Consider the following 86,786-nt stretch of genomic DNA (forward strand, 5'->3'; position numbering starts at 1 on the left):
TGGGGTGCGTTGTGGACCGCGTGCGGCGGTCGCTGTGGTGGGGTGCGTTGTGGACCGCGTGCGGCGGTCGCTGTGGTGGGGTGCGTTGTGGACCGCGTGCGGCGGTCGCTGTGGTGGGGTGCGTTGTGGACCGTGTGCGGCGGTCGCCATAGTGTCGAGAGGTGGACGTCGCCACCTTGACCCCCGCGCAGGCGCGGGCCCGCTTCCGCGTCGGCGAACGGGTGCCCACCGCGGGCTGGTGCCGCGGCTGGACGCAGGCCAACCTGATCGCCGTGCCCGCCGCCCTGCGGTACGAGCTGCTGCTGTTCGCCCACCGCAACCCCCGGGCGTGCCCCGTGCTGGACGTGGGCGAGCCGGGCGCCTGGTCGACCACCCTGTTCCGCGGCGACCTGCGCACCGACCTGCCCGGCTACCGCCTCTACCGCGACGGCGAGCCCGTGGCCGACCTGGACGAGGTGACCGGGCAGTGGCGGGCCGACCTCGTGCCGTTCCTCATCGGCTGCAGCTTCACCTTCGAGGCGGCGCTGCTGGCCGCCGGCGTCCCGGTACGGCACCTGGAGCAGGGCAGGAACGTGCCGATGTACCGCACGAACGTGCCGTGCGAGTCCACCGCCTCGCTGTCGGGGCCGCTGGTCGTCTCGATGCGACCGGTCCCGGAGGAGCTGGTGCGGCGGGCCGTCGAGGTGAGCGGCAGGTATCCGCGGGTGCACGGCGCGCCGGTGCACGTGGGCGACCCGGCCGCGATCGGCGTGCCCGACCTGGGGCGCCCCGACTTCGGTGACCCGGTGGAGCTGCGGCCGGGGGACGTGCCGCTGTTCTGGGCCTGCGGGGTGACGCCGCAGGCGGCGGTCATGGCGAGCGGCGTGGAGTACGCGATCGGTCATCTGCCCGGTCACATGGCCGTGCTGGACGTCCGGGACGACGACTATCGAGCGACTTGACCAGATATTTCGCGGTATAGGTGGATGCTTCGGTCAGTTCGGCCGGGGTGCCTTCGAAGATCACCTCGCCGCCGTGCCGGCCGGCCTCGGGGCCGAGGTCGATGACCCAGTCGGCGTGCTTGACCACGTCGAGGTCGTGCTCGACGACGATGACCGTGTCGCCGCCGTCCACCAGCCGGTCGAGCAGGGCCAGCAGCGTGTCCACGTCGGCCATGTGCAGCCCGGTCGTCGGCTCGTCGAAGACGTACACCTGGCCGCGCTCGCGCATCCGGTGCGCCAGCTTGAGCCGCTGCCGCTCCCCGCCGGACAACGTGCTGAGCGGCTGCCCGAGGGTCAGGTAGCCGAGCCCCAGCTCGCCGAGCCCGCCGATGCCCGGCAGGTCGAACAGGCCCGCGGCCTCCTCGGCCGTCATCGCCAGCACGTCCGCGATCGTGCGGCCCTCCACCGTGTACGACAGCGCCTCCGGGCTGTACCGGCTGCCTCCGCACGCGTCGCACACCCGGGTCACCGGGTCCATGAACGCCAGGTCCGTTCTGATCTCGCCGCGCCCCTTGCACACCGGGCACGCCCCCGCCGAGTTGAAGCTGAACATGCCCGGCCGCACCCCGTTCGCCTGGGCGAACAGCCTGCGCAGCGGGTCCATGGCGTCGAGGTACGTCGCCGGGGTCGAGCGCGGCGAGCCGCCGATGGCCGACTGGTCGATGAGCACCACGTGCGGGTGCCGGGCGACCAGCTCCTGGCGCATCAGCGTGCTCTTGCCCGACCCGGCCACCCCGGTGACCGCGGTGAGCACGCCGAGCGGCACGCGTACGGTGACGTCCTTGAGGTTGTGGGCGTTCGCGCCCTCGACGGTCAGCCAGCCGGCGGGGGCGCGCACGGCGTCCTTGAGCCCGGTGACCCGCCGCAGCATGCGGCCGGTCAGCGTGCCGCCGGACGTCAGCGCCGCCACCGTGCCCTCGAACACGACCCGGCCGCCCCGCGCGCCCGCGCCCGGCCCCATGTCCACCACGTGGTCGGCCAGCTCGATCAGGTCGCGGTCGTGCTCGACGACCAGCACCGTGTTGCCCTTGTCGCGCAGCTCCACCAGCAGGTCGCCGAGCCGGTGGACGTCACGCGGGTGCAGCCCCACGCTGGGCTCGTCGAAGATGTACGTCATGCCGGTGAGGCTGCTGCCCAGGTTCCGCACGGTCTTGAGCCGCTGCGCCTCGCCGCCCGACAACGTCGGCGTCCCGCGGTCGAGGCTGAGGTAGCCGAGACCGATGGCGTCGATCCGGCGCAACGACTCCACCGCCGCCTCCGCCACCGGGTCGCCCAGGCCCTCCAGCACGCCGATGAGGTCGGTCACCTCCATCGCGCAGTGGTCGGCGATGGACCGCCCGTCGATGCGCGAGGCCAGCGCGGCCGCGTTGAGCCGCCGGCCGCCGCACTCCGGGCACGTGGCCTGCCGCACGTACGGCGCCGCCGCCTTGTCGAGCTGGTCGAGGTCGCGCTTGAGGTGGATCCGCTCGAACCGGGTGACCAGCCCCTCGTAGGTGTTGGTGTACTCGCCACGGCTGACCTTGAAGCCGCCGCCGTACAGCAGCAGGTCGCGCTCCTGCGGCGTGAAGCCGCGCAACGGCTTGTCCGGGTCGAACAGCCCGGACCTGGCGTAGAGCTGCCACACGTACGACCCGGGCGGTGCCATGCGGATCGCGCCCTCGTTCAGTGAGAGGTCCTCGTCGAGCAGCTTGCCGACGTCGGCCTCCACCTTCTTCCCCAGACCGTCGCAGACCGGGCACATGCCCTGCGGGTCGTTGAACGAGTACGCCGTCGCGGGCCCCGCCGACGGCTCGCCGCGCCGCGAGAACAGCACCCGCAGGATCGCGTGCACCTCGGTCATGGTGCCCACGGTCGAGCGGGCGCCGCCGCCGACCGGCTTCTGGTCCACGATCACGGCGGCGGTCAGGCCGGACATGCGCTCGGCGCGCGGGCGCTCGTGCTTGGGCAGCCGGTTCCTGACGAACGCGCTGAAGGTCTCGTTGAGCTGCCGCTGCGACTCCGTGGCGATGGTGCCGAACACGATCGAGGACTTGCCCGACCCCGACACGCCGGTGAACACCGTCAGCCGCTCCTTGGGCAGCCGCAGCGAGACGTCCTTGAGATTGTTCTGCCGCAGGCCGATCAGCTCGATGTCGCGCGACACGTGCCACACCCCCAATAGCTTTGGCTACTACCTATAGCCTAAGCTAATCCATGTGGCTGACATTCCCGACCGGCGAGCACGACGGCGAGCCGAGACGCAGGCCGAGATCCTCGGCATCGCCCTCGACGTGATGGCGGAGGAGGGCGTCGCCGGGCTGAGCCTGGCGACCGTGGCCAGGCGGCTCGGCATCCAGCCGCCGTCGCTGTACAAGTACTTCCCGTCCCGGCACGCGGTCTACGACGCCCTGTTCAGGCGCGGGCAGGAGGGCTACCTGGCGGCCGTGCGGCGGGGGGCCGAGCCGCATGAGCCGGGGCTGGCCGCCATGGGGCCGTCCCTGGAGGCCGGAGCGCGGTGGATCATGGAGAACCAGGTGCTGGCCCAGTTGATGTTCTGGCGGCCGGTGCCGGGGTTCGCGCCCTCGCCCGAGGCGTACGCGCCCGCGCTGGCCGTCCACGAGCACTTCGCCGAGCTGATCAGGGCCGCCGTCGGGCGCGGTGAGCTGCATCCCGACGCCGCGGGCGAGGAGGGGCTGGCCCTGGCCGCGAGCCTGATCGCCGGGCCGGTGTCCCAGCAGCTCAGCAACGAGCCGGGCGCCTCCTACGAGGAGGGGCGGTTCACCCGGCTCGTCCCCCGGCTGCCGGCCGTGTTCGCGGCGGTGTACCCGCCGCCGTGAGCTGGCCGCGGCGGTGTACCCGCCGCCGTGAGCTGGTCGCCGATCGGTGGCGCGCCCCGCCGGTTGTCGATCTCCAGGTGCGGCACGACGGGCGGCTCGTCCACCCGGATGTTCCGCAGGTAGTCGGCGAAGGCCGCCAGCTTGCCCGCGTCCCTGGCCAGGCCGCGCGCCTCCAGCCGGGCGCGCAGCGTCGGCCCGTCCGAACGCACCCACAACAGGCGCACGGGCGGGCCGCCCAGCTCCGCCACCCACCGCGCCCAGCGCGCCGCGTCGTGCACCTGCGCGGTGAACGGGCCGTCGAGCAGCACCGGGCAGCCGTGGCCGCGGATCTGCGCGGCGATCCTGGTCAGGCCGGTGTACTCGTGCTGCTTGACGTGCCGGTCGTACCAGGGGCCCTCGCGCTCGCCCTGGTCGCGGCCGTGGGCCCGCAGGACCTCCGCGACGAGGTCGCCGTAGACGGTGTCCTTGTCGAGCAGGGCGGGCACCGGCGACAGGCGGGCCAGCAGCTCGGCCGCCACGGTGGACTTGCCCGCCCCCGGCGGCCCGCTGATCACCCACACGGTCGTCATGCGCCCAACCTACGCGGATCTGCGTACACGGGTGCCTCGCCTGGGCGGACGACGTCCGGCGCGCCCGCGGACAGACTTCCTGCTCATGCTGACCGTCTTCGCCAGAGCGTTCCGGGTGCCGGAGCTGCGCAGGAAACTGCTGTTCACCTTGGGGCTGATCGTGCTGTTCCGCCTCGGCCAGATCATGCCCGCGCCCGGCGTGGACGTCGTGGCCGTGCGGCAGTGCGTGGGCTCGGCGAGCGGCGGCGTCTTCGACATGATGCAGATGCTCAGCGGCGGCGCGATGCTCCAGCTGTCGGTGTTCGCGCTGGGCGTCATGCCGTACATCACGGCCAGCATCATCCTGCAGCTGTCCGCCGTCGTGGTGCCGCGGCTCGACACGCTCAGGAAGGAGGGGTCCAACGGGCAGGCGCGGATCACCCAGTACACCCGTTACCTGACCGTCGGCCTCGCCGTCCTGAACGCCACGACCGTGGTCACCCTGGCCCGCTCGGGGAACTTGCTGCCCGGCTGCGCCCGTCCGCTGCTGCGCGACCAGGGGCTGCTCGCGGTGTCGGTGATCGTGGCGACGATGGTCGCTGGCACCTGCGTGGTCATGTGGATGGGCGAGCTGATCACCGACCGGGGGATCGGCAACGGCATGTCGATCCTGATGTTCACGCAGGTCGTGGCGGTGTTCCCGGGGTACATGGCGAAGATCTTCGTGCTCACCCCGTTCGGGTTCGCGGTGATGCTGGCGGCCGGGTTGTGCCTGGTGGCGGCGGTGGTGTTCGTCGAGCAGGCCCAGCGGCGGGTGCCCGTCCAGTACGCCAAGCGCATGGTGGGGCGGCGCATGTACGGGGGGAGCAGCACGTACATCCCGCTCAAGGTCAACCAGGCGGGGATCGTGCCGGTGATCTTCACCTCGTCGCTGCTCTACGTGCCGACGCTGGCCGCGCCGCTGCTCGGCGCGGAGGCGGGCGCCTGGGTCTCGCGCAACCTGACCGCCGGGACCCATCCGCTCTACATGAGCGTGTACGTGCTGCTGATCGTCTCCTTCGCCTACTTCTACGTCGCGATCACCTTCAATCCCGTCGAGGTGGCCGACAACATGCGGCGGTTCGGGGGGTTCGTGCCGGGGATCCGGCCGGGCGCGCCGACGGCCCGCTACCTGGCGTACGTGTTGTCGCGGCTGACCGCGCCCGGAGCCGTCTACCTCGGCGTGCTGGCGCTGCTGCCGCTGGTGGCGTTCGCGATCCTGCGCGACCCCGGCACGCAGCAGAACTTCCCGTTCGGCGGGACCAGCGTGCTCATCATGGTCGGCGTCGGGCTGGACACGGTCAAGCAGATCGAGGCCCAGCTCCAGCAGCGCAACTACGAGGGCTTCCTGCGGTAGGCCGCGTGCCCGGCAGGGGGGTTTCCTCCGGTGGGCCGCGTGCCCGGCTCAGACCGGCGGCGCGAGACCGGCCCGCATGGCGAACACCACGAGCTGGGCCCGGTCGCGGGCGCGCAGCTTGACCATGGCCCGGCTGACGTGCGTGCGCACGGTGTCGGGGCTGATCACCAGCTCCCTGGCGATCTCGTCGTTGGACCGGCCCGTCGCCACCCACGCCACCAGCTCGCGCTCGCGCGGGGTGAGCGTGCCCAGGCCCTCGACGGGCTCGGCGCCGCCGCGGCCGAACAGGCCGATGACCTTCCTGGTGATGGACGGCGACAGCAGCGCCTCGCCCGCCGCCACCACGCGCACGGCGTTGACCAGTTCGTCGGGCGCGCTGTCCTTGAGCACGAATCCGCTCGCCCCGGCCTGGAGGGCGGCGAAGACGTACTCGTCGACGGCGAACGTGGTCACCACGACGATCCGGGTGCCGGCCAGCGTGGGATCGGCGGCCACGGCGCGCAACGCGGACAGGCCGTCGGTGCCGGGCATGCGGATGTCGAGCAGCAGCACGTCGGGACGGGTGCGGCGGATCAGGTCGAGCGCCGCCGCGCCGTCGGCCGCCTCGCCCACGCACTCCATGCCGGGCTCCCGCTCCAGCAGCGCCCGCAGCCCCATCCGCACGACGGCCTGATCGTCGGCGACCGCCACCCTGATCACGCGGCCCCCGGCGTCCGTACCGGGCACGGCTGTGCCGGCGGCGGGCGCGTCCGGGCCTGTCTGGACGGGGGTGTGCGCGTCCGGGCCTGTCTGCAGTGGGGTTGGGCCGGGGGTGTGCGCGTCTGGGCCTAGGTGGTGGGGGCCTGGGCCGGGGGTGTGCGCGTCCGGGCCTGGGGGGTGGGGGCCTGGGCCGGGGGCGGTCATGCCTCGTACCGGGGGAAGCGGGCGGTCACCTGGAAGCCGCCGCCCTCGCGGGGCCCGGCGATGAGCCGGCCGCCCGCCTCGGTGACGTGGGCGCGCATCCCGGCCAGCCCGCGGCCCTCGGCGGCGCCGTTCCAGCCCGCGCCGCGGTCGGCCACCTCCAGGACGAACGCGCACGGGCCGTCGGCCAGGCGCACCGAGGCCCTGGTCGGGCCGGCGTGCCGGAGCACGTTCGTGAGGGATTCGCGGACCACCCGGTAGACGGCGTCCTTGAGGTGGGCGGGCACGGCGGGATCGGTGGGCTCGACGTCGACCGGCAGACCCGCGGCGCGTACGCCGGCGATGAGGCCGGGCAGGTCGGCGGCCGGCGGGTCGATGCCGTCGAGCGCGGCGCGCAGGTGGGCCAGGGCGGTGGTGCTGGTCTCCCTGATCGCCCGGAGCGAGGCCCGTGCCTGCTCGGGGTCGTCGTCGAGGACGACGAGCGCGAGCCCCGCCTGCATGGCGATGGCGGCGAGCCCGTGACCGGCGGCGTCGTGCACCTCCCCGGCGATCCGCGCCCGCTCGGCCGCCACCACCTCGGCCTTGCCGAGGAAGGCCCCCGACCGCCCGAGCACGACGTCCGCCTGCCCGAACACGATTTCCGCCGCGTGCGGGACGGTCTGCGGGATGGCGTCCGCCGTGTGCGTGACGGCCCCCGCTGTGTGCCGGACGGTCTCCGCTGTGTGCGGGACGGCGTCCGGCGTGTGCGGGGTGGCGGTCGCGGAGGCATCGTCGGCGGCGGCGGGCCGGGCGGGACGAACGGTGGCGGCGGGATGGGCGACCGCGGGCGCCGGGATCCCCCACGCCGCACCCACCGGCCAGGCCCCGCGCCCCCAAGCCGCCTCCCCGGCCCCCAGACCGCACAACGCCCCGCCCCCACCAACGGGCACACCCGGGACGAACGCGGACGGCGACGAGGAATGGGAAGCGAGCGCGGACGACGACGCGGTGTGCGAGGCGAGCGCGGACGCCTGCGTGCTCTGGGAGGCGAGCGCGGACGACGACGCGGTGTGCGAGGCGAGCGCGGACGGCGGTGGGGCGGTGTCGGAGGCGTGGGACGAGGGCGGGGGCTCGGCGTCGGCGGCGGCCGCCGCTGCCGCGGCCCTGGCCTGCGCGAGGCCGCTGAACGACCACGGGAGGGCCAGCCACCCGGCCCAGGCCAGCATGACGACGACCGGGACGTCACCCGCCCGGCTCAGGCGCGACAGCGCCGCGACCGACCTGCGCAGGCGCCCGCCGCGTTGCGTGTGCTCGCTCACCATCCCCCACCCGGCCAGGCTCGTGTCGCCCCGATCCTAGCGAGTTCTGGGCGGCACGGTCCGATCACCGCCCGCCCGGCCGCCCCGAGACGATCTTGACGACAGGGCCCGGATCAGCCCCTCGGGCCTGCACACGCCCCTCGACGAGGGACTGCCCGCCCGTCGGGCTCAGCGTTCGGTCGGCCAGCCGGCGCAGGGACCGAGGTTCGGTCGGCCAGCCGGCGCTGGGACGGCGGGGTTCGGTTGGTCAGCCGGTGTCGGGGCGGGGTCCCGGGTCAGCGCATGCCGTCGGTGAGCCAGCGTAGGGGGTTGTCGTGGGTGATCAGGCGGATGACGTCCTCGCCGGTGCCGGCCTCGCGCAGGCGGGGGAGCAGGCTGTGGAACAGGTGGGCGTAGCCGCAGCCGCCGTACCGCTGGACCTGGGCCACGCGGCTCAGGCCGGTGCTGAGGAGCAGGCGGTCGGCGTGGCCGTCCTCGATGAGGCCGAGCGCGATCCTGGCCGCCTGGTCGGGGCCGAGCGCCAGGACGCTGAGGCTGACGTACGCGCCCGCCTCGGCGATCTTGCGGGCGCCGCCCAGGTCGCCGGAGTAGCCGGCGGCCACGCGGGAGCCGGGCAGGTTCTCGCCGAGCAGGATCTCCAGCAGCGCCGGGGCGTTCTGACCGTGGGTGGCGACGGGCAGGCGCGACTGCCGGGAGGCGCGGGCGGCGGCGCGCAGGCAGCGCTCCTCGCGGGCGGTGGGCTCGGCGCCCCAGCTGCCGACCTCGCCGATCACGCCGGGGAAGACACCCGTGCCGTCCACGCCGCTGGAGATCTCGGTCATCAGGCGCCGGGTGAGCTGCTCGACGTCCTCGTCGCCGACGTCGGTGAACGGCTGGGCGAAGAAGCCGGTCGAGGCGATCACCGGCACCCGGCTGCCCGCCGCGATGCGGGCCAGGGCGGCGGCGTCGCGGCCCATGCCGAGACAGGTGAGCTCGACCACCAGGTTGAGCTCGTCGGACTGGCGCAGCTCGCGGAGCTCCGCGGTGACAGTGGTCTCCTCGTCGAGCCAGCGGTGGGGGTCGGAGTCGATGCCGACCGCCCAGCGCATGTCGTTGCGCAGGTGCTCGTGGGGGAGTACGGCGCCGTTCACCGCTGCCGCGCGGATCGGGCCGGTGACGGTGCGAAGGATGACCTCGGGCATAGCCGACATTAACCGATAGTTGCCGTAATACCCTTACTTCTGGCGGGAAATTTTACTCTTCGTCCTGTTTGGCGGCCTGCTAGTGGTCTGCAAGTGTTCCTGCCAATGTGGGCCGTATCCTGAGAGGCAGCCGACGACACGGGGGAGACGTGCCGATCCAGAACTCCGAGACGGGCGACGCCGACGTGATGAAGGACGAGGCCGCCGACCGCTCCGCCATGCCCGCCCGCCGCGGCGGTCTGAAGGGCCGGCTCGACGGCATACGGTCCACCCGCGCGGGCGCGCTCACGCTGAAGATCGTGGTCGGCGTCATCGGCGCGGTGATGGTGGTCGGCGGCCTGATCATGGTGCCGTTCCCCGGGCCTGGCTGGCTCGTGGTGTTCGCCGGGCTGGCGGTGCTGGCCACCGAGTTCCACTGGGCCCACCGGGTGCTGGAGTTCGGCAAGCAGACGCTGCACGCCTGGACGCAGTGGTACAAGCGGCAGGGCTGGACGGTGCGCATCCTCGTGCTGCTGGTGACCGTGGCCGCCGCCGCGGTGATCGTCTATTTCGGCATGCTGACGCTCGGCATCGACCTGCTGGAGATCGCCCAGCGTTTCGTCTAGTTCCGCGGGGGCTTTCAGACCGGGTCGGTATCGTTCCCGGAATCGCCGCCTTTCCCTGCCTATTCTGCGGGCGTGCTCGCTCACCTCGCCGTCGCGCTGTCGCTGACGTTCCTCGCCCCGGCCGCCGCTCGGGCCGACCTGACGTTGCCGGAAACCGGCGGCATGAAATATCACGAGAAATCGGGCGACCCGGTACGGCTCAGCGCGTACGGCCTCGGCACCGGCCGCACGTACCTGCGCGCCGTCACCGGCGATGCCTTCACCCGGCAGAAGGGCCTGTCGGAGGTGGCGGTCTCGCCCGACGGCCGCCTGACGGCCGGGGTGCCGTCGTCCTACCGGGCGGGCTACGACTCCGTGGTCGTCACCGACCGGGCCACCGGCAAGACCGCGCGGATCCGTACCGTCAAGAAGCCCATGACGGCCGCCTACGCCTCCTGGTCCAGGGACGGCAGGAAGCTCGCGCTCACCGTCGAGCAGAAGAGCGGCGGGACGTGGCGGGTGCTCGGCTTCACGGTGGTGGACGTGCGCGCGGGCACCGCGAGCACGGTCCGCGTCGCGGGCCTGGCCCGGAAGGCCGGGTTCTGGTGGAGCCCCGACGGCAACCTCGTCAGCATGTACGGCACCGGCCTGCGCGTCTACCGCCCCACGGACGGCGCGGTGCTGCGCACGTACGCGGACGTGGGCCTGCCGACCGGCCCCGAGGACTCCTACGCGCCCTCGGGCAAACGCCTGACGACGTGGTGCCCCTCGCGGTTCAAGGAGCAGGTGTGCCTGGTCGACCTGGCCACCGGCGCGATCGCCCAGCGCGTGGCCGTCAAGCCGGCGGCCCTGTTCGGCTGGTGGGACGACACCCACCTGATCGCCGTCACGACGGAAGGGAAGGGCCGCCGCCTGTCGGTGCTCGACCTGACCGGCCGGACGACGCGGGTGCTCGCGGACGTGCCCGCCGCCACCTGGGCCGCCGAGCTGTGGGTCAACTTCGCCAGGACCCGGGTGTCATAGGTACAGGCCGGTGCCGTGGTCGGTCTCCTGGGTGGCCACCGCGTGCAGGTCGCGCTCGCGCATGACGAGGTAGACCCGCGCGTGCACCTCGACCTCGAACTGGTCTTCCGGGTTGAACAGCACCTTGTCGCCCACCTTGACCGCGCGCACGTTCGTGCCGACGCCGCAGACCTCGCCCCACGACAGCCGGTTGGCCATCTTGACCGTCGCGGGGATGACGATCCCGGAGCCGCTGCGCCGCTCCTCGGCCTCCTGCTCCAGCCGGATCATCACCCGGTCGTGCAGCATCTGAATCTCGAACTTGGGCGCTTCCACGGGTCACAGTTTACGAGCCGCCGCAGCTCCGGAATCCCGCGGTCGTCCCAGGTCCCGCCTTTCCCGGGGATCGGGTCACGGCAGCAGGAGCTCGGCGTACACCGGACGGTGGTCGCTGCCGACCGGCGCGAGCACCCGGAAGTCCCGCACCGCCATGCGGTCGCCGGCCAGCACGTGGTCGATCGTCACGCCGGGCAGCGGCCCCCATCCGCCCCACGTCGTGGACAGGCCGCGGCCCATGGCGTCGGCCGCGTCGCGGTAGCCGGCGGCCAGCAGCTCGCGGAGCGGGAGGTGGTCGAGGGTGGCGTTGAAGTCGCCGGCCAGCACGCGCAGCCGTCCGCCGCCGCGCGGCAGGCGCTCCAGCCCCGCCAGCCAGCACGGCTGCCTCCCCGTCCGCTTGGGGGCGCACGGGTGCACCGAGACGATCTCCACCCGGGCCCCGCCGGGGTACGTCAGCACGGCCGTGGCCTGGCCGAACCCGCCCTCCTCGATCAGCTCGCCGGCGGTGAGGGGATGGCGGGCGTACACGGCCGAGCCGCCCACGCCCTTGGCGGGCCACGTCGCCGCGTACGGCAGCAGCTCGCGCAGCCCGGCCGCCGCCAGCCGCCGCTCGGCGACGGGCGTGAACTCCTGCAATGTCAGCACGTCCGGCCGCAGCGACCTGACCTGCGCGGTCAGCTCGGCCGCGTCGGCCGTGCCGACCAGCAGGTTGGCGGCCAGCACGCGCAGCGGCGCGCCGTGGGCGGCCGGCGCGGGGTCGGGCAGGGCGCGGGGCAGCACCGCGACGCCCAGCGCCAGCACCGTGACCAGCGCGACCGCCCCCGCCGCCCACCGTCGCAGCAGCCCGGCGAGTACCAGGCCCAGTGCCGCCCCCACCGCCGCGTGCGGCGTGAACGCGACCACCGGCACCCAGGGCCAGTCCGGCTCGAACCCGCTCAGGCGCACCGCCGCCCAGACGGTGAACGGCGTCACCGCGATCCAGCTCATCCAGCTACGCACGTTCTGTATCGCCATATGTCGTGAAAGGCGTTCACGGCGTGAGAAAGTGTGCTGCATGCGCGACGTGGAAGCCCGGGTCCTGAACGCCATCGACGAGGCGGAGACCGTCGGCCTGCTGGCCGAGACGGTGCGCGTCCCGAGCGTCACGGGCACCGACGCTGAGTCCGACCTCCAGCACCGCTTCGCCCGCCTGCTCACCGAGGCCGGCCTGGACGTGGACGTCTGGAAACTCGACCTCGCCGACCTCACCGCGCGCGCCGGTTTCCCCGGCACCGAGGCCCCCAGGCAGGAGGGCTACGGCGTCGTCGCCGTGACGGAGGGCGAGGGCGTGCCGGCGCTGGCCCTCCAGGGCCACGTGGACGTCGTCCCGACCGGCGACCTGGCCAAGTGGGAGGGCAGCGACCCGTTCGCCGCCCGGATCACCGGCGACGTGCTGCACGGCAGGGGCGCCTGCGACATGAAGGCCGGCCTGGTGGCCAACCTGGCCGTCGTGCGGGCGCTGAAGCGGGCGGGGGTGCGCCTGGCCAGACCCCTCGCGGTGCACTGCGTGATCAGCGAGGAGGACGGCGGCCTCGGCGCGTTCGCCACCCTGGCCAGGGGCCACACGGCGGAGGCCGCGGTGATCACCGAGCCCACCAGCGGCGCGGTCATCACCGCCAACGCCGGCGCGCAGACCTTCCGGCTGGAGATCGCCGGCCGCGCCGCGCACGGCGCCACGCGGTACGAGGGCGTCAACGCGATCGAGGTCTTCTGGCCGGTGTTCGAGGCGATCAGGCGCCTGGAGGCCGAACGCAACCGGGACGTGCCGGAGCTCTTCGGCGCCAACCCCATGCCGTACCCCATCGAGGTCGGCACCGTGCGGGCGGGCGACTGGGCGAGCACCGTGCCGGACCTGCTGGTCGCCGAGGGACGCCTCGGCGTGCGCCTGGACGAGGACCCGGCCGCGGCGCGGGCGGCCTTCGAGGAGGCCGTCGCCTCCACCGGCCATCCGTGGCTGCGGGACAACCCGCCTGCGGTGACCTGGCCGGGCGGCCAGTTCGCCAGCGGCCGGCTGCCCGCCGGGCACGAGCTGCTCGGCGCGGTCAACCAGGCCGTCGCCGACGTCGCGGGCCGCCGTCCGGCCGAGGCCGCCGCGCCGTACGGGAGCGACCTGCGCCTGTACGCGGCGGGCGGCGTCCCGACCCTGCACTACGGCCCGGGGGACGTCCGGTTCGCGCACGCGCCCAGGGAGCAGGTCGAGCTGGCCGAGCTGCGCGAGGTCACCCGCGCGCTGGCGCTGCTCGCGGTGCGCCGCTGCGGCGTCCTGTGAGCAGTTCCCGGTACGACGGTCACAGGGACGACTCGACCGGCAGGCCGGCCCCGACCCAGTCCTCGATGCCCTCGACGTACCGGCGCACGTCGGTGTAACCGAGCGCGGTCAGCCGGTTGGCCACGGCCTTGCTGTTGCCGCAGGCGGGGTTGGAGCAGTAGGTGACGATGGTGGCGTCCTTGTCGGGCAGCAGCTCGGCGGCGCGCTCGGCGACCTCGCTCTCCACTAGGGCGACGGCCCCGGGCAGGTGCTGCTGGGCGTAGTAGGAGCCGCCGAGCGTGTCGAGCACGGTCACGCTGCCCAGACGGGCGTGCAGCTCCTCGCGGGTGATGGTCATTGTGGCCTCCGAGCGAAATGGACTAGAGTCCGGATGTGTGAATGGCCAGGAACCTAACGGACCGCAGTCCGGTTCGTCAAGCGAGCCGCTGGAGCTGCTGACCGGCAAACCGGTCAGGGAACGCGCGGACGCGGCCCGCAACAGGGAGAAGGTGCTCGCGGCCGCCGCGCGGCTGTTCGCCGAGAAGGGCGTGGAGGCCGTGTCGATGGACGCGGTCGCCGCCGAGGCGGGCGTCGGCAAGGGCACGCTGTTCCGCCGGTTCGGCGACAAGTCGGGGCTGGCGGTGGCGCTGCTGGACGCCCGCGAACGCGCCCTGCAAGAGCGCGTGCTGTCGGGGCCGCCGCCCGTCGGCCCCGGCGCTCCGGCCGCCGAGCGCCTGACCGCCTTCACGGCCGCCTACCTCGACTACCTCTACGCCCACCTGGACCTGGTGCGGATGTCCGAGACGGCGAGCCCGGGGGCCCGCTACCGCATCGGCGCCTACCGCTTCTGGCACCGCCACGTCGCGATCCTGCTGGCCGAGGCCCGGCCCGGCGGCGACGCCGACGTGCTCGCCCACACCCTGCTGGCCGCGATGGGCGCGGAGGCGGCCGGGGTGCTGCGGGAGGAGTACGGCCGTGAGCGCGCGACCGCGGGCATCACGGCCCTGGCCGCCGCCCTCGCCCAGCCGGTCTAGCTCAAGCGGTCTGGCTCAGGCGGGGGCGGTCACCCGCCGCCGCGCCTCGGGCACGATCATCGGCGTGCCCGACTGCGGGTCCTGGATGATCTCGCACCGCAGCTCGAACACCCGGTGGACCAGCTCGGGCGTGACGATCTCGGCCGGCACGCCCTCGGCCACGACCTCGCCGGCCCGCATGACGATCAGGTGGGTGGCGTACCGGCACGCCTGGTTGAGGTCGTGCAGCACGGCGACCATGGTCCGGCCGGCCTCGTGCAGGTCGGCGCACAGGTCGAGCACCTCGATCTGATGGGAGATGTCCAGGAACGTGGTGGGCTCGTCCAGCAGCAGGATCGGCGTCTCCTGGGCCAGCGCCATGGCCAGCCACACCCGCTGCCGCTGCCCGCCGGACAGCTCGTCCACGATCCGGTCGGCCAGCCCGGCGACGTCGGTCGCGCGCATGGCCTCGGCCACGGCCGCCTCGTCGGCCCTCGACCACTGGCGCATGAGCCGCTGGTGCGGGTAGCGGCCGCGGGCCACCAGGTCGGCCACGCTGATCCCGTCGGGCACGATCGAGCTCTGCGGCAGCAGGCCCAGCCGCCGCGCCACCTCCTTCGACGGCAGCGCGGTGATCACGCTGCCGTCCAGGTGCACGGCGCCCTTCCTGGGCCTGAGCATCCTGGCCAGCGCGCGCAGCAGCGTGGACTTGCCGCACGCGTTCGGGCCGATGATCACGGTGAAGGACTCGTCCGGGATCGCCACGCTGAGCTCGGTGGCCACGACGCGCTGGTCGTAGGCGAGGGTGAGGCCGGTGCCCGACAGGCGGTGGTCAACCATCAGTGACGGTCCTTTCGCAGGAGCAGGGCGAGGTACGTGCCGCCGACGGCGGCGGTGACCACCCCGACGGGAAGCTGGGTCGGCGCGAGCAGCCGCTGGGCGACCAGGTCGGAGGCGGTCAGCAGCACCGCGCCCATGAGCGCCGAGGCGCCCATCGTGACGCCGGGGGAGCGGGTCAGCCGGCGGGCGATCTGCGGCGCGGCCAGCGCGACGAAGACGACGGGCCCGGCCGCCGCGGTGGCCACGCCGGTCAGCAGCACCCCGGCGGTGATGGCCGCGGCCCGTACGGCCTCGACCTTGACGCCCATGGCCCGGGCCGCGTCGTCGCCCATCTCGATCATCCGCATCGGCCGGGCCACCAGCGCGCACACCGGCAGCAGGACGGCCAGCGCCACCGCGACCGGGATCGCGTGGTCCCACCCGCGCCCGCTGAGGCTGCCGGTCAGCCACGCGCCCGCGGTGGCCGCGTCGTTGATGTTGGCCCTGGTCAGCAGGTAGTTGTTGACCGCCAGCAGCAGCGTGTTCGCGCCGATGCCGACCAGCACCAGCCGGTAGCCCTGCACGCCGCGCCGGAAGGCCAGCGCGTAGACCAGGACGGCGGTGACCACGCAGCCGGCCAGCGCGCCGCCCGCGATCGTCATGGCCGAGCCGCCCGCGACGACGGCGAGGATGCCGCCCGTCGAGGCGCCGGCGGTGAAGCCGATGAAGTCGGGGCTGCCCAGCGGGTTCTTGGTCAGGCTCTGGAAGATCGCGCCGCCCGCCCCGAACGCCGCCCCCACCAGCAGCCCGGTGACCACGCGCGGGGCCCGCAGCCTCCTCACGATCAGCTCGGCGACCGGCGTGCCCTGGCCGAACAGGGCGTCCAGGATGTCGGGCACGGAGACGGTGAACTCGCCGGTGGCGATCGCCGCCACGCCCACCCCGCAGCCGACCGCCACGAGGGCGGCGCAGACGAGCAGGGACCGGGGCGCGAGCCGTACGGACCAGGGGCCGAGACGTACGGTCACAGCGCCGCCACCCGCCTGCGCCGGGCCAGCAGGATGAAGATCGGCGCGCCGATCACCGCCCACACGATGCCCACCTGCACCTCTCCCGGACGCGCGATCAGCCGCCCGACGACGTCGGCGCCCAGCAGCAGCACCGGCGCGGCCAGCGCCGAGTACGGCAGCACCCACCGCTGGTCGCCGCCCACCAGCGCGCGCACGGCGTGCGGCACGACCAGCCCGACGAACCACAGTGGCCCGGCGGCGGCGGTCGCGGCCCCGCACAGCAGCGTGACGGCCACGCCGGTGAGGACGCGCGTCCTGCCGACCGCGACGCCCAGCGAGCGCCCGGCGTCGTCGCCGAGCGAGAGCATGTTGAGCGGCCTGGCCAGCGTCAGCCCGAGCGCCAGCCCCGCCACCATGAAGGGGGCCAGCCGCACCAGCGTGTCCGCGTTCTGCCCGGCCAGCGAGCCGGTCAGCCAGAACCGCATCCGGTCGAAGGTCTGCGCGTCCATGCGCAGGATCGCCGAGGCGACGGCCGTGAACACCATGCCGAGCGCGACCCCGGCCAGCGCCAGGCGTACCGGTCCGGCGCCGGAGCGCCCGGCCGCGGCCAGCGCGTAGACGACGACGGAGGCCACCGCGGCGCCGCCGAAGGCGAACCAGACGTACACGGCGGGGTCGGAGAGGCCGAACAGGCCGAGCGCGAGCGTGACGCCGAGCGCGGCGCCCTCGTTGATGCCGAGCAGCCCCGGGTCGGCCAGCGGGTTGCGGGTCAGGCTCTGGATGAGCGCCCCCGCCAGGCCCAGCGTCGCGCCGACGCCGATGCCGAGCAGCATGCGCGGGATGCGCAGCTCGCGGATGACGACGTGGTCGCTGGAGCCGTCGGGGGCGAGCAGCGCGTCGATCACCGTCGAGAACGGCACCGACCGCGCCCCGAGCGCCACGCTCGCCATCGCCACCAGCGCCAGCACCCCCGCGGTCACGACCAGCCCGCTCACCAGCACGGACGCGGACCGGCGCGGCCGCGGCCCCTCCCCGGTCACCGCCGCGGCACCGGATCGGTGTTCCACGGTCCCCGCCGGACGCCCGCCGGCGGGCTCAGCCGTGTCCTCAGCCGTGTCCTCAGCCGGGCGCACCCGACCCCCTCTCGTAGCGGTCAAACTTAGGCAAGGCTAATCTAATGTCTCCGTAAGAAGGCAAGCCTAACCTTAGGAGCTGGACATGTCGGGACCGGTATTCGCGCGCAGAGGCTTCCTGGCCGCCACGGCAGGGCTCGCGGCGGCCCTGACACTGTCGGCCTGCGGCGGCACCCGGGCGGCGGGCGACGGCGGCGCGACCGCCTCGGCCGCGCCCGCCGCGCAGGGCTGGACGTTCACCGACGACCGCGACAGGAAGCTGGACCTGCCCAAGCGCCCGTCCCGGGTGGTGGCCCAGGTGGGCGCCGCCGCCGCGCTGTGGGACTTCGGCGTGCGCCCGGTCGCCGTCTTCGGCCCGCACAAGCTCGCCGACGGATCCAGGGACCCGCAGGTCGGCAACGTCGACATCGCCAGGGTCGAGGGCCTGGGCAACGTCTGGGACGAGTTCAACGTCGAGAAGTACATCTCCCTCCAGCCCGACCTGCTGGTCAGCAGCATGTACGTCAAGGGCGATCTCTGGTACGTGCCGGCGAAGTCGAAGGAGACCATCGAGCAGGTCGCCCCCACCGCCGGCGTCATGCTCACCGGCCGCAGCGCCACCCAGGTGATCGGCAAGTACGAGGAGCTGGCCAGGTCACTCGGCGCCGACCTCCAGGGCGTGCCCGAGGCCAAGGCCCGCATGGAGGCCGCGACCAAGGAACTGGCCGCCTTCAAGGACCTCAAGATCCTCATGATGTCCGGCGGCGCCGACGCCATGTGGGTCGTCAACCCGCCCGAGTACCCCGACATCGTGCATCTCACCGAGAACGGCCTGGACGTCGTCAAGCCCGCGAAGGTGGACGACGGCGGCTTCTTCCAGACCCTGAGCTGGGAGAACGCCGACACCTACGACGCCGACGTGATCCTCTACGACACCCGTACCCAGTCGCTCAAGCCCGAGGAGATGCTGAAGAAGCCCACCTTCGCCAAGCTCCCGGCGGTCAAGGCGGGCCAGTTCTACCCGTGGCGGGCCGAGGCCCCCTTCAGCTACCAGGGCTACGCCACGTTCCTGGAGGAGCTGGTGGCGAACCTGAAGAAGGCCAGGAAGCTTCAGTAGGCCCCGCGCACCTCGACGATCTCGGCGAGCGGGAACTCCAGGTAGTCGCCGGCCTCCTCGCACCAGGCGTCGAGCGCCCCGGCGCGCAGCTCGCCGTGGCTGATCGTGGCCGTGAGGCCGTCGGCCAGCGTGATGGCCGCCCGCACCCCACGGTCGACGACGAAGCCGAGCAGCGACTGCTGGGCGGTCGGCAGCCTGGTCGCCATCCTGCCGATGACCGCCCAGGTGCGGCCGTGCTTGCCGGAGTCGTCCCGGCCGGCCGCGACCAGGCGGCGGGCGTGCTCGTGCGGGTCGGGGGCGGGCTCGGCGATCACGTACGGCGCGTGCGGCTGCGAGCCGGGCGTGAACTCCGACAGCTCGGCCACCTGCCCGCCGGGCAGCAGGATCAGCTTGCCGTTGTGCGGCTCCTCGGCCCTGGCCCGGTGGATGGTGATCTCCCCGGTGTCGGAGACGGGCACGGGGGAGTAGCCGTTCTCGCGCAGGGCGGCCAGCGTGCGCTCGGCCGGGGCCGCGCTGATCAGCACCGTGGGAGCCAGCAGCCGCAGGCCCAGCCGGGCCAGCCGCCGGTGCCCGGCGATCTCGGCGAGCAGCGCGGTGTCGCCCGCCTGCACCACGCAGCCGACCGTGGAGACCGTCACCTCGCCGTGCCGGCGCGCGGTGTCGCGCACCAGGTACTCAAGGGGCTGCGGGATCGTGCCGACCGTGGCCAGCTCGTCGAGCAGCTCGTCGGCGTCGTAGCCGTGGTCGAGCGCGCCGCGCACGCTCTCGGTGGTGAAGCGCCACACCGAGGCCGCGCCGCGCGACTCGCGCTCGGCCACCCGGTCGAGCAGCGCCGCCAGCTCGGCCGACGGCGGCCCGGTCACCACCGCGGTGAGGTCGGGCCCGAACAGCGCGCTCCTGCGCACGCTGGCCAGCGCCCTGGTGGACGCCTCGGCCAGCACCGGATCGTGCTCGACCTGCGGGACGGCGTCGTCGTTCTCGTCGCCGGGGTCGGCGGTCAGCCCGGCCAGGGCGCGGCCGAGGTCGGTGAGCGCGCCGTTGGCCAGCAGGCCGAGCAGCGTGGCCTCCTCCAGCACGGCCGGCGCGCACTCGGCCAGCAGCGCCTGGTCGAGCAGCGGGGCGTGCCAGTGGACGTTGCGCACGAGGCTGTCGCGGTCGGCGAAGGCGGTGCCGGCCGGCAGATGGGCCAGCGCCGCCAGCACGGCCCTGCGCACCCGGGCCACCGCGCTGCCCGAGGGGTCGTCGCCGAGCACGGTGGCGTACTTGCCGTCGACCTTGCGCAGGGACGACCGTTCCATCCGCCACCACGCCGACAGCAGCACCCGCAGCCGGGCCGAGCCCTCGTCGAGCCGCCAGCGGTCGAAGCGCTCGGTGGGGATCATGCCGCCCGACTGCTCGTCCCAGGCCAGCAGCCTGGCCACCGCGCAGACCTCCAGCAGCAGGCGGGTCTCGTCCTCGTCGCAGCCGGTCTCCTTGGCCACCCTGCGGACCTCGCGCACGCCCACGCCGCCGGTCTTGAGCAGCGGCAGCGGGGTCTTGGAGGTGTTGTCGAGCAGGGCCGCGCAGCGCTCGACCACGTGCGGGGCGGCCAGCGTCATCAGGTGGTCGACCTCCTCGGGGTCGACCGGGATCGAGGCCACCTCGGGCGCCTCGGGCTGGAACGGCGGATGGTAGGCGGGGCCGCGCAGGCACAGCGCCACCTCGCGGGGGATCTCGGCGACGTGCCAGCTCGGGCGGAACAGCAGGCCGTGGTCGGCGCACCACTTCTCCGGCGTGCCGGGGGTGACGAACCGGCCGCCGTCGACGTCGCGGGCGGGGCCGTCCCAGGCGAGGCGGCCGAGCAGCGCGAGCGTGCCGTCGGGGGCGGTGGCCGTCAGCCGGTCGAGGCGGCCGGGGTCGGACAGCAGCTCGATGACGCGGGCGATCGTGCGCCGCTTGTTGCCGTGCGCGGGCAGGCCGAGCACGCGGGCCAGGGCGCGCAGGGCGTCGTTGCTGATCGTCCAGGAGTTGAGGTAGTGCTCCAGCGGCTCGCCGAGGCCGAGCGGCGCCGCCCACCAGCGCGCCACGCCCTCGGCCAGATGGATCACGCCGTCGGCGTCGGGCCAGGCCAGCGCGTGGTCGTACAGATGGTCGAGCCAGGGGGCCACCGTCCGGCCCGGGACGCCGAGGAAGGCGGCCAGCCCCTCGGGCGTCGGCCGGCTCATGGTCAGGCCCGCCTCGGCCAGTTGCAGGGCGGGCAGCGGCAGCCCCCGCATGGCCTCCATGACGGCGAAGCCGTTGCCCAGGCGCTGGGCCAGCGTGTCGAGCCTGCGGGGCCAGGGCGGCGCGATGGCGTCGGGCCTGTTGGCCAGGATGCGGGCAAGCCGGTTTTCGTCTAGTGTGCGCAGCCAGCCGAGCAGGTGATCTTCCATCTGTCAGCACTCTCATGGGGTCGCGTGGGACTCACCGTGAGCCATGACCATCCACGGTAGTGCAGAGCACCCCTCTCTCAGGAGAGGACTGCCCAGACGATCTTGCCGTGGGGCGCGAGTGCCGACCACCCCCAGCGGAGGCTGAGTGATTCGACGATGTGGAGACCCAGGCCGCCGGTGTCAAGGGGGCCAGGGTATCGCAGCACGGGCACCGAGGTGCCGGGATCGGTGAACGCGCTGGTGACGAGCGAGCCGCGGCGCACCAGGGACATGTGGACCGGGCGCTGGCAGTGGGGCTCGTCGAGGCGCAGACCGTGGCGCAGGGCGTTGGTGGCGAGCTCGGAGACCACCAGTTCCATGTTCTCGGCCAGCTCGCCGAGCCCCCAGCCGGACAGGGTCCCCGTGGTGAAGCTGCGCGCGGAGTGGACCGAGGAGGCGGTGGGCGGGAGCACGTACGTGGCGCTCGCGGACGGGCCGGTCACCAGGAGATCGCGAGCCGCCTCCGGCCACCAGCCGACGGGCGGCCACCAGTCGAACGTGGTCCACTGGCCGGACGCCGTGGTGGATTGCACGTGATCATTCTGCGGCAATCTCTCGTGCAGGTGCAAGAGCGAATGCACGTGCAGACAACTCGTGCAACCGCTACGGTTCTCCTCAGATGGTCAATATGGGGGAAAGGGGATCTTGTCCGCGGCCCATGATCTTTCGGCCGCCAAGTGACAGACTGTGTCTTCAAGGAAACGACACAAGGAGCAGCACGTGTCCATTGATCCGCCCGGCTCCGGCTCGACCGTTCGGCGCATCATGCTGGGTGCGAGCCTCAGGCGCCTGCGCGAGGCCTCTGGGCTCGACCGCGGCCAGGCCGGGTTCCACATCCGGGCGTCCGAATCCAAGATCAGCCGGATGGAGCTCGGGCGTGTCGGGTTCAAGACACGTGACGTGGAGGACCTGCTCACCCTGTACGGCGTCGTCGACGATGCCGAACGCCGTGCCCTGCTGGAGATGGTCCGCGAGGCCAACACCCCCGGGTGGTGGCACAAGTACTCCGCCGAGCTGCCCTCGTGGTTCACGACGTACGTGGGCCTGGAGGAGGCCGCGAGCGTGATCCGTACCTATGAGGTGCAGTTCGTGCCCGGCCTGCTGCAGACGGCCTCGTACGCGCGATCGGTCTTCCAGCTCGGCAATCCCGACGCGAGTCCGGACAAGATCGAGCGCCGCGTGCACATGCGCATGCAGCGCCAGGAGCGCTTCACCCAGAAGGACGGCCCCAAGCTGTGGGCCGTCATCGACGAGGCGGCGCTCAAGCGGACCATCGGCGGGCGAGAGGTCATGTCCGAGCAGCTCCAGCATCTGCTGGAAGTCGCCGCCCTGCCCAACATCACCCTCCAGGTGATGCCCTTCAGGTTCGGCAAGCACGCCGCCGAGGGGGGCGCGTTCAGCATCTTGCGGTTTCCCGAGTCCGATTTGTCGGACGTTGTCTACGTCGAGCAGCTCTGGGGTGCCCTGTACCTGGACAAACGTGAGGACATCGACCCGTACCTCACCGCCATGGAGCAACTGTGCGTGGAAAGCACCACGCCAGGGGGCACCGTCGAGCTCATCGGCGGTCTTCTCAGAAAGATGTAGATGAACCACACCTACAACGGCATGCCCGCGGCCGACCTCACCCAGGTCGCCTGGCGCAAGAGCCGCTACAGCAACTCGCAGGGCAACTGCGTGGAGCTCGCGGAGCTTCCCGACGGAGGGATCGCGGTCCGCAACTCGCGCTTCCCCGACGGTCCTGCTCTCATCTATACCCGCGACGAGATCCGGGCCCTGGTGCTCGGCGCGAAGGACGGCGAGTTCGACGGCCTCCTCGTGTAACAGCCTGTTCACCTCCGGCGCGCTCCCTTAACGGGGGCGCGCCGGTGGCGTAACCGGCGGGGAGTTTCCGCAGGTCAGGATGTCGTACATGCTCGACCGGATGAACCTGTACCCGATCGCCGACGACGTGCTGCTCGCGCCGGGCGGCAAGGTCGTGGTCCGCACGTACGGCGTGGCGCCCGCGGGCGCCGCCATCTCCTACCGCACCTGGGTGACCGGCCTGCGCGACCAGCCGCGCTACTGGCACTGGGGCCACTTCGAGGACGCCGCCTCCGGGCACCGCCGGGTGCTGGAGTGGCTGACCGGCAGGGGGCCGCGGCCTTCCCAGGCGCTGACCTGATCGCTATCCTCGTGCCAAGCAAATGCTTGGTAGAGGAGGCGTGGTGCGGCGCGCGATCCACCTGCTCGAAGAGGTCGACTTCCGGCCGATGAACTCCAGGCGGCCGCTGGAGTACCTGACCTGGCTGACCCGCTACAAACGCGAGGACGAGAGCCGCGCCGAGCCCGCCCTGACCACCGGCATGTCCATCAGGTCGCGCGAGATCGACCTCGTCGGCGCCTTCTACGCCGTGGGCATCACCGGCCACCCCCAGTTCAAGGCCGTCACGCTGTGGGACTGCCACGGCGGGTGGGACGGCGGCTGGCGCCAGATGATGGACATCTACCAGGGCGTCGACGAGCGCCTGTTCCTGTCCGACATCGACGACCTGCGCTTCTCCGCCTTCTCCAGGCCGCTCGGCGCCGCGCCGGGCTGCCCGCCGCTCGCCGACGCCCCCGCCGCCGAGTTCTACCTCTTCGAGAGCGCCCGCGTCCGCCCCGGGGCCGCGCTGGACTACCTGGACGCCGTCCGCACCGAGCGCGCCCCCCTGCTGGCCGAGCACGGCCACACCCTGACCGGCCTGTACGAGGTGCTGTTCTGCGACACCGAGGCCGTCACCATGTGGGCCGTCTCGCTGGACGACCACCTGGCCACCCAGCGCGCCCGCGACGCCGCGCTCGGGCTCGACGACGAGGTCCCGCCCGATTCCCGGCTGCTCGACTGGGGCAGGCGGGCCCGCGGCTACCTCGAAGGCCCCTGGCGCGAGACCCTGCTCGCGCCGTTCCCCGGCAGCCGTCTGGCGCGGGAACCACGGCCGGGCTAGCGTCGGCTGCGGAGGCAGCCATGACGGACCCGTACCTCTACGGCGTGGGCGAGGCCGGGGGCGTGGCGTCCGTGACCGTGCCGTACGCCGAGCAGGTGGCGCTCATGGACGATCTGCTCGCCGAGCTGAGCCCGGCCCAGTGGGACGCGCCGATCGCCCGGCACGGCACGGTCCGCGACCTGGTCCGGCACCTGGCCGCCAACGACGCCACCGTGGCCTTCTTCATGGGCCTGCCCGGCGCGGGCGCGGCCCCGGAGCACCGGCGCTGGCGGGAGCAGGCCGGGGCCCTGCTGGAACGGCTCTCCAGGGCCGGGGAGGTGCTGCTCGGGGTGGAGGTGGCGCTGGCGGGGGCGCGCCCGGCCCGCGCGCCGCTGCGCCAGGCCCTGGTCCAGCGCACGTTCGAGACCTGGACGCACGCCGACGACATCAGGGCCGCGACCGGCCGCCCGCCCGCGCCGCCGCGTGCCGGGCACGTGCGCCTGGTCGCCGAGTTCGGCCTGGCGCTGCTGCCCCGGGCGCTGCGGGGGCCGCGCCGCGACGTCTCGGTCACCGTCGTGCTGACCGGGCCAGGGGGCGGCACGTGGACCGTCCCGCTCTCGCGCACCCCGGGCCGGGACGCCGGGCTGATCTCGGCCGGCGCGGTGGACTTCTGCCGGCTGGTGGCCGGCCGGTGGCCCCCGGACGCCTTCCCGCACGCGTCGGAGGGCGACCAAGAGCTCACCCGCGACCTGATCCGCGCCGCCGCCACCCTCGGCTGCGACTGACGGGTCTCCTCAAGGGGCCGCGCCCCCGGCGTTCCCCCTCAGGCGACCGGCGAGTTCCAGCTCAGCAGCACCGGTTCGGCGTGCTCGAAGCCGAGCCGGGAGTAGGTGCCGGTGTCGAGCCGCAGCAAACGGCCGTCCGCCGGGTCGAGGCCGAGCCAGCGGGCGGCCAGCACGCGCAGGAAATGGCCGTGCGCCACCAGCACGACCCGCCCCTCGGCCCCGCGGGCCCGCTCGATCACCCGGTCGGCGCGCGCGGCCACCTCGGCGGCGCTCTCGCCGGGATGCTCGGCGTCGCCGGGGATCACGCCGTCACGCCACAGGTACCAGCCGGGCCGGGTCTTCCTGATGTCCGGCGTGGTGATGCCCTCGTAACCGCCGTAGTCCCACTCCCACAGGTCGGGGTCGACCTCGTAGTCCGTCAAACCGGCCAGCTCCGCCGTACGGCGGGCCCGCTGCGCGGGGGAGACCAGCGCCAGCCCGAACGCGGACGCCTTGACCAGCGGCGCCAGCGCCCTGGCCTGATCCTCCCCCTCGGGCGTCAAGGGCAGGTCGGTACGGCCGGTGTGCCGGCCGGCCGTGCTCCATTCGGTGGCTCCGTGCCTCAGCAACAACATCTCATCCATGAGGTCCATCATCCGGCAGAGCCGCCAGCTCCTCGACGACAGGGGTGAAGGCGGCCAGGTCACGCTCGTGATGCAGCACGAAGTAGGTGACGCCGTGCGCCTCGCGCCAGTGGCGCAGCTGGTCCGCGATGTCGCGGCGGGTGCCGAGCAGCACCTGCGGCGTGTCGCCGAGCCGGGAGCTGTCGGCGGCGCTCCACGACTCCTCCGGCTTGCGCTCGCCCACCTGCATCACGCTGGTGCCGATCTCCAGCAGGTGGTGGCGGGGGCTCCGCCGCAGCAGCGCCAGCTTGGCGAGGAACGCCTCCGGTCCGGCGTCGCGCGGGTCGGGGCCGGTGCCGTCCGCCTTGACGCGGGTGCCGAGGTTGACGATGTCGGCGTGCTCGGCGGCCAGGGCCAGCATGCGGGGGCCGCCGCCGCCCAGCAGGATCGGCGGGCGCGGGCGCTGCACCGGCCGCGGCTCCTGCTCCAGCCCGGCCAGGCGGTAGTGCGCGCCCTCGTACGTCAGCGGGCCGCCGTCCCACAGGCCCTTGATCACCTCCAGGGCCTCGCGCAGCCGGTCGAGACGCACGCCGGGCGGGTCCAGCCGCAGCCCGGCCCGGTCGTACTCGTCGGCCATCCAGCCGGTGCCGAGGCCGAGCTCCAGGCGTCCGCCGGAGAGCAGGTCCAGGGTGGCGGCCTCCTTGGCCAGCACGGCCGGGTGCCGGAAGTCGTTGGCGAACACCAGCGTGCCGACGCGCAGCCGGGTGGTGGCGCAGGCCGCCGCCGTCAGCGCCGCGACGGGCGCGAAGCGCGGGCCGACCAGATGGTCGGGCACCAGCAGCACGTCGAAGCCGGACGCCTCCAGCCGCCTGGCCCGCTCGGCCCACTCCTTGCCGGACCGTGCCCCGCGCAGCACCGCACCGAACCTGAACCGTCGCACGGCATCCTCCTCGACCCGGATCTTACCAAGCGCTTGCTTGGAGTGGCACACTGGTGGCCATGGAGATCCCGGTACGCCAGGCGACGGACGACGAGGTGGCGTTCTTCGGCGAGCACGGCTGGGTCCGCCTGGACCGGCTCGTCGCCCCGGACACGGTCGGCGAGCTGCGCGAACGGGCCCGCGAGCGCCTGCGGTCGCGCAGCCGGGCCGGGGACACGCCGGTCGACCGGGCCTTCGGGCAGTCCCGCGACGTCGCCGCCGAGGACGAGCTGTTCGGCGCGCTGAGCACCAGCCCGGCCATGGGCCGCAACGCCGTGCGGCTGCTGGGCGGGGTGCGGGCCGTGCGCGTGCAGGTCACCAACCTGCTGGTCAAGGAGCCGGGCGAGCACGGCGCCACCGAGTTCCACCAGGACTTCCCGTGGATGCCCATGGACCGCTCGGCCATGCTGACCGTGTGGCTGGCGCTGGCCGACGTGCCCGCCGACATGGGGTCGCTGCGCTTCTACAGCGGCTCCCACCGCTGCGGCCTGCTCGGGCGCAGCTTCACCCGCGCCGGGGACGACCAGCTCAGCCAGCATCCCTGGCTCGCCGAGCTGGAGCTGTCGCCGCCGCTCGACCTGCGGGCCGGGGACGCCACCGTGCACCACGCGCTCACCGTGCACGGCGCGCCCGCCAACCGGCGCGACGCCGCCCGCCTGTCGTTCACCGTCACCTACTTCGACGCCGACGCCCTCTACACCGGGCTGCCGTACCGGCAGACCGACGGGCTCGGCCTGGAGGTCAACCGGCCCTTCGAGCACGAGAGGTTCCCGTGCCTGAGACCGTGAGGGGACCGGTCGCCGACCTCGGGGCGACGCTGATGCACGAGCACGTGTTCGGGCTCAGCCCGGAGATCCTGTGGAACTGGCCGGACGTCCCCGAGGGCTGGGACCTGGAGCGGCGGGCGCGGGAGGCGGCGGCCAAGCTCGACGCGCTCAAGGCCGAGGGCATCGACACGATCGTCGACCTGACCGTCGTCGGGCTCGGCCGGTACGTCCCGGCGGTCCAGCGGGTGGCCGAGCTGACGTCGGTGAACATCGTGGCCGCCACCGGGCTCTACACCTACGACGCGCTGCCGCCGTACTTCGGCAACCGGGGGCCGGGGTCGCTGTTCGGCGGCCCGGACCGGCTGGCCGAGTTCTTCGTCCGCGACCTCGCCGAGGGGATCGGGCGGACCGGGGTGAAGGCGGCCATGCTGAAATGCGCCTCCGACCACCTCGGCATGACCAAGGGGTGCGAGCGGGTGTTCCGGGCCGTGGCCGAGGCCCACCTGGCCACCGGCGCGCCGATCACCACGCACTCGCACAGCGCCTCCAGGGGCGGGCTGGAGCAGCAGCGGCTGCTCGGCTCGCTCGGCGTGGACCTGGAACGGGTGGTGATCGGGCACGCGGGCGACTCGACGGACCTGGCGTACCTGGAGGAGCTGGTGGCGGGTGGCTCCTACCTGGGCATGGACCGGTTCGGCATCGAGACGATCAGCTCGTTCGAGGACCGGGTGGCGGTGGTGGCGGCGATGTGCGAACGCGGCCACGCCGGAAAAATGGTTCTAGGTCATGATTCGTACTGTTTCAATGACCGGTTCGACCCCGACGTCGTACGGCGTCGCCACCCGAACTACCACCTCCTGCACATCTCCCGCGACGTCGTGCCCGAACTGCGCAGCCGCGGCGTCACCGGCGACCAGCTCCACCAGATGCTCGTCGACAACCCCAGGAGGATCCTGCGATGACCTCTGCGACGACCCCCGCTTCGGCGCAGGACTTCGACGTCGCCGCCGACTGGCACGTCGCCGCGCCGTACGACTTCCTGCGCCGCCTGCGCGCCGGACGGCCGGTGTTCCGCAGCGAGCACCTGGGCGCGTACGTGCTGACCCGCCACGCCGACGTGCGCGCCGCGTACGGCGACCCGGCCCGCTTCTCCTCCGAGGGGTCGCTGACGATCTCCCGCAGCCTCACCCCGCAGACCCGCGCCAAGCTGGGCGAGCACGGCTCGTTCCTGTCCAGCTTCGTGGCCAACGTGGACCCGCCCGACCACACCCGCCTGCGCCGCTCGGTCTCCCGGGCCTTCACGCCGCGGGCCGTCGCCGCCATGGAGGAGCGTTTCCGGCGGCTGAACGAGGACGTCCTCGACCGGGTCGCGCCGAGGGGCCGGGCCGACTTCGTCGCCGAGATCGGGCACGAGCCGTCGGTCAAGCTGACCGCCCGCTTCATCGGCGTGCCCGCGGCCGACGAGGCGTTCGTGCAGGCGCACGTCAAGGACTGGTTCATGCTGTTCCTGTCGCCGCAGCCGCCGGCCCGCCAGCTTGAGCTGGCCGACAGCTTCCTGGCCTACCTCGACTACGTCGACCGCCTGGTGGCCGCCCGCGCCAAGGACCCGCGGGACGACTTCACGTCACTGATGACCTCGCTGATCGGCGACGAGCTGAGCCATCGTGAGGTCGTCGAGCTGATCTCCACGATCCTGCTCGGCGGCAACGACACCGTCCCCAACCAGCTCGGCAACAGCGTCCTGCGGCTGCTGCGCGAGGACGCCTGGCCGGTGCCGCCGGACCTGATCCCGGGGGCGGTCGAGGAGTGCATGCGGATCGACGGCGCCTCCCTGGGCTCCTTCCGGCACGCCGTCCAGGACGTCGTCCTGCACGGCGTGACGATCCCGGCGGGCTCGCTCGTCCTGCTGTCCACCGACTCCGCCGGGCACGACGAGACCGTCTTCCCCGACCCGGAACGGTTCGTGATCGACCGTCCCAACGCCGCCGACCACCTGGTCTTCGGGTACGGCATCCACTTCTGCGTCGGGGCGGCGCTCGGCCGCCTGCAGCTGCGCACCGCGCTCGACGTCCTCGGGCGCCGCCTGCCCGGCCTGCGGCTCGCCCCGGACGCGCCCGTCGCCTACCGCAGGTCGCTGGTGGGGCGCGGGCTGAGCGCGCTGGAGGTGGAGTGGTGACCGCGGATCCCTCGAACGGGCGGTTCGGCGGGCGGGTGGCGCTGGTGACGGGGGCGGGGTCCGGCATAGGCGCGGCGTGCGCGGCCCGGCTGGCCGCCGAGGGCGCCCGGGTGGGCGTGCTCGACCTGCGCGCCGCCCCGGCCCGGGCCACCGCCGCCGCCGTACGCGCCCGGGGCGGCGCCGCCATGGCGCTGACCTGCGACGTGTCCGACGAGAAGCAGGTGGCGGAGTCGGTGGCCGCGCTGGTGGCCGCCTTCGGCCGGGTGGACGTGCTGCACTCCAACGCCGCCTGCCTCGACCGCGACGTCTACGGCCGCGACCGCGACCTGACCGCCATGGACGCCGCCGTCTGGGACCGCACGATGGAGGTCAACCTGCGTGGCGCGATGCTGCTGGTCAAGCACGTCGTCCCGGTGATGCGCGACGGCGGCGCGATCGTCCTGACCTCCTCGGTGTCGGGCCTGACCGGCGACGTGGACCACGCCGCGTACGGCACCTCGAAGGCGGCCCTGGTCGGCTTCACCCGCTACGTCGCCACCATGTACGGCGCCCGCGGCATCCGCTGCAACGCCGTCGCCCCCGCCCTGGTCATGACCGCCGCCGCCGAGCGCGCCCTCACCCCCGGGCAGCTCGCCGACAAGGCCGCCGAACGCCTCCTGCCCTGGCCCTGCGCCCCCGAGGACGTCGCCGACCTGGTCGGCTTCCTGGCCTCGGCCGAGTCCCGCTGCATCACCGGCCAGACCATCGCCCTCGACGGCGGCACCCTCGTCCACCGCCCGGAACACGCCATCCACCGCTCCCGCGCCTGACCGCAGGGGCCGGTGGGCGGGAGCCCGGACAGAGGATCTAAGGTCTGGAGAAAAGCGGACTAAGGGGGACGGATGGAGCCGGTCGCGGTCGGGCTGATCGGGGCGGGGCCCTGGGCTGAGATGGCGCACGCGCCGATGCTGGCCAAGGGCCCCCACACCCGGCTCGCCGGCGTCTGGGCCCGCCGCCCCGAGCAGGCCGCCAGGCTCGGCGCCCCGGTGTACGAGCGGGTCGAGGAGCTGTTCGACGCCTGCGAGGCCGTGGCGTTCTGCGTGCCGCCCGGCGTGCAGGCCGAGCTGGCCGTCCGCGCCGCCCACGCGGGCAAGGCGCTGCTGCTGGAGAAGCCGCTCGCCGACTCCGTCGAGGGGGCCATGCGGGTGGCCGAGGCCGTGGCGGAGACGGGCGTGCCCTCGCAGATGATGCTCACCATGCGCTACGCCACCCCGACCCGCACGTTCCTGGCCCGCTGCGCCGAGATCCAGCCGTTCGGCGGGCACGCCGCCAACATCTCCGGCGCGCTGCTCGGCGGCAACCCGTTCGCCACCCCGTGGCGGCTGGAGCGCGGCGCCCTGCTGGACGTCGGCCCGCACGTGATCGACCTGCTCGACGCCGCGCTCGGCCGGGTCGTCGGCGTGCGCGCCCACGGCAACCCGCTCGGCTGGACCGGCCTGCTGCTGGAGCACGAGGGCGGCGCGGTCAGCGAGGCGTCCCTGTGCATGGCGGCCGTCGGCGACCTGCCGCCCTCGACCTTCGAGGTGTACGGCAGGACCGGCAACGCCGTCCTGCTGCCCGGCGACGAGGACCCCTTCGAGGTCGTGGCCGAGGAGTTCGCCCAGACCGTCCGGCGCGGCGGCGGCCACCCGCTGGACGCGGCGCACGGCCTGCGCCTGCAGGAGATCATCGCCGCCGCCGAGGCGCAACTCGACGCCTGACCCCGAGACCCCTTGACGTCGAGGACGTCTGGGGCATTGATAACGTTTGTCCGACGCGCAGTGCTGCAGCGAAGTCCGGTGCGATTCCGGCGCTGTCCCGCAACTGTCATAGCCAGGTCGCCTGCCTCTGCGCCGACGTCATCAACCCTCGTGGAAAAGGGTGATCCGTCGCTCATCGCGGGTCTCTCGGTTCCGACAGTGTGAAAGGACTACTCGTGAGGCCCGTACGCACGGCCTTCGCGGGCGCGCTGCTGGGAACGCTCGTCCTGGCCGGATGCGGCCAGACCGGCGCCAATGTCGCCCCCTCGAACTCCCCCACCGATTCCCCCACCGGCCCCCCTGCCGCGACCGCGGCGGCGAGCACCGGGGACTTCCCGGTCACCGTCGAGGCGGGCAACGGCAAGGTCACCCTCGCCAAGAAGCCCGAACGCATCGTCTCGCTCTCGGCCACCCACACCGAGACGCTGTTCGCGGTCGGCGCCGGCCCCCAGGTCGTCGCGGTGGACGACCAGTCGAACTACCCGCCGGAGGCGCCCAAGAGCGACCTGTCCGGCTTCAAGCCGAACGTCGAGGCGATCATCGCCAAGAAGCCCGACCTGGTCATCCTCTCCAACGACCAGGACAAGATCGTCGCCGAGCTGGCCAAGGTGAACGTCCCCGTCCTGCTCGAACCGGCCGCCACCGGGCTGGAGGAGGCGTACGAGGAGATCAGCGAGATCGGCGCGGCCACCGGCAACAAGGCCAAGGCCGACGAGGTCGTCTCCGGCATGAAGGCGGCCATGGCCAAGCTGGCCGCCGACGCCCCCAAGGACAAGAAGCTCACCTACTACCACGAGCTCGACCAGACGCCGTACGCCGCCACGTCCAAGACGTTCATCGGCCAGGTCTACTCCATGTTCGGGCTGACCAACATCGCCGACCAGGCCCCGGACGCGGCGGGCGGCTACCCCAAGCTGTCGGCCGAGTTCGTCGCCCAGGCCGACCCCGCGCTGATCTTCCTGGCCGACGTCAAGTGCTGCCAGCAGAGCAAGGAGACGCTGGTCAAGCGGCCCGGCTGGAAGAACCTCTCGGCCGTCAAGAACGACGAGGTGATCCAGCTCGACGACGACCTCGCCTCCCGCTGGGGCCCGCGCGTCGTGGACCTGGCCCAGGCGATCGGCGCGGCCGTGGCCAAGGCCGGCGGCGCGGGCTGAGCGTGACAGGCAAGGCGCAGCCGTCGAGGGCGCGTCCCGTCTGGGTGGCGGGCGCCCTCGCCGTGCTGGCCCTCACGATGGTCGCCGGGCTGCTCGGCGGCGCGGCGGACATCTCGCCGTGGCAGGTGGTCCTCCAGGTGGCGGACTGGTTGCCGTTCGTCTCGGCCGACTCGGGCCTCGCGCCGGTCGAGCAGGGCCTGCTGTACGAGCTGCGCCTGCCCAGGGTGCTCGTCGCCGCGGTCGTGGGCGGCCTGCTGGCCATGGCCGGCGCCGGGTACCAGGGCGTGTTCCGCAACCCGCTGGCCGACCCGTACCTGCTGGGGGCCGCCTCCGGCGCCGGGCTGGCCACGACGCTGGCCATCGTGCTGCTGCCCGGTTCGAGCGCGAGCATCCCCGTCGCGGCCTTCGCCGGGGCGGTGGGCGGGGTGTTCCTGGCGTACACGCTGGGCAACGCGGCCGGCCGCTCCGGTGGCGGCACCGGTGGCGGCACTGCGACGTTGGTGCTGGCCGGGGTGGCGGTCACGTCGTTCCTGACCGCGATCCAGACGTTCGTCCAGCAGCTCAAGGTCGAGGAGCTGGAGCGCATCTACTCCTGGATCCTCGGCGACGTCGGCGGCGGATGGGACCAGCTCCTGCTGGTGCTGCCGTACGCCGCGGTCTCCTCCGTCCTGCTCCTGCTGCACGGCCGGATGCTGGACGTGCTCAGCGTCGGCGACGAGGAGGCCGGCAGCCTCGGCGTACGGGCCGGGCGGGTGCGCCTGACCGTCCTCGTGGCCGCCTCGCTGGCCACCGCGTCGGCCGTGGCGGTCAGCGGGCTCATCGGGTTCGTCGGCGTGGTCGTGCCGCACGTCGTCCGGCGGCTGGCGGGCGGCTCGTACCGGATCGTGTTGCCGCTGTCGCTGATCGGCGGCGCGGCCTTCCTCGTGGCGGCCGACCTCATCGCCCGTACCGTGATCGCGCCGGCCGAGCTGCCCATCGGGGTCGTCACGATGTTCGTCGGGGCGCCGTTCTTCGTCGGCGTCCTGCGCATGACCAGGCGGGTGGCCACGTGATCGGCGTACGGGCCCTGTCGGTGCGCCTGGGCGAGCGCGACGTGCTGACCGGCGTCGACGCGCACGTGCGGCGCGGCGAGTGGCTGGCGATCATCGGGCCCAACGGCGCGGGCAAGTCCACGCTGCTCAAGACCGTCATGGGCGCGATCGTCCCGCACGGCGGCGAGGTCGTGCTCGACGAGCGCCCGCTCGCCGCGCTCAAGCCCCGCGAGCGCGCCAGGCTGCTGGCCTACGCCCCGCAGACGCCCGCCCTGCCGCCCGACATGACGGTCTTCGACTACGCCCTGCTGGGGCGCACGCCGTACATCCCCTATCTGGGACGGGAGAGCCGGCACGACCGCGAGGTGACCGGGTCCGTGCTGGACCGGCTGGACCTGACCTCCTTCGCCGGACGCCGCGTCGGCGAGCTGTCCGGCGGCGAGCGCCAGCGCGTCGTGCTGGCCAGGGCGCTGGCCCAGCAGGCCCCCGTGCTGCTGCTCGACGAGCCCACCACCGCGCTCGACCTCGGCCACCAGCAGCAGGTGCTGGAACTGGTCGACCGCCTGCGCCGCGCCGACGGCCTGACCGTCGTCACCACCCTGCACGACCTGACCGTCGCCGGCCTGTACGCCGACTCCCTGATGCTGCTGGCCGACGGCCACGCCGCCGCCACGGGCCGCCCCGAACAGGTGCTCACCGAGGCGCTGATCGGACGGCACTTCGACGCCCGTGTCAAGATCGAGCCGGGCCCCGACGGGCGGCCCGTGGTGCACCTGGTGCGAGGTGGGACGTGAAGCTGACCTATCGCGTGGAGGAGGGGACCCGGCTGGGGTCCCTGCTGTGGGAGTTCGGGCCCGGCTTCCGGATGATCTCCTCGGCCATGCTCGGCGGCGGCATCGGCCCCCGCGAATGGGTGCTGAACGCCCAGGTCGTGGCCGGTTACGCGCGGATGGACCCGGTGGACCACCTGGTCGAGCTGGGCCCGTCCGGCCCCGGCGTCGGCATGCTGACCGCCGCCTCCGTCGACCGGTACGTGCGGGCCGCCGACGGGGGAGCCGAGGCCGTGGCCACCGTCGGGCTGCGCGTCCCCACCTGGGCCGCCGCCCCCGAGGGCGCCGCCGACCCCGAGCTCGCCCCCATGCGGGCGGGCACCGTCAACATCGTCACCGTCCTGCCCGTCGCCATGACCGACGCCGCGCTGGTGAACCTGGTCATGACGGTCACCGAGGCCAAGACCCAGGCGCTGATCGAGGCAGGCTACCCCTGCACGGGCACCGCCTCGGACGCCGTCTGCGTGGTGGTGCCGCAGGACGGCCCCGAGCAGCTCTTCGGCGGCCCCCGCTCGGAGTGGGGCGCCCGCGCGGCCCGCGCCGTCCACACCGCCGTCCGCCGCGGCGCCGAGGCGTGGCGGCCTGGTGACTACAGGTGACAATTTTGGGGGAAGTAGCATGTGGACAAGGGCGTGACTCCCGATACTGAGTGGGTGACCGCATTGGCGATCGAACCGACGACGAGGCGCACCGTTCTTCCCGGCGCGCCGCCGTTCACAGTCGACGACCTGCTCAGGTTCCCCGACGACGGGAACCGCTACGAGCTCTTCAACGGGAGTCTGGTAGTGAGTCCTGCCCCCACCCCCCCGCACCAGGATGCGATCTTCCTGCTTCAGACGATCCTGCACCGCGCCCTGCCGGCGCAGCTGAAGGTGTACTCGACCGTCAACGTCCGAGCCTCGGAGAGAGACCTCTTCATCCCGGATCTGGCCGTCGTCACCAGAGACAAGGCCAGAAACGTCAAGCTCGTCTTCGAGGCCGCCGACGTCCTGCTGGCCGTGGAGGTGGTCAGTCCGAGCACCAAGACGCATGACCGGGGCAACAAGGCGGCCGCCTACGCCGCTGCGGGAATCCCCGCATACTGGCGCATCGAACTCGATGAGGGGCCTTCTCTCTACGTGTATGAGCTCGACGGCGGCTCCTATCGTGAACCCGTCGCCCACAAGGCCGGCACGATGGTGAGTCTGTCGTCACCCTGCCCGGTCAGCTTCGATCCCGAGGAACTGGTCGACTACTGAAGCCGTAGTCGGTCGCGGCGCCTTCGGGGGTGATGTGGCCGGACTCCAGGTCGGCCAGGATCGCCGCCGGGTCCCTTTCCGACGGGGGGCCGAGGCCGCCGCCGCCCGTGGTCTCCACGACGAACGCCTCGCCCGCCGCGAACCGCACGTTGTTGACCTTCGAGGCCAGGCGTTCCACCCGCCCGTCCAGGTGGCGCTTGTGGAAGCCGCCCACCCTGCCGGGCAGGCCGCCGTCCCGGCCCGGGGGCGGGAGGCGCAGGCGGTCGCCGCGGGTGGTGACGTGGCAGTCGGCCAGGAAGCGGTAGACGGTACGCGAGCCGAGCCCGCCCCGGAAGCGGCCGGGGCCGCCGGAGTCGGCGATCGTCTCGACCGACTCCACGAGCAGCGGGCAGCGGCTCTCCACCGGCTCGGCCTGCGGCACCGAGTTGCGGCCGATGCCGAAGTGCACGCCCGTCGCGTCCGGCCCGTCCAGCCCCTGCCGGGCGCCCACCCCGCCGAAGTCGTAGGACAGGTGGATCCAGTACGGCGCCCCCACCGCCGCGATCGAGAACGGCTGGAGGATCCCGCTGGCCGCGATCGCGCGGTCCGGCATCGCGTCCGACATCGCCTGGAACACCGCTTCCATGGCGGCGTAGATGGGGACGTACCGGCCGCCGCACGGATACGGCGAACGGGCGTTCAGCAGGGAGCCCTCGGGCAGGACGACCTCGATCGCGCGCAGGCAGCCGTCGTTCATCGGGATCGTCGGGTCCAGGAAGCAGCGCACCGCGAAGACGGCCGCCGCCAGCGACTGCGACGCCGAGGCGTTGATCGCGGCGGGCACCTGCGGCCCGGTGCCGGTGAAGTCGAGGACGGCCGCGTCCCCGCCGAGCGTGACGGCGACCCGTACGTGGTGCGCCACCCCCGGCCGCACCCCGTCGTCGTCGATCGGGTACGACGCCTCGAACCGCCCCCGGGGCAGCTCCGCCAGCGCCGCGCGGGTCCTGGTCTCGGTGTGGTCCAGGTAGTCCTCGACGCCCGCGGCCAGGCCCGCCACGCCGTACTCGGCCATCAGGGCCTCGACGCGGGCGGCGGCCACCGCCGTCCCGGCCACCAGCGCCCGCACGTCGCCCATGACCTTGTCGGGCGTGCGGCTGTTGGCCCGCAGGACGGCCTCCACGGCCGGTTCGAGGCCGTCCCGGGTGGCCAGGCGGACCGGCGGGAGCTGGAGCCCTTCGAGGAAGATGTCGGTGGCCAGCGGCGCCATCCCGCCGGCCGACAGCCCGCCCAGGTCGGAGACGTGGATCATGGTGGCGGTGAAGTACGCCGGGACCCCGCCGGCGAACACCGGCCGGTAGACCAGCAGGTCGTTGGTGTGCACGCCGCCCCGGTAGGCGTCGTTGAGCGCGTACGCCTCGCCGGGCCGCATGGTGTGCGGCGGGACGTCCTTCAGCAGCTCGGGCAGCGCGACCTTCAGCGCCATGCTGTTCATCAGCGTGGTCGCCATGGACTGCGCGACCAGGCGGCCCCCGGCGTCCAGGATCGCCGCCGAGGCGTCGGAGCCCTCCACGATGAACGTCGAGTACGCCGACCGCACCACCACGATGCTGGCCTCCTCGGCGGCCACGACCAGCGCGTTCCTCAGCACCTCGGCGGTCAGGGCGTCGTTCACGCGGCGCCCTCCAGGGTCAGGCGCACCGCGCCCGACGGGCCGGCCGCGGCCCGCCAGCCGGGCGGGACGACGATCGTGGACTCGGCGTCCTCGACGATGGCCGGGCCGCGCACCCGGTCCAGCGTCCGCCGGGTGTGCACGGGGACGTCGAGCCACCCGCCGGCCTCGGGGAAGTACGCCCTCCTGCGGCCCGCCGCACCCCCACCAGACCCAGGTGCGGCGGGCGTGGCAGGCGTGGCGGGCGTGGCGGCGTCGGTGACGCGGACGCGGTAGCTGACCAGCTCGATCTCCCCTTGCTGGACAATCCCATACACCTGCGCATATTTCGCGAAGAACCGCGCCGCCAGCTCCTCCCGCGACTCCGCCCAGTCCACGGTCAGGTCGTGCGACTGGCCCTTGAACCGCACGTCCACCGACCGGGCCACCCGCACCCGGGCGACGCCCAGGTCGGCGGCGGCGTCGGCGGCCAGCGCGGCGAAGACCTCCGCCGGGTCGCCCGCGTCCAGCCGCGACAGCACCCGGTCCGTCGAGAGCGCCCCCGCCAGCAGCCCGGCCGCCGAGGCCACCCCGCAGTACGCGGGCACCACCACCGTCGCGATCCCGAACCGCCGCGCCACCCCGGCCGCGTGCATCGGCCCCGCGCCGCCGAACGCCACCAGCGCGAACCCCCGCGGGTCGATCCCGCGCTGGACCGTCACCACGTGCACGGCCGCGGCCATCGAGGCGTTGACGATCTCGTGCACGGCGTGCGCGGCCTCCTCCCGGGACACCCCGAGCGGCCCGGCCAGCCGGTCCACGGCCTTGGCCGCGAGCGGCGCCGACAGCGGCATCGAGGCCGAGGAGAGGTAGCCGAGCACGAGGTCGGCGTCGGTGACCGTCGGCTCGCCGCCGCCGAGCCCGTAGCACGCGGGACCGGGGGAGGAGCCCGCCGACCGGGGCCCGACGCGCAGCGCGCCCGCCGGGTCCAGCCACGCGATGCTGCCCCCGCCCGCGCCGACCTCGGCCAGGTCGATGGCCGGCGTCTTGATCGGCACGCCGGTGCCCGCCCGCCGCCCGCCGAAGCTGCCCTTGCCGCCCACGTGGAACTCGTGGGTGATCTCCGGACGTCCCCCGCGCACCACGCACGCCTTGGCCGTCGTGCCGCCCATGTCGAACGAGATCACGTCCGGCAGCCCGGTCGCGGCCGCCGCCAGCACCCCTGCGGCCGGGCCCGACTCGATGGTGGACACCGCGCGCCGGGCCGCCAGCTCGGCCGAGACGACCCCGCCGCCGGACTCCATGACGTGCACGGGCGCGTCGATGCCGATCGCGGCCAGGCGCTCGCGCAGGCGCGAGAGGTAGGAGGTCATCAGCGGGCCGATGTAGGCGGACATGATGGTGGTGGTGGCGCGCTCGTACTCGCGGATCTCGGGCCAGATCTCGCAGGAGGCCACCACGTGCGGCACGTGCTCGCGCAGGATCGCCGCGGTCCGCCGTTCGTGGGCGGGCTCGGCGTAGGAGTGCAGCAGGCAGACGGCCGCCGAGGTGATGCCGCGCCGGGCGATCTCCGCGGCGGCCCGCCGTACCGAGCCGGGGTCCAGGGGGGTGAGCACGGCGCCGCGGGCCGAGACGCGCTCGTCCACCTCGAAGCAGTCGCCGGGCGCGACCGGGGGAGGGGGCGGCGTGAAGCGCAGGTCGTACCGGTCCTCCTCCACGCGGGCGTAACGGCCGAGCGGGACGGCGGCGCGGAAGCCCCGGGTGGTCACGAACGCCACCCGCGCGCCGGTGCGTTCGAGCACCGCGTTGGTCGCCAGCGTGGTGGCGTGCACGACCCGGGTGACCCGGGCGGGGTCCACGGATCCGAGCGCGCGAGTAACGCCGGTGAGTATGCCTGCGATGGGGTCGTCGTGGGTGCTCAGACACTTGGCCACGGCGGTGACCCCGTCGGGGCCGCTCAGGACCACGTCGGTGAAGGTGCCGCCGACGTCGACGCCGATCGCGAACCCCATCCCGGTACGGTAGATCCCCGAGCAAGCGCTTGTCTATGTATCGATCTCTTGACTTACGGCATCTGATTGGGAACCTGGATCTATTCAGTGTTTGGAGCCAAGATGGCGCGCATCACAGCTCTGGCGGGCGGCGTGGCGGCGGTGCTCGTGCTGCTCGCGATCCCCGCCGCTCTCCCCGCCGCGGCCCACAATCATCCCAGCGGGATCACCGATCTGGTGACGCCGGCCGTGGTGCGGGTGGAGGCGGTGTCCCATGTGGAGATCACGCTGCTCGACCATATCGGCGAGCTGAAACACGTGGAGCGCTCCTACGACATCCCGTTCGCCTCGGGCACGGGGACCGTCGTCAACCCCGAGGGCGACGTCGTCACGCTCAGGCGCAACGCCGTCAACCCCGATGACGTCGCCGTCTACGCCGCCAACAAGATCTTCGCCGAGCACCACAAGGTCAAGATCCCGCTCGACTACCAGAAGCACAAGCTCAAGGACGACCTGCTCGACCACCACCTGCAGGAGTGCTACCCGCCCAAGACCAGCACCGCCACCTGCATCATCGACGTGACCACCGACATCACGGTGTTCACCAACGTCTCGCCGCCCGGCCAGGGCCTGAAGTACAAGTGCATCAAGGCCGGCAAGACCCCCGACACCCCCGCCGTGCTGGTCCCGCTCACGCCCGCCGCCGGCAGCGTCGGCATGCCGACCGCGCCGCTCGCCGACAAGGTGCCCGAGCAGGAGGGCTCGCCGACCAACGTGGCCGGCTTCCTCGGCCGGCCGGGGCCCGGCGTCCAGGAGACCGTGCAGATCGCCCACCTGGCCAAGGGCGGGCAGGCCGGCGTGTCCGGCAGGCCGTTCGCCGACCCGGAGAAGAAGGTGGACGAGCCGGTCAAGCTGGGCGCCCTGGTCGACCAGGGCCTGGCCGGCGCGCCGGTGATCGGCGACAAGGACGGGCACGTCATCGGCATGCTCATCGGCGGCGGCAAGACGGCCAGCATGCTGGGCGTCAGGGAGATCACCGCCACCCTGGCCGCGGCCAAGGTCGCGCCGCGCAGGGGCGCGATCGACACCGCCTTCGAGGCCGCGCTGACCCGCTACCACACCAGGTACTACACCGAGGCGGCGCCGGGCTTCCAGCGCGTCCTGGAGCTCTACCCCGGCAACGTGGTGGCCGCCACGCTGCTCAAGACGTCGCTGGCCAAGCGCGGCGGCCCCGAGGACCAGGGCACCAAGCAGGCGGCGGCGCCCCCGTCGCGCTCCACGCCGCTGTGGCCGTTCCTGGTGGCGGGCGGGCTGCTGCTCATCGCCGGGGCCGGCCTGGTGTTCCTGCTGTGGCGGCGGCGGGCCCCGGAGAGACCGGTCGAGCTGCCGGAGACCCTGCCGGCGCCCTCGCCCTTCGACGAGGGCGCGAGCCAGACCGTCGTCGTGCGCCGCTCGCAGCCGTTCCAGGCGGTCCCGCAGCAGCAGCAGGTGATGACCGCCCCCGACTCGCCGCCGGTCAAGTACTGCACCTCGTGCGGCATGAGGCTCGGCCCGGCCCATCGTTTCTGCGGCTACTGCGGCCATCCCATCGAGACGTGATGCAATTGAACGACAGATCGCTCATCGGCCAGGAGGTGGCCGGGTACTACATCGAGGACATCGTCGGCAAGGGCGGCATGGCCGTCGTCTACCTGGCGCTCGACCCCCGGCTCAGCCGCCGCGTGGCGTTGAAGATCCTCAACCCGGTGCTCTCCGTGGACGACAGGTTCCGCCAGCGCTTCATCCTGGAGTCCAGGACGGTCGCCAGCATCGAGCACCCCAACATCATCCCCATCTACGAGGCCAACGCCGACGCCGACGGCGTGCTGTACATCGCCATGCGCTACGTGGACGGCCTCGACCTGCGCCGGCTCATCTACGACCGGGGCCCGCTGCCGCTCGCCCAGGCCAGCCAGATCTTCGCCCAGACGGCCGCCGCGCTCGACGCCGCGCACGCCCACGACCTGATCCACCGCGACGTGAAACCGGCCAACATCCTGCTGGCCGGCGACCACGTCTACCTGACCGACTTCGGCATCACCAAGCACCGTTCGTCGATCTCCGGCCTGACCCAGACCGACCAGTTCATCGGCACGCCCCGGTACATGTCGCCCGAGCAGATCAACAAGGAGCACATCGACGGCCGGTGCGACCAGTACGCGCTGGCCTGCGTGGTCTACGAGGCGCTGAGCGCGCGGCTGCCGTTCCAGCGGGAGAACGACATCGCGCTGCTGTGGGCGCACCTGGCCGAGCAGCCCGCGCCGCTGTCGCAGCTGCGTCCCGAGCTGCCGCCGCAGGTGGACGTCGTGATGGCGCGCGCGCTGGCCAAGGCGCCCGAGCAGCGCTACGCCACCTGCGTCGAGTTCGTGACCGCGCTGCGCGACGCGATCAGCGGCCAGGAGGCCGAGCCGGGCGGCCGGCACCCGTCGGGGCCCCATCTGGTCCCGCACGCCGTCCCGCGCACCGGCCCGCACGCGGCGCCGGTCCCGGGAGCGGCGGCGGGTCCACAGGCAGGCCCTCGTACGGGGCCTCAGGCCGTCCCACAGACAGGACCGCAGCAGAGCCCGTACGCGGTGCCCGGCACGGGCCCGCACGGCCTGGGGCAGCCCTCGGGGCCGCACGAGGACCATTCCCGGCGCGCGGCCCCCACCCATCCCACGGCTCCGGCCAGGCGGCCGGGGCGGCTGCCGATCGTGGCGGTCACCCTGGTGGCCGCCGTGGCCGCGCTGACGCTGGTCGCAATGATCATCTTCAACCACCGCGGCGACACCTGGTCGCGCTACGCCGCCAGCGCCGCCGCGCCGCTGGCCTTCGAGTACCCCGGCGACTGGACCGCGCGCACCCACCAGGACCTGTTCGCCGTGGCCTCGCCGCACGCCACCGAGTTCGAGTCGCTGTTCGTGGCCGGTCCGGGCGCCGACTGGTCGGCGATCTCCCAGATCGTCGCCGACGACCCCGACAGCGCCGTGGGCGTGTACGTCCAGGTCTCCGACACCCTCGACGCGGGCGGGGACTCCGAGCAGATGAAGAGCAAGATGGACAACCTGCTGCCCGGCCAGGTGGACCTCGGCAAGCCGGTCCAGGACCAGGCGGGCAGCAGCCCGGCCACCCGCTTCGACGGCGTCCTGCACGACCCGGCCGGCGGCACCCGGCTCGGATTCGTCAGCTACGTCATCGACCGTCAGCCCAAGACCATGCTCGTGATGTACTTCTGCGCCAAGAACACCTGCGACGACGCCGTCCAGACGCGCATCAGGCAGAGCGTGCGCCCTTCGTAGACTTGTAACTGACTTGTGCCCGGCTTGACCTGGGTGTCCAAGCCGGGCATCGGCCGTCTACCCTCCGCCTGTGGGCATACGAATCGTCATCGCCGACGACCAGGCGATGGTCAGGGCCGGGTTGCGCATGGTCGTCGAGAGCGACCCCGGCATGGAGGTCGTCGGCGAGGCCGGCGACGGACGCGAGGCCATCGCGGTGGCCCGCCGCACCAGACCCGACATCGTCCTGATGGACATCTCCATGCCCCGGCTCGACGGGCTGGCCGCGGCCAAGGAGCTGCTGGACACGCCCTCGCCGCCCAAGGTCATCACGCTCACGACGTTCGACACCGACGAGAACCTCTACGCCGCGCTGCGCGCCGGCACCAGCGGGTTCCTGCTCAAGGTGTCGCCGCCCGAGCAGCTGCTGGAGGCGATCAGGGTGGTGCACGCCGGCGACGCGCTGCTCGACCCGGCCGTGACCAGCCGGGTCATCGCCACGTTCGCCGGGCGCGCCGACCCCACGCCCTCGCCGATGCTGGCCGAGCTGACGCCGCGCGAGCTGGAGGTGCTGCGGCTGCTGGCCAGGGGGCTGACGAACGCCGAGATCGCCAGGGACCTGTACGTCGGCGAGGCCACGGTCAAGACGCACGTGGCCAGGGTGCTGATGAAACTGTGCCTGCGGGACCGGGCCCAGGCGGTCGTCTTCGCCTACGAATCAGGGGTTGTGCGCCCTGGTGCGGCCTGAGGTTTGACGGACAGGGGGGTACGTATGTGTATATTTTCCGTGAGAAGGCGGTAGCAACAGGAGATATTTCATGCCATCGTTCCCCCGGGTGCTGTTCGACGAGGCCCACAGCGAGTCGTGGACCATCCGCCGCGAGGTCGCCGAGACCATCAATCCCGCCCATCCCGACGACAACAGCTACGCGCGCGCGGCAGCCGCGCTGCGCCATCTGGGGCACGACGTGCTCGCCCACACCGAGGGCGCCCTGACAGCCGGGGCGCTGGCCGGCCAGGACGTCCTGGTGATCGCCCACCCGTCCGGCGACCGGTGGGAGCGCACCACCGGCCACGGCAGCCCCGTCTTCGCCGCCGACGAGCTGGACGCCGTCGAGTCGTTCGTGGCCGAGGGCGGCGGGCTCGTGGTGCTGGCCGAGGAGGAGCAGGACAAGTACGGCAACAACGTCGCCGAGCTGCTCGCCCGCTTCGGCGTCGGCGTCGGTCACACGACCGTGCGCGACCCGAAGAACGCCCACCGCGAGGTCGCCACCTGGGTGCTCGCCGAGCGCGCCACGGGCGACGGCGTGCTGGCCGGCGTCCAGCGGGCCTGCTTCTACCGCTCGGGCGTCCTGACCGCCCCCGAGGAGGCGACGGTGCTGTTCGCCACCTCGGCCACCGCCGACCCGGCGGGCGCGCCGCTGGCCGTCGCCCTGCGGCACGGCAAGGGCCGCGTCGTCGTGTTCGCCGACTCCGACCTGTTCGGCGACGACTCGATCGAGGACTACGACCACCGCAGGCTCTGGGGCAACGTGATCACCTGGGCCGCCCGCGTCCCCGGCGGCGACGAGGCCGCCGGATCCCGGGACGAGGCCAAGGCCGCGCTGTTCACCCGGCTCAAGGAGGCCGTGGAGGAGCTGCGCCCGCTGCAGGTCAAGGACGGCTCGGTGCCGGAGGAGAAGGAGCGGGCCAAGGCGCTGGTCGCCGAGATCGGCCGCCGCGTGGGCGAGATCTCGCCTTATTTCCCCCATGACGCCGCGTACCTCCAGGCCGTCCAGGACGACCTGGCCGCCTGGGCCGAGCAGGACCTCGGCGTGCCCGACTTCCTGCGCGCCCTGGACCTCTTCCACCCCGACACCCAGCGCGTGGACGGCCTGGAGCACGTCGTGGTGTTCCCCATGTACACCCAGAACGGCAACCTCAGCCGCAACCTCGAAGCCGTCTGGATCCGCACCATCTGGCCCGACTGGCTGGCCCGGCTGGAGGCCGGCGGCTACGACAACCCGATGTTCGTGCCGATCGCCTTCGAGGACTTCACCTCCGGCTACGACACCCACTCGGCCGTGCTGTTCCCCGAGACGGTCGCGGTGAGCCAGGCCCCGGCCCGCTTCACCTGGGGCGGCATCTTCGCCGACCGCGAGTCCGCCCGGTTCCGCCGGGTCTCGGCGGCGGCCGCCGCCACGCTCCGGCTCGACCTGCCGCCGGACGCCGCCCGCCTGCTGGACTCCCAGCAGCTCGCCCAGGACACGTTCGTGCTGTGGGACCTGATCCACGACCGCACGCACAGCCACGGCGACCTGCCGTTCGACCCGTTCATGATCAAGCAGCGGATGCCGTACTGGCTGTACTCGCTGGAGGAGCTGCGCTGCGACCTGACGGCGTTCGGCGAGGCCGTGGAGCTGGAGGGCAAGGGCGTGCCGCACGCCCGGTACGTGCAGCTCGCCATCCTGTTCGACCGGCTGTTCAGGTTCCCGGTCACCGGTGACCGGGTGCGCAACTACGACGGGCTCGGCGGCCAGCTGCTCTTCGCGTACCTGCACCGCAACGACATCGTCCGCTGGACCGACAACCGGCTCACGATCGACTGGGAGCGGGTCGCGGACGGCGTGGCCGACCTGCGGGGCGAGGTCGAGAAGTTGTACCGCGACAGCATCGACCGCTCCAAGCTGGCCCACTGGCTGGCCGCGCACGAGCTGGTCAGCGCGTACGTGCCGCCGGCCCCCGGCTCGGTGTGGGCCAAGGGCGTCCAGGCCCTGCCCGAGGAGCAGAAGGCCAAGGTGGACGCGGTGCTGCCGGACGAGTTCCCGCTCAGCATGTTCTACGAGGCCCTGCGCCGTAAGCTGACAGACGTGGTCGAGTCGACTAAGGGGATCCGCGCATGATCATCCTGGTGACGGGGGCCGGCGGCCCCACCGGGGAAGCCGTTTCCGAGCACTTCCGCAAGCAGGGGCACACCGTGATCGGGGTCGACAAGGACGACGTCGACCTGCTCGACCGCGCGGCCGTCCAGGACCTCGCGGCCCGGATCGACGCCGAGCACGGCCGGGTCGACGGCGTGGTCCACCTGGTCGGCGGCTGGCGCGGCTCGCGCACGTTCGCCGACACCCGCCTGGAGGACTGGGACGCCCTGCACGACCTGCTGATCCGCACGCTCCAGCACGTGTCGCTGGCCTTCGAGCCGCTGCTGCGCAAGAGCGACAACGGCCGGTTCGTGATCATCTCCGCCAAGGCCGCCCAGCGCCCCACGGCGGGCGGCGCGGCCTACGCGGCGGCCAAGGCGGCCTCGGAGGCGTGGACGCTCTCCCTGGCCGACGCGCTGTCCGGCACGAACGCGGCAGCGGTCATACTGGTGGTGAAGGCCCTGGTCAACGACGCGATGAGGGCCGCGAAGCCGGAGGCGAAGTTCCCCGGCTTCACCGACGTCGGCGACCTGGCGGAGGCGATCGCCGGCCTCTACGACCGCCCCGCCGCAGACATCAACGGCACCCGATTGGACCTCACTTCTTGATCCCCCGGCACGACCCCCAGCTCAAGGCGTTCGCCAGCGACAACTACGCCGGCGTGCACCCGGAGATCCTCCAGGCCATCGTCCAGGCCAACGGCGGTCACCAGATCGCCTACGGCGACGACGTCTACACCGAGGCGCTGCAGCAGGTCTTCCAGCGGCACTTCGGCGACGGGGCGCGGGCCTGGCCGGTCTTCAACGGCACGGCGGCCAACGTGGTCTCGCTGCGCGCGATGACCGCCCACTGGGAGGCGGTCATCTGCGCCGAGAGCGCCCACATCCACACCGACGAGGGCGGCGCACCCGAGGTGGCGGGCGGCATCAAGCTGCTCACCGTGCCCACGCCCGACGGCAAGCTCACCCCCGAGCTGATCGACCGCCAGGCGTGGGGCTTCGGCGACGTGCACCGGGCCCAGCCCAAGGTGGTGTCCATCTCCAACACCACCGAGTGGGGCACCGTCTACACGCCCGAGGAGATCGCCGCGATCTGCGCCCACGCGCACGAGCTCGGCCTGCTCGTCCACCTCGACGGCTCGCGGCTGACCAACGCCGCCGCCGCGCTCGACGTGCCGATGCGGGCCCTGACCACCGACGCGGGCGTGGACGTGCTCTCCTTCGGCGGCACCAAGATCGGCCTGCTGTACGGCGAGGCCGTCGTGGTGCTCAACCCGTCGGCGGCCACCGGCGTCGACTACATCCGCAAGACGTTCATGCAGCTGTCGTCCAAGATGCGGTTCGTCTCGGCGCAGTTCGAGGCGCTGCTCTCGGGCGACCTGTGGCTGCGCAACGCGCGGCAGGCCAACGCCATGGGGCGGCGGCTGGCCGAGGCCGTGGGGCGCATCCCGGGCGTCACGCTGCCCCGGCCCGTGGAGGCCAACGCGGTCTTCGCGATCCTGCCGGCGGACGTCACCGAGCGGCTGCAGAAGCGCTTCCGGTTCTACACCTGGAACGAGGCGACCGGCGAGGTGCGCTGGATGTGCGCCTTCGACACCACCGAGGCGGACGTCGACGCGTTCGCGGCGGCGGTCACCGAGGAGATGCGGGCCTGACCGGCGGTCAGGAGGCGTGCCGCTCCGCCTGCGTGGCCAGGCGGGCGGCCTGCCAGCCGCCCATCCCGTGCACGCCGGGCCCCGGCGGCGTCGAGGACGAGCAGAGGAACACCCCCGGCAGCGGGGTGCGCCACGGCGCGGCCGACCAGACCGGCCGCCGCACGAGCTGGACCAGGTCGTTCAGCCCGCCGCCGATGTCGCCGCCGACCAGGTTGGGGTTGCCCGCCTCCAGGGCGGCGGGGCCGGTCGCGTGCCTGGCCAGCACCCGGTCGCGGAAGCCGGGCGCGTACCGCTCGATCTGGGCCTCGACGGCGTCCGTCATGTCCGCCGCCGAGCCGTTGGGGACGTGGCAGTAGGCCCACAGCGTGTGCCCGCCCCTGGTCGGATCGGCCGCGTACGGCTGCACGACCAGCACGTACGGGCGGGGCGAGTGCCGTCCGGCGGCGACCTCCGCCTCGGCGAGCGCGATCTCCTCCAGCGTCCCGCCCAGGTGCACGGTCCCGGCCCGCGCGACCTCCGGGTCACGCCAGGGCACCGGGCCGTCGAGCGCCCAGTCCAGCTTGAAGACGCCGGGCCCGTACCGGTAGCGGCGCAGGCCGCGGCGGTAACCGGCGGGCAGGTCCGCCATCGCGAGGAACTGCCGGGGCGTCACGTCGAGCACCACCGTCCGGGCGTCGAGCTCGTCGAGCCGCTCGACCCGGTGGCCGGTCACCGCCTCGCCGCCCAGCGACCGCAGCTCGGCCACCAGCGCGTCGGCCAGCACCTGCGAGCCGCCGCGCACGACCGGCCAGCCCACCAGGTGGGCCAGCGCCCCGAGCACCAGCCCGTAACCGGCGCTGACGGGGGAGCGCAGGTCGAGCATGGAGTGCGCGGCCAGCCCGGCCAGCAGCGCCCGCCCCTCGACGGTGCGCAGCGCCCCCCGGCCGAACGTCGTGGCCGGCAGCGCGGCCGCGGCCCCGAACCCGGCCGCCCGCGCGAACGTGCGCGGCCCGGCCCGCCACGGCCCGAGCGGGCTGAGCAGCACCTCCATGAGCGGGAACCCGGCCCGCGCCGCCGCCCCCGCGGTCGCCTGCCAGACCCGGCCGTCCCTGCCGAGCCCTTCGGCCGTACGGGCCGCGTCGCGGTGCAGCAGCACGGCCGGACGGTCGTCGAGCGGATGGGCCGCGGCCACCGGCGGATGGGCGAACTCGACCCCCTTGAGGCCGAGCGCCCGCATCGCCGGCGAGGCCAGCGCCATCGCCATCACGGTGGCGCCCAGGTCGTGCACCCGGCCGGGCAGCGTCAGCTCGCCGGAGCGCAGCCCGCCGCCGAACCGGTCGGCCGCCTCCAGCAGCAGCACCTCGCGCCCGGCGCGGGCCAGCATGACCGCGGCGATCAGCCCGTTGGGGCCCGACCCCACGACGACCGTCTCAGCCCTTGCCGTGACCATGGCGCCCGCCCTTCCGCGCTCCGGGGCTCCAGCCTCTCACGCCGCCCCGCGCGGGGTTCAGGAGGCCAGGATCGACGGGTACGGCTGCGCGCCCCGTTGCTTGAGCAGGTCGGTCATCAGCTTGATCTCACCGCTCTGCCCCTGGACGATCTTCTGGGCCATGCCGGCCACCTCGTCCCGCTTGGACAGCTTGAGCAGCCCCTCGGCCATCTCCACGCCGCCCTCGTGGTGGCGGATCATGAGCTGCAGGAACAGCACCTCGGCCTGGACGCCCTGCAGCTCCTTGAGCTTGGCCAGCTCCTGCGGCGAGGCCATGCCGGGCATCGCGCCCGCGGCCGTGCCCGCAGCCGTGCCCGCGGTCGTGGGCGTGGCGCCGTGGCCGTGGCCCGCCATCCAGGCCATCGGGCGCTGGTCGGTCGCCTGGTCGAGGCCCCACTGCTGCAACCAGCCCTGGAACATGCCGCGCTGGTTGGACTGCGTGGTGATGATGTCGAAGGCGAGGTTCCTGATCTCCTTGGCCGGGCCCTTGTCCCGGATGACGAACGCCATCTCCACGGCCTGCGCGTGATGCGTGGCCATGTCGCGGGCGAACCCGGCTTCGGGCGAGGAGTCCCCGGGCGTGGAGTCGCGGCCGAACAGCAGGAACGCCGCGGCGAGGAGCACCAGCACGGCGCAGACGATCAGAACGGGTTTTCTGGCGGGCTTTTCCATGGCCAGTCCAGCGTACCCATCCCCGCGCAAGCTGTGATCCGACGCTTATGCGCCTCTTATTCTCCGCATACGCCGGTAGGGCATAGGGTGACCGAAGTCAGGTACGCCGATGGAGGGACGATGACGAAGGAGAAGGCGCAGGCGCGGCGCGAGCATCTGCAGAAGATGCGGGCCGAGCAGCAGCGCAAACAACGCCGCGCCGCACTGCTCATGTGGGGGACGGGCGGTCTCATCGTCGTGCTCCTCGTCGGCGTGGTCGGCATCTACCTGGTCAACCAGGCGCGCGCGACGTCGCTCGACGCGGTGACCAATTACAAGTACGAGGCCGGCCAGCACGTCGCCAAGTCGGTCACCTACAAGGAGACCCCGCCCGTCGGCGGCGAGCACAACAACTACTGGCAGCAGTGCGCGGTCTACGACAAGCCGATCCACAACGAGCACGCGGTGCACTCGCTGGAGCACGGCGCGGTCTGGATCACCTACCGCCCCGACCTGCCCAAGGCGCAGCTCGACGCGCTGAAGGACGTGGCCACCTCCACCGGCCAGCAGGACTACATGCTGGTCAGCCCCTACCCGGGCCTGCCGGCGCCGATCGTCGCCTCGACGTGGGGCCACCAGCTCAAGCTCCAGGACCCGTCCGACCCCAAGCTCCCGGCCTTCATCAAGAAGTACCAGAACGGCCGTGACACCCCCGAGCCGGGCGCCATCTGCGGCGGCCAGGACGCCATCACCACCACGTCCGACCAGGCCCCGCTGCCGCCCGCGCCGACCGGCAACACCCCGATGGAGACGCTGGCGCCCTCGCCCAGCCAGTCCAAGTAACCCCCCTTCGCGACACGTCGAGGGCCCGGCTCCGGCCGGGCCCTCGACGTGTGTCCGGGGGCCCGCGCTAGAGGTCGCCGACGAGCAGGCCGCGGCGCAGGCGGGCGTACTCCTCGAAGGAGATGCGGCCGTCGCCGTCGGCGTCGGCCCGCTGGAAGGCGGCCGAGAGCCCGTCGTCGCGGTTCCACAGCGTGCGGAACTCCGCGGCGGTGAGCTCGCCGTCGCCGTCGTGGTCGGCGAGGTCGAAGGTGGCGCGGAACATGGGGTTCAGCACGCCGTCGAGCGCGCCCGTGCGCACCAGCGCCTGGAAGGACTCGACGTACTCCTCCCTGCTGATCCGGCCGTCGTGGTCGGCGTCGAGGGCGTGGACGTGGACGTCCCAGGTGTCGAGGAACGCCGCCACGACCTTCTCGCCCTCAGGGCTGTCCGGCCGCGCGCCGGCCCGCCGGATGCGGTGGCGGGCCAGCGCGAGGTAGTCGTCCTTGGTCAGGAAGCCGTCGCCGTCGGTGTCGAGGTCGTCGAAGTTGCGTTCCGCGCTGCCGCGCAGGAGCACCGGATCCATCCAAGCCTCCGTTGTCACGGATCGTCATGGTCTCGTGACTCACCGTAACGTGCGGATCCGTGACGGCCAAGGCCCGGTAGCGTTCCACACGACCGGGCCCGCGGCTCAGGTCAGCGCCTCCTCCAGCGGCGACCACTCCAGGCCGTGCGCCTCGGCCACCGGGCGGCTGGTCAGGCGTCCCTCGTGGGTGCTCACGCCGGCGGCCAGGGCGGGGTCCGTGCGGACCGCCTCGCGCCACCCCTTGCCCGCGACGGCCAGCGCGTACGGCAGCGTCACGTTGGTCAGCGCGAACGTCGAGGTGTGCGGCACCGCGCCCGGCATGTTGGCCACGCAGTAGAAGACCGACTCGTGCACCCGGTACGTCGGCTCGGCGTGCGTGGTCGGCCGCGAGCCCTCGAAGCAGCCGCCCTGGTCGATCGAGATGTCCACCAGCACCGAGCCCGGCTTCATCCGGCTCACCAGGTCGTCGGTGACCAGCATGGGCGCCTTGGCCCCCGGCACCAGCACCGCGCCGATGACCAGGTCGGCCTCCAGCACGGCCTTCTCGATCTCCAGGGTGTTCGACGCGACCGTCTGGCAGTGGCCCTGGTAGATCATGTCCGCCTGGCGCAGCTTGTCGATGTTGCGGTCGAGGAGCAGCACCTCGGCCTGCATGCCGAGCGCGATGGCGGCGGCGTTCATGCCGGACACCCCGGCGCCGATCACCACGACGTTCGCCGCCCGCACGCCGGACACGCCGCCCATGAGCACGCCCCTGCCGCCCTGCGAGCGCATCAGGTGGTACGCGCCGACCTGCGGCGCCAGCCGTCCGGCCACCTCCGACATCGGGGCGAGCAGGGGCAGCGAGCCGTCCCTGTTCTGCACGGTCTCGTAGGCGATGGACGTGACGCCCGAGTCGAGCAGGGCCCTGGTCAGCGGACCCGAGGCGGCCAGGTGGAGATAGGTGAACAGGATCTGGCCCTTGCGCATCCGGTGGTACTCCTCGGCCACCGGCTCCTTCACCTTCATGATCAGGTCGCACGTGGCCCACACCTCGTCGGCGTGCGGCGCGATGACGGCGCCCGCCGCGGCGTAGTCCTCGTCCGGGATGGCCGAGCCGAGGCCCGCCTGCCGCTCGACGTGGACCTGGTGCCCGTGGCGTACCAGTTCGTGGACGCCCGCGGGGGTGAGTGCGACGCGGTATTCGCTGTTCTTGACCTCGCGGGGAACTCCGACCTTCATGGGGTCATCCCTCGTTCGCGTGGAAAGTTGCCGACAACCTGCGTTCTCATTTCCATTTTTCCTCCGATCTCACAGATAGGTGAGGATTTTTCGGCTGATTACCCCGCTGCTGCCCGTCCTCGATAAGCTCACCGGCAGCCCGAACGTCAGGATGGGGTCGTCAACGATGGACAGACCGGTAGAGGCGCCTCCCGCGGAGCCGGAAGAGCCGGAGGAGCCGAAGGCCAGCCGCCTCACCACCATCGTGCTGACCGTCTCGCTGGTGCTCGTCGTCGTCGTGGCGGGCGTGCTCGGCACGGTCGCCGTCCTGATGACCAAGAGCCCCGACAGCCCGCTGCTCGGCGGCGCGCCGCCGCAGCGCCTGGCCGTCCCCATCCACTTCGCGCCGGTCAAGGAGACCAAGACCGCGCCCTGTCCGGGCGACCCGGCCGTGCTCGACGAGCAGCAGACCACCTGTTACCTCCTGGAGGACGGCGTCACGGTCGGCGCCGTGCAGCGGATCGAGGCCGTCCGCGGCACCGACAACTCCTACTCGGTGCGCATCGCGGTCGCGCCCGTCTTCAAGGACCGGCTGGTGCGGCTCATCGACGAGCTCCAGCCCACGCAGCGGCAGGTCGCGATCGTGCTGGCGCCCGAAGGCGAGCAGACGCCGAAGACGGTCCTGGCCGCGCCGGTCGTCACGCAGAGCATGGACGGCGACAGCCTGAGCATCGCGGGCTTCACCAAGGAGGAGGCCGACGCGCTGGTGGTCCGGATGCTCGGCACGCCGCCGTCCCAGCCGTCGCAGCCCGCGCAGCCGCAGTCGTCCCAGCCGGGCACCGACCAGCAGCCCCAGCAGCCGACGAACCAGCAGCCGACGGACCAGCAGCAGCCCACGAACCAGCAACCCACGAACCAGCAGCAGCCGAACCAGCAGCCGCAGCAGCCCACGGACACCGGCCAGGGCACCGCGACCACCGGCACGACCGCCCCCGCGGGCGTCGCCCGCGTGCCCGACAAGCGGTACGCGAGCTGCAAGGAGGCCCAGGCCGCCGGCGACGGCCCCTACACGCGCGGACGGCATGAGGAGTACTCCTGGTATCCCGACCTCGACCACAACGGCGTGGCCTGCAACAGCGCTGACATCCGCTAGCCGAACAGGGCCCGGAGGGCGTCGATGCCGAAGTAGGCCAGGAAGACCAGCGAGACGGCCCACAACAGCCACGGGATCTCCGCGAACCGGCCCCTGGCCGCCTTGATCAGCGTGTACGAGATCACCCCTGCCCCCACTCCGTTCGTGATCGAGTACGTGAACGGCATCAGCGCGATCGTCAGGAACGCCGGCACGGCCAGCTCGATGTCGGTCCAGGGCACGTTCTTGGACTGCGTCATCATCAGCGCCCCGACCAGCACCAGCGCGGGCGCCGCCGCGGCCGCCGGCACCACCGCGGCGATCGGCGTGAACAGCAGCGTCAGCCCGAGCAGCGCCCCGGTCACGACGCTGGCCAGACCGGTGCGCGCGCCCTCGCCCACACCGGCGGCCGACTCGACGAAGACGGTGTTGGCCGAGGCGCTGACCGAGCCGCCGATCATGCCCGCGACGCCGTCGACGGTCAGGATGCGGCCCAGCCGCGGCACCCGTCCGAGCTGGTCCACGAGCCCGGCCTCGTCGCTGACGCCGATGATCGTGCCCATCGCGTCGAAGAAGCCCGACAGCACCAGCGTGAACAGCACCACGGTCGCGGTCAGCGCGCCCGCCCTGGCGAACCCGCCAAACAGGTCGAACTGCCACACCAGCCCGAAACTCGGCGCCGCGACCAGCGATTCGGGCATGTGCGGCACGACCACCCCCCACTCCTTGGCGGGGACCGGCACCAGCGAGTTGACCAGGACGGCCAGGACCGCGGTGACCGCGATGCTGATGAGGATGGCGGCCGGGGTCCTGCGCACGTACAGGACGATCATCAGCAGCAGGCCGAAGCAGAACAGCGTGACCGGCCAGCCGGTGAGATGGCCGGTCGCGCCGAGCTGCACGGGGGTGCCGGTGCCCCGGGCGACGAAACCCGCGTCCACCAGGCCGATCAAAGCGATGAACAGGCCGATGCCGACGCTGATCGCGTGCTTGAGCGCCAGCGGGATCGCGTTCATGATCAGGGTGCGCAGGCCGGTGACGGCCAGGACGATGATGACCGCGCCCTCCAGCACGACCAGGCCCATCGCCTGCGGCCAGGTCATGTGCGGCGCGGCCTGGTAGGCGACCACCGCGTTCAGCCCGAGCCCGGCGGCCAGCGCGAACGGCGCGTTGCCGACGAACGCCATGAGCAGGGTGGACAGCGCGGCCGCCAGCGCGGTCGAGGTGGTCAGCTCGGCGATCGACAGCCGGGCGCCGGTGACGTCCTTCGCGCCGGCCAGGATGATCGGGTTGAGCAGGATGATGTAGGCCATCGCCATGAAAGTGGTCAGGCCGCCGCGGACCTCGCGTCCGACGGTCGTCCCCCGCCCGGTCAGCTCGAAGAGTCTGTCGAGCACCACACGTCCCCCTCGTCATGGCGAGGGGAGTGCGGGTCACCTACCCGGCGGGGGACATGATCACGCCTTCTCGTGCCGCCCGTGGCCGACCAGGCCGACGAACTCCTCCAGGCCGATCCGGCCGTCGCCGTCGGTGTCGGCGGCGTTGATGAACGCCTCGATCTCCTCCTCGGAGGCGCCGTGAACCCCCAGCGCCTCGTTGGCCTGCCTGATCTCGGCCGCGGTCAGCAGACCGTCGCCGTCGGTGTCGAAGCGACTGAACTCCGCCTCGGCGGCTTCACGACCGCTTGCCATCGGATACCTCCCCGTGATTGGACAAGGCGATATCTTCCGGCCTGATCGGAACGCGAGTCAACCGGAGCCCGGTCGCGGCGCGCACGGCGGCGGCGACGGCGGGAGTGGAGGAGAGCGTGGGCGGCTCGCCGGCGCCGCGGAGGCCGTACGGCGCGGACGGGTCCGGATTTTCCAGGATTTTCAGCTGCATGGGCGGCATGTCGAGCATGGTGGGGATCAGGTAGTCGGTGAACGACGGGTTCAGCACGCGGCCGTCGCGCACCTGGATCTCCTCCATGAGCGCCAGCCCGAGGCCCTGGGCCGTGCCGCCGTGGATCTGGCCCTCCAGCGCCTGCGGGTTCATGATCTTGCCCACGTCCTGCACCGCGGCCAGCTCCACCACCTTGACCAGCCCCAGCTCGACGTCCACGTCCACCACCGCGCGGTGCACGCACAGCGCGAGCTGCGTGTGCGAGTCGCCCTGCCCGGTCACCGGGTCCATCGGCTTCGTGGGCCGGTGCCGGTACTCGCGGGTCTCCTCGATCGGCCCGAACCTGGCCAGCGCCTCCCGCGGCGGCAGCCCCTCGAACCGCTCGCGCACCGCCTCGCAGGCCGCCTTGACCGCGCCGCCCGTCACGTAGGACTGCCGCGAGGCCGACGACGAGCCCGCCGAGCCCACGGCGGTGTCGGCGGTCGCCACCGTCACGTCCTCGATGCCCAGCTCGGTGCGCGCGATCTGGGCCTGGACCGTGACCAGGCCCTGGCCCACCTCGGCGGCGGCGGTGTGCACGGTGACCCGCGGCTCGCCGCCGACCAGCTCGGCCCGCACCCGGGCCGTGGAGTAGTCGTCGAAGCCCTCGGAGAAGCAGATGTTCTTGATGCCGACGCCGTAGCCGATCCCGCGCCGCACCGACTCGCCGTGCGTGGTCTGCGAGACGCCGCCCGGCAGCGCGCGCAGGTCCGCCCCCGTCCGCGGGGCTGGCAGCGGCATGGCCTCCAGCTCGCGCAACATGCCGCCCAGCGGCGCGGGGGAGTCGATCACCTGGCCGGTCGCCAGCGCCGAGCCCTGGGAGACGGCGTTGCGCGCCCGGATCTCGACCGGCGACAGGCCGCACGCCTCGGCCAGCCGGTCCATCTGCGACTCGTAGGCGAAGCACGCCTGCACCGCGCCGAACCCGCGCATCGCCCCGCACGGCGGGTTGTTGGTGTAGACGCCCGCGGCGTCGATCCACACGTTCGGCACCTCGTACGGCCCGGCCCCCAGCGAGGCGGCGTTGCCGACCACGGCGGGGGAGGAGGAGCAGTACGCGCCGCCGTCCAGCAGGATGTCGGCCTTGACGTAGACCAGCCTGCCGTCGCGGGTCGCGCCGTGCTCGTAGCGCATCAGGGCCGGATGGCGGTGCACGTGGCCGAAGAACGACTCCTCGCGGCCGTAGACGATCTTCACGGGGCGGTTCAGGCGCAGGGCCAGCATGCACGCGTGCACCTGCATCGACAGGTCCTCCCGGGCGCCGAACGCGCCGCCGACGCCCGACAGCGTCAGCCGGACCTTCTCCGGCGGCAGGCCCAGGCAGGGGGCGAGCTGGTCGCGGTCCACGTGCAGCCATTGGGTGGCGATGTACAGGTCCACGCCGCCGTCCTCGGCCGGGACCGCGAGACCCGACTCCGGGCCGAGGAACGCCTGGTCCTGCATGCCGACCTCGTACTCGCCGGTGACGACGACCTCCGCCTCGAACGTGTCGCCCTTGCGCACCGGCTGGCGCCTGACGTACTCGCGCGACTCGCGCGGATCGGTCACCGCCGGGCGCGGCTCGTAGTCGACCACGACGGCCCGCGCCGCCCTGCGCGCGGTCTCCGGATGGTCGGCGGCCACCAGCGCCACCGGCTCGCCCTGGTGGCGGACCTGGTCGATGGCCAGCACGGGCTGGTCCTTGTGGTCGAGCCCGTAGAACTTCTCGCCGGGCACGTCCTCGTGCGTCAGGACGGCCAGCACGCCCGGCATGCGCAGCGCCGGGCCCACGTCGATCGACCGGATCCAGGCCGACGGGTGCGGGCTGCGCAGCGTCACGCCCCACACCATGCCGTCGAGCCACAGGTCGGAGGCGTAGGCGAACTCGCCGGTCACCTTCAGCGTCGCGTCCGGCCGCCGCGCGCTCGTGCCGACCCCCTCGGCCCCGCCGACGCCTTCGGACCTGGTGGAGTGGACCGTCTCCGTCATCCTCCGAGTAGAGCACCGGCCCGGCCCGGCCTCCTATGCCCGTGACGTGAAATCCCGGTCATCGCTTGACAGAGCGGGCTTGTATATTCCTCCAAGTGCGCATCAGTGACCTGCTGGCGATCGACGAGCTGGGTCTCAGGCTGCTGGCCGGCGACCCGGAGCGCGAGTTCGGCACGGTCCACATCACCGACCTGCCCGAGCCGGGGCGCTACCTGTCCGGCGGCGAGCTGGTCCTGACCGGCCTGATGTGGCGCGACACCGCCGCCGACTCCGCCCGTTTCGTCACCGCCCTGGTCGAGGGCGGGGTGTCCGCGCTCGGCGCGGGCGCGGCCCGGCTCGGGCACGTGCCCGCCGACCTGGTCTCGGCCTGCCGCCAGGCCGGGCTGCCGCTGGTCGAGGTGCCGGTCGAGGTCTCCTTCCGCACGCTGGCCGAGCTGGTCGCGCCCCGGCTGTCCGGCGACGTGCGCGACGCCCTCGGGCGTCACCGCAGGCTCGTGGCGGCCCTGGCCGAGGGCGCCGACCTGCGCGGGCTGTTCGAGCTGACCGCCGCCGAGCTGGGCGTCACGGGCGCCGTCCTGTCCGCGTCCGGTGAGGTGGTCGTCGGTACGGCCGCCGATCCGGCGGGGCTGGCCAGGGCCTACCTGACCGCGCCCCGGCTGCCCGCGCTGGCCGGCGGCGCCACTCTCTTCGCCGTCGGACGCGGCCACCGGGCGGCCGGCTGGGTCCTGGCCTGCGACGGCGACCTGCTCGGCCGCGCCGACCTCGGCTACGAGCTGGCCGCCTGCGTGGCGCTCGAACGCGGCCGCCTGGAGGAGGGCCGCCGGGTCGAGCGCCGCCTGGCCGGGCAGCTCGTGGCGGCCGCCCTGGCCGACTCCGACGCGGCCGAGCTCAACGCCCGGCTGCGCACGTGCGGCATCGACGCGGACGAACCGTACGCCGTGGTCAGCGCCACCGCCCCGCGCCCCGGCACCCCCACCGCCCCCACGGCCCCCGCCGTCCTCGGCGGCCGGATCCTGGAGGAACTGCTCGCCCGCGAGGTCGTCGCCGCCCCCGTCCCGGCCGAACCACCTCAGGGCAGCGGCGGCACGGCCGTTGACGGTGGCGGTCGCGGCGGCGGCGGTGGGGCGGTGGCGGTGGTCGCGTTGCGGGGGAGGAGCGTCGGGGAGCTGGCCGCGCGGTTGCGGGCCGGGGCTGCCGTGCTGGCCGCGCTGCCCGGCGCCCGCCTGAGCGTCGGCCTGAGCGGCGCGCTGACCGGCGCCGCCGCGCTCAAGGGCGGCGTGGAGGAGGCCGGGCACGCCAGGCGGCTGGCCGAGGCCCGCGACGGCGGCGTGGTCACCAGCGACGAGATCTACACCCACGCGCTGCTGCTGGCCACCGTGCCGGGCGACGTGCGCCGCTCCTTCTCCGACCGGCTGCTGTCCCCGCTGCTCGCCTACGACCGCCGCCACCAGTCGGGCCTCGTGCGCACGCTCGACGTCTTCCTCGACTGCTCGGGCTCGTGGAACGCCTGCGCCGAACGGCTCCACGTGCACGTCAACACGGTCCGGTACCGCATCCGCAGGATCGAGGAGCTGACCGGGAGGAACCTGTCGGCGATGTCCGACCGCGTCGACTTCTTCCTCGCACTCCGCGACACCACCCCGCCCCGCTGACCTCACGCCTCCCGCTCCGCCGCCCCCATCGCCGCCCGCACGGCCGCCAGCTCGGCGTCGGCCCGCCGCTCCCACAGGGCGTTGCCCCCGGACTCCGCGTTGGCCACCGCCTCGGTCGCGTGGGACAGCGCCTCGTCCAGCCGGCCGAGCATTCTGCAGGCCCTCGACATGGTGATGAGACACTCGACCATGAACCGGTACCCGGTTCTGCCGAGCAGCTTCATTCCCTCGCTCATGTGCTCCAGGGAGAGCTCGGGATCGCCCAGGTCGAGCATGACCTGCGAGAGCACGACGTGCGCGTGTCCCTCATGCGTCGTGTCACCGCTCTGGCGGGCCGCGGCCAGGGCCCGCTCCAGAGGGTCCCGCGCCTGCGCGTGGCGCCCCATGCCCTGGCGGGCCGTGCCGAGCATCAAGCAGGCGAAGCGGACGCCGACTTCGGAGCCGATCTGCGTGGCGACCGCGAGCTGCTGTTCGGCGTGGGGCAGCGCCTCTTCGTAGCGCTGTCTGGCGACGTAGGCGTTCGACAGGTTCCCCAGCACCCGCATCTGCCCGAAGCCGTCGCCGAGTCGCCTCGCGATGGCCAGCTCGGCCTCCAGGTGGGGGATCCCCTCCTCGGGACGTCCGGTCAGGCGCAGCCCGTTGGCGATGTGGCCGTGGGCGATCTGTGCGCCGGCGTCGTCGCCCAGCCGTTCGCACACCCGCAGTGCCATGGTGTTGAGCGTCAGCATGTCGTGGCCCTCGTGCGACCGCTGCTGATGCCACAACATCGCGAACGTGAGCCGCACGCCGAGTTCGGCGATCTCGTCGTCCGGGGAGGAGAGGGCCTGGACGGCCACCGCGTTCAGGACGTGCTCCTCCGCCCGCAGCCAGGCGAGCGCCTCCTCGGGCGTGCCGAACGCCCGGGACGTCGCTTCGTCCACCGGGCGCCCGGGCTGGACGCGGTGGGGGTCGATGACGACGTTCGCCTGCCGGGCGGAGGCCGCGAAGTACCCGAGCACCCGCAGGAGCGGCTTTTCCGGATCGCGTACGGGCAGGTCGCCGGCGAACAGCCGGACGAGGTCGTGCAGCTGATGACGACCGTCCCCGGTACGTTCGATCAGGTTCGCCTCCGCCAGCCGGTCCAGGGCGCGCCGTGCCTCGTCCGGTGTTCTGTCCAGCAGCACCGCCGCCACGTCCGCGGTCATGTCCGGCACGTGCAGCCGTCCGAGGAGAGGCAGGGCGCCGGCCGCCAGCCGGTCCACGGGACGGCTGCCGCCGATGAGCCCGTCGTAGCTGGCGGCCAGGCTGGACCGTACGGCCAGGTCTCCCGCGGCCAGCTCCTGCAGCCGTCTGCGCTGGTCCGCCAGCCGCCTGCCGAGGGTGCCCACGGTCCACTCCGGATGATCGGCCAGGCGGGCGCCCGCGATGCGCAGGGCGAGCGGGAGGCCGTCGCAGAGCCGGACCAGCGTCGAGGTCCCGGCCGGGTCGGCGCCCACCCGTCCGTCGCCGGCCAGCTTGGACAACATCGTCGTCGCTTCCGCCTCCGACAGCCGTCCCAGCCGGAGCTGGACGCAGTCGTCGCCGACGTTGAGCGACTCCCTGCTGGTCACGAGCACGCTGACACCGAGCGGCGTGGACAGGAACGGCCGGATCTGGTCCAGCCCGGAGGCGTCGTCCAGGACCACGAGCAGGTTCCTGCCGTGCAACCTGCTGCGCCACATGGCCGCCGCCTCGTCCAGCTCGGCCGGGACGTCCTCGCGAGGCGTCCCGATCCCGCGCAGGAGCCGGCCCGCGAGCCCATGGGCGGACAGACGCGGCACGTTGGGGGTGCTTCCGCGCAGGCTCACGTAGAGCTGGCCGTCGGGGAAGCGGTCCCGCACGGCGTGCGCGACCCGTACGGCGAGGGCCGACTTGCCCACGCCGGGCGGTCCGGAGATCACGACGAGCGGATGCGGCGGGACGTCGTCACGGGGAGCCAGCAGCGCTGCCAGCCGGACGGTCTCCTGCGCCCGGCCCACGAAGCCGATGAGCTCGCGCGGCAACTGGCGGGGAACCGTCTCGGCGGCGACGCGGACGGACGCCCGATCGCCCGCCAGCACGACCCGATGAGCCTCGCGCAGCCCCTGACCGGGGTCGATGCCCAGCTCCTCGGCCAGGCTCACCCGGACGTCCTCGTACGCCCTGAGCGCCTCAGCCTGGCGGCCCGACCGGCTCAGGGCGAGGATGAGCAGCTCGTGCAGACGCTCGCGCAGGGGATGGCGGGCGGCCAGCTCCCGCAGCGTGGCGATGGCTTCGCCGGCGCGGCCCTGCTGCAGGAGGAGCTCGGAGCGGCCCTCGAAGGCGACCAGGCGCAGTTCGTCCAGCACGGCGCGTTCGGTCTCGGCGAAGGGGCCCGTCACCCCGCTCAGCGCCACGCCCCGCCAGAGGCCGAGCCCCTCGTCGAACAGGCGTAACGCCTCTTCCAGAGCACCCGTGCCCCGCGCGCGCAGTGCCGCGTTCACCAGCTCGGAGAAGGCGAAGGCGTCCACCTTGTGCGGTTCGACGAGCAGTTGGTAGACGCCCGCCTTGCTGATCAGCAGCCTCGACCGCTCACCCGGCCTGCGGCCCGGCTCCAGGGTGCGCCTCAGCCCCGCGACGTAGGTATAGACGCTCTGCCCGGCACTGGCCGGGGGCTTCTCCCCCCACAGCCCCTCCACCAGCTGATCCATGGTCACGACCCGGCCCGGCGGGGAGACCAGCATGACCAGGACGGCCTGCTGGCGGGCGGGCCCCAGGTCGAACGCCACCCCGTCGCGGGCGCCGGTCACCGGGCCGAGAAGGCCGATGCTCAGACTGTCGCTCATCCCCGCACCTCGCTCATGCGCCCCGGGCGCCCGTGGCCTGCCGTGCCTCTCGTACGGCCTCCTGCTCGCTCCTGGCCTCCTGCTGCCATTCCGAGGCCAGCCTGTCGGTCACGGCCGCGGTCAGGGCCGCGGTGACGCAACCGGTGGCGCTGTCCAGCTCGCCCAGAGCCCGGTAGGTGCGTGACAGTCCGAGGAGGCACCGCAGCCGCGCCACCCGGTTGCCGGCGGGCTCGATCAGCTTCAGGGCGAGCAGGAAGTTCGGCAGGGCCTGGTCCGGCATGCCCAGGTCGAGGTGGACCTCGCCGAGCACCCCTCGAAGGTGGGCCTGGTGGGTGGTGTCGCCGACCTCCTCGGCGTCGGCCAGGGCCAGGCAGAGGATCTCGCGGGCCTGTTCGAGCCGGCCGCATCTGTGGTGGGCCTCCCCGAGGATGAGCCTCGCGTAGCGGACGCCCACCCGCGCGCCGATCAGCCCCGCGACGGCGAGCTGCTGCTCCGCCAGGACGATCGCCTGCTCGAAGTCCTCATCGTGGTAGTGCACGTTGGCGAGGTTGCCCAGCGCGCGCTGCTCGGAGAAGGCGTCGCCCAGCCGCCTGGCGATCGCCAGCTCGATCCGCAGGTGCTCGACGGCCTCGTCCCTCCTGCCCTTCATCCTCAGGGCCGTGGCCAGCTCGCCGTGCGCGTGCATCGCCATCTCCACGTCGCCGAGCCGTTCGCAGACCCGCAGCACCATCAGGCCGAGCTCCACCAGGTCCGTCGTGCGGTAGGCGCGCTGCAGGGGCCAATGCAGGGCGAAGGCGAGCGCCAGGCCCAGCGCGGCGATGTCGTCGTCGTCGGCGGTGAGCGCCTGGCGGGCCGCGGCCAGCAGCACGGCCTCCTCCTCCAGCAGCCAGGCCGTCGCCTCCTCCCGCGTGCCGACCTGGTGCGTGACGGCTTCGGCGACCGGGCCACGCTGGACGCGGTGCGGGTCCATGACCTGGCTGGCCAGCCGGGCGGAGGCCGCGTAGTACGCGAGCGCGCGCAGCACCGGCTTCTTGGCGTCGGGGGGACGCAGCTCGCCCGCGAACAGGCGGACGAGGTCGTGGAGCTGGTAGTGGCCCGGCCGGGGGCGGTCGAGCAGGTGCGCGTCGGTCAGTCGTTCCAGGGCCAGGTCGGCGTCGGCGGGGTCGGCGTCGAGCAGGGCCGCGGCAGCCTCGGCGGTGATCTCGGGCACGTGCAGGAGGCCCAGCAGGGACAGCGCGCGGGCGGCCAGCCGGTCGAGGGGGCGGGGGCTGCGTTCGAGCGCGGTGAAGCTGGCCGCCAGACCGGCGCGTACGGCCAGGTCGCCGGCCACGAGCTCGTGCAGCCGCCGGCGTTCGTCGCCCAGCCGGCCGGCCATCGTGGCGACGCTCCAGTCGGGGCGGCTGGCCAGGCGGGCCCCCGCGATGCGCAACGCCAAAGGCAGGCCGTCGCAGAGCCGGACGAGCTCGGCGGTGTCGCCCGCGCCGGCCCGCACGCGCTCCTCCCCGGCCAGCCCGGCCAGCATCGCGGCCGACTCCGCGGGGGACATCCGGCCGAGTTCGAGCTGGTAGGAGTCCTCGCCCCAGGTCATGCTCTCGCGGCTGGTCACCAGCAGCGCGGTGCCGAAGGGGGTGGACAGCAGCGGGCGGATCTGCGCCAGGTCGGCGGCGTCGTCCAGCAGGACGAGGACCCGGCGGCCGTGCAGGAGGCTGCGCCACGTCGCCGCCGCCTCGTCCAGGTCGGCGGGTACGGCGTCGGCCGCCACCCCCAGCCCCCGCAGGAACCGGCCGAGCACGTCGAGCCCCGTCAACGCGGGCAGCTCCGGCGTCGCGCCGCGGCAGTTGACGAACAGCTGGCCGTCGGGAAAGCGGTCCTGGACCAGATGGGCGACCTGGGCGGCCAGCGCGGACTTCCCGACGCCCGGCGGCCCGGAGACGATCACCAGCGGCGTCGGCGGACGCCCGCCGCCGGGGGCCAGCCGCCGCTCCAGCTCGTCCAGCTCACGCGAGCGGCCCACGAACCCGGCCAGGTGGCGCGGGAGCTGGTGCGGCACCCCGTCGCCCCGCCACGGCCCGGGCTCCCCGCGCAGCACCAGCTGGTGACACTTGCGTAACCCCTCGCCCGGTGTGAGGCCCAGCTCCTCCAGGAGCAGGACCCGGCCCTCCTCGTAGACCTTCAGCGCCTCGGCCTGACGGCCCGAGCGGTAGAGGGCCAGCATGAGCAGCTCGCGGGTGCGCTCGCGCAACGGGTGGCGGACGGTCAGGTCGCGCAGGTCGTCGGTGATCTCGTGGTGGCGGCCCAGGTGCAACAGGCTCTCGTGCCGCTGTTCCAGCGCGGTCAGGCGTAACAGCTCCAGCCGGGAGCGTTCCCGTTCGGCGAACGGGCCGGTCAGGCCGGTCAGCGCGGTGCCGCGCCACATCGCCAGGGCCTCGTCCAGGAGCTGTACGGCACGGCGGTCGTCACCCTCGCGGCGGCACGTGCGGGCCTCGTCCAGGCGTTCGGCGAAGCACAGGGAGTCGACCTGTACGGGCCCGACGTTGAGGGCGTATCCCGCGCCGGTGCCCGACAACAGCCGCGACGGGGCGCGCCGCCCGCGGTCGGGCTCGAAGGCGCGGCGCAGGCCGGCGACGTAGGTGTAGACGCTCTGCTCGGCGTTGCGCGGCGGCTCGTCGCCCCAGATCCCCTCGACGAGCCGGCTCATCGGGACGGGCCGCGCGGCGGCCGAGGCGAGGACGGCCAGGGCGGCCCGCTGCCGGGCAGGACCGAGATCGACGGGCCGCGATCCGCGTTCGGCGTGAACGGTTCCGAGAAGGCGGATGTAGATGTCGTCGCTCACGCGTCCTCCCCGTTCACAGCCCCGGCGTCCCCCTTACCAGGGCAGCGTATTCAGAATTCCGTGGCGGTATGGCGATCACGCGACTGTAGATCAAATGTAGAAGGGTTCGGGTACGCTCAGCCCGGTGGTGAGAAGAGGGGGCACATCCGCGGACCGGGCCTCATCGTCCCCTGCTGCTGGAGAGCGCTCGTCCATGGGATCGGTGCGGTTCGGAGCACAGCCACGCGCCGTACCCCCTCTTGCTGCGAGCCTCAGCAGCAGTGCTGATCTTCCTGGAAGGAAGAGAGGGCAGACGTCGCGGCGTTCGCGGCCGTAACATTGCCTCCTATAGTCACCAAGGCGACAATCGCGGTGACTAGCGCGGACAGGGCAATACGCATGCGCATGGGGGGTTCTCCCTCGCCTGTGTGGGGTTGCTCGGACTTCATCATCTCAGGGAGCAACGACTGTGACCACATCTGACCTGGTCGGACTCCGCATCAAGACCGTTCGGCGACAGCGTGGCCTGTCACAGGCACAGCTGGCGCATCCAGAGTTGTCGGACAGCTATGTCTCCTTGATCGAGAGTGGCAAGCGTACCCCTACCCCCGCCGTCCTGGAGCTGCTGGCCCAGAAACTCGACTGCTCGCTGTCCTATCTGATCAACGGCGTGACCGCCGAGCAGATGGAGGACATCGAGCTGGCGCTCGGCTACGCGCGTCTCGCGCTCGAGAACGGTGAGGTCGCCGAGGCCCGGACGCGCTACACCGAGCTGCTGGCGAACAACAATCTGACAGGCTTGACAGCTTTGCGTCAAGAGACCGAATTCGGACTCGCCTTCGCCGCTCAGGCCAGCGGAGACTTCGACGGCGCGATCGCGATCCTGCTCAGGCTGTCGGAGGAGGAGCTGCCTCCCGACCGCCGCGTCGAGATCGCCTCCAACCTGTGCCGGGCCTACCGCGAGAGCGAGCGGCTCACCGAGGCGGTGGAGGTCGGCGAGCAGATGCTGAGCAGCACCACGCGACCCGCTTGGAACGATCTGCTCGTGGAGCTCGGCGCCGGCCTGCTCGCGGCGTACATGGAGCGCGGCGACCTGCTGCGCGCCCGGCAGTTCGCGGCCGAGCTGCTGAACGCCGCCGACGCCCTCGGCACGCCGCGCTCGATCGTGGCCGCCAACTGGATGGCCTCCAACACGGCCTCCGCCACCGGGCACGCGGAGGAGGCGCTGTCCTTCGCCGAGCGCGCCATGGCCGTGCAGCTGGAGACCGGCCAGCCGGGCAGCATCGCCAGGATGCGGCTCGCGCACGCCCGCAAGCGCCTGCTGGCCCGCCCCCAGGAGGCCGCGGCCGTACGAGACGTGCTGCGTGGCGCGATCGCCGAGTTCGAGCAGACCGCCACCAGCACCGTCGAGCGGGCGCGGCTCCTCGTGGAGCTGGCCCGTGCCGAGTGCATGACCGGTGACCTCGACGAATCCGTGGAGCATGCCGACAGGGGCAGAGGGCTGGTGCCCAACACCGCCTCCGCCCTCAGGGCCGAGGCGGAACTGCTGCTCGCCAGGGTCTACGGCTCGGTCGGCCGCATGGACCAGGCCGAGCGGCAGCTGTCGTCCGTACGCGACTCGCTCTCGCCGTTGCCCGACTCCCGCCGGTCGGCCGCCACCTGGTACGCCACCGCCGAGACGATGGAGCAGCTGGGCGACTCCGACGGCGCCGTGGACGCCTACCAGCGGGCTCTCGCCTGCGCGGGGCTGTAGCGAGGTCAGGACCGGGCGGTGGCGTCGGTAGCCTTGGGGGTGCCATGAAGAGTTCCCCGCTCGCGGCACTCACCGCGATTCTCGCCGCCCTGTTCGTGCTCGGCACCGCCACCCCGGCGCTGGCCCACGACTCACTCAAGAGCAGCGACCCGGCCAAGGGCGCCGAGGTCGAGGCCCTCGACGAGGTCAGGCTGGAGTTCACCGCCAAGGTGCGCATGCCGTTCGTCATCGTCCGGGGCGCGGATGAGGCCGTCTTCCAGGAGGGCAAGCCCGAGGTCGACGGCGCGGTGGTGCGGCAGGCGGTCAAGGGGCCGCTGCCGGGCGGGAAGTACACCCTCGCCTACCGGGTCGTCTCCTCCGACGGCCATCCCATCGAGGGCGAGATCCCCTTCACGGTCAAGGCGGCTCCGGCGGCCTCGCCGAGCGCGTCGGCCACCGACGCGGCGTCGGCCGCGCCCTCCACCGCCGCCCCCGCTCCTTCCTCCGCCGCTCCGGTCGCTCCCGCGGCCGACCAGGCGGCGGCCACGCCGAAGGGCGGCTTCCCGACCTGGCTGGTCATCGTGATCGGCGCGCTGGTCGGCATCGGCATCGGGTTCCTGTTCAGCGCGCGGAAGAAGAAGCCATGAGCAGAACGGCGCGGCTCGCGCTCGCGGGCGCGGTGGCGGCGGTCGCCGCCCTGGTGATCGGCATGATCGCCGGCGGCCGGGCCTTCCCCAGGATCATCCCCGGGCTGCCCGACGCCGGGGCGGTGGTCAGGTGGGGCCTGCCGGTGTCCAAGCTGCTGATGGACGTCACCGGCGTGCTCACCGTCGGCCTGCTGCTCACGGCCGCCCTGCTGCTGCCCAACGACAAGGGCATGCTCGGCAAGCCGGGCCTGCTCTACGTCAGGGCCTCGTCCTGGACGGCGCTCGGCTGGGCCGCCTCGGCGTTCCTGGCCATCGTGTTCACCACGGCCGACTCCTGGGGCCGTACGGTCCCGCAGATCCTCAACCGGGAATACCTGACCAGCACCGCCACCCAGACCACCCAGGGCGTGGCGCTCACGCTGGTGGTGCTGTTCGGGGTGGCCATCGCGCTGTTCTCGCGCGGCGCGATCACCGCCGGGTCCGCGGCCGGCCTGCTGGTGTTCGCGCTGGTGACGATGTTGCCGCCGCCGCTGACCGGCCACACCTCCTCCTCGCCCAACCACGACCTGGCCACCTCGGCGGTCTCGCTGCACCTGCTCGCGCTGGCCCTGTGGGTGGGCGGCCTGGTCGTGCTGGCCGCGCACGCGATGCGCGGGCAGCCGCAGCTCACCGTGGCCGCCGCCCGGTTCTCCGCGCTGGCGCTGTGGTGCTTCGTCGCGGTCGGCCTGTCCGGCGTGTTCAGCCTGGTCGCCCGGCTCGGCGCGCTGTCCGACCTGTGGACCACCCAGTACGGCCTGCTGGCCCTGGCCAAGATCGTCGCCTTCGTGCTGCTCGGCTACGTCGGCTACTGGCACCGGCAGCGCACGCTCGTCGACCTGGAGGCGGGCCGGCCCAGGGCGTTCACCCGGCTGGCCGGCGGCGAGACGCTGCTCATGCTGGCCACCGTCGGGCTGGCCGTCGCGCTGTCGCGCACGCCGCCCCCCGAGTTCAGCGTGCCCGCCGACCGGGCCTTCGAGCTGCTCGGCTTCCCCGTCCCGCCGGAGATCACGATCGCGAACGTGTTCTCGCTGTGGTGGTTCGACCTGTTCTTCGCCGCGGTGGCCGCCGTGCTCGCCGGGCTCTACGGCGCGGGCGTCTACCGGCTGATGCGGCGCGGCGACTCCTGGCCGTGGGGGCGCACCGCCGCCTGGTTCATCGGCATCGCGCTGCTGGTGTTCGCCACCCAGAGCGGCCTGGCCCGCTACGCCAAGGTCCTGTTCGACGTGCACATGATCGAGCACATGACGCTGTCCATGATCGTGCCGATCTTCCTGGTCCTGGGCGGCCCGGTCACGCTGGCGCTGCGGGCGCTCAAGCCGGCGGCCCGGCGGGGCGACAGGGGCCCCCGGGAGTGGATCACCACGATCCTGCACAGCCGGGCGGTCAAGGTCATGTCCCATCCGGTCGTGGCGACGGCCATCTTCGTCGCCTCCACCTACGCTCTCTACTTCACGCCGCTGTTCGAGTCGGCCATGCAGGAGCACCTGGGGCACATCTGGATGACCCTGCACTTCCTGCTCAGCGGCTCGCTGTTCTTCTGGGTGATCATCGGCGTCGACCCGGGCCCGAGCCGGCTGCCGTACGTCGGCCGGCTGCTGATGCTCTTCGTCACCATGCCCTTCCACGCCTTCTTCGGCATCGCGCTGATGATGACCGGCTCGGTGATCGCCGCCGGCTGGTACGAGCCGCTCGGCCGTACGTGGGGCGACAACCTGCTGCAGACCCAGCAGGACGGCGGGGCCATCGCGTGGGGCTTCGGCGAGATCCCGACGCTGCTCGTGCTGCTGGCCATCGCGGCCCAGTGGTACCGCGACGACGAACGGCAGGCCCGGCGCGCCGACCGCAAGGCCGACCGGGGCGGCGCACGCGACACCGAACTCGACTCCTACAACGACTATCTCGCCCGTCTCAACCGCGCTGACAAGGGCGAGTAGCGGTTCGGCCATGGCACCCTATCCTCGGCTCACAGGTCTCAGGACCGCCGGGTAGCCTGTCTCACAGGGGAGAAGGGCATAACCTCATCAGCTAGCGTGCGCAGACCTTGAGGGGGGATTGCGCGACGCGTGCGGGGCGCCGGAGTGGGGACCGGCGCGGGCCCGGGGTGCCGAGGAAGGCGAGACCATTGGCGGAAGAGACACGCATGCGCGGGGGGCAGAGCCTGGCCGAGGCGCTCGAAGGCCTTCTGGCGCAATGGTCGGAGCGGACGGGGATCACCGTCGAGACCTGGGCGCTGCCCGGCACCGACGTACCCTCGCGGGTGTCCGGCGGCGTCATGGAGACGATGCGCGAGGCGCTGTCCAACGTCGAGCGCCACAGCCGGGCCCGTACGGTCGCGGTGGCGGTGACCACGGGCCCGAGCGGCCTGCGCCTGACGGTCAGCGACGACGGCCAGGGCTTCGCCGAGGGCGGCGCGGGGCGCGGGATCGCCCGGATGCGGGCCGCGTTCGCCGAGCTCGGCGGCACCCTGTCGGTCAACGGCGTGCCCGGCGAGGGCACGACGGTGAGCGGGGCGATCCCCAGGCGACGCTGACGGCCGGGGCCGGTCAGGGGAGGGTCAGGATCTCGCTGCCCGTCTCGGTGACCACGATGGTGTGCTCGAACTGGGCCGTGCGCTTGCGGTCCTTGGTCACCGCGGTCCACTTGTCGGGCCAGATGTCGTAGTCGATCGTGCCCAGGGTGAGCATCGGCTCGATGGTGAACGTCATGCCCGGCACCAGCTCCACCCGCAGCGACGGGTCGTCGTAATGGGGGACCATGAGGCCGGAGTGGAAGCTCGTGCCGATGCCGTGGCCGGTGAAGTCGCGCACCACGCCGTAGCCGAAGCGCTTGGCGTACGCCTCGATGACGCGGCCGACCACGTTGAGCTGGCGGCCGGGGGCGACCGCCCTGATGGCCCGCATCATGGCCTCGCGGGTGCGCTCGACCAGCAGGCGCGACTCCTCGTCGACCTCGCCCACCAGGTAGGTGGCGTCGGTGTCGCCGTGGACGCCGCCGATGTAGGCCGTGATGTCGATGTTGACGATGTCGCCGTCGCGCAGCACGGTGTCGTCGGGGATGCCGTGGCAGATGACCTCGTTGATCGAGGTGCACAGCGACTTGGGATAGCCCTTGTAGCCCAGCGTGCTGGGGTAGGCGCCGTGGTCGATCAGGAACTCGTGGCCGATGCGGTCGAGCTCGTCGGTGGTGACGCCCGGGGCGATGTGCCGGCCGACCTCTTCGAGCGCCTGCGCGGCGATGCGGCCCGCCACGCGCATGCGCTCGATGATCTCGGGGGTCTTCACGTCGGACTCGCCGGTCGTGGGGCGCTTCTTGCCGACGTACTCCGGCCGCTCGATGTGGGCGGGGACCTTCCGGACGGGCGAGACTCGCCCGGGCTGGAGCAGTGTCGTCATGAAACACGAGTCTACGGGGCAGAATTGACCATGTGAGCGAAGGCCAGTGGTGGTTCTGTCTCAAGCACATGCGGGTCGAGCCCGACCAGGGCTGCCCCAACAAGGACCGGATGGGTCCCTACGCCTCGGAGGAGGAGGCGGCGGGCGCGTTGCAGCGCGCCGCCGACCGCAACAAGGCGTGGGACGAGGCCGAGCAGGAGGACGAGTGACCCCCGCCTACGGCACCACGGCGTAGGCCCGCACGGGGAAGGTGCCCATGCCCGCGATCATCGGGGGCGCGGCATGGAACCTGAACCCCTCCGCGGGCAGCGCCGACAACCCCGTCAGGTGCTCGACGATCGGGATCCCCGCCTTCAGCAGGATCGTGTGGGCGGGGCGTTCGCCGTGCGGCGGGGTGTCGTCGATGTTGAGCGAGTCGATGCCGACCAGCGCCGCGCCCTGCTCGGCCAGCCACGCCGCCGACTCGGGCGCCAGGTACGGGTGGTCGCGGAAGTAGGCGCCGGTGCCGAAGTGGCGGTCGAAGCCGGTGTGGATCAGCACCGCCCGGCCGCGTACGTCGAGCGCGGTGTCGGGCGCGGTGTCGAGCACCACCTCGCGGCCGTCCCCCGAGGCCGGTACGACCAGGCCGGGCAGGTCGGCCAGGCTGCTCAGCGGCACCTGCGCCAGGTCCTGGCCGCCGGCGTAGCGGTGGTGCGGGGTGTCCAGGTAGGTGCCGGTGTTGGCGGCCAGCGTGATCACGCCGATCTCGAACTCGGTGCCCGGGGCGTAGACCTCGCGTGAGTCCTCCCTGCTCAGGTGGGTGCCCAGCGTCGGCCCCGGGACGCCGGGATAGGTGGTCATGCCCTCGGTGATGCGGTGGCTGAGTTCGACGATCATTTGGCGGCTCCCACCCGGACGAGTCGGACGAGGGCCACCGTGCCGATGGCGGCCCAGACGAGGTTCAGCCCGGTCGAGGGCCAGGCGGCGTTGTAGGCGCTGTTGACCATGAGCCCGAGCGCGCCGAGCAGGTTGACGACCTGGTACGTCGCGCCGTCGCCGGACAGCCGCGCGGACGAGACCAGGGCGTACCCGGCCAGCAGCAGGGCGGCTCCGGCCCAGCCGACGGCGTCGAGGAGGAGATCCATGGCCGATATTCTCTGGATTTTTGGCCTTAAAGCACAAATAAAGAAAGCTAAAGGTAGACGTAAGCTGACCTGCATGGATATTGATCCTCGACGCCTGCGTGTCCTGCACGAGGTCGCCCGCCGCGGCGGCGTGATGCGCGCGGCCGAGGCGCTGTTCCTCACCCCCTCCGCGGTCTCCCAGCAGCTCGCCCAGCTCGAACGCGAGGTCGGGCTGGCGCTCATCGACCGCTCCCAGCGCCGCGTCTCGCTCACCCCGGCGGGACGCGTGCTCGCCGGGTACGCCGAGCGGGTCGAGGAGGAGCTGAGCGAGGCCAGGAAGGAGCTGACCAGGTTCACCGAACGCCTGGCCGGGCCGGTGCGGATCGCCGCCTTCCCCACGGCGATCAAGCACATGCTGGTGCCCGCGATGCGCGCCCTGGCCGAGCGCCACCCCCGCATCACGCCGGTCATCCACGAGGTCTACGGCCAGCCCGCCCTCCAGGAGCTGCGCCTGGGCGCCGTCGACCTGCTCATCACCGAGCAGGACATGAGCCTGCCGGTCCCGGCGCAGCCGTCGCTGAACGTCCGGCCGCTGCACGTGGACGAGTTCCGGGTCGTGCTGCCGCCGGACTGGCCCGAGCCGGAGTCGACGGCCGACCTGATGCGCCTGCCCTGGGTGGCCGCCGAGCCGGACCAGGCGTGCGGGCAGGCGCTCGACCGGCTCGCCGGGATCCACGGCGTCGAGCCGCGCAGGACGCACGTCGTCACCGACTTCTCGCCGGTGCTCGCGCTGGTGGCGGCCGGGCACGGGGTGGCGATCGTGCCCGCGCTGGCCCTGCTCGACGTGCCGGAGGGCGAGGTGCGGGTGAGCGAGGTACGGGAGGTGGGGGCGCGCCGCCTGGACGCCGTCACCCGGGTGAGCAGGACGCGGTCGGGCGAGCCGGACCCGGTGCAGGCGGTGGTGATCGGCGCCATCGAGGAGGCCACCGAGAACCTGCGGGCCGCCCTCGGCCCCCGCCTCGCCGCCCAGCCCTGACCCGAGAGCCGTCCTCGGCCCCTGTCTCGCCGCCCAGCCCTGACCCGCGAGCCGCCCTCGGCCCCTGTCTCGCCGCCCAGCCCTGACCTGCGAGCCGCATTCGGCCTCTGATCCGCGGCCGCGTCCTACTCCGACAGGCGGGGGCCGCTGACCTTCTCCAGCAGGCGGGCCAGGCGCTCGCGCAGCCCCGCCCGCCGCTCGACCTCACCGGCCGCCGCGCTGACCAGGTGCTGGGCGCCGTCGAAGGTGATCAGCCCGGTGGCCGGGACGGCGATGGCGTCGTGGGCCAGCCCGCTCAGCTCGGAGTCGGCGCCCTCGATCGCCAGGATGGTGGCCCCCGTACGGCGGGCGTCGTCGACGCGTTCCAGCAGCGGGACGGGCGCCGCCTGCTCCGACAGCACGAACAGGGTCTCGCCGCGGCCCGCCTGCCGCAGGCGGTCGAGGCCGACGCGCAGGTGGGCGGGGGCGTCGGCGGGCGGCGACCAGCGGATCAGGGTGGGGGCGAGCTGCGGCAGGCCGGAGAACCTGGCCTCGTCGCTGAGGTGGGCGGTGACGTGCCAGGGCTCGTCGTCCGGGGGGCCGACGAGCAGCAGGCCGCCGGGCGAGCGGGTGGTCCGCAGGGCCAGGCCCAGCTCGCGGGTGCGTTCGAGCCAGCCCGTCGTGGCCAGGAGCTCGCGCAGGAATGCCACCGAACCTGAGTCCATGCCTCCATGGTGCACGAGGAGCGCGGCGGAGGTGGCCCGTTCGCGGCCGGGTGCCCGCCCCCGGGCTGCGACGCGTGCGGCCGGGGCTGGCATGATCGGAGCCATGACAGATGTGAACGGGCTCTCCATCGCGATCCTCGGCGGCACCGGCGACCAGGGGAAGGGGCTGGCGCGGCGGTTCGCGCTGGCCGGGCACACGGTGCTGATCGGCTCGCGCAGCGCCGAGCGGGCCCAGGAGGCGGCCGGCTCGATCGGCTCGGGCGCGCGGGGCGGGGCCAACGCCGACGTGGCGGCCGAGGCCGACGTCGTGATCGTGGCGGTGCCGTACGAGGGGCACAAGGCGCTGCTGGAGTCGTTGCGCGCCGAGCTGGCCGGGAAGATCGTGGTCGACTGCGTCAACCCGCTCGGCTTCGACAAGCAGGGCGCCTACGCGCTGCCGGTGGAAGAGGGCAGCGCCGCCCAGCAGGCCGCCGCGGTGCTTCCCGAGAGCCGGGTCGTGGCGGCCTTCCACCACGTGTCGGCCGTGCTGCTGATGGACCCGGCCGTGGAGAAGGTCGACCTCGACGTGCTGGTGCTCGGCGACGACCGCGAGGCGACCGACACCGTGCAGGCGCTGGCCGAGCTGATCCCGGGGGTGCGCGGCGTCTACGGCGGCCGGCTGCGCAACGCTCACCAGGTCGAGGCGCTGACCGCCAACCTCATCTCGATCAACCGCCGCTACAAGGCCCACGCCGGGCTGCGCGTCACCGACGTCTAGAGCCAGCCCGCGTCCTCGGCGACGCGGACGGCGTCGATCTTGTTGCGGGCGCCCGTCTTGGTGATCGCGGCCGTGAGGTAGTTGCGCACCGTGCCCGCCGACAGGTGCAGGCCGGCGGCGATCTCCTCGGCGGTCGCGCCCCTGGCGGCCTGCCGGAGCACGGTGGTCTCGCGGGGGGTGAGCGGGCTCTCGCCGTACTCCATGGCCGAGGAGACCAGCTCGCTCTCCAGCACGCGCAGGCCGGCCGCGGTGCGCCTGATGGCCTCGGCCAGGCGGTCGCCCGGGGCGTCCTTGACCAGGAACGCCTCGATGCCCGCGGCCAGCGCCCGGCGCAGGTGGCCGGGCTGCCCCATGGCCGTGAGCACCAGGATCCGGCAGGACGGGAGCCGTTCGCGCAGCTCGGCGGCGGCGGTGATGCCGTCGGTCACCGGCAGGTCGATGTCCACGACCGCCACGTCGGGCCGGACGTCGAGGGCCACCGGCACGATCTCGTCGCCGCGCACGACCTCCGCCACCACCTCGATGTCCGGCTCCAGCCGGAGCAGGGCGGTGAGCGCGGCGCGGATCATGTGCATGTCCTCGGCCAGCAGCACCCGGATCACGCCGGAACCTCCATGGCCAGCAGGAAGCCGCCGCCGTCCGTGGCGGCGGCGGCGCACGTGCCGCCCGCCTGGGAGGCCCGTTCGGCGAGCCCGGTGAGGCCACCGCCGGGCACGCCGGGCTCAGCGCCGGGCTCGCCGGTCGCGCCGTCGTTGGCGACCTCCAGGCGGACCCGGCCGTCCCGCAGCGACGTGGTGATCGTGCAGGTGGTGGCCCTGCTGTGACGCAGGACGTTGGTGACCGCCTCGCGAACCCCCCACGCCAGCGCCTCCTCGGCCCGCCGGGGCAGCGCCACGTCGGCCAGGTGCGCCTGGCAGCTCACCCCCGACGACTCCAGCAGCGCCGCCGCGCGGTCGGTCTCGCCGCTCAGCGACATCGCGCGGTAGCCGCGGGCCACGTGGCGGACGTCCTGGGCGGCCTCGCGGGCGACGCGTACCAGCTCGCCCACCTCGCCGCGGGCGGAGGCGGGGTCGCGGTCCATCAGGCGGGCGGCCAGGTCGCCCTTGAGCGCGATGGCGGTGAGGCTGCGGCCCAGGCCGTCGTGCAGGTCGCGGGAGATGCGCAGGCGTTCCTTGAGCACGGCGGCGTCGGCGAGCTCGGCCCTGGCCTCCTCCAGCTCGGCGGCGACGCGGACGAGCCGGACCAGGACGTAGATCATCGAGCCGGTGATGGGGATGGCGATCACGTAGAACAGGGTGACCACGGCGTAGTGGAGGCCGATCCACATGATGGCGCCCTCGTACAGCATCATGAGGACGACCAGCGGCACGGCCCAGCGCAGCCCCAGGAACACCAGCAGGGTCCCGGCCAGCAGCGGGGCGGCGATCGACGACCAGCCGCTCGGCAGCAGGTAGTCGCCCGCGTAGGTGACGACGGCCTGGAGCGCCAGCGTGGCCGGGAACAGCGGCGGGCGCCCGCCGCGCAGGGCGGCCCGCATGTTGACGTAGTGGGTGGAGACGACGGCGACCGTCACGGCCGCCGCGAGCAGTCCGATCGCCGGGCCGCCCATGAAGTAGAGCAGCCCGATGAGCGAATAGACGACCGAGACGCCCGTGATGAGCACGCGCGCGAGCCTCTGCGCCGAGGACGAGACCACCACAGCAGCGATTATGTCCGACTCAGGACCGGCGCGGTTCCCAGCGGAACCACGACCGGATCGCCACCACGCCCACCACCGCCCACCCGGCCAGGACGAGCGCCGGCACGAGCGCCTCCCCGGTCTTCGCCGCGTGCACCACGGCCGAGGTGGGCAGCAGGTCCAGCACCGGGCTCAGCCACGAGGGCAGCGGGATCGGCCCCATCGCGCCCGCCGACACCGCGGCGACCAGGAACACCGGCATGGCGAACGCCCCGGCCAGCTCACTCCGCGGGATCGCCGCCGTGTACGCCGCCCCCAGCAGCGCCATGACGGCCGAGCCCGCGGCGGTCACGGCGGCGAACAGCAGCGGGTCGTCCGGCAGCGGCACCCCGGCGGCGAACCGCACGGCCACCGCGCACAGCACGATCACCAGGAAGGTCTGCGTGGCCGTGCTGGCGACCTGGCCGGCCAGGATCTGCGCGTCGGTCAGCAGCCCGGCCCGCAGCCGCTTGAGCACGAGCTGGTCGCGCCGGTTGGTCAGGGCGACCGCGATGTTCATGAACGCGGTGAGCGCCAGCACGATCGCCAGCGAGCTGTGGAACACCGCCGTCGCGAACGGCACGCCGCCCCCGGTGACGTGCCGCATCAGCGCCGGCATGCCCACGGTCAGCCCGACGGGGGTGATCACCGAGGCGGCCAGCATGGCGCGGTCGCGCCAGAACAGGCGGGTGCCGAGACGGTAGGTGGCGGTCAGGCTCATCGGGCGCTCCTGGGCAGGTCGAGGAAGAGGTCTTCGAGGGTGGCCGCGCGGACCTCCAGGCCGGTCAGCCGCAGCCCGCGGCCGGCCGCCCAGGTCAGCAGCGTCTGCGCGGCCAGGTCGGGGTCCTCGGCCCGGCAGACGGCGGTGCCGCCGTCCACGGTGACCGGCAGCGGGAGGTCGTCCGCGGAGATCCCGGCGGGCAGCCGGAACGTCACCCGTCCGCCCCGCGCGGCCAGCGTCTCGGCCATCCCGCCGGCCGCGACGATCTCACCCCTGTCCATGATCGCCATGGACGAGGCCAGGCGCTGGGCCTCCTCCAGGTAGTGGGTGGTGAGCAGGATCGTGGTGCCGCGCGCGGCCAGGCCGGAGACGACCTCCCACGTGTTCGCGCGGGCCTCGGGGTCCATGCCGGTCGTGGGCTCGTCGAGGAACAGCACGTCGGGGCGGCCGAGCAGGGCGAGCGCCAGGTCGAGCCGGCGCTTCTCGCCGCCGGAGAGCTGGCGCACCCTGGTCCCGGCCTTGTCCGTCAGGCCGGCCAGGTCGAGCGCCTCCCCGGCCGGGCGCGGCGCGGGGGTGAAGTCGCGCCAGACCGCGACCGTCTGGGCGACCGTCAGGTCGGGGAAGAACCCGGCCTCCTGGAGCATGATGCCGACGCGCTGCCGGACGGCCGCGCGGTCGGACCAGGGGTCGAGGCCGGCGACCCGGACGGCGCCGCCGTCCGGCCGCTGGAAGCCGGCCAGCACCTCGACCGTGGTGGTCTTGCCGGCGCCGTTCCGGCCGAGCAGGGCGAAGATCTCGCCCTCGCCCACCCGGAACGAGACGCCCCTGACCGCCGAGAATGTCCCGTGGTTCTTCCTGAGCTCGTTCACCTCGATCATGTGTCCGACTATGGCCGGACGGGTCAGGGGGCCGACAGTGAAGAATTCACGACTTCCTGGACAGCTTCAGCAGCGCGTCCGTGACCCCCTCGGGGTCGATCACCTGGTGCAGGTGGAGGCCGGGCAGCCGGGTCACCGGCCAGCCGCGCCCGGCCGCGTCGCGGGCCACCTCCTCGTACGGCGGCCCGAACCACACGCACGAGCACCTGACCGCGTCCCAGCCCGCGGGCACGGGGACGGGCTGCGTGTAGTAGTCGAGGGGCAGTCGCGGCTGCTCGCCCGTGACCAGCAGCCGCTGGGCGGGGTCGGGGAGCATGGCCACGATGTCCTCCTCGTCCCACCAGTCGGTCCAGCGCGGCAGCACGCCGTCGGGGCCCGCCAGGCCGCGCAGGAACGGCAGGAAGCCCTCCTCGGCCGTCCTGACCAGCCCCTGGGACGGCGGCACGTGCGCGTCGGCGAACACGCAGGCCACCACCCGGTCGCCCAGCCCCTCCTTGATCACCGGCACGAAGAACCCGGCGTTGCTGTGCGCCACCAGCACGAGCGGCCCGTCGGAGGGCACGGCCGCGCGCACCGCCGCGACCACGCGCGGCCAGTACGGCGCCCCGCCGGCGGACACGCCGGTCAGGTCGGGGACGACGGCCGCCCGGCCGCGCCGCCCCAGCGACTCGGCCACCGGAGCCCACGTCGAGGGCCCGACGGAAGGGCTGTGCACCAGCACGAAGGTCGTTTCCATGGCCCCCACCCTGTCAGACGACGAGGGCGTGCCGGGAGACGGGTTTCCCGGCGCCGTCGTAGGCCGCCCAGGCCGCCGCGAGGTCGCACACCGCCCGCGACAGCTCCTCCTCGGGGAACAGGAAGTGCAGGCGCAGGTGGGCGGCGTGGCCGCCCAGCGGGTCGAAGGAGCCGCCCGGCGGCACCGCGACGCCGTGCCGGAGCGCCACCTGGGCGAAGGATCCGGCGTCGCCGCGCGGCAGGCGCAGCCAGACGGTCTGGCCGCCCTGGGCCGGCTCGAACGTCCAGGACGGCAGGCGCGCCCGCAGCTCGGCGCACAGGTGGTCGTGCCGCCGGCGCAGGGCGCTCACGCGGGCCTGGCGCACCTCGTCGAGGCGGCGCAGCAGCGCGACGGCGGCGAGCTGGCTGAAGACCTCGCCGCCGAGATCGTGCACGGCCCGCAGCCGGGACAGCCGCGAGACCACCGGCGCCGCCGCGCGGATCCAGCCCACCCGCAGCCCGCCCCACACCAGCTTGCTCAGCGAGCCGACGGTGACGACCCGATCCCCGCCGCCGAAGGCGGCCACCGGCGACGGCGTCCCGCCCGAGAAGCACAGCTCGGCGCAGACCTCGTCGTCGATCAGCGGCACGTCGTGCGCGGCGGCCAGGGCGGCCAGCCGCCTGCGGCCCGGGTCGTCCATGACCGCGCCGTCGGGGTTGCGCGCGGTGGGCACGCCGTAGACCAGCGCCGGCCGCTCGCGCACGGCCCGCCGTGCCTGGTCGTCGCCCAGGTCGACGGGCTTGACGACGGCCGCCGCGTGCCGGAACACCTCCAGCGCGCCCGGGTACGTCGGCGACTCGGTCAGCACGGTGTCGCCCGGCGCCACCAGCAGCCCGGCCAGCAGCGTGAGCGCCTGCTGCGCGCCCGTCGTCACCATGATCTGGTCCGCCGTGGTGGGCAGGCCGCGCGCGCCGTAGTAGCCCGCCAGCGCCTCGCGCAGCGCGGGATCGCCCGCCGGGTGGTAGCCCAGGTCGCGCAGGCCCGCCACCCGCGCCCCCGCCTCCTGGTACGCCTCGAACAGCGCCGGCGGCGGGTCGTCCGGCGCCGCGCAGGTCAGCAGCCGCACGCCGTCGGAGTCGTGCAGGAGGTTCAGCATCAGCGGGTTGGCCGCCACGCCGCCGGCCGTCCTGGTGGCCGGCGGGTCGCCCGGCGCGACGCGGGTGCCGCTGCCCTGGCGGCGCGTCACCCGGCCCTCCTGCTGGAGCAGCTCGTAGGCGGCGACCACCGTCCCGCGGCCGACCGCGAGCCGGTCGGCCAGCACCCGGTCGGGCGGCAGCCGTTCGCCGGGCGGGAGCACGCCGTCGTCGACGAGCGCCCGCAGCCGGGCGGCGAGCAGCAGGTAGAGCGGCCCGCGCCCGGAGGCCCACCGGCCCAGCAGGTGGACGAGGTCATCGGGATTGGCTCTATTCATGGACCAATTCTCCGGTATTGGCTCTGCACTCGCACACCAATCCGGGGGATATTCGATGACATGAGTGATTTTCGCCCTGAGACGCGTGCCGTCCACCTGCCGCAGCCCCCGGTCGAGGGCAGCCGGCCGATCGGCATGCCCATCTACCAGAGCGCCGGGTTCGCCTTCGACGACCCCGAGCTGATGGGCGTGGCGATGACCCGTCCCGACGACGCCTTCGTCTACGGCCGCGACACCAACCCCACCGTGCGCGCCCTGGAGCTGGCGGTGTCCGGCCTGGAGGGCGGCGCCGCCGCGCTGGCCGCCGCCTCCGGCATGGGCGCGATCAACACCGTGCTGCTCGCCCTGCTCAAGCCCGGCGACCACCTCATCGCCCAGCGCTCCCTGTACGGCGGCACCGCCACGATGCTCAACGACCTGGCCGGCAGGTTCGGCATCGCCGTCACCCACGTCCCCGAGAACGACCCTGCCGCGCTGCGCGCCGCCGTCCGGCCCGAGACGCGGCTGGTCTACCTGGAGACCATCAGCAACCCGATGGGGCTGGTCGCCGACCTGCCCGCGATGTGCGCCACGGCCCGCGAGCTGGGCGTCCTGTCGATGGTGGACAACACCTTCGCCACGCCCGTGCTCTGCCGCCCCCTTGAGCACGGCGCCGACATCGTCGTGCACTCCGCCACCAAGTACCTGTCCGGCCACGGCGACGTGATCGGCGGCATCGCCGTCTTCGCCGACCCCGACCTGTACGGCAGGGTCTGGCACTTCGCCACCGAACTGGGCGCCGCGGCCGCGCCCTTCACGGCCTGGCTGACGCTGCGCGGGATCCAGACGCTGCCGCTGCGCATGGAACGCCACTGCGCCAACGCCGACCTCCTGGCCCGCCGGATCGCCGAGCACCCCGCCGTGTCGGCCGTCCACTGGCCGGGGCTGCCCGCGCATCCGTCGTACGAGCTGGCCGCCAAGCTGCTGCCCGCCTTCGGCGGCGTGTTCTCCTTCGAGCTGGCCGGCGGGCGGGCGGCGGGGGAGGAGTTCATGCGGTCCGTACGGCTGGCGCGCATCGCCCCCTCGCTCGGCGGCGTCGAGACCCGCGTCATGCAGCCCGCCACCACCTCCCACCGCTTCCTCGGCCCCGAGGACCTGGCCAGGCACGGCGTGAGCGAGGGCATGGTGCGCGTGGCCGTGGGCATCGAGCATCCCGAGGACCTGTGGGCAGACGTGGCCCAGGCGCTCGGATAGCGTCGGCTCATGCCCGCCGACCGCGGGCGCACGACCGAAGGAGAGCCGTGACCACCGTCACTTACCAGGACGTCCTCGACGCGGCCGGCCGGATCGAAGGGCACGTGCTGCGCACGCCCGTCCTGGAGATCTCGCCGGGCCTGTTGCTGAAACTGGAGTTGCTGCAGCACTCGGGCTCCTTCAAGGTGCGGGGGGCCTTCAACCGCATCCTGTCGGCCGGCCCGTTGCCCGCCGCCGGGGTCATCGCGGCCAGCGGCGGCAACCACGGATTGGCCGTCGCCCATGCCGCCAGGGCGCTCGGCGTGCGGGCCGAGATCTTCGTGCCGGAGGTGACGAGCCCGGTGAAGGTGGCCGGGCTCAAGGCGCTCGGCGCGCACACCACTCAGACCGGGGCGATCTACTCCGAGGCCGCGGAGGCCGCCGCCAAGCGCGCCGCCGAGACGGGCGCGCTGGCCGTGCACGCCTACGACCAGGCCGAGGTGCTGGCCGGGCAGGGCACGACCGGGCTGGAGATCATGGAGCAGACCGGGGGCGTGGACACGGTGGTGGTGGCCGTGGGCGGCGGCGGGCTCGCCGGCGGGATCACCCTGGGGGCCCGGGCCGGGGGTGACGCGCCGCGGATCGTGGCGGTGGAGCCGTACGCCATCCCCACGCTGCACGAGGCGCTGCGCGCCGGTCGTCCGGTGCCGGTGCAGGTGGGCGGGGTGGCGGCCGACGCGCTCGGCGCCACGCAGCTCGGCGGGCTGGCGTTCGAGGTGTTGTCGGGAGCCGGGGTGGACAGCGTCCTGGTGGACGACGACGCGATCGTCGCGGCCCGGCGGACGTTGTGGGAGCGGCACCGGCTGGTGGCCGAGCCCGCGGGCGCGGCGGCGTACGCGGCGCTGCTGTCGGGGGCCTACCGGCCCGCGGCGGGTGAGCGGGTGGCCGTCGTGGTCTGCGGCTCCAACACCGACCCCGCCACGCTCTCCGGCGCGGCGGGGTGAGCCCGACCCAGGTGCGCGGGACGCGGGAACGCGCCCGGCGCCTTTCCGTGGTGCGGGAAGGCGCCCGGGGCCTTTCCGTGGTGCGGGAAGGCGCCCGGGGCCTTTCCGGGGAGCGGGAAGGCGCGCGCGGTCAGCAGTAGGTGTGCTCGGGGGCCGGGAAGGCCCCCGAGGTCACCTCGTCGGCGAAGGCCCGCACCGCGCGGTCCATCTCCGAGGCCAGGTCGAAGTAGCGCTTGACGAACTTGGCCGGGCGCGGCGTCAGCCCCATCAGGTCCTGCCACACCAGGACCTGCGCGTCCGTGGACGGCCCCGCCCCGATGCCGACCGTGGGGATCGACAGCGACGTGGTCACCCGGTGGGCCAGGTCGGCCGGCACGCACTCCAGCACCACCGCGAACGCCCCGGCCCGCTCCAGGTCCTTGGCGTCGGCCATCAGCTCGTCGCCCGACTGGCCGCGCCCCTGCACCCGGTAGCCGCCGAGCGTGTTGACCGACTGCGGGGTGAGCCCGAGGTGCGCCATGACCGGCACGCCCGCCGACACCAGCGCCTCGACCTGCGGCAGCACCCGCCGGCCGCCCTCCAGCTTGACCGCGTGCGCCCCCGCCTCCTTCATGAACCTGGCCGCCGACTCCAGCGCCTGCTGCGGCGACCCCTGGTACGACCCGAACGGCAGGTCCGCCACGACCAGCGCCCGCGACGACCCCCGCACCACGGCCGCGGTGAGCGGGACGAGGTGGTCGAGGGTGACCGGGAGAGTGGAGTCGAAGCCGTAGACGACCATGGCCGCGGAGTCGCCGACCAGCAGCACGGGCACGCCCGCCTGGTCGAACACCCGGGCCGTCATCGCGTCGTAGGCGGTGACCATGGGCCACCGCTCTCCGCGCTCCTTGGCCGCCGCGAGGTCGCGGACGGTGACCCGGCGGCCCGACGCGCCGCCGTACAGCGTGGTGGAAGACATGGAACTCCCTCCAGAAACGTCTCGAGGCGTCCCAGTGACGTCCCCGGACTCCTTCGATGATGTCATGCGGGAAATCCGGTGGCGAAACTGTCGGTGCCTCTTGACACAATCGACGCGGAGGTAAACGACACACCATGGCTCTCGACCAATACCGCAGGCTCTTCCGGCTCCCCGGCGTCCGCACTCTGCTCCTGGTGGGGATGCTCGCGCGCGTCCCGGCCACCGCCATGGGAATGGCGCTCACCCTCCACGTGGTCTTCGGGCTGCGCCTCGGCTACGTCGAGGCCGGCGTGGTGACGATGGCCAGCACGGTCGGCATGGCCGTCGGCTCGCCGCTGTCGGGCCGGTTCGTCGACCGCCACGGGGTGCGTCCCGTGCTCGTCGTCACCACCCTGGCCCAGGCGGTGTTCTGGTCGTGCGCGTGGGCGCTGCCGCTGCCCGCCCTCGCCGTCGCGGCGGCCGTGGCGGGCCTGCTCAACCTGCCGGTGTTCAGCGTGACCAGGCAGTCGCTGGCCGCGCTGGTGCCGCCGGAGCAGCGGCGCACCGGGTTCACGCTCGACTCGATGCTGGTCGAGCTGTCGTACATGACCGGTCCCGCGCTCGCCGCGGCCGGCATCACCACGCTGGGCAGCACGACGACGCTGGTCCTCATCGGCGTCGGCATCACGGCCGCGGGCCTCGGCCTGATCGTGTTCAACCCGCCCACCCGGTCGGCCGTCGAGCTGGAGGAGCCGGTGGTGAAGGTGCCGCGGCGGCAGTGGCTCACGCCGGGCTTCGTCGCGCTGCTCGGCACCACGGCGGCGGCCACGTTCATCCTCACCGCGACCGAGCTCGGGCTGGTGGCCACCATCAACACCGCGGGCGAGACGCAGTGGGTGGGCCTCGCCGTGGCGATCTGGTGCCTCTACTCGCTGGTCGGGGGCTTCGTCTACGGCGGGTTGTCGCGCGGCTTCTCGCCTCTGGTGCTCATCGCGGGCATGGGCCTGCTGACGATCCCCGTGGGCCTGGCCGGCGCCGACTGGCGGTGGCTGATCCTGGCGATGCTGCCCGCCGGCCTGCTGTGCGCCCCGGCGCTGTCCTCCACCGTCGACGTGCTCAGCCGCTGGGTGCCCGCCGCGGCCAGGGGCGAGGCGATGGGCCTGCACGGCACGGCCCTGCTCATCGGCGGTGCCGCGTCCTCGCCGATCGCCGGGGCGATCATCGACGGCAGCGGGCCGACGTGGGCGTTCGTGGTGGCGGGGCTGGTCGGGGTGGTCATGGTGGCGGTCGCGCTGCCGCTGTGGCGGCGGCGTCCGCCGGTCGCGGGCACGCCGGTCGCGGGCCCGCCGGGTGACGCCAAGGAGCACGTGCTGCCTGCGGCGGCGACCAAGAGCTGATCCGGCGGTAGTTCCAGCCTGCCGGCCGTCCGGGCCGGGGGCCTGTCAGCGGTGTCCGCAGGGCCTTGTGACGGCCCCTGTGCGGGGTGAACAGGGTTTCCCGTTTGTTTCCCCGTGCGCACTCCGCCCGTCAGACGAAAGTTACGAAACGAGACCGTTGCGTATCGGAATACCTTGCGATACGGTGTCGTTGCGAAACTTGGTCGTATCGAAATTAAGGACGTTCTCATGGATCAGAACGCGGGGCATCCACGCAGGTGGGGCATCCTGGGAGTGCTGGTGTTCAGCCTCCTGGCGGTCGTGCTGGACAACACGATCCTCAACGTGGCGATGAAGACCATCGCCGACCCCCATGCCGGCTTGGGCGCGACGCAGGGCCAGCTGGAGTGGGCGATCAACTCCTACACGCTGGTGTTCGCCGGGCTGCTGTTCACCTTCGGCGTGATCGGCGACCGCACCGGCCGCAAGCGCATGTTGTTCATCGGCATGGCGCTGTTCGGCCTGGCCTCGCTGGCCAGCGCCTACTCCCAGGACCCGATGCAGCTGATCCTCGCCAGGGCGGCGATGGGCATCGGCGGCGCGGCGATCATGCCGGCCACGCTGGCGATCATCTCCAACGTGTTCCCGCCCGGCGAGCGTGGCAAGGCGATCGGCATCTGGGCCGGCGGCGTGGGGCTCGCGGTGGCGATCGGCCCGATCACCGGCGGCCTGCTCATCGAGCACTTCTGGTGGGGCTCGGTGTTCCTGATCAACGTGCCGATCGTGGTGATCAGCATGTTCCTCATCGCCGCCTTCGTGCCGGAGTCGCGTGACCCGAAGCCGTCCAGGCTCGACCCGGTGGGCGTGCTGCTGTCGATCATCGGTCTGGTCGCGCTCGTCTACGGCATCATCCGCGGCGGCGACCTGGGCACCCTGGCCAGCGCCGAGGTGATCGTCCCGACGGTGGCCGGCCTGCTCGTGCTGGGCGTGTTCGTGTGGTGGGAGCGTCGCATCGACAACCCGGTGTTCGACGTGCGCAACTTCAGCAACGTACGGTTCAGCTCGGCCATCGGCATGATGGGCCTGGTCTTCTTCGCGATGATGGGCGGGATGTTCTTCCTGACCTTCTACCTGCAGATCGTGCTGGGCTTCAGCCCGATCCAGGCGGGGGCCCTGATGATCCCGTTCGCCGCCGCGCAGCTCATCTTCGCGCCGCTCAGCCAGCGGGTGAACCAGCTCTTCGGCGCCAAGCTGTCGGCCACGGTCAGCATGCTCGTGGTGACCGCGGCGCTGGGCAGCTACGCGCTGATGGACGTCGACACGCCCGTGGTGCTGATCGAGATCATCTTCTTCGTCCAGGGCGCGGCGATGGCGAACATCATGCCGCCCGCGACCACCGCCATCATGGAGGCGCTGCCCAGGGAGAAGGCCGGTGTGGGCTCGGCCATGAGCAACACCGTCCGTCAGGTCGCCGGCGCGCTCGGCGTGGCCGTGCTCGGCTCGGTCCTGTCCAGCAGCTACCGCGGCGAGATCGCCTCGGCGCTCCCCGCCGGCGCCCCGCACACCGCCGGTGAGTCGATCATGCAGACGCTGCAGTTCGCCGGAACGCTCGGCGAGCGCGGCCATGCGCTGATCAAGCCCGCCTTCACCGCCTTCGTCGACGGCATGCACGTCACGGCGATGGTGTCGGCCGTGATCGGCCTGGTGGGCGTCGCGGTGGTGGCCAAGTGGATGCCGGGCAAGGCGCGCCCGGTCCAGCAGGCGGAACAGAAGGAACCAGCGGTAGTGTGAGGCCGCGATGACGATCCAGGATTCAGGGACTGCCCGCCCGGCGGGCCGTCCGCGCAGCGAGAAGGCCGAGAAGGCGATCATCGACGCGACCCTCGACCTGATCGGCGAGGGCATGGGGGTGTCGGAGCTGTCGATCGAGGCCATCGCGTCGCGGGCGGGCGTCGGCAAGACCACGATCTACCGGCGCTGGTCCAACAAGGAGGACCTGGTCGTCGACGCCCTGTCCACGCTGAAGGCGCCGCTCCCGCCGCTGTCCGGCATCTCCGTGCGTGACGACCTGATCGTCCTGCTCGACGCGATGCGCCGGGAGGCGGGCCAGGCCCGCACCCGGTGCGTGATGAACATCGCGATGAGCGAGGCCGATCGTTATCCCCGGCTGATGGAGCGCTTCGTGAAGCGGGCCGTCGAACCGCGCAGGGAGGCGCTGCGCTCGGTGGTCGCGCGCGGCGTCGCCACCGGCGAGCTCCGGCCCGACCTCGACGTCGACCTGGTGATGGCCCTGTTCTCCGGCACGATGATGTGGCAGTCGAAGTGGGGTCCGGCCGGCGACCTCCCGGCCGACCTGGCCGAACGGGTGGTCGACATGGTCCTGCTCGGGCTGGCCGGAGACCGCGCCGAGCCCTGAGCCGCCCTCACCCGCCACGGAGGCGCGTCCCTCGGGACGGCCTCCGTTCGTCGTTCCGGGGCCTGTGCCCTACTGTCGCGCCATGCCCTGACCCGCCTGCGCCGCCGGGCCGGGGGCGTCGGTCAGGGTGAAGGGCACGGTGGCGGCCACGCGGCCGTTGACGATGACGTCGAGCTCGCGCGGGCCGGGCGGCTCGTTGCGGGTGGTGACCGGGCGGAAGGAATGGCTCTTGCGCAGCGTGAACGCCGCCCCCTCGGCGGTGGCCGAGCGTTCGCCCAGGTGGAAGACGCGGCGCGAGCCCGCCCGGCGGACGGCGTACTTGAGCACCAGCGGGCCGGGCGCGCCCGCCGTGACCGTGACGGTGAAGGTCAGGCTGCCGCCGACGGCGACCGTGTCGGACTCCAGGGTGAGCGCCCGCGCCGAGCCGCTGCCCGGCGTGGCGCCCAGCAGCGCGAGCGCCTCGGGATGCCCGGACCGCAGCAGGCCGCGCACCGCGTGGCGGACGACCCGCTCGACGTGCGAGCCGCCGCCCGCCCGCCAGCGGGCCAGCACGGCGAGCGCCGCGTCGGGGTGGTCCTTGGCCAGGTCGTTGACGTGGTTGGCGACGGAGCGGCGGACATATTCGCTCGGGTCGTCGCGCAGCAGGTCGAGCAGGGGCAGGGTGGGGCCGGGCGTCATCAGCCAGCCGACCCGCGGCGCCCACGGCAGGCGCGGCCGGGAGCCTTCGGAGGCCAGGCGGCGCAGGTGCTCGTCGGGGGACTTGGCCCAGCCGTACATGATCTTGAGGGCGTCGTCGCGGTGGCGGTCGAGGTAGGGACGCACGGCGAACTCGCCCGTCGAGTACGGCGTGAGCGCCGCCAGCGTGGCCATCGCCGCCTCCAGGTGGCCGAGCCCGTGGACGGCGGTGTGGTCGGTGAGCGGCCAGCCGCTCCACAGGTCGAGCTCCCCGCGCGCGGCGCAGGCCCGCACCAGCTCGGCGGCCCGCGGGTAGGGCAGCGGGAGGGCGTCGTGGAGGGCCGCGGAGACGTGCCTGACGCGGCCCTTCAGCTCCAGCGGGCCGAGCCCGGCCAGGGCGTGCTCGGTGAACCGGGCGCGCGGGAACGACGGCCACACGGCGGCCATGCCGCCGGCCAGCACCGAGACGGACCGGGCGTTGATCAGGTCTTTGAGCGGTTGTGCCACGCGCCCACCCTGCCACGCACGACCGACAATCCGGGCCTACTCCAGCGTCCACCGCGGCGCGGGCTACGCCTCCCAGCTCACCACCGCCCGCTACGAGCAGGCCCGCCACACGGTC

General features: G+C 73.1%; 82 protein-coding genes. 44 read left to right on the forward strand and 38 right to left on the reverse strand.

From position 1 onward, the window contains the following. Positions 1–161: 161 nt before the first annotated feature. Positions 162–941 carry a putative hydro-lyase gene (locus tag ACWEJ6_RS35335; protein ID WP_452429412.1) on the forward strand — a complete coding sequence of 260 codons (780 nt, stop codon included), beginning with the start codon at positions 162–164 and terminating at the stop codon, positions 939–941. Here the strand turns inward: ACWEJ6_RS35335 and ACWEJ6_RS35340 are convergent. Next, the gene (locus ACWEJ6_RS35340) at positions 850–3,123 is read right to left on the reverse strand and encodes an excinuclease ABC subunit UvrA (protein ID WP_452429414.1); all 2,274 of its coding nucleotides are present in this window, start codon (positions 3,121–3,123) and stop codon (positions 850–852) included. The two genes, ACWEJ6_RS35335 and ACWEJ6_RS35340, sit on opposite strands and share 92 nt — an antisense overlap. A gap of 52 nt (positions 3,124–3,175) precedes the next feature. Between ACWEJ6_RS35340 and ACWEJ6_RS35345 the strand changes: the two genes are divergently transcribed. After that, a complete protein-coding gene (locus ACWEJ6_RS35345) occupies positions 3,176–3,796 on the forward strand; it encodes a TetR/AcrR family transcriptional regulator (RefSeq protein WP_452429416.1) in 621 nt (206 codons plus the stop codon). Here ACWEJ6_RS35345 and ACWEJ6_RS35350 read toward each other — a convergent pair. Then, the gene (locus ACWEJ6_RS35350; protein ID WP_452429418.1) at positions 3,721–4,365 is read right to left on the reverse strand and encodes an AAA family ATPase; all 645 of its coding nucleotides are present in this window, start codon (positions 4,363–4,365) and stop codon (positions 3,721–3,723) included. The genes ACWEJ6_RS35345 and ACWEJ6_RS35350 overlap by 76 nt on opposite strands. Positions 4,366–4,450: 85 nt before the next feature. Here ACWEJ6_RS35350 and secY point away from each other — a divergent pair, with 85 nt between their 5' ends. Then, positions 4,451–5,740 carry a preprotein translocase subunit SecY gene (gene secY, locus ACWEJ6_RS35355; protein ID WP_352353596.1) on the forward strand — a complete coding sequence of 430 codons (1,290 nt, stop codon included), beginning with the start codon at positions 4,451–4,453 and terminating at the stop codon, positions 5,738–5,740. Positions 5,741–5,788: 48 nt separating this feature from the next. Here secY and ACWEJ6_RS35360 read toward each other — a convergent pair whose 3' ends face one another. From ACWEJ6_RS35360 to ACWEJ6_RS35370, 3 genes are all read right to left on the reverse strand, one after another. Then, entirely contained in the window at positions 5,789–6,439 is a 651-nt protein-coding gene (locus ACWEJ6_RS35360; RefSeq protein WP_352353595.1) for a response regulator transcription factor, read from the reverse strand. A gap of 200 nt (positions 6,440–6,639) precedes the next feature. Beyond that, entirely contained in the window at positions 6,640–7,941 is a 1,302-nt protein-coding gene (locus ACWEJ6_RS35365) for a sensor histidine kinase (protein ID WP_452429421.1), read from the reverse strand. A gap of 272 nt (positions 7,942–8,213) precedes the next feature. After that, complete coding sequence (locus tag ACWEJ6_RS35370; protein WP_358302470.1) at positions 8,214–9,119, reverse strand: phosphotriesterase family protein; 906 nt, start codon at positions 9,117–9,119, stop codon at positions 8,214–8,216. A 149-nt stretch (positions 9,120–9,268) separates the two neighbouring features. Here ACWEJ6_RS35370 and ACWEJ6_RS35375 point away from each other — a divergent pair, with 149 nt between their 5' ends. After that, positions 9,269–9,724 (forward strand): TIGR02611 family protein, encoded by a 456-nt coding sequence (locus ACWEJ6_RS35375; protein ID WP_352327238.1) that lies wholly within the window; start codon positions 9,269–9,271, stop codon positions 9,722–9,724. A gap of 72 nt (positions 9,725–9,796) precedes the next feature. Next, positions 9,797–10,726 carry a hypothetical protein gene (locus tag ACWEJ6_RS35380; RefSeq protein ID WP_452429424.1) on the forward strand — a complete coding sequence of 310 codons (930 nt, stop codon included), beginning with the start codon at positions 9,797–9,799 and terminating at the stop codon, positions 10,724–10,726. Here the strand turns inward: ACWEJ6_RS35380 and ACWEJ6_RS35385 are convergent. Beyond that, the gene (locus ACWEJ6_RS35385; protein ID WP_357700902.1) at positions 10,721–11,041 is read right to left on the reverse strand and encodes a GroES family chaperonin; all 321 of its coding nucleotides are present in this window, start codon (positions 11,039–11,041) and stop codon (positions 10,721–10,723) included. The genes ACWEJ6_RS35380 and ACWEJ6_RS35385 overlap by 6 nt on opposite strands. 75 nt (positions 11,042–11,116) lie before the next feature. Then, positions 11,117–12,028 (reverse strand): endonuclease/exonuclease/phosphatase family protein, encoded by a 912-nt coding sequence (locus tag ACWEJ6_RS35390; RefSeq protein WP_452429426.1) that lies wholly within the window; start codon positions 12,026–12,028, stop codon positions 11,117–11,119. Positions 12,029–12,095: 67 nt separating this feature from the next. Here ACWEJ6_RS35390 and ACWEJ6_RS35395 point away from each other — a divergent pair, with 67 nt between their 5' ends. Then, positions 12,096–13,349 (forward strand): ArgE/DapE family deacylase, encoded by a 1,254-nt coding sequence (locus ACWEJ6_RS35395; RefSeq protein ID WP_452429428.1) that lies wholly within the window; start codon positions 12,096–12,098, stop codon positions 13,347–13,349. A gap of 19 nt (positions 13,350–13,368) precedes the next feature. Here ACWEJ6_RS35395 and ACWEJ6_RS35400 read toward each other — a convergent pair whose 3' ends face one another. Then, complete coding sequence (locus ACWEJ6_RS35400) at positions 13,369–13,686, reverse strand: rhodanese-like domain-containing protein (RefSeq protein WP_352323684.1); 318 nt, start codon at positions 13,684–13,686, stop codon at positions 13,369–13,371. Positions 13,687–13,723: 37 nt separating this feature from the next. On the opposite strand from ACWEJ6_RS35400, the gene ACWEJ6_RS35405 reads away from it, so the two are divergent. Next, complete coding sequence (locus ACWEJ6_RS35405) at positions 13,724–14,362, forward strand: TetR/AcrR family transcriptional regulator (RefSeq protein ID WP_452429431.1); 639 nt, start codon at positions 13,724–13,726, stop codon at positions 14,360–14,362. 15 nt (positions 14,363–14,377) lie between these two features. Here the strand turns inward: ACWEJ6_RS35405 and ACWEJ6_RS35410 are convergent, their stop codons facing one another. From ACWEJ6_RS35410 to ACWEJ6_RS35420, 3 genes are read right to left on the reverse strand one after another with little or no spacing between them, the layout of a single operon-like run. Next, positions 14,378–15,181, reverse strand: coding sequence for an ABC transporter ATP-binding protein (locus tag ACWEJ6_RS35410; RefSeq protein ID WP_452429433.1), 804 nt, complete (start codon positions 15,179–15,181; stop codon positions 14,378–14,380). Further along, the gene (locus tag ACWEJ6_RS35415) at positions 15,181–16,188 is read right to left on the reverse strand and encodes a FecCD family ABC transporter permease (protein ID WP_452429436.1); all 1,008 of its coding nucleotides are present in this window, start codon (positions 16,186–16,188) and stop codon (positions 15,181–15,183) included. Before ACWEJ6_RS35415 ends, ACWEJ6_RS35410 begins: the two co-directional genes overlap by 1 nt. Further along, positions 16,185–17,237: a FecCD family ABC transporter permease gene (locus ACWEJ6_RS35420; RefSeq protein ID WP_452429438.1), complete on the reverse strand. Its 1,053-nt coding sequence runs from the start codon at positions 17,235–17,237 to the stop codon at positions 16,185–16,187. Before ACWEJ6_RS35420 ends, ACWEJ6_RS35415 begins: the two co-directional genes overlap by 4 nt. A gap of 151 nt (positions 17,238–17,388) precedes the next feature. Here ACWEJ6_RS35420 and ACWEJ6_RS35425 point away from each other — a divergent pair, with 151 nt between their 5' ends. After that, on the forward strand, positions 17,389–18,399 hold the full coding sequence (locus ACWEJ6_RS35425) for an ABC transporter substrate-binding protein (protein WP_452429440.1): 1,011 nt from the start codon (positions 17,389–17,391) through the stop codon (positions 18,397–18,399). Here the strand turns inward: ACWEJ6_RS35425 and ACWEJ6_RS35430 are convergent. Both ACWEJ6_RS35430 and ACWEJ6_RS35435 read right to left on the reverse strand, forming a co-directional pair. Then, on the reverse strand, positions 18,393–20,810 hold the full coding sequence (locus ACWEJ6_RS35430) for a helicase-associated domain-containing protein (RefSeq protein WP_452429442.1): 2,418 nt from the start codon (positions 20,808–20,810) through the stop codon (positions 18,393–18,395). The two genes, ACWEJ6_RS35425 and ACWEJ6_RS35430, sit on opposite strands and share 7 nt — an antisense overlap. A gap of 77 nt (positions 20,811–20,887) precedes the next feature. Next, complete coding sequence (locus ACWEJ6_RS35435; RefSeq protein ID WP_387665912.1) at positions 20,888–21,382, reverse strand: ATP-binding protein; 495 nt, start codon at positions 21,380–21,382, stop codon at positions 20,888–20,890. Between the two features lie 232 nt (positions 21,383–21,614). Between ACWEJ6_RS35435 and ACWEJ6_RS35440 the strand changes: the two genes are divergently transcribed. From ACWEJ6_RS35440 to ACWEJ6_RS35460, 5 genes are all read left to right on the forward strand, one after another. Continuing rightward, a complete protein-coding gene (locus ACWEJ6_RS35440) occupies positions 21,615–22,436 on the forward strand; it encodes a helix-turn-helix domain-containing protein (RefSeq protein ID WP_352323686.1) in 822 nt (273 codons plus the stop codon). Next, complete coding sequence (locus ACWEJ6_RS35445; protein ID WP_352323675.1) at positions 22,437–22,673, forward strand: DUF397 domain-containing protein; 237 nt, start codon at positions 22,437–22,439, stop codon at positions 22,671–22,673. It abuts the gene before it with no gap. 88 nt (positions 22,674–22,761) lie between these two features. After that, entirely contained in the window at positions 22,762–23,013 is a 252-nt protein-coding gene (locus ACWEJ6_RS35450) for a hypothetical protein (protein ID WP_358302432.1), read from the forward strand. 43 nt (positions 23,014–23,056) lie between these two features. Beyond that, complete coding sequence (locus tag ACWEJ6_RS35455; protein ID WP_452429445.1) at positions 23,057–23,815, forward strand: hypothetical protein; 759 nt, start codon at positions 23,057–23,059, stop codon at positions 23,813–23,815. Between the two features lie 20 nt (positions 23,816–23,835). Further along, positions 23,836–24,579, forward strand: coding sequence for a maleylpyruvate isomerase family mycothiol-dependent enzyme (locus ACWEJ6_RS35460; protein WP_452429447.1), 744 nt, complete (start codon positions 23,836–23,838; stop codon positions 24,577–24,579). A 38-nt stretch (positions 24,580–24,617) separates the two neighbouring features. Here ACWEJ6_RS35460 and ACWEJ6_RS35465 read toward each other — a convergent pair whose 3' ends face one another. Further along, positions 24,618–25,202 (reverse strand): histidine phosphatase family protein, encoded by a 585-nt coding sequence (locus ACWEJ6_RS35465; RefSeq protein ID WP_352323671.1) that lies wholly within the window; start codon positions 25,200–25,202, stop codon positions 24,618–24,620. Beyond that, positions 25,195–26,121 carry a TIGR03621 family F420-dependent LLM class oxidoreductase gene (locus ACWEJ6_RS35470; protein ID WP_452429449.1) on the reverse strand — a complete coding sequence of 309 codons (927 nt, stop codon included), beginning with the start codon at positions 26,119–26,121 and terminating at the stop codon, positions 25,195–25,197. Before ACWEJ6_RS35470 ends, ACWEJ6_RS35465 begins: the two co-directional genes overlap by 8 nt. 59 nt (positions 26,122–26,180) lie before the next feature. On the opposite strand from ACWEJ6_RS35470, the gene ACWEJ6_RS35475 reads away from it, so the two are divergent. The 10 genes from ACWEJ6_RS35475 to ACWEJ6_RS35520 all read left to right on the forward strand — a co-directional run bounded on the left by ACWEJ6_RS35475 (position 26,181) and on the right by ACWEJ6_RS35520 (position 35,134). After that, entirely contained in the window at positions 26,181–26,948 is a 768-nt protein-coding gene (locus tag ACWEJ6_RS35475) for a phytanoyl-CoA dioxygenase family protein (RefSeq protein ID WP_387665923.1), read from the forward strand. Continuing rightward, positions 26,933–27,889: a phosphotriesterase family protein gene (locus tag ACWEJ6_RS35480; protein ID WP_358302417.1), complete on the forward strand. Its 957-nt coding sequence runs from the start codon at positions 26,933–26,935 to the stop codon at positions 27,887–27,889. The genes ACWEJ6_RS35475 and ACWEJ6_RS35480 overlap by 16 nt, the downstream gene beginning before the upstream one ends. Beyond that, entirely contained in the window at positions 27,886–29,103 is a 1,218-nt protein-coding gene (locus ACWEJ6_RS35485; protein WP_452429453.1) for a cytochrome P450, read from the forward strand. The genes ACWEJ6_RS35480 and ACWEJ6_RS35485 overlap by 4 nt, the downstream gene beginning before the upstream one ends. Further along, complete coding sequence (locus tag ACWEJ6_RS35490; protein WP_358302412.1) at positions 29,100–29,912, forward strand: SDR family NAD(P)-dependent oxidoreductase; 813 nt, start codon at positions 29,100–29,102, stop codon at positions 29,910–29,912. The genes ACWEJ6_RS35485 and ACWEJ6_RS35490 overlap by 4 nt, the downstream gene beginning before the upstream one ends. Positions 29,913–29,984: 72 nt before the next feature. Next, positions 29,985–30,842 carry a Gfo/Idh/MocA family protein gene (locus tag ACWEJ6_RS35495; protein ID WP_387665931.1) on the forward strand — a complete coding sequence of 286 codons (858 nt, stop codon included), beginning with the start codon at positions 29,985–29,987 and terminating at the stop codon, positions 30,840–30,842. Between the two features lie 215 nt (positions 30,843–31,057). Continuing rightward, complete coding sequence (locus tag ACWEJ6_RS35500) at positions 31,058–32,035, forward strand: ABC transporter substrate-binding protein (RefSeq protein ID WP_452429455.1); 978 nt, start codon at positions 31,058–31,060, stop codon at positions 32,033–32,035. A gap of 2 nt (positions 32,036–32,037) precedes the next feature. Further along, on the forward strand, positions 32,038–33,087 hold the full coding sequence (locus tag ACWEJ6_RS35505; RefSeq protein ID WP_452429457.1) for a FecCD family ABC transporter permease: 1,050 nt from the start codon (positions 32,038–32,040) through the stop codon (positions 33,085–33,087). Further along, positions 33,084–33,860: an ABC transporter ATP-binding protein gene (locus tag ACWEJ6_RS35510; protein WP_452429459.1), complete on the forward strand. Its 777-nt coding sequence runs from the start codon at positions 33,084–33,086 to the stop codon at positions 33,858–33,860. The genes ACWEJ6_RS35505 and ACWEJ6_RS35510 overlap by 4 nt, the downstream gene beginning before the upstream one ends. Next, the gene (locus ACWEJ6_RS35515) at positions 33,857–34,495 is read left to right on the forward strand and encodes an adenosylcobinamide amidohydrolase (protein ID WP_364332063.1); all 639 of its coding nucleotides are present in this window, start codon (positions 33,857–33,859) and stop codon (positions 34,493–34,495) included. The genes ACWEJ6_RS35510 and ACWEJ6_RS35515 overlap by 4 nt, the downstream gene beginning before the upstream one ends. A gap of 21 nt (positions 34,496–34,516) precedes the next feature. Beyond that, entirely contained in the window at positions 34,517–35,134 is a 618-nt protein-coding gene (locus ACWEJ6_RS35520) for a Uma2 family endonuclease (protein WP_397162308.1), read from the forward strand. Here the strand turns inward: ACWEJ6_RS35520 and ACWEJ6_RS35525 are convergent. Both ACWEJ6_RS35525 and ACWEJ6_RS35530 read right to left on the reverse strand, forming a co-directional pair. Beyond that, positions 35,100–36,785: a hydantoinase B/oxoprolinase family protein gene (locus tag ACWEJ6_RS35525; RefSeq protein ID WP_452429462.1), complete on the reverse strand. Its 1,686-nt coding sequence runs from the start codon at positions 36,783–36,785 to the stop codon at positions 35,100–35,102. The genes ACWEJ6_RS35520 and ACWEJ6_RS35525 overlap by 35 nt on opposite strands. Continuing rightward, on the reverse strand, positions 36,782–38,773 hold the full coding sequence (locus tag ACWEJ6_RS35530; RefSeq protein ID WP_452429464.1) for a hydantoinase/oxoprolinase family protein: 1,992 nt from the start codon (positions 38,771–38,773) through the stop codon (positions 36,782–36,784). The genes ACWEJ6_RS35525 and ACWEJ6_RS35530 overlap by 4 nt, the downstream gene beginning before the upstream one ends. Before the next feature lie 102 nt (positions 38,774–38,875). Between ACWEJ6_RS35530 and ACWEJ6_RS35535 the strand changes: the two genes are divergently transcribed. The 6 genes from ACWEJ6_RS35535 to ACWEJ6_RS35560 all read left to right on the forward strand — a co-directional run bounded on the left by ACWEJ6_RS35535 (position 38,876) and on the right by ACWEJ6_RS35560 (position 46,602). Beyond that, positions 38,876–40,351 (forward strand): hypothetical protein, encoded by a 1,476-nt coding sequence (locus ACWEJ6_RS35535; RefSeq protein ID WP_452429466.1) that lies wholly within the window; start codon positions 38,876–38,878, stop codon positions 40,349–40,351. Next, positions 40,351–42,069 (forward strand): serine/threonine protein kinase, encoded by a 1,719-nt coding sequence (locus tag ACWEJ6_RS35540; RefSeq protein WP_452429516.1) that lies wholly within the window; start codon positions 40,351–40,353, stop codon positions 42,067–42,069. The genes ACWEJ6_RS35535 and ACWEJ6_RS35540 overlap by 1 nt, the downstream gene beginning before the upstream one ends. 70 nt (positions 42,070–42,139) lie before the next feature. Then, positions 42,140–42,796 (forward strand): response regulator, encoded by a 657-nt coding sequence (locus ACWEJ6_RS35545; protein WP_125630960.1) that lies wholly within the window; start codon positions 42,140–42,142, stop codon positions 42,794–42,796. 70 nt (positions 42,797–42,866) lie between these two features. Beyond that, entirely contained in the window at positions 42,867–44,930 is a 2,064-nt protein-coding gene (locus ACWEJ6_RS35550; protein ID WP_452429468.1) for a DUF6421 family protein, read from the forward strand. Further along, on the forward strand, positions 44,927–45,556 hold the full coding sequence (locus tag ACWEJ6_RS35555; RefSeq protein WP_357986948.1) for an SDR family NAD(P)-dependent oxidoreductase: 630 nt from the start codon (positions 44,927–44,929) through the stop codon (positions 45,554–45,556). The genes ACWEJ6_RS35550 and ACWEJ6_RS35555 overlap by 4 nt, the downstream gene beginning before the upstream one ends. Beyond that, a complete protein-coding gene (locus ACWEJ6_RS35560; protein WP_452429470.1) occupies positions 45,553–46,602 on the forward strand; it encodes a threonine aldolase family protein in 1,050 nt (349 codons plus the stop codon). Before ACWEJ6_RS35555 ends, ACWEJ6_RS35560 begins: the two co-directional genes overlap by 4 nt. A 7-nt stretch (positions 46,603–46,609) precedes the next feature. Here the strand turns inward: ACWEJ6_RS35560 and ACWEJ6_RS35565 are convergent, their stop codons facing one another. Both ACWEJ6_RS35565 and ACWEJ6_RS35570 read right to left on the reverse strand, forming a co-directional pair. Next, positions 46,610–48,031: a phytoene desaturase family protein gene (locus ACWEJ6_RS35565; protein WP_397162302.1), complete on the reverse strand. Its 1,422-nt coding sequence runs from the start codon at positions 48,029–48,031 to the stop codon at positions 46,610–46,612. 57 nt (positions 48,032–48,088) lie between these two features. Then, entirely contained in the window at positions 48,089–48,742 is a 654-nt protein-coding gene (locus tag ACWEJ6_RS35570; RefSeq protein WP_452429472.1) for a DUF305 domain-containing protein, read from the reverse strand. 120 nt (positions 48,743–48,862) lie between these two features. On the opposite strand from ACWEJ6_RS35570, the gene ACWEJ6_RS35575 reads away from it, so the two are divergent. Continuing rightward, entirely contained in the window at positions 48,863–49,564 is a 702-nt protein-coding gene (locus ACWEJ6_RS35575; protein WP_452429474.1) for a DUF3105 domain-containing protein, read from the forward strand. Between the two features lie 67 nt (positions 49,565–49,631). Here ACWEJ6_RS35575 and ACWEJ6_RS35580 read toward each other — a convergent pair whose 3' ends face one another. Together ACWEJ6_RS35580 and ald are read right to left on the reverse strand one after the other, a co-directional pair. Next, complete coding sequence (locus ACWEJ6_RS35580; protein ID WP_358294284.1) at positions 49,632–50,126, reverse strand: EF-hand domain-containing protein; 495 nt, start codon at positions 50,124–50,126, stop codon at positions 49,632–49,634. 105 nt (positions 50,127–50,231) lie between these two features. Then, entirely contained in the window at positions 50,232–51,347 is a 1,116-nt protein-coding gene (gene ald / locus ACWEJ6_RS35585; protein ID WP_387665970.1) for an alanine dehydrogenase, read from the reverse strand. 166 nt (positions 51,348–51,513) lie between these two features. Here ald and ACWEJ6_RS35590 point away from each other — a divergent pair, with 166 nt between their 5' ends. Continuing rightward, entirely contained in the window at positions 51,514–52,479 is a 966-nt protein-coding gene (locus ACWEJ6_RS35590) for an excalibur calcium-binding domain-containing protein (protein ID WP_452429476.1), read from the forward strand. Here the strand turns inward: ACWEJ6_RS35590 and ACWEJ6_RS35595 are convergent. From ACWEJ6_RS35595 to ACWEJ6_RS35605, 3 genes are read right to left on the reverse strand one after another with little or no spacing between them, the layout of a single operon-like run. Beyond that, positions 52,476–53,855: an NCS2 family permease gene (locus ACWEJ6_RS35595; RefSeq protein WP_452429478.1), complete on the reverse strand. Its 1,380-nt coding sequence runs from the start codon at positions 53,853–53,855 to the stop codon at positions 52,476–52,478. The two genes, ACWEJ6_RS35590 and ACWEJ6_RS35595, sit on opposite strands and share 4 nt — an antisense overlap. A gap of 60 nt (positions 53,856–53,915) precedes the next feature. Then, complete coding sequence (locus ACWEJ6_RS35600; protein WP_352323877.1) at positions 53,916–54,149, reverse strand: EF-hand domain-containing protein; 234 nt, start codon at positions 54,147–54,149, stop codon at positions 53,916–53,918. After that, positions 54,133–56,346 (reverse strand): molybdopterin cofactor-binding domain-containing protein, encoded by a 2,214-nt coding sequence (locus tag ACWEJ6_RS35605; protein WP_452429481.1) that lies wholly within the window; start codon positions 56,344–56,346, stop codon positions 54,133–54,135. The genes ACWEJ6_RS35600 and ACWEJ6_RS35605 overlap by 17 nt, the downstream gene beginning before the upstream one ends. 95 nt (positions 56,347–56,441) lie before the next feature. Between ACWEJ6_RS35605 and ACWEJ6_RS35610 the strand changes: the two genes are divergently transcribed. Next, entirely contained in the window at positions 56,442–57,998 is a 1,557-nt protein-coding gene (locus tag ACWEJ6_RS35610; RefSeq protein WP_452429483.1) for a PucR family transcriptional regulator, read from the forward strand. A gap of 2 nt (positions 57,999–58,000) precedes the next feature. Here the strand turns inward: ACWEJ6_RS35610 and ACWEJ6_RS35615 are convergent, their stop codons facing one another. After that, entirely contained in the window at positions 58,001–60,820 is a 2,820-nt protein-coding gene (locus tag ACWEJ6_RS35615) for a BTAD domain-containing putative transcriptional regulator (protein WP_452429485.1), read from the reverse strand. A 13-nt stretch (positions 60,821–60,833) separates the two neighbouring features. Then, entirely contained in the window at positions 60,834–63,653 is a 2,820-nt protein-coding gene (locus tag ACWEJ6_RS35620; protein ID WP_452429487.1) for a BTAD domain-containing putative transcriptional regulator, read from the reverse strand. 448 nt (positions 63,654–64,101) lie between these two features. Here ACWEJ6_RS35620 and ACWEJ6_RS35625 point away from each other — a divergent pair, with 448 nt between their 5' ends. From ACWEJ6_RS35625 to ACWEJ6_RS35640, 4 genes are all read left to right on the forward strand, one after another. Continuing rightward, a complete protein-coding gene (locus ACWEJ6_RS35625) occupies positions 64,102–65,385 on the forward strand; it encodes a tetratricopeptide repeat protein (RefSeq protein WP_397162295.1) in 1,284 nt (427 codons plus the stop codon). A gap of 44 nt (positions 65,386–65,429) precedes the next feature. After that, entirely contained in the window at positions 65,430–66,011 is a 582-nt protein-coding gene (locus tag ACWEJ6_RS35630) for a copper resistance CopC family protein (RefSeq protein ID WP_358294267.1), read from the forward strand. Further along, a complete protein-coding gene (locus ACWEJ6_RS35635) occupies positions 66,008–67,984 on the forward strand; it encodes a cytochrome c oxidase assembly protein (RefSeq protein WP_452429489.1) in 1,977 nt (658 codons plus the stop codon). The genes ACWEJ6_RS35630 and ACWEJ6_RS35635 overlap by 4 nt, the downstream gene beginning before the upstream one ends. 206 nt (positions 67,985–68,190) lie before the next feature. Continuing rightward, entirely contained in the window at positions 68,191–68,580 is a 390-nt protein-coding gene (locus tag ACWEJ6_RS35640) for a sensor histidine kinase (protein WP_358294264.1), read from the forward strand. A 13-nt stretch (positions 68,581–68,593) separates the two neighbouring features. Here the strand turns inward: ACWEJ6_RS35640 and map are convergent, their stop codons facing one another. Further along, positions 68,594–69,442 (reverse strand): type I methionyl aminopeptidase, encoded by an 849-nt coding sequence (gene map, locus ACWEJ6_RS35645; protein ID WP_352353489.1) that lies wholly within the window; start codon positions 69,440–69,442, stop codon positions 68,594–68,596. Between the two features lie 32 nt (positions 69,443–69,474). Here map and ACWEJ6_RS35650 point away from each other — a divergent pair, with 32 nt between their 5' ends. Beyond that, a complete protein-coding gene (locus ACWEJ6_RS35650; RefSeq protein ID WP_352323881.1) occupies positions 69,475–69,651 on the forward strand; it encodes a hypothetical protein in 177 nt (58 codons plus the stop codon). Between the two features lie 7 nt (positions 69,652–69,658). Here ACWEJ6_RS35650 and ACWEJ6_RS35655 read toward each other — a convergent pair whose 3' ends face one another. Together ACWEJ6_RS35655 and ACWEJ6_RS35660 are read right to left on the reverse strand one after the other, a co-directional pair. Beyond that, on the reverse strand, positions 69,659–70,318 hold the full coding sequence (locus ACWEJ6_RS35655) for a cyclase family protein (RefSeq protein WP_452429492.1): 660 nt from the start codon (positions 70,316–70,318) through the stop codon (positions 69,659–69,661). Beyond that, positions 70,315–70,566 (reverse strand): CBU_0592 family membrane protein, encoded by a 252-nt coding sequence (locus tag ACWEJ6_RS35660; RefSeq protein WP_364331991.1) that lies wholly within the window; start codon positions 70,564–70,566, stop codon positions 70,315–70,317. Before ACWEJ6_RS35660 ends, ACWEJ6_RS35655 begins: the two co-directional genes overlap by 4 nt. A gap of 73 nt (positions 70,567–70,639) precedes the next feature. Between ACWEJ6_RS35660 and ACWEJ6_RS35665 the strand changes: the two genes are divergently transcribed. Next, positions 70,640–71,581, forward strand: coding sequence for a LysR family transcriptional regulator (locus tag ACWEJ6_RS35665; protein WP_352353485.1), 942 nt, complete (start codon positions 70,640–70,642; stop codon positions 71,579–71,581). A 125-nt stretch (positions 71,582–71,706) separates the two neighbouring features. Here the strand turns inward: ACWEJ6_RS35665 and ACWEJ6_RS35670 are convergent, their stop codons facing one another. After that, positions 71,707–72,285 carry a hypothetical protein gene (locus ACWEJ6_RS35670; protein WP_364331988.1) on the reverse strand — a complete coding sequence of 193 codons (579 nt, stop codon included), beginning with the start codon at positions 72,283–72,285 and terminating at the stop codon, positions 71,707–71,709. A gap of 103 nt (positions 72,286–72,388) precedes the next feature. Between ACWEJ6_RS35670 and npdG the strand changes: the two genes are divergently transcribed. Further along, positions 72,389–73,042, forward strand: coding sequence for an NADPH-dependent F420 reductase (npdG, locus tag ACWEJ6_RS35675; RefSeq protein WP_358294256.1), 654 nt, complete (start codon positions 72,389–72,391; stop codon positions 73,040–73,042). Here npdG and ACWEJ6_RS35680 read toward each other — a convergent pair. The 6 genes from ACWEJ6_RS35680 to ACWEJ6_RS35705 are packed head-to-tail and all read right to left on the reverse strand — an operon-like array spanning position 73,039 to position 78,544. After that, complete coding sequence (locus ACWEJ6_RS35680; protein ID WP_358294254.1) at positions 73,039–73,644, reverse strand: response regulator transcription factor; 606 nt, start codon at positions 73,642–73,644, stop codon at positions 73,039–73,041. The two genes, npdG and ACWEJ6_RS35680, sit on opposite strands and share 4 nt — an antisense overlap. Beyond that, entirely contained in the window at positions 73,641–74,741 is a 1,101-nt protein-coding gene (locus ACWEJ6_RS35685) for a sensor histidine kinase (protein ID WP_452429496.1), read from the reverse strand. Before ACWEJ6_RS35685 ends, ACWEJ6_RS35680 begins: the two co-directional genes overlap by 4 nt. A gap of 19 nt (positions 74,742–74,760) precedes the next feature. Then, positions 74,761–75,480 (reverse strand): ABC transporter permease, encoded by a 720-nt coding sequence (locus ACWEJ6_RS35690; RefSeq protein WP_452429498.1) that lies wholly within the window; start codon positions 75,478–75,480, stop codon positions 74,761–74,763. Continuing rightward, on the reverse strand, positions 75,477–76,358 hold the full coding sequence (locus ACWEJ6_RS35695) for an ABC transporter ATP-binding protein (RefSeq protein WP_452429500.1): 882 nt from the start codon (positions 76,356–76,358) through the stop codon (positions 75,477–75,479). Before ACWEJ6_RS35695 ends, ACWEJ6_RS35690 begins: the two co-directional genes overlap by 4 nt. 46 nt (positions 76,359–76,404) lie before the next feature. Then, a complete protein-coding gene (locus ACWEJ6_RS35700; RefSeq protein ID WP_452429502.1) occupies positions 76,405–77,094 on the reverse strand; it encodes an alpha/beta hydrolase in 690 nt (229 codons plus the stop codon). Between the two features lie 13 nt (positions 77,095–77,107). Further along, positions 77,108–78,544 (reverse strand): aminotransferase-like domain-containing protein, encoded by a 1,437-nt coding sequence (locus tag ACWEJ6_RS35705; protein ID WP_452429504.1) that lies wholly within the window; start codon positions 78,542–78,544, stop codon positions 77,108–77,110. A 60-nt stretch (positions 78,545–78,604) separates the two neighbouring features. Here ACWEJ6_RS35705 and ACWEJ6_RS35710 point away from each other — a divergent pair, with 60 nt between their 5' ends. Continuing rightward, positions 78,605–79,777, forward strand: a complete 1,173-nt coding sequence (locus ACWEJ6_RS35710) for a trans-sulfuration enzyme family protein (RefSeq protein ID WP_387666014.1) — start codon at positions 78,605–78,607, stop codon at positions 79,775–79,777. 47 nt (positions 79,778–79,824) lie between these two features. Then, entirely contained in the window at positions 79,825–80,760 is a 936-nt protein-coding gene (locus ACWEJ6_RS35715) for a serine/threonine dehydratase (protein ID WP_387666016.1), read from the forward strand. 130 nt (positions 80,761–80,890) lie between these two features. On the opposite strand, the gene panB is transcribed toward ACWEJ6_RS35715, so the two are convergent. Further along, complete coding sequence (panB, locus tag ACWEJ6_RS35720) at positions 80,891–81,718, reverse strand: 3-methyl-2-oxobutanoate hydroxymethyltransferase (RefSeq protein WP_452429507.1); 828 nt, start codon at positions 81,716–81,718, stop codon at positions 80,891–80,893. Between the two features lie 134 nt (positions 81,719–81,852). Here panB and ACWEJ6_RS35725 point away from each other — a divergent pair, with 134 nt between their 5' ends. The 3 genes from ACWEJ6_RS35725 (at position 81,853) to ACWEJ6_RS35735 (ending at position 85,489) form a co-directional block, all read left to right on the forward strand. Continuing rightward, complete coding sequence (locus ACWEJ6_RS35725; RefSeq protein WP_387666020.1) at positions 81,853–83,094, forward strand: MFS transporter; 1,242 nt, start codon at positions 81,853–81,855, stop codon at positions 83,092–83,094. Positions 83,095–83,322: 228 nt separating this feature from the next. Then, positions 83,323–84,864 carry an MFS transporter gene (locus ACWEJ6_RS35730; protein WP_452429509.1) on the forward strand — a complete coding sequence of 514 codons (1,542 nt, stop codon included), beginning with the start codon at positions 83,323–83,325 and terminating at the stop codon, positions 84,862–84,864. 7 nt (positions 84,865–84,871) lie between these two features. Continuing rightward, the gene (locus ACWEJ6_RS35735; RefSeq protein WP_452429511.1) at positions 84,872–85,489 is read left to right on the forward strand and encodes a TetR/AcrR family transcriptional regulator; all 618 of its coding nucleotides are present in this window, start codon (positions 84,872–84,874) and stop codon (positions 85,487–85,489) included. A 69-nt stretch (positions 85,490–85,558) separates the two neighbouring features. Here the strand turns inward: ACWEJ6_RS35735 and ACWEJ6_RS35740 are convergent, their stop codons facing one another. Continuing rightward, positions 85,559–86,671: a DNA alkylation repair protein gene (locus tag ACWEJ6_RS35740; RefSeq protein ID WP_452429513.1), complete on the reverse strand. Its 1,113-nt coding sequence runs from the start codon at positions 86,669–86,671 to the stop codon at positions 85,559–85,561. Between the last annotated feature and the right edge of the window lie 115 nt (positions 86,672–86,786).

The organism is Nonomuraea sp. NPDC004702 (assembly GCF_053601695.1).

What these genes read in the sequence shown, in the direction of transcription:
- ACWEJ6_RS35555 (WP_357986948.1), top strand. Translation starts at nt 44,927, where the DNA reads ATGATCATCCTGGTGACGGGGGCCGGCGGCCCCACCGGGGAAGCCGTT.
- ACWEJ6_RS35605 (WP_452429481.1), bottom strand. Translation starts at nt 56,346, where the DNA reads ATGACGGAGACGGTCCACTCCACCAGGTCCGAAGGCGTCGGCGGGGCC.
- ACWEJ6_RS35535 (WP_452429466.1), top strand. Translation starts at nt 38,876, where the DNA reads ATGGCGCGCATCACAGCTCTGGCGGGCGGCGTGGCGGCGGTGCTCGTG.
- ACWEJ6_RS35730 (WP_452429509.1), top strand. Translation starts at nt 83,323, where the DNA reads ATGGATCAGAACGCGGGGCATCCACGCAGGTGGGGCATCCTGGGAGTG.
- ACWEJ6_RS35635 (WP_452429489.1), top strand. Translation starts at nt 66,008, where the DNA reads ATGAGCAGAACGGCGCGGCTCGCGCTCGCGGGCGCGGTGGCGGCGGTC.
- ACWEJ6_RS35530 (WP_452429464.1), bottom strand. Translation starts at nt 38,773, where the DNA reads ATGGGGTTCGCGATCGGCGTCGACGTCGGCGGCACCTTCACCGACGTG.
- ald (WP_387665970.1), bottom strand. Translation starts at nt 51,347, where the DNA reads ATGAAGGTCGGAGTTCCCCGCGAGGTCAAGAACAGCGAATACCGCGTC.
- ACWEJ6_RS35615 (WP_452429485.1), bottom strand. Translation starts at nt 60,820, where the DNA reads ATGAGCGACAGTCTGAGCATCGGCCTTCTCGGCCCGGTGACCGGCGCC.
- ACWEJ6_RS35430 (WP_452429442.1), bottom strand. Translation starts at nt 20,810, where the DNA reads ATGGAAGATCACCTGCTCGGCTGGCTGCGCACACTAGACGAAAACCGG.
- ACWEJ6_RS35630 (WP_358294267.1), top strand. Translation starts at nt 65,430, where the DNA reads ATGAAGAGTTCCCCGCTCGCGGCACTCACCGCGATTCTCGCCGCCCTG.
- ACWEJ6_RS35655 (WP_452429492.1), bottom strand. Translation starts at nt 70,318, where the DNA reads ATGATCGTCGAACTCAGCCACCGCATCACCGAGGGCATGACCACCTAT.
- ACWEJ6_RS35365 (WP_452429421.1), bottom strand. Translation starts at nt 7,941, where the DNA reads ATGGTGAGCGAGCACACGCAACGCGGCGGGCGCCTGCGCAGGTCGGTC.
- ACWEJ6_RS35590 (WP_452429476.1), top strand. Translation starts at nt 51,514, where the DNA reads ATGGACAGACCGGTAGAGGCGCCTCCCGCGGAGCCGGAAGAGCCGGAG.
- ACWEJ6_RS35400 (WP_352323684.1), bottom strand. Translation starts at nt 13,686, where the DNA reads ATGACCATCACCCGCGAGGAGCTGCACGCCCGTCTGGGCAGCGTGACC.
- ACWEJ6_RS35485 (WP_452429453.1), top strand. Translation starts at nt 27,886, where the DNA reads ATGACCTCTGCGACGACCCCCGCTTCGGCGCAGGACTTCGACGTCGCC.
- ACWEJ6_RS35445 (WP_352323675.1), top strand. Translation starts at nt 22,437, where the DNA reads ATGAACCACACCTACAACGGCATGCCCGCGGCCGACCTCACCCAGGTC.
- ACWEJ6_RS35390 (WP_452429426.1), bottom strand. Translation starts at nt 12,028, where the DNA reads ATGAGCTGGATCGCGGTGACGCCGTTCACCGTCTGGGCGGCGGTGCGC.
- ACWEJ6_RS35495 (WP_387665931.1), top strand. Translation starts at nt 29,985, where the DNA reads ATGGAGCCGGTCGCGGTCGGGCTGATCGGGGCGGGGCCCTGGGCTGAG.
- ACWEJ6_RS35600 (WP_352323877.1), bottom strand. Translation starts at nt 54,149, where the DNA reads ATGGCAAGCGGTCGTGAAGCCGCCGAGGCGGAGTTCAGTCGCTTCGAC.
- ACWEJ6_RS35475 (WP_387665923.1), top strand. Translation starts at nt 26,181, where the DNA reads ATGGAGATCCCGGTACGCCAGGCGACGGACGACGAGGTGGCGTTCTTC.
- ACWEJ6_RS35540 (WP_452429516.1), top strand. Translation starts at nt 40,351, where the DNA reads ATGCAATTGAACGACAGATCGCTCATCGGCCAGGAGGTGGCCGGGTAC.
- ACWEJ6_RS35575 (WP_452429474.1), top strand. Translation starts at nt 48,863, where the DNA reads ATGACGAAGGAGAAGGCGCAGGCGCGGCGCGAGCATCTGCAGAAGATG.
- ACWEJ6_RS35370 (WP_358302470.1), bottom strand. Translation starts at nt 9,119, where the DNA reads ATGCCCGAGGTCATCCTTCGCACCGTCACCGGCCCGATCCGCGCGGCA.
- map (WP_352353489.1), bottom strand. Translation starts at nt 69,442, where the DNA reads ATGACGACACTGCTCCAGCCCGGGCGAGTCTCGCCCGTCCGGAAGGTC.
- ACWEJ6_RS35640 (WP_358294264.1), top strand. Translation starts at nt 68,191, where the DNA reads ATGCGCGGGGGGCAGAGCCTGGCCGAGGCGCTCGAAGGCCTTCTGGCG.
- ACWEJ6_RS35450 (WP_358302432.1), top strand. Translation starts at nt 22,762, where the DNA reads ATGCTCGACCGGATGAACCTGTACCCGATCGCCGACGACGTGCTGCTC.
- ACWEJ6_RS35465 (WP_352323671.1), bottom strand. Translation starts at nt 25,202, where the DNA reads ATGGATGAGATGTTGTTGCTGAGGCACGGAGCCACCGAATGGAGCACG.
- ACWEJ6_RS35700 (WP_452429502.1), bottom strand. Translation starts at nt 77,094, where the DNA reads ATGGAAACGACCTTCGTGCTGGTGCACAGCCCTTCCGTCGGGCCCTCG.
- ACWEJ6_RS35550 (WP_452429468.1), top strand. Translation starts at nt 42,867, where the DNA reads ATGCCATCGTTCCCCCGGGTGCTGTTCGACGAGGCCCACAGCGAGTCG.
- ACWEJ6_RS35570 (WP_452429472.1), bottom strand. Translation starts at nt 48,742, where the DNA reads ATGGAAAAGCCCGCCAGAAAACCCGTTCTGATCGTCTGCGCCGTGCTG.
- ACWEJ6_RS35410 (WP_452429433.1), bottom strand. Translation starts at nt 15,181, where the DNA reads ATGGTTGACCACCGCCTGTCGGGCACCGGCCTCACCCTCGCCTACGAC.
- ACWEJ6_RS35460 (WP_452429447.1), top strand. Translation starts at nt 23,836, where the DNA reads ATGACGGACCCGTACCTCTACGGCGTGGGCGAGGCCGGGGGCGTGGCG.
- ACWEJ6_RS35660 (WP_364331991.1), bottom strand. Translation starts at nt 70,566, where the DNA reads ATGGATCTCCTCCTCGACGCCGTCGGCTGGGCCGGAGCCGCCCTGCTG.
- panB (WP_452429507.1), bottom strand. Translation starts at nt 81,718, where the DNA reads ATGTCTTCCACCACGCTGTACGGCGGCGCGTCGGGCCGCCGGGTCACC.
- ACWEJ6_RS35565 (WP_397162302.1), bottom strand. Translation starts at nt 48,031, where the DNA reads ATGGTCACGGCAAGGGCTGAGACGGTCGTCGTGGGGTCGGGCCCCAAC.
- ACWEJ6_RS35695 (WP_452429500.1), bottom strand. Translation starts at nt 76,358, where the DNA reads ATGATCGAGGTGAACGAGCTCAGGAAGAACCACGGGACATTCTCGGCG.
- ACWEJ6_RS35440 (WP_352323686.1), top strand. Translation starts at nt 21,615, where the DNA reads ATGCTGGGTGCGAGCCTCAGGCGCCTGCGCGAGGCCTCTGGGCTCGAC.
- ACWEJ6_RS35665 (WP_352353485.1), top strand. Translation starts at nt 70,640, where the DNA reads ATGGATATTGATCCTCGACGCCTGCGTGTCCTGCACGAGGTCGCCCGC.
- ACWEJ6_RS35710 (WP_387666014.1), top strand. Translation starts at nt 78,605, where the DNA reads ATGAGTGATTTTCGCCCTGAGACGCGTGCCGTCCACCTGCCGCAGCCC.
- npdG (WP_358294256.1), top strand. Translation starts at nt 72,389, where the DNA reads ATGACAGATGTGAACGGGCTCTCCATCGCGATCCTCGGCGGCACCGGC.
- ACWEJ6_RS35735 (WP_452429511.1), top strand. Translation starts at nt 84,872, where the DNA reads ATGACGATCCAGGATTCAGGGACTGCCCGCCCGGCGGGCCGTCCGCGC.
- secY (WP_352353596.1), top strand. Translation starts at nt 4,451, where the DNA reads ATGCTGACCGTCTTCGCCAGAGCGTTCCGGGTGCCGGAGCTGCGCAGG.
- ACWEJ6_RS35395 (WP_452429428.1), top strand. Translation starts at nt 12,096, where the DNA reads ATGCGCGACGTGGAAGCCCGGGTCCTGAACGCCATCGACGAGGCGGAG.
- ACWEJ6_RS35425 (WP_452429440.1), top strand. Translation starts at nt 17,389, where the DNA reads ATGTCGGGACCGGTATTCGCGCGCAGAGGCTTCCTGGCCGCCACGGCA.
- ACWEJ6_RS35690 (WP_452429498.1), bottom strand. Translation starts at nt 75,480, where the DNA reads ATGAGCCTGACCGCCACCTACCGTCTCGGCACCCGCCTGTTCTGGCGC.
- ACWEJ6_RS35725 (WP_387666020.1), top strand. Translation starts at nt 81,853, where the DNA reads ATGGCTCTCGACCAATACCGCAGGCTCTTCCGGCTCCCCGGCGTCCGC.
- ACWEJ6_RS35670 (WP_364331988.1), bottom strand. Translation starts at nt 72,285, where the DNA reads ATGGACTCAGGTTCGGTGGCATTCCTGCGCGAGCTCCTGGCCACGACG.
- ACWEJ6_RS35350 (WP_452429418.1), bottom strand. Translation starts at nt 4,365, where the DNA reads ATGACGACCGTGTGGGTGATCAGCGGGCCGCCGGGGGCGGGCAAGTCC.
- ACWEJ6_RS35580 (WP_358294284.1), bottom strand. Translation starts at nt 50,126, where the DNA reads ATGGATCCGGTGCTCCTGCGCGGCAGCGCGGAACGCAACTTCGACGAC.
- ACWEJ6_RS35705 (WP_452429504.1), bottom strand. Translation starts at nt 78,544, where the DNA reads ATGAATAGAGCCAATCCCGATGACCTCGTCCACCTGCTGGGCCGGTGG.